This window comes from Sphingomonas sp. GlSt437 (assembly GCF_048015635.2).
Lineage (GTDB): Bacteria > Pseudomonadota > Alphaproteobacteria > Sphingomonadales > Sphingomonadaceae > Sphingomonas.
Window position 1 is genome coordinate 220,429 of sequence record NZ_JBPGYA010000003.1, and the last position, 111,565, is coordinate 331,993.

The following is a 111,565-nucleotide window of genomic DNA, read 5'->3' on the forward strand; positions in this document are numbered from 1 at the left end:
GACAGGCTAAGCTGGACTGGACGCAGGCGCGGCTCGCTGTTATGGGCCGCGCCTTCGCTTTCAGGCTGGTCGGAACCAGCCGCTGATGGAGCTTACCCAAGTGAAAAAAGATACCCACCCCGATTACCACATGATCAAGGTGCAGATGACCGACGGCACCACGTACGAGACGCGCTCGACATGGGGCAAGGAAGGCGATCTGATGACGCTTGAAATCGATCCGCTCGCCCACCCGGCCTGGACCGGCGGTCGCGGCACGCTGCTCGATGCTGGCGGCCAGGTGGCGCGCTTCAACAAGCGTTTCGGCGGGCTATCGCTCACCAAGAAGTAATCGCCAGGGGAGATTTCTGGCCGCGGCGCGTCGTTAACGCGCTGTTAGCCATGGACGGCCTAGGCTTGTCCCTGATCTTTTCAGGGAAAGCCGATGCTGTTCACCGCTGAATTCGAACCCGCGCAAATCGACACACGGCGCCGCAGCGTGCGCGCGCCGGTGTCGCTTGACGCGCGGATCGGCCGCGGTGGTTTTGATCGCGCGCTCTGCAAAGTCGTCAACGTCTCGCTCCACGGCGCCAAGCTGCAGACCTATTCGGAGCTCAAGGTTGATGCGACAATCTGGTTGACCCTGCCGCTCATCGGTCCGCGGGCAGCCAAGATCATCTGGGTCAATGATTTCGAGGCCGGTTGCCAGTTTCTCGAAGAGCTGAGCGAAGAGCAGCTCGAGCAACTCGTCGACGTCAGCCCCAAGGACGACGGCTGACCCAGCCCCCACGGCATTGCTGGCGGAGAGGGTGGGATTCGAACCCACGGTGAGCGTGAACCCACGGCGGTTTTCAAGACCGCTGCCTTAAACCACTCGGCCACCTCTCCGGATCGGCGCCGATTCGACAAGCGCGGCTGATGCACGCGACGGTATTTTTGCGCAAGGGGCTGCCTGCGGTGGGCTAGGGGGTTCATGTCGCGGCTTCGCTGTGGCACACCAGAGCCATGAGGCGTGTTTCGGCCGAGTGGCGACGACATTGGAGAGGGTTGAGCGGGGCGCTGGGCGTCGCCTTGGCGCTTGGCGTGACGACCGCAGGCAGCGCTCAGGTCGATGAGACCGGCTTTCAGGGGTTCCTTCAGCAACTGCGTGCCCGCGCCATCGCTCAGGGCGTTACGGCGGCGACACTCGACGCGGTGCTGCCGAGCCTCACCTTCAACCCGCGCGTGATCGAGCTTGACCGCGCGCAGCCGGGTGCTGACCCCAACAAGCCGCCGCCGATGTTCCAGCCCTATCGCGCCGCCCATGTCGACGCGGCGCGGATCAATCGCGGCCGTCAGGTCTATCAGGAGCAGCGCGCGCATCTGCTGCAGATTGAGCGCGAAACCGGCGTGCCTGAGGCGATCATGGTGTCGATCTGGGGGAACGAGACCGCTTACGGCTCGGTGACCGGCGGGTTCGACTTGCCGCGCTCGCTGGCCTCGCTGGCTTATGAAGGGCGCCGGCGCGATCTGTTTTCGGACGAATTCATCGCCGCGATGCGGATGATCGATCGCGGCGTGCCGCGCGAGCGGCTGGTCGGCAGTTGGGCGGGCGCGACGGGCAATCCGCAATTCCTGCCCTCCATCTATCTCCGCCTCGCGCGCGACGGCGACGGTGATGGCAAGATCGATATCTGGAACAGCCCGGCCGATACGCTCGCCTCGATCGCCAGCTATTTCGCCAATGCCGGTTGGCGGCGTGGCGAGCCTTGGGGCTTTGCGGTGTCGGTGCCCGCGACGCTCGACCGCACCGCGATCGGCGGTCGCACCACCGCGCCGCGCTGTTCGCGCGTATTCGACCGGCACAGCGGCTGGAAATCGATGGCGGAATGGCGCGCGCTGGGCCTGGCGCCGATCAGCCGCGGCTGGCCCGACGATCACATCATGGCGACCTTGATCGAGCCCGATGGGCCGGGCAAGGCGGGCTACCTCGCCACCTCCAATTACCGGGTGATCCTCGATTATAATTGCTCGAACTTCTACGCGCTCTCGGTGGGACTGCTGGCCGATGCCGTTGCGCAATAATGTGGGGCGCCTTGGGCTAGCCTTGGGCGTCGCACTGCTGCTGCAAGCGCAGACATTGCCGCCGCCGCCCGATGATCTGCCGCAGGGCACCGGGCCGCGCGGGACATCGCAAGTCGTGCCGGGACAGGAGCGCTACGACGCGGTCGGCTATGCGATGGTCGAGCCGGCAGGCGGCGACAGCGGCCAGATCGGCGTCACCAGCCGCAAGGCCGGCGCCGGCAGCTTCGTCGAAATAACCTCGCTCGATACCGGCAAGACAATCGCCGCGATGGTGACGGGGCAGGGGCCGAGCTTGCCCGATCGCGAGGTTGGGCTGTCGCCGGCGGCAGCGGCCGCGCTCGGGATTAGCGCGTCGGTGACCGCGCCCGTCCGCATTCGGGTGATCGAGCCGAGCCAGCCCGACCAGGTCGCGCTGCGGGCTGGCCATGCCGGCGGCGATCGGCTCGACACGCCCAAGGTATTGCTGACCGCACTGCGCAAGCGATTGCCACCGCCGCCATCGGCTGTGGCGCCACCGGTAACCCCACCACGCCGCGCCACACGCCGACCGCAATATACGCCGGCGCCGGCTGCGCCGCCCGAGGCGGCACCGGTGCCAGCGTCGACCGCAGGCGCTAGCTATGCAGCACCAGCCACGGACGACGGTATTCCAGCAGAGCCACAACCCGTTCGCCCGGTGCGTCGGGCCGCGCAAGCTCCAGCCGTGCAACGTCCAACTGCGCAACCCGCGCCATCGCCTGCATCGACCGCGCCCGTTCCCGGTGGCCTCTACGTTCAGATCGCTGCCCTATCCGACCCCTCCCGCGCCAGCGCGCTCGCCGGCACTGTCGGCGGCTCGGTGGTAACCGGCGGCGGACTTTATCGCGTCCGCCTCGGTCCCTATCGCGACCAACGCACCGCCGAATCGGCGCGTGACGCCATGGTCCGCCAGGGCTATGGCGACGCGCATATCGTCACCAATCATTAGCTCCATCTATCGGGAAGCCTGCCCAGTAATGAAGACCCTTGCTCTGTTGCCCGCTTTCACTTTCCTCGCCACCAGTGCCGCGACCGCCGCGCCGCCGCCGTTCGATACGCCCGCGCCGGTTGCGTTCATGGAAGACGTAACGTCGGGTGCAGTGCTCTACGCCAAGGATGCCGACCGGCGGATGCCGCCGGCTTCGATGGCCAAGATGATGACCGTCTATGTCGTGTTCGACATGATCGCGCATGGTGACGTGAAGCTCGACCAGATGATCACCGTCCAGCCCGAGACCTGGCGCAAATGGAATAACCAGGGCTCGACGATGTTCCTCAAGGTTAACGAGCGGGTTAGCGTTGCGAACCTGCTCTACGGCATCATCACTTTGTCGGGGAACGATGCCTGCGTCGTGCTCGCAGAAGGCGTGTCGGGCACCGAGCCGGCTTTCGTTCAGCGGATGAACGAGGCGGCGCGCAAGCTCGGCCTCAACAACAGCCATTTCGGCACGTCGAACGGTTGGCCCGATGGTGGCGCGACATACGTCACCGCGCGCGACCTCGCCAAGCTCGCCGAAGCGACGATCCAGAATCATTACCAGCTCTACAAGCAATTCTATTCGCGCCCGAATTTCACCTGGGGGACGCAGCTGGGCAATGGTGGCGCGATCAAGCAGGACAATCGCGATCCGCTGCTCGGCCGCGTTGCCGGCGCCGATGGCCTGAAAACCGGCCATACCGAGGAAGCCGGCTATGGCTTCACCGGCTCGGCCGAGCAGGGCGGGCGCCGCTTGGTGATGGTGCTCGCCGGCCTGCACAGCTTCAACGAACGCATCGACGAATCGGTCAAGTTCATGAACTGGGGGTTCCGCGCGTGGCAGCCGCGCCCGATCGCACCCAAGGGCAAGAAGGTCGGCACGGCGGACGTGCAGCTTGGCACCGCCAACCATGTCGGGCTGGTCGCGCCGCGCGATTTGTCCGTGGTCGTGCCATCGGGCACCAGCCCGGAAATGCAAGTGAAGGTCGCCTATGACGGGCCGGTCAAGGCGCCGATCAAGGCGGGCGATCACATCGCCGATCTCGTCGTGCAGACGCCCGATATGCCGGCGCAGCGTCTGCCGCTGGTCGCGGACAGCGACGTGCCGCAAGCGGGCTTTTTCGGGCGCATCTGGGCGAATTTCCTCGCGCTGTTCGGGATGTGAGCGGCAGGGGTGAGCGGGCGCTTCATTTCGCTTGAGGGCGGGGAGGGCGCCGGCAAATCGACGCAAGCGCGTGCGCTGGCAGCGGCGATCGAGGCACGTGGGCTCGACGTGGTGGCGACGCGTGAGCCAGGCGGTAGTCCGGGCGCCGAGGCGATTCGCGGCTTATTGATGCAGGGCAGTGTCGACCGCTGGCAGCCGCGCGCGGAGATGCTGCTATTCGCCGCCGCGCGCGCCGATCTGGTCGAGCGGACGATCCGACCCGCGCTGGCGCGCGGCGCCTGGGTGATCTGCGATCGCTATATCGACTCGACTCGCGCGTATCAGGGCGCGGCCGGGGGACTGAGCGATGAGGAGATCATGGCGGTGCACCGCGTCGGCAGCGGCGGGTTGCTGCCGGATCGGACGATCCTGCTCGACATGCCGATCGATACCGGCCGCGACCGTGCCGCAGCGCGCGATGGCGCCGCGGCGGATCGCTTCGCGGCGCGGGGAGAGGCATTTCATAACGCAGTCGCTGCCGGTTTCCGGCGCTTCGCCGAGGCTGAGCCAGCGCGGTTCCGCGTGATCGATGCGAACGGATCGCCGCAGGTCGTGGGTGAGGCGGTGCTTGCCGCCGTCGCCGATCTGCTGCCATGACGTCACTTCTGGGCAATGATGCTGCCCACGCCGCCTTTGCCGCCGCGATGGCGAGCGGGCACATGCACCATGCCTGGCTGTTCACCGGGCCCGAGGGCATCGGCAAGGCGAGCTTTGCCCGCATCGCCGCGCGGCGCTTGCTGGCCGAGGCCGCCGATCCCGACGGCCTGGCGCCGGGCTTCGATGTGCCGGTGGGCAATCGCACGCGCACGCTGATCGAGGCGGGCTCGCACCCCGATTATCGCGAGCTCACCCGGCTCCCCAAGGATGCCGACAAGCCCGATGGTGAGCTCGCCCGCAGCATCACGATTGCGCAAGTGCGCGCGTTGTTGCCGATGTTCGCGACCAAACCGAGCCTGTCGCCGCGCCGCGTGATCCTGATCGACGCAGTCGATGATCTCGAGCGGCCCGGCGCTTCCAACGCCTTGCTCAAAAGCCTCGAGGAGCCCCCGGCCGGCACGCTCTTCCTCCTGATCAGCCATGCGCCGGGGCGCCTGTTGCCAACGATCCGCTCGCGCTGCCGGCGGCTGAGGTTCGATCCGCTCGACGACGCGGCGATGCGCGACGTGCTGCGCGAGCATCTGCCTCAGGTGAGCGATGCCGAGATTGCGGCACTGATCGCAGCCGGTGGCGGCTCGCCGGGTCGAGCGCTGGGCTATGCGGGCTTACGGCTGGATGCGCTCGATGACGCCATGACGGCGCTCGCCGCCAAGGGTGATGCGACCAACAAGCTGCGCATTACGCTGGCCAAGGAACTGGGCAGCAAGGCGGCGCAGGCGCGTTACGAGGCGTTTCTCGACGCCGCGCCGAGCTTCATCGCCAACGCCGCGCGCACCCGGCAGGGGTCGGCGCTTCGTTCGGCCATCGCCGCGCATGAGGCCGCGCGTGCGCTCGCCGCCAGCGCCCGCGCGCTGTCGCTCGATCAACAGGCAACCGTCTATGAAATGGCCGGCATCGTTGCGCGGCTCGGCCCGAGCGGCTGACGGTCTTTCGCCCGCGCGCGCGATGCTTTAGGGCGTGGCGCCATGGCCGACCCGTTCTACATCACGACCGCAATCAGCTACCCCAATGGCCGCCCGCATATCGGCCACGCTTATGAAGCGATCGCCGCCGACGCGATTGCGCGCTTCCAGCGGATGATGGGCCGCGACGTCCGCTTCCAGACCGGCACGGACGAGCATGGCCTGAAAATGGTGCAGGAAGCGCGCAAGCGCGATGTGCCGGTTGGCGCGCTCGCCAAGGAAATGAGCAATCATTTCCAGTCGATGGACGATCTTCTTGATATCTCTTATGATCGCTTCATCCGCACGACTGACGCCGACCATTATCGCGCCAGCGAGGCGATCTGGCGAGCGATGGCCGATGCCGGCGACTTGTATCTCGATCGCTATGAGGGCTGGTATTCGGTCCGCGACGAAGCCTTTTACGACGAAAGCGAGCTGATCGACGGGGAAGGGGGCGAGCGCCTCTCGCCGCAAGGCACGCCGGTGGAGTGGACTGCCGAGGAAACCTGGTTCTTTCGCTTGTCAAAATACCAGCGGCCACTGCTCGATCTCTACACGTCGCAGCCCGACTTCATCCGCCCGGAAAGCCGCCGCAACGAAATCATGCGCTTCGTCGAGGGCGGGCTGAGTGATCTCTCGGTCTCGCGCACGAGCTTCGATTGGGGCGTGCCGGTGCCGGGCAGCCCCGGGCATGTGATGTATGTGTGGGTCGATGCGCTGACCAATTATCTGACCGGCGCCGGCTATCCCGATGATCCGGCCGCGCTGGCCAAATGGTGGCCGGCCGATCTCCACATCATCGGCAAGGATATCGTGCGTTTTCATGCGGTTTACTGGCCAGCCTTCCTGATGAGCGCCAAGCTGCCGCTGCCGCGCCAGGTGTTCGGCCATGGCTTTCTGCTCAACCGCGGCGAGAAAATGTCGAAATCGCTCGGCAACGTGACCGATCCCGTCGAGCTGGTCGAGCGGTTCGGGGTCGATCCGCTGCGCTATTTCCTGCTGCGCGAAGTGAGCTTCGGCCAGGACGGCAGCTACTCCGAAGAGGCGATCGTCACCCGCGCCAATGCCGATCTCGCCAACAGCTTCGGCAATCTTGCGCAGCGGACGTTGACCCAGATCTTCAAGAATTGCGATGGCGCGCTGCCTGCCATCACCGGCCACACCCCAGCGGACGATGCCTTGTTCGCCCTGATCGACATGACCGTGCGCGAGGCGATGCCGCGCGCCTATGCTGATCTTGCCTTGTCGCAGGCGACTGAGCTTTGGACGCAGGCGGTCTATGCCTGCAACGCCTATATCGACGAGCAGGCGCCCTGGGCGCTGCGCAAGACCGACCCGGACCGGATGCGCACCGTGCTGGCGACGCTCTACATTGCGATTGCCCAGCTCGCCGTCGCAATTCTGCCGGTGATCCCGCGCAGCGCCGGGGTGCTCCTCGACCGGATGGGCGTCGCGCCCGAGCTGCGCACGTTCGAGGCGATCGGCAGCCACTGGTATTCGCCGCTCGCCGAAAGCGGTTTCCGGCTGGAGCAACCGGCGCCGCTTTTCCCCCGGCTCGAACTCGCGGAGGCCGCTGCGTGAAGCTCGCCGACAGCCATTGCCATCTGAACTACAAGGGCCTCGTCGAGGAGCAGCAGGCCGTGCTCGACCGGGCACGCGGCGCTGGCGTGGTCGCCATGCTCAACATCTCGACGCGCGAGCGTGAATGGGATGATGTCGTCGCCGTCGCCGAGCGCGAGGATGACGTGTGGGCGACGATTGGCATCCACCCGCACGAGGCCGACGCGCATCCTGATATCGACACCGCCAAGCTCGTGGCGCGCGCCGCGCATCCCCGCGTCGTCGGCATCGGCGAGACGGGCCTCGATTATTATTATGACCATAGCGACCGCGCGCGCCAGCAGGCGAGCTTTCGCAGCCACATCGCCGCCAGCCGCGCGACCGGCCTGCCGATCGTTATCCACACGCGCGATGCCGAGGACGACACCGCCGCCATCTTGCGCGAGGAAATGGGGAAGGGGACGTTCTCCGGCGTGATCCATTGCTTCACTGCCAGCGACGCTTTTGCCGATATCGCGCTGGAATTGGGGATGTTCATCTCGATTTCGGGAATCGTGACCTTCAAGAACGCCACGGCACTGCAGGCGACGGCGCAGCGGCTGCCGATCGATCGGCTCCTAGTCGAAACCGACGCGCCGTTCCTGGCGCCGGTGCCGCATCGCGGCAAGACGGGGGAGCCCGCGTACGTGGCCGATACCGCGCGCTTCCTCGCCGATCTGCGCGGTGAGTCGATTGACGAGCTGGCCGAGGCCACGCGCGCGAATTTCCACCGATTGTTCGCCAAGACGCGAGCCGCGGCGTGAAAGTCAGGCTGCTCGGTTCGGGCACGTCATCGGGGGTGCCGCGCATCGGCAATGATTGGGGCGCCTGCGACCCCGCCGAGCCGCGCAACCGGCGGACGCGCGCATCGCTGCTCGTCACAACCGCAACGACGACGATCCTGGTCGACACCAGCCCCGACATGCGCGAGCAGTTGCTGGCGGCGGAAGTCGGCGCGGTCGATGCGGTGCTGTGGACGCACGATCACGCCGATCATTGCCACGGGATCGACGATCTGCGGCAGTTATTCCACGCGCGCCGCGCTCCGGTGCGCGCGTTGGCGCGGCCTTGGGTACTGGCATCGCTCGGCGCGCGTTTCGCTTATGCGTTCGAGGGGCATGGCGGCTATCCGCCGACCGTCGCCGCCGAGCCGCTGCCCGATCGGCTGACGATCGGCGATATCGATGTCGCCGTGGTCGATCAGCCACATGGCGCGATAACCTCCGCGGGATTCATGTTCCAATCGAAGAGTGCGCGCGCCACATATTCTACCGATTTCAATGCGATGACACCTGAAATGGCGACGTTGTTTCAAGATGTCGACCTCTGGGTGGCCGACGCGCTGCGCCGCGCGCCACACCCGACGCACCCGACGCTCGACCAGACGATCGGCTGGGCACAGCAGATCGGCGCGCGCAAAACGGTGCTGATGCACATGGACCAATCGATGGATTATCGCACGCTCCGCGCCGAGCTGCCGCCGGGCATCGAGCCGGGCTATGATGGCTGGGAGATGACGTTGTGAGCGGCAACGAGCAAGGCAATGCCATCTGGTATCTGCTGGTGCCGATCCTGCCGCTATCGGCGCTCGTTGCCCGGCGGCTGCCGCTTGGCCAGGTTGCGAAGATGGCATTGGCCTGGGTGGGCATTTTCGCCGCAATGCTGATCGTGGTGACACTGGCGACGCGCGGCGGCTTGACGCCGGGCAGCATCGCTGACGCGCTGGGTCTCAGTGGCGAGACGGTCCGCGGCGGCACGGTGGTTATCAACAAAAGCGCCGACGGCCATTTCTGGACCACCGCGCGCATCGGATCGGTCGAGCGGCGCATGCTGATCGACAGCGGCGCAACGATTACGTCGATCTCTGAAACGACGGCCAAGGCCGCCGGCATCGACCCGACAGTGGATAAATATGGCGCCATCATCGACACGGCGAACGGGCCGGCGATCGTCCGCCGCGCAACCGCGCCGGAGCTGCGCGTCGGTGGTATCGAAGCGCGCAGGCTCGAGATTCAAGTCGGGCGGAATTTCGACGACAGCGAGGTGATCGGGATGAATTTCCTGTCGCGGCTCAAAAGCTGGCGAGTCGAAGGGGACCGGATAATCCTGGAAGCGCGGCAATGAGTATGATTTACATAATGTATATTATCGGATCGATGAATTGCGCGATGTTGTCAGGCGCTATCGGGGGCCCCCGCCGATGACCGAGCGGCTGTTGGCGATCATGGCGCGCTTGCGCGATACTGAGCGCGGCTGCGACTGGGATCTCGCGCAGAACTTCGCGACGATCGCGCCGTATACGATCGAGGAAGCCTATGAAGTCGCTGACGCGATCGCGCGTAACGATATGGCGGACCTTAAGGACGAGCTTGGCGACCTGCTCCTCCAGGTCGTCTTTCACGCCCGCATAGCCGAAGAAGCCGGCGCGTTCGCTTATGCCGATGTCGTCGATGCGATCAGCGACAAGATGGAGCGCCGCCACCCGCATATCTTTGGTACCGCTGAGACCAAGGCATCCGACCATTGGGAAGCGCTCAAGGCGGCCGAGCGTAGCGCCAAGGGCGCGACGAGCGCGCTGGACGGCGTCGCGTTGGGCCTGCCGGCGCTGCAACGCGCCGAGAAGCTCCAAAAGCGCGCGGCGCGCACTGGCTTTGACTGGCCTGATCCGAGCGGCCCTCGTGCGAAGATCGATGAGGAACTGCTTGAAATCGAACAGGCTGATGCTCACCATCGGGCCGAAGAGATCGGCGACTTGCTATTCGCGGTGGTCAATTGGGCACGCCATCTCGGCGTCGATGCCGAAGCCGCGCTCCGGGCCGCCAACGCCAAGTTCGAGCGCCGCTTTCGCGCGATAGAAACTGAAGCCGGCGACGGCTTTGCCGCGCTATCGCTTGACGAGAAGGAAGCGCTTTGGGGCAAAGCCAAGCTGGAGGAGCGGCTTTAGTCCCCTCGCCCTTTAGCTCAAGGAACAAAACAGGTCCGGGGCACGCAAGCTATCTCGGTCGCTGCATAAACCGTTGATAATCCGCTTCGGCCAGTCGCACATCGGCATGCGTGGTCAGCTCGTCGGTCCAGCTGTCGACCACCTCACCATGCTGATGCAGCCACGCCATTGCCGCGCCATCGGCGGCATCGAGCGTCAAGCGGTAGCGGCGATGACCCTCGGTCAGCCGGGCGGCTACGCTGGTCTGCAGCGCCACGACCCCTTCCCCGCTCAGCGCTGAGACGCACACGACATTGCCGCGTCGCTCTGCCTCGGCCTGCAGCGCCTCGCGCTCGGCTTCCGGCAGCAAGTCGAGCTTGTTCCACGCCTCGAAGCGCGGCGTCGCTTTGGTCACGCCCAGTTCGCCAAGGACAGCCTCGACATCGGCGCGCTGCGCCTCGGTATCCGGGTGGGCGATGTCGCGGACATGGATCAGCAAGTCGGCCGAAGCGACTTCCTCCAGCGTCGCCTTGAACGCCGCGACGAGCTGCGTCGGCAGATCGGACACGAACCCGACCGTGTCGGACAGGATCGCCTTGTCGATACCGGGCAGCGAAATCTGCCTGAGCGTCGGGTCGAGGGTCGCGAACAGCAGGTCCGCTGCCATGACGTCAGCCCCGGTCAAACGGTTGAATAACGTCGACTTTCCGGCGTTGGTATAGCCGACCAGCGCAATAACGGGCCACGGTGCGCGCTGCCGGCGATCGCGATGCAGGCCGCGCGTGCGGCTCACCTGCGCAAGCTCGCGCCGCAACCGCGCCATGCGATCGCGGATCAAGCGGCGGTCAGCCTCGATCTGCGTTTCACCAGGGCCGCCGAGGAAGCCGAAGCCGCCGCGCTGGCGCTCAAGGTGCGTCCAGCTACGCACCAGCCGGCCTGCCTGATAGCCGAGATGCGCAAGTTCGACCTGCAGCCGCCCCTCGGCAGTGGCGGCGCGCTCGCCGAAAATCTCGAGGATCAACCCGGTGCGATCGATCACCTTGGCGCCGAGCGCGGTTTCCAGGTTGCGCTGCTGAATGGGGGTTAGCGCGGCATCGAACACCACCAACCCGGCCTCGCTCATCGCGACATTGGCGGCGAGCGCTTCAACCTGTCCGCTGCCGATCAGCGTGCCGGCGCGCGCCGCACGGACGCGATAGGCAATGCGATCGACGACATCGAGCCCGATCGCGGCGGCCAAGCCGGCGGTCTCATCGAGGCGTGCCTCGACCGATCGCGCCGCGCCGCCTTGATCGGGCAGCACGACGATCGTCCTTGCGCCGCGCGCGAATTCGCCGCGGTCGCGGTCAAAACCGCTCGTGGCGTTGCCGCTCAATCCGCGTCCGATCCGCCGGCTTCCTCGGCCAGATTGAGCGGATGGGCCGGCTGGATGGTCGAGACCGCGTGCTTATAGACAAGCTGTGCCATACCGTCGCGCGTCAGCAACATGCAGAACAAGTCGAACGCCGCGATATTTCCCTGTAACATCACACCGTTGACGAGGAACATTGTCACCGGATCTTCGGATTTGCGCACCGCGCTCAGGAACACTTCCTGGAGCAGCGGAGACTTTTTCTGGCCCTCGCTCATGGCGTCGGTAATCGCGCTGATGTCGAGTGGCCCTGCCGGCATGATCGTCGAGATGGCGTGCTTGTAGATCAGCTGCGACTGGCCATCGCGCCGCAGCAGCACGGAGAAATTATCGAACCACGTCACAATGCCCTGCAGCTTGACGCCCTTGACGAGGAACATCGTGACCGGCGTTTTCGACCGGCGCAGCGCGTTGAGGAAAAGGTCCTGGAGCGAGGCTTGCTTGTCAGCCATGGTTTATCCCGTTGTTCTTGGCGGGTAGTTGCCCGCGATGTGCCGGTTCCCGGCATCGGATTGGCGCGCCATCACGGCTCGTTAGGCACTAATTAGGGATTGAGCCGGCGCGCGTCCATATCGAACGCGAGAGCACGTCTATTCTTCGCCGCGCGTTTCGGTAATGCCGAGCAGCTTGAGCTTACGGTGCAGCGCCGAGCGTTCCATGCCGATAAACGTCGCGGTGCGCGAGATATTGCCCGAAAAACGCCGGATCTGGACGCGGAGATATTCGCGCTCGAATGCTTCGCGCGCTTCGCGCAAGGGCGTCGCCATGATCGTGCCGACCGTGGTGCCCACGCCGAAATCGCCTTGATTGTTGAGCACTTCGCTCGGCAGCAGGTCAAGGTCGATGCGGCCGATCCGCTCGCCGGGCGCGAGGATGACGGTGCGCTCGACGACGTTGCGCAGCTGGCGGACATTGCCCGGCCATTCATAGGATTGCAGGGCGACGAGCGCGTCGGGCGCGATTTCGGGCGTCGGCACGCGGCGCTCGCGGGCATAATGCGCGACGAAATGCTCGACCAGCGCAGGAATGTCCTCGCGCCGCTCGGACAGGCCGGGAATGCGGACCGGAACCACGTTCAGGCGGTAATACAGGTCTTCGCGGAACCGCCCCTCGATAATCTCGCGGCCCAGATCGCGCGCGGTCGCCGAGACGACTCGAACATCGACGCGCACCACCCGCGTGCCACCGACGCGGGAGAAGCTTTGCTCGGTCAGCACGCGCAAGATCTTGCCCTGAGTCGCGATCGGCATGTCGGCGATTTCGTCGAGGAACAGCGTGCCGCCATGTGCTTGTTCGAGCAGACCGTGGCGGATGACATCGCCGCCTTCCTCGACGCCGAACAGCTCTTCCTCCATCCGCTCGGGTTCCATCCGCGCCGCGCTGACGACGACGAAGGGCCCGCTTGCCCGCTGGCTCCAGCCGTGAAGCAACCGCGCGGCGACTTCCTTGCCGACGCCGGCTGATCCGGTAATCATCACCCGGCTGCCGGTGGGGGCGACGCGCTTCAGCGTCGCGCGGACCGCGTTGATCGAGGGCGAATTGCCGGTCAAATCCTGGTCGCGCCCCGCCGAAGCGCGGAGCGAGGCAATTTCCTGGCGCAGCCGCTCGGTCTCGGTCGCGCGCTCGATCAGCAGCAGCAGCCGCTCGGCCTCGAAGGGCTTTTCGATGAAGTCGACCGCGCCGCGCCGGATCGCGGCGACCGCCGTCTCCAGGCTGCCATGGCCTGAGATTACCAGCACGGGGATGGTCGGATCGCGGCGCTTCAGCTCGTCGAGCAAATCGAGCCCGTCGAGCCGCGAACCCTGCAGCCACACATCGAGCAGGACCAGCGAGGGCCGCCGTTGCGCAAAGGCCTCGAGTGCGGCGTCGCTGTCGGCAGCAACGCGCGTCTCATAGCCCTCGTCTTCGAGTACCCCCGACACCAGCTCGCGGATATCGCGCTCGTCATCGACTACCAGAACATCAAGCGCCATTATGTCAGCCGTTTCGTTGGGGGGTAAGCGCCGCCAGCCGGTCGGCGGCGGGGTCGATTTCTTCAGGTGCCGAGCGATCGAGCGCGGCAAGCGTATTGCCGTCGAAACTCAGCGTGACGACCGTTCCCCCTCCCGGCCGGTCGGCAAAGTTGATCGTGCCGAAATGCTCCTCGACGATCTTGGTGACGATCGCGAGGCCCAGGCCCGTGCCGCGGCTGCGCGTCGTCATATAGGGCTCGACGATCCGGTCGCGCTCCAACGGCAAGCCAACACCGTTGTCCGAGACCGTGATCGTGCGCGTCCCGGCTTCGGCATCCTCGTGAATGGCCATCTCGATCTTGCCGCGCTCGCCCTCCCCGCGCGCCTCGATCGCTTCGACCGCGTTCTTGACAATGTTGGTCAGCGCCTGGCCGATCTGGCGGCGATCGCAGACGAGATGCGGGGCCGGATCGTCACTGACCAGGCTGAAATCGATATCGCTATGCGCGACTTCGTGCAGGAACAGTGCCTGGCGCGCGACATCGACCAGCGATTCCTCGCGGAACATCGGCTTGGGCATCCGCGCGAAGGAGGAGAATTCATCGACGATCCGGCGCAGATCGGTCACCTGGCGGACAATCGTGTCGGTGAGCCGGGCGAACGTGCCGTCATCATTCTCAATCTGCTTGGCGTAGCGGCGGCGGAGCCGTTCGGCAGCGAGCTGAATCGGGGTCAGCGGGTTCTTGATCTCGTGCGCGATCCGGCGCGCCACGTCCGACCAGGCAGCGCGGCGCTGGTCGAGCAGCTGCTGGGTGATGTCGTCAAAGGTCAGGATCGGGCCCGCATCGGCGCGCGCGATCTTGACCGCCAATGTGCGCGCTTCACTGCAAACGGCGATCTGGACGATCGCCTCGCGATTGCCGCCGCCGAGCAGTGCGGCGAGCTCGGGTGCGGTCTCGGCGAGTGGTTTGCCGATGGCCCGATTGTCGGTTGCCAGCATCTGCGCGGCGGAATCGTTGATCAGCCGCACCGCGCCGGCATCGTCGACCAGGATCACGCCGGCGGTAACGCCCGACATCACCGCCTCGATCAGCGCGCGGCGGCTGTCGAGCTGGTTGTTGGCGCGCACCAGGGCGCCGGTCTGCTCCTGCAGGCGCACCGTCATCGCGTTGAATGCGGTGGCAAGCGTGCCGACCTCGTCATCGGCAACCGGCGCCGCCACGCGGGCGGACAAATCGCCATCGGCCACCCGGCGCGCGGCGGCGACGAGATCGTTGACCGGGCGCACCAGTCGATCGGCCACCTGCAGCGCGATCCACACCGCAAGCCCGACGATCAGCAGCGAAATGCCGAGGAGTGCAGCGTTGAAGCGCAATTGCAGCGAGCGCGAGCGGCTGACCAGCGCTTGATAATCGGCGACGATGCCCTTGCCGCGCTCAAGCAATGCCATCCGATGACGATCGAAGACATGCCGAACGAACAGGTAATTGTGCTCACCATAAGGCAGCTTGGTCAGGGCGCCGGGCGCTTGCGGGTCGTCGACGAGCACCGTTTCGGCGCCAGCATCCAGCTTGTCGATCAGCTTGGGGGTGACGACCTTGTCGAGATCATATTCATAGGGATTGAGAAGCACGATCGAGTTGATCTGCCGGTCGGGCGTCTCATGAATTATGAAAGCTTCAGATAGTTCGCGCCTGACTGTCTGAAACGCGAGCGCTTGTTTGAAGATCTGGCTATCGATTGGCATCGTCTTCAAATAGAAGGCGATATCCTGGCTCATTGCGGTTGCTTCCAGCCCAACGCGGCCGATTTCCTGCCGGTAATTCTCGCGCGCGATATACGACGCATTATCGACCATGCCGCGCGCCCGATCCGAGAACCAGAATTCGACGCCATACTGGAACAGCACCGATGCGAAGATGACGACGAGTAGCGTCGGTACCGCCGCGACGAACGAAAACAGCGCGACCAGCCGGACGTGCAGCCGCGCCTTGCCGCCGATTGGCGATGCCGCCGCGCGGCGCTGCGCGATACGGCGGCCGATCAGCATTTCCAGGCCGATAATCGGCAGCAGATTGGCGACCAGCAAAGATGCCGCCAGCAGCGGCGTCAGCGTCTGGCGCGGGGCCTGACCGGCGGTGATGATGAAATAGCTGCCGACCGCGATCGAGATCGAGGCACAGAGTACCGCGATTTCGACGATCCGCATCCAGCCCTCGCCATCAAGGCGGGGCGGCGAAGCGCGGCCGGTCGTAACACTCGTCATCGTTGCTCGATTACAACAGAAGCGTTGCTTGGAAAACACAGAGTTTGCGTTCGCCAGCGCCAAATGACCCGATCTAGCGCACGTTGCGTCGGATCAGGCGCCGTCAAGGTCGTCCAGATCGATGCCGAGTTGGGTCAGCCGCTTGCGCAAGGTGTTGCGGTTGATGCCGAGCGCGCGGGCAGCGCGCAGCTGGTTATGGCCATGTCGGGCCAGCATTGCCTCGATCAGCGGCCGCTCGACTTCGCCGATGATGCGATCGTAGAGCGTGCCGTCATCCAGTGCCTGGGGCCATTCGCGCGCGATCTGGTCGAGCCGCGCGCGGATTGCGGCGTCCAATCCGCCCCCACCGCCCAGCGCTTCCGGGCCCGGCGGCATCGACGCCGCCAATCCCAGCGCCGCAGCGACTTCAGCCGCGTCAATCACATCGTCCCGACCCAGCACAACGATGCGGCGGATGATATTCTCCAACTCGCGGACATTGCCCGGCCAGTCATGCGCTTCGAGCGCTTGCAGCGCGGCGTCGCTGATCGTTCGGCGCGGCAAGCCATCGGCAGCGGCACGCTCGACAAAGTGGCGGGCGAGCAGCGCGATATCCTGCCGACGTTCGCGGAGCGGCGGCAACGCGATCGGCACGACGTTGAGGCGGTAGAACAGGTCTTCGCGGAACTGGCCACTTGCCACGAGCGCCGTCAGGTCGCGATTGGTTGCCGCGACGATGCGCACATCCGCGCGGATCGCGCGCGCGCCGCCGACGGTGGTGAATTCCCCCGATTGCAGCACGCGGAGCAGCCGTGTCTGCGCGTCCATCGGCATGTCGCCGATCTCGTCGAGAAACAGCGTCCCGCCCGCTGCCTGCTCAAACCGGCCGGCAACGCGGGCCTGCGCGCCCGTAAACGCACCACGCTCATGCCCGAACAGCTCGGCCTCGATCAACTCGCGCGGGATCGCCGCCATATTGATCGGCACGAAAGGCCGCGTTCGGCGCGGGCCGAGATCGTGGATCGCCTGCGCGACCAGTTCCTTGCCCGTGCCGCTCTCGCCGGAAATCAGCACCGTCAAATCGTTGGCGACCACCCGCGCGATGACGCGATAGACATCCTGCATCGCCATCGATCGACCGATCAGGGGGAGCGCTGCATCTGCCTCGTCGAGCGTGGCATCAGGCTGCCCCTGCCCGCGCGCCAGCGCCGAAGTAACCGCCCGCGCCAGCGCATCAAGATCGAATGGCTTGGGCAGATAATCATAAGCGCCGACTTCGGTCGCGCGCACCGCCGTCGTCAGCGTGTTCTGGGCCGACAGGATGATGACGGGCAGCGCTGGCCGGCTCGCGAGAATATCCGCCACGGCATCCAGGCCATTGCCGTCGGGCAGCACCACGTCGGAGATCAGCAGTTCGGGTGCGTCCGCTGCGATTGCCGCGCGCGCCTCGGCGAGCGTGCCCACGCATCGCACCAAATGCCCGGCGCGCCGCAGGGCCTGGCCCACCACGGTGCGGATTGCGGCATCGTCATCAACGACGAGAATGCTGCCCATCCGCCTCAACTCCGCCCGCGCGGCAAGCGCAGCCGCAGGATCGTGAGCCCCCGCCCCGCATCGCGCTCATATTGGATCAGCCCGCCCATATCGCGCACCAGCTTGTCGGCAAGCGCGAGGCCCAGCCCCTGCCCCTCGGGCTTGGTCGTCACGAACGGGTCGAACAAGTGATCGACCAGCTCAGGCGGTGCACCGGGGCCATTGTCGACAATGCAGATTTCAATGGGCAGCGGGCGCTTGGGCCGATCCGGTCCTGCATCGATCGACATGCCATGGCGATAAGCGGTCGACAGGGTGATGCAGGGATCAGCCATGTTCTGAACAGCTTCCGCCGCATTCTTGATCAGGTTCAGCAATACCTGAAGCATCGCGTCGCCATCGACGAGTACCGCGGGCAAAGACGGATCAAACTCGTCGGTGATCGCGATTGCGCGCGCAAAGCCGGCGCGAGCGACCCGCACCGCATGATCGAGCAAAGGATAGATGTTCTGCGCGGTCGGTTTCAGTGGCCGCGTGTCGGTAAAGTCCTGCATGCGATCGATGAGCGCGGCGATGCGGTCGACTTCGCTGGTGATCAATGAGGTGAGATCGCGCTGCTCGGGCACCCCGTCGCCGATCAGCTGTGCGGCCCCGCGAATACCCGACAGCGGATTTTTGATCTCATGCGCTAGCATCTGCGCCGCGCCGACGGCCGCGCGTGCGCTGGCGCGCTCGCCGCGAGCGGCTGCGCGGCGCGAGGCGCCGGCGCCATTCAGCGTCACTGTCCGCCAGCCGGGATGATCGCGCATCACCGCTTCGGCATAATCGACGCGAACGCTGCCGCCGCGTATCAGGCGGACCACGGCATCGAACGCCGCCACATCACGCCCCTCGCCATCGGCCGCGCGCTCCACCGGCGGCACCAGCACTGACGCCAACGGCTGGCCAAGCATCGCGCGCTCGGAGAGGTTGATCAGTTCCTCAGCGGCAGCGTTGGCATAAGCAATGCGCCCCTGCGCGTCGATCACGAGCACCGCCACCGGCAGCGTGGCGAGCACATCGGCAAATCGGGGCGCCGGCGGGTGACCGAGCGGGGACTCAAGCAGCGGCGCGGACACGCCAGGGCGCATAGAATTCGGCAAGCATGCCCAGCACAACCTTGGGATCGGCTTCCTGGTTCACCCGGTTACGGAACTCGGCCGAGCCGTGCAGCCCGCGCGTGTACCAGCCGATATGCTTACGCGCGAGATTGACCCCGGTCTGGACGCCATAGAGCGACAGCATGGCGTCATAGTGCTCGACGATCAGGTGATATTGCTCGTCAAGGCTGGGGTCGGCGAGGCGACGGCCGCTCGCGAACCACTCCATCACCTGGCCGAGCAGCCACGGCTTGCCATAAGCGCCGCGCCCGATCATCACCCCGTCGGCACCCGATTGCTCCAGCGCGCTTTCGGCCTCTTCGATCGAGCAGATATCGCCGTTGACGATCACGGGCAGCGAAACCGCGTCCTTCACCCGGCGGACGAATGCCCAGTCGGCAGAACCCTTGTACATCTGGCAGCGGGTGCGGCCGTGGACGGTGATCATCTTGACGTCCAGATCCTCGGCGATGCGGGCAAGTTCGGGCGCGTTGAGGCTCGAATGATCCCAGCCCATCCGCATCTTGAGCGTGACCGGCACTTGAACCGCCTTCACCGTCGCTTCGATCAGCCGCGCGGCGAGCGGCAAGTCGCGCATCAGCGCCGAGCCGGCATCGCCATTGACCACTTTCTTGACCGGGCAGCCCATGTTGATGTCGATGATCGCGGCGCCGCGATCCTGGTTGAGCTTAGCGGCCTCGCCCATGTCGCGCGGGTTGCAGCCGGCGAGCTGCATCGAGATCGGCTCTTCGACCGGGTCCCAGGTCGCTTTCTGGATCGACTGGCGCGTTTCGCGGATCATAGCCTGGCTGGCGATCATCTCGCTGACGTTGAGGCCCGATCCATAGCGCCGCACCAGCCGCCGGAACGGCATGTCCGTCACGCCGGTCATCGGCGCGAGCAGCACCGGGCTCTCGATCCGCACCGGGCCGATCTGAATGGGATTAAGCTTGCTCATCTTGATGCCTAAAAAGTGGGCAGCACATAGGCGAGTGGTGGGGTGCTGGCAAGACTGGCGGCTTGCGACCGCTTGGGCTATGCGCCGCCCCGCATGACCGCCACCACCAAGACCATTGCGCTGATCGTTGCCGCCGGCGGCGGCACGCGCGCGGGTACCGAGACGCCCAAGCAATATGTCGGGCTCGCCGGCAAGCCGATGATCGCGCACAGTCATGCCGCGTTCAGCGCGCATCCGGCAATCGATGTGGCGATGGTGGTGATTGGCGAGGGTCAACAGGCAATGCTCGCGGAAGCGCTGGGCAACGTGCCTTATGTGATCGGTGGGGCATCGCGGCGGGAGTCGGTGAAAAACGGGCTCGAAGCGATCGCGGCCGCGGGCGGTGCGCAGCGCGTGCTGATCCATGATGCGGCGCGGCCGTTTCTGAGCGCGGCGGTGATTGATCGGTTGCTTGCGGCGCTAGATGCCGCGCCTGGCGCGATCCCGGCGCTTCCCGTGGCGGATACGCTAGCGCGCGGTGACGGGGCGCTAGGCGATATCGTGCCGCGCGATGGCATGGTGCGGGTGCAGACGCCGCAGGCCTTCCGGTTCGCGGACATCCTTGCTGCGCATCAGGACTGGCCGGCCGGCGAGGAAGCGACCGATGACGCGCAGATGCTCCGGCGAGCTGGACTGGAAGTAGCGTTGGTGGAGGGCGATGTAATGCTCGAAAAAGTAACCTACCCGGCCGATTTCGCGGCGGCCGAAGCGCGCCATGCCGCGCAGATGGTGAGCCGATCGGCGAGCGGCTATGATGTCCATCGGCTGGCCGAGGGCGAGGAATTGTGGCTCGGCGGCTTGCTCATCCCGCACGACAAGGGCCTGGCCGGCCATAGCGATGCCGATGTCGCGCTTCACGCGGTCACCGACGCGGTGCTCGGCACAATCGGCGCCGGCGATATCGGCCAGCATTTCCCGCCGAGTGATCCGCAATGGCGCGGCGCCCGATCGGACCAATTCCTCGCGCATGCGGCGTCGTTGGTCGCGGCCGAAGGCGGGGTGATCGATTTCGTCGACCTCACCATCATCTGCGAGGCGCCCAAGATCGGCCCGCATCGCGAGGCGATCAAGGCGCGGATCGCTGAAATCCTGGCGCTGACGCCGCGCCAGGTCAGCGTGAAGGCGACGACGACCGAGAAGCTGGGCTTTACCGGGCGCGGCGAAGGCATTGCCGCGCAGGCCATCGCGACCGTGCGGGTGCCGGCATGAGCCGCCTCGCCTCCCTCGCCAGCGTGGCGATGCTCCTCGCCGTTTCGTCGGCCAGCGCCCAGCAAGTGACGCTCGCGATCGACTTGCCCTGCGTCAGCCAGGGCGATGCCGAGGCGATCGTGACCGCGGTGCTGCCCGACGTGATCGAGAATGTCGGCCATCTCTGCGCGCCGGCGCTCCCGCCGGGCGCCTTGCTCCGCCAGACCGACGGCCGCTTCATCACCAAATACCGCGCCAAGGCCGAGCTTGCCTGGCCGCACGCACAAACGGTGCTCAAGCGCGCGCTGGGCGATAACGCGGGCGCGGGCATGATCTTCGGTTCGGCCTTCGGGCGGCCGCTGGTCGGCACGGTGCTGGCGCCGGTGCTGACGCGCAACCTCAACGCGAGCGATTGCCCGCGCATCGAGCGCATTGCCGAGCTGATCGAGCCGCTGCCCGCCGCCAATGCCGCGCCGCTGTTTGTCGAGGTGCTGCAATTCGCCGATGCCGTCCGAAAGGATCGCTCGTCCAAGCCGGCCCTTCCCATCTGCCCGACAGGAACGCGATGAGCATTGACAGCATCCTGCCCGCGGAACTGGTGACGCTGGCGCGGCGCGTGGTCGAGGAAAACCGCGCGATCGGCCGCCGGGTGGCGCTTGCCGAAAGCTGCACCGGCGGGCTGGTCGCTGCCGCGATCACGGAGATTCCGGGGTCTTCGGAAGTACTCGATGCGAGCTTCGTTACGTATTCGAACGAGGCCAAGGAAGCGCTGATCAACGTCAGCCGCGATCTGATCGAGACGTTCGGCGCGGTGTCGGTCGCGGTTGCCTGGGCAATGGCGCAGGGCGCGCTGGCGGCGACGGGCGCCGATGTGGCGGTCGCGATCACCGGCATCGCCGGGCCGGGCGGCGGGTCGGAAAAGAAGCCGGTCGGCACCGTCGTGTTCGCGCGCGCCGAAAAGGGCAAGGATGCCGCCGATGTGATCGCCGACAAGCGCGAATTCGGCGATTTGGGGCGCGGCGGCGTGCGCCTTCAGGCAGCGCTGTGCGCGCTCGAGCTGCTGTTACCCGAAGCAGCCGACGCATAGAGCGCGGCAGCGCGAGCTTCGAACGCATCGGTCATCTTGCGGAGCGCGCGGTCAAACACTTGGCCGGCGAGCGCCTCGAACACCCGGTTCTTGAACGCGAAATCGACCGAGAAATCGACGAGGCAGCCGCCTTTGCCATCTGGCCGGAAGCCCCATTCATTGCGCAGATATTTGAGCGGCCCGTCGAGATAGTCGACATGGATGTGGCCGGGGCGCGCTTTCTTGACTTGCGACGTGAACGTCTCGCGTAGCCCCTTGAAGCCGACGATCAGGTCCGCAACCATGTCGCTGGCGCTGTTCGAGCGAATGCGCACGCCGACCACCCAGGGCAGAAATTCGCCATAGCGCGCCACGTCCGCGACCAGGTCGAACATCTGCTCGGGCGAATAAGGTAATGTGCGGGTCTCGGTGTGGCGGGGCATGCTAAATGCCGATCCTGCCGACCGAGATGACTGCCCAGCCTGCCATATTTTGCGTCATGCCAGCGGAAGCTGGCATCGCTTAGCGGCCTACGACCCCAGCTTGCGCTGGCGTGACGTTTTTGTTGAGGGCTGCGGTGTTGAGTTGCGCCTCCCGCGCGGCACGCAGTTTCGCGAAATCATCGCCGGCATGGTAGCTGGAGCGTGTCAGCGGCGAGGCGGCGACGAGCAGGAAGCCCTTGGCGCGCGCGATCGCGGCATAAGCGTTGAACGCTTGCGGCGTTACGAACTCGGCGACCTTGGCATGGCGCGGTGTCGGCTGGAGGTATTGCCCCATCGTCAGGAAGTCTATGTCGGCGCTGCGCATGTCGTCCATCACCTGATGGACCTCCAGCCGCTCCTCACCCAGCCCGAGCATGATGCCCGATTTGGTGAAGATCGACGGATCGTGCCGCTTCACGCTCTCCAGCAGGCGCAGCGAGGCATAGTAACGCGCGCCAGGGCGGATCGTCGGGTAGAGCCGCGGCACGGTTTCGAGGTTATGATTATAAACGTCGGGTCGCGCCGCCACGATCGCTTCCACGGCGCGCTCATGCTTGTTGCGAAAATCGGGGGTCAGGATTTCGATCGTCGTCGCGGGCGTCGTGCGGCGCAGCGCCTCGATCACCTTGACGAACTGGCTCGCGCCGCCATCCGGCAAGTCATCGCGGTCGACCGAGGTGATGACGATATGCTCCAGCCCGAGCTCGGCCGCAGCATCGGCGACATGCTGCGGCTCGCTCGCGTCGACCGCGCGCGGCATGCCGGTCTTGACGTTGCAGAACGCACAGGCGCGCGTGCAGGTATCGCCCAGGATCATCACCGTGGCGTGCTTTTTGGTCCAGCACTCGCCGATATTGGGGCAGGCCGCTTCCTCGCACACCGTCGCCAGGTTGAGCCGGCGCATCAGCGCTTTGGTCTCGGCAAAGCCGGTGCTGGTCGGCGCCTTGACCCTGATCCAATCGGGCTTGCGCGGGCGCGGCGCGGCGATGGACGTCACCTCGTTCATTCGGCGCAGATAGCGATTAATCCGCCCTCTTGCCAGTCCTGCCGCCCGATGCGAAAGGCGGCAGCATGGCAGACTTTGATGCACTGATCGGCGGCTATCGTCGCTTCCGTTCCGAAGACTGGGCGCGCCAGCGCGAGCGTTGGGCGCAATTGAGCCAGGGCCAGAGCCCGCGCGTGATGGTGATCGCCTGTTCGGACAGCCGCGTCGACCCCGCGCAGATTTTCGATACCTCGCCGGGCGAGATTTTCGTCGTGCGCAACGTTGCCAATCTGGTGCCTCCTTATGAGCAGGGCGGCGGCCGCCATGGCGTGTCCGCCGCGCTGGAATTCGCGGTGACGCAGCTCGAGGTCGACGAAGTGGTGGTGATGGGGCACGGCGCGTGCGGCGGCGCCAATGCCGCGCTCACCCATGCGTTCGAGGGCAAGGACCCCGGCGCGGGCGGCTTCATCGCCCACTGGGTCGACATGCTCGACGAAGCGCGCGAGCGGGTGATCGCGGCGCACGGCACCGGCCCCGAGGCGGTTCGCGCGATGGAGCTTGAGACGGTGCGGACCAGCATCCGCAACCTGCGCGGCTTTCCCTTTGTTGCCGAGCGCGAAGAAGCGGGAACGCTCAAGCTGCGCGGCGCCTATTTTGCGATTGCCGACGGGGTGCTCCATCTGATGGACGACGCCGGCGAGTTCAAACCCGCCTGACTGCCACCCAAAATCTGGAGCCCCCCGATGAAAGCCTCGACGTTGCGCAGCCTGCGCAAGCTCCATTTCTATCTCGGCCTGTTCTTCGCGCCGATGTTGCTGCTGTTCGCGGTCAGCGGCGCGCTCCAGGTCTATCGACTGAACGACGCCAAGAACGGCAACGTGCCCCCGGCCTGGATCAGCTGGATCGCCTCGATCCACAAGAACCAGGCGCCGCCGCGCGACAAGCCCGCCAAGCCTTCTGAAGCCGATCATGCCAAGGCAGACCACGAGGCGACGGCGGAGGCCGGGGAGCACAAGGGCAACAAGCCCGCCGCACCGGCCGAGCAGCAAGAATCAGCCAAGGTGCCGCAGCCTTCGATGGGCGTTGCCGGGCTCAAGATATTCGCCGTGCTGCTCGCTATTGCGCTCGCGGTATCGACGCTGCTCGGCATCGTTATTGCGCTACAGACTCCGTCGATGCGGCGGACGGGCGTGATCCTGCTGGTGATCGGCACGGTGCTGCCGATCGTGTTGCTAAAGCTATAGTCGTCGGACGCATAAAACAGGCGGTCTGCTACCGCCCCATTCTCCGCCATTCAGAACTCGATCGTCGCCCTCCGAAAGCCGGCGTGAGTAGCGCTTAGCCTGACCAGCGCACGCGCGGCTCCTTCAACGCGAGCGCAATGGTGTTCGCGTCCCGCTCCTCGATGTTGATGACGTGCTTGGCGGAAAACGGAACCTCGCTGCCAAGCCAGAAGTCGTCGTTCTCGGCGATCGCGTCGGGTTCGTTATCGAGGACGCCAAGATACCCGTCCGCGGTGCGCTCCCGGACAAGGACCCACATGCGCTCGATAGCGACATTCTGGTCGTCGTTATCAACGCTGATTCGGAAGATCAGCTTGACAAGATCACCCGTTTGAAGGCTATCGCGCCTATGGCGCTCAGGTATCCAGAAGGTATCGGGTGCCTCGGCGTGGTAAGCCTCGCCATCCTCGAGGCACCAGCCCTCAATCTCCAAGTCTGGCTCGCGCATTGAATGAGTGTTAGCCCGATGGTGCTGCTCCGCAATGTACTATCTGTGGCCCAAAGCGGCTAGTCCGCTCCCCAGCCAAACTCGGACATTTACCTTCGCGCCGGTATGCCGTGCCCTAGCTGCTAACCAATCTTGCCCAGCGCCTTGCGCGCGACGCTCTCAAGCTCCGGGTCGAGCGGCGGCGGGTCCCTGGGCACATGCGCTTCGAGCCGATCGGCGATCGCGGTCAGCGCGGCGATGCGCGCGGCCTGCTTGTCGTTGCCGTCGATCACGATCCAAGGTCCCCAGCGCGTATCGGTGCGGCGGAACATCTCGACCATTGCTTCCAGATAATCCGCGCGGCGTGCGCGGTTGCGGAAATCCTCAAGCCCGATCTTCCAGCGCTTCCACGGATGTTCGATGCGCTCCTTCAGCCGTACGTCCTGCGTCGCCTGCGTTACATGGACGAACAGCTTGACGATCGCGGTGCCCGAATCGGCCTGTTGCGCCTCGAATTCGTTGATCTCGTCATAGCCGCGCCGCCATTCCTCCTCGGTCGCAAAACCCTCGACGCGCTCGACGAGCACGCGGCCATACCAGCTGCGATCGAACACGCCGATGTCGCCGTCCATCGGCAGCTTCTGCCAGAAGCGCCAGAGGAAGTGCCGCGCTTTCTCTTCCGGCGTGGGGGCACCGATCGGCCAGACTTCGAAATAGCGCGGGTCCCATTTGCCGGTCAGCCGCTGGATGATGCCGCCCTTCCCCGCAGCGTCCCACCCCTCCAGCATCACGATGGATCGCTTGCTGTGGCAGATATGCGCCGCCTGGATGTGCGCGAGGCGCTTTTGCAGAGCGGCAAGGTCGGCCTCGTAATCGCCGGCATAAGGCGTGCCGGCTTCGAACTTGCTGAGATCGATCATGGCGCGATGGCGCGGACGGCAGGCTCGTCATCGGGCATGTGCGCGCTCCAATTGCCGCGCCGGTGCAACACGAGCGCGTAATAACCAGCGGACAGGATGATCTGCGCCGCCGTGGCGATCAAGCCGGGCCTTCCTTCGTCGACGTCAAGCCAGCTCGTCCAGCAGACGTAGCCGAGCGCGATCAGCGTGACGATCGGCGCGAGCGGATAAAGCGGCATCCGGTAGGGCGCATGCGCGGTCAGCCGGCGCGCGCGGCCGGCGATCGTGGCAGCGGCGATGCCTGCATAGATGGCGACAAGCCCGGTGCCGCTCAGCACCAGCAGGAACTGGAGCGGGACGAGGCAGCACAAGGTGCCGATGCCGCCCGCGAACAGCGTCGCCGCCCAGGGCGAATTGAGCCGCGGATGGATGAGAACGAACCAGCGGTCGATCGGCCGGCCCCAGCATTGGTCGCGGCCCGTCGCGTAGAAGAAGCGCGCGCAGGCGAGCACGCAGGCGATGATCGCGTTGACGATCGCGATGACGACCGCCACCGCGACAAGATCGCCGGCTCGGTCACCAGCGGTCGCGCGGACGAGCGCGCCGAACGGATCGTCGCCCGCCAAGACCTGCGCAAGATCGGGTGCTGCCACGAGGACCGCGACGAGCGGCGCGATTTCCAGCGCGAGCGTTAACAGCAAAGCGAGCAGAATGGCGCGCGCGATGCGGCGCGGCGCCTCGTGCATTTCCTCGCCGAAATAGACCGCCGCGCCATAGCCATTGAGCGCGAAGATGGCGATCGTCGCTGCGACGCCAATACCGCCGGCGCTCGCTGGGATCAGGCCTGCCCCCGTTGCCATGACCGGACGGACGAGCAAGTCGAACGCCGGGCGGACCGCCGCACCCGCGCCAAGCCACACCACGCCGATCAACGCCGCAACCTCGACCAGCAGAAACGCGCCGGTGATCCAGGCATTGGTGCGGATGCGCAGCAGCGCGACCAACGTTGCCCCAGCGACAACCGCCATAGCCGTCGGGATCGGCGCCAGACCGGGGACGAGGTCGCTCAGCAACGCGCTGATCCCCAGGGCGATTGCGGGTGGAAACAGCAGGTTGTTGAAAACATTGATGCCCAGCATCACGAAACCCGCCAGCGGCCCCAGCGTGCGCGCAACCGCGACATATTCGCCGCCCGCCACCGGCCACGCGGACGACAGCTCGGCATAGATGAAGCCGGTCGCCACGCACACCAACGCCGCGATCAGCATTGCCCAGACCGCGCCCGTGCCCGCTGCATGGAGCATGCCGGGCACGATGACGAACACCGATGACGCGGGCGACGTAACCGACAGCGTCAGGAACAACACCCCTGCCACCCCCAGGCTGCGCGTCAGTCGTGCGGGCGCTTGGGGCTGGAGCTGGTGGTCGAGCATCGTGCGGATATGTCTAGCGGCAATTGGTTGAGAAGGAGGAAAGCATGGCTCCGCCCTTCCCCACCGCCGCTAACCCTTGCCGCCGGGCTGATCGACCAGCCTGATGTGCAGCTCCTTCAGCTGCTTCGGCGTCGCGTAGTTGGGCGCGCCCATCATCAGGTCTTCGGCCTTCTGCGTCATCGGGAAGGTGATGACTTCGCGGATATTGGGTTCGTCTGCCAGCAGCATCACGATGCGGTCGACGCCCGGTGCCGATCCCCCGTGCGGCGGCGCGCCGAACTTGAACGCATTGATCATGCCGGCGAAATTGGTGTCGACCTGTTCCTGCGTGTAGCCGGCAATCTCGAATGCCTTATACATGATCTCGGGCCGATGGTTACGGATCGCGCCCGACGACAGCTCCACGCCGTTGCAGACGATGTCATATTGATAGGCCAGGATATCGAGCGGGTCCTTGGTCTCCAGCGCTTCCAGCTCGCCCTGCGGCATGCTGAACGGGTTGTGGCTGAAGTCGATCTTCTTCGCGTCCTCGTCATATTCGAACATCGGGAAATCGACGATCCAGCAGAATTCGAAGCGGCTGTGGTCGATCAGCTCTAGCTGCTGCGCGATGCGCGTGCGGCCGAGGCCCGCGAGCTTGGCCGCCTGCGCTTCTTTGCCGGCAGCGAAGAACAGGCCATCATCAGGGCCAAGGCCGAGGCTGTCGTACAGCGCAGCCATCTTGTCCTCGCCATGGTTCTTGGCAATCGGGCCGCCGAACTCGCCGCCCTTGCGAGTAACATAGCCGAGGCCGGCAAAGCCTTCGCTCCGCGCCCATTCATTCATATCGTCGAAGAATTTGCGGCTTTTGTCGGCAGTGCCCGGCGCCGGGATCGCGCGGACGACATCGCCGCCCGAGACGATGCGGTCGAACAAGCCGAAGCCTGATCCCTTGAACGCTTCCGACACATCGGTGATCAGCAGCGGATTGCGTAAATCAGGCTTGTCGCTGCCATATTTCAGCAGCGATTCCTTGTACGGAATGCGCTTGAACGGCAGCGGGCTGACGGTGCGGCCCTTGCCCTGCCAGTCGGCGAATTCCTCGAACACGCCATGCAGCACCGGTTCGATCGCGGCGAAGACGTCGTCCTGCGTCACGAAGCTCATCTCGAAATCGAGCTGGTAGAATTCGCCGGGCGAGCGATCAGCGCGCGCATCCTCGTCGCGGAAGCAAGGCGCGATCTGGAAATAGCGATCGAACCCCGCGACCATCAGCAGCTGCTTGAACATCTGCGGCGCCTGGGGGAGCGCGTAGAATTTGCCGGGGTGGACGCGGCTCGGCACGAGATAATCGCGCGCGCCCTCGGGGCTCGACGCGGTCAGGATTGGCGTCTGGAATTCGGTGAAGCCCTGGTCGATCATCCGACGGCGCAGGCTCGCGATTACCTGGCTGCGCAGCAGGATATTGGCGTGGAGCTTCTCGCGGCGCAGATCGAGGAAGCGGTAGCGCAGGCGGATGTCCTCAGGGTAATCGGCCTCGCCCGCCACCGGCATCGGCAGCTCCTGCGCGGCGGACTGCACCACCGCCTCGGTCGCGCGCACTTCGATCGCGCCGGTCGGCAGATTGGGGTTCACCGCCTCGCTCGCGCGGGCGACGACTTTGCCCGTCACCGTCACCACGCTCTCGGCGCGCAGACTCTCGATTACCTTGAAGGCCGGACCATCGACTTCGCTCACGATCTGGGTGATGCCATAATGATCGCGCAGATCGACGAAGACGAGATCGCCATGGTCGCGCTTCTTGTGCACCCAGCCGGACAGGCGAACGGTCTCGCTGACATGGTCGCGGCGCAGCTCGGCGCAGTTATGGGTACGGTAGGCGTGCATTACGTGGGCGTCTCTTTGTCTTGGCGTCACCCTGGCGAGAGCCAGGGTCTCAGGCGATGGCGCGAACCGGCATGAGATGCCAGCCTGCGCTGGCATGACGGTAATGTGATGGCGCAGCGCTTCTCCGCGCCACGCAACTTTTGTCAAGCACGCACGGCCTCGCTATGGCGGCGTGATGCACGTTCACGACCTTATCACTGACAGCGCAACGCTCGCCAATCTCTGCCACCGCCTCGCCAAGGCCGACTTTGTCTGCGTCGATACCGAATTCATGCGCGAGAACAGCTATTATCCCGAGCTGTGCCTGATCCAGATCGCCGACAAGGACGAGGCCGCCGCGATCGACCCGATGGCGCCGGGCATCGATCTGGCGCCGCTGATCAGCCTGCTGGTCGACAATGAAGACGTGCTCAAGGTCTTTCACGCCGGTGGGCAGGATATCGAGATCGTCTATAATCTGAGCGGCAAGACGCCGCATCCGCTGTTCGACACCCAGATCGCCGCGATGGCGCTGGGGCTGGGCGAGCAGGTCGGCTATTCAAGCCTGGTGGAGAGCTATCTCGGCATTTCGGTCGACAAGGGTGCGCGCTTCACCGATTGGAGCCGGCGCCCGCTCGATGCGCGGCAAATCGATTACGCGATCGGCGATGTCACGCATCTGGCGCGCATTTTCCCCAAGATGCTCGATAAATTGCGCAAAACCGGGCGCGGCGCGTGGCTCGATCAGGAAATGGAGCGCCTCGCCGACCCCGCCAACTACGCCAACGACCCCGACAAGGCGTGGCAGCGTGTCCGCGTACCGAGCCGCAAGCCCGATGTGCTCGGCCGGCTCAAGGCGCTGGCGCGGTGGCGCGAAATCGAGGCGCAAGGCAAGGATTTGCCGCGCGGACGCATCGTTAAGGACGAGACGCTCGCCGATCTCGCTGGGCACCCGCCGCGTAAGCAGGCCGATCTGGCGAAGGTGCGCGGGCTATCGGCGGCTTGGGCATCGAACGATATCGGCGGCCGGCTGATGGCGGCGCTGGAAGACGCGCAGCCGCTGAGCGCTGCCGAAATGCCGCCGCGTGACGATCGCAAGCCGGGGCTGGGCAAGGAAGGCGCGCTGGTCGCTGACCTGTTGAAACTGCTGCTCAAGATCCGCGCGCGCGAGATTGATGTTGCGCCCAAATTGCTCGCGCGCAGCGATGAGCTTGAGTTGCTTGCCGCCGGCCAACGCACCGGGCTGGCAATGCTGGAGGGCTGGCGGTTTGAACAATTCGGCCGTGATGCCCTCGATCTGGTCGAGGGGCGCCTGGGCTTCGCGGTGCTGAACGGCAAGCTCAAGATGACGCGGACGGAGGCGTGATGCTGGGCAGAATGATCATTGGCGGTGCGTTGACGATGGCACTCGCCGCTTGCGCGAGTGACGGTACGCCGCCGCCGGCATCACCCCCTGCCCTTGCCATGACTTGCAAGGCCGATCGCGTGCAGGGGCTGGTCGGCACCGTCATCACCGACGAGATTGCTCAGCGCGCCAAGCGCCGCGCCCATGCCACGCTGCTGCGCGTGTTGCCGATGGGCGCGATGATGACGATGGATTACCGGACCGATCGGCTCAACATCATCCTCCGTCCCGGCAGGAAAGCCATGCGGGTGACCTGCGGCTGAGCCGAGCCGCGCCTGCTATTTCAGGTTGATGCCCATCACCGCGCTGCGATCGAACGCGGCGGCCAGCGCCTTGTGGCGGCGCTCGACCGTCTCGCCGTAAAGCGGCAGGTCGCTTTGCTCGAGAAACAGCGACACCTGCTCGGCATTCGCTTCCAGCCGTGATCGTTGCAACGGCGCGGCGACGCCGCCGGAGAGCCGCTGCCCCAGCCGCATCGCCAGCCCCCATTGCCGCGCGCGCGCCAGATCATCTGCATCCGCCAGCAATTCGAGCGGCGCCGGCGTTCCGGTGCCGCCGCCAAGCCCGGTGAACAGCGCCTGCGCCATAATCGCGCGACCCGCCGCGTCGATCGCGACCCAATTGCCGTGCAACGCGATCTCGACGCCCCGTTCGGCCCGGAATTCGGGATTGGCGTGCCAGCCGACATCGGCGAGCAGGCAGGCAGCGTGGCGCAGCCGGGCCAGCGCTGGCGGCTCATCGCCGAACAGCGGCGCGATCCAGCCATCGAGCAGATCGCCATGCTCGGCAAAGCGCCCAAGCCGGCGCCCCTCGTCGCGGGCGGCGACGATCAGCGGGTCTTGCGCGCGCTCCTCGGCGGACAAAGCGCTGTAGAGCAGCCCTTCGCGCAAGCCGAAGGAGGAAACGATCGTCGTCGACGACCAGAGATGCTTGACCAGCACGCCCAGGATCGCGGCGGCATCGCCCAGCATCGGCACGCGACCCGCCGAAATATTCGGAATCGCGCGCAGCTTGCCCTTGCCGATATGCGCCAGCGTGCGGGTCAGCCGTGTGATCGCCTCGGCCGACATTTCATATTGGTGGATGATCGGCAGCGGATAGGCATGCAGCGCCATGTCGAGCCGCGCCAGCGCGCGCCACGAACCGCCGACGAGATAGAGGGGCAAACCGGCGCCGCGCCCGGTCCACCCAGCCTCCTCGATCAATTGGCCGACATGGTTGCGGAAACTGCGCGCGCCCTTCTCGCGCAACGCGGCGACGCGGAGCACCCCGAGCGGGAAGGATACGCGGTCCTGCACCGCGCCGCTTTTCACGCGGACGAGCTCAAGGCTGCCGCCGCCGAGATCGCCGACCACGCCATCGGCATCGGGGATTGCGGAGATGACGCCCTCCCCCGCTGCCACGGCCTCCTGATCGCCCGACAGCATCTGAACCGGCAGGCCGATCGCGCGCACGCGATCGAGCAGCTCCGGGCCATTCTCCGCATCGCGCACGGCGGCGGTGGCGACGACGCTCAGCCGGGCGACGTCCATCTCGCGCGCCAGGGCAGCAAAGCGGGTGAGCGCGGCGATCGCCGCGTCAATTGCCTTGTCTTCGATGCGGCCATTGGCGTTGATCCCCCGCCCGAGGCCGGCGAGCACTTTCTCGTTGAACAAAATGGCCGGGAGGCGCGCCGGCCCCTGATAAACGACGAGGCGAATCGAGTTCGAGCCGATATCGATGATCGCGGTGCGCGCATCGCCCACGGCTTCCGCGCGGGTCTTGCGGAACAACAGGGTCGCCATGGGCGCGCCCTGCCCTAGCGTCGCCGGCGCAGCGACAAGGTCGGCACCGCATCGCTCGACAGTGCCGCGCCGCGTCCGGACAGCGACGGGTTGGTCATGAAATAGCGGTGCAGGTTGAACGGCCGCGAACCGGGCTCGACGCGGACATAGCTGCCATCCGACTGCAATTCCCAGCTCTGCTCATTGTCGATCAGATTGGCGACCATCACCTGATCGAGCACCTGATCGTGGACGGTCTTGTTGGTGATCGGCAGCATATATTCGACGCGACGATCAAAATTGCGCGGCATCCAGTCGGCCGAGGAGATGAACAATTTCGCGCCGTCATTGGGCAGCGCCTTGCCGTTGCCGAATGCCCAGATGCGGCTGTGCTCAAGGAACCGCCCGACAACCGATTTCACCCGGATATGCTCGGACATGCCGGGCACGCCGGGCTTCAGGCAACAGATGCCACGGATGATGAGGTCGATCTCGACCCCGGCATTGCTAGCTTCATAAAGCTTCTCGATCACGGCGGGATCGACCACCGAATTCATCTTCGCCCAGATCGCGGCGGGCTTGCCGGAACGGGCGAAAGCGATTTCGCCATCGATGAGATCGACGAGCCGTTGGCGCAGGTCGCGTGGGGAAATGCCGATCAGCTCGAGCGCGGTCGGCTCGACATAGCCGGTCACATAATTGAACAGCTGCGCCGCGTCGCGACCGACGCGCGGATCGGCGGTGAAGAAGCTGAGATCGGTATAGATGCGCGCGGTGATCGGGTGGTAATTGCCCGTGCCGAAATGGCAGTAGGTGCGATAGACGCCGCCCTCGCGCCGCACCACCATCGACACCTTGGCGTGGGTCTTCCAGTCGATGAAGCCGTAGACGACCTGCACGCCGGCGCGTTCCAGCGCGGAGGCCCAGAGCAGATTCTGCTCCTCATCGAAGCGTGCCTTGAGCTCGACGACGGCGGTGACCGACTTGCCCGACTCGGCCGCCGCGATCAGCGCGTTGATGACGGCAGGCTGCTTGCCGGCGCGGTAAAGCGTTTGCTTGATCGCGACGACATCGGGGTCGGCCGCAGCTTGCTTCAGAAAGGCGAGGACGACGTCGAACGTCTCATATGGGTGATGGACGATGATGTCCTTGGCGCGGATCGCCGCGAAGCAATCGCCGCCATATTCGCGAATACGCTCGGGGAAGCGCGGGGTATAGGGCGGGAATTTCAGGTCGGGCCGATCCTCGTCGACGATGTCCGACAAATCACCGACGCCGAGGAACGCGCCGCCCTCGGTCACGAATGCGTCGCTGCCGCCAAGCTCGCCGCGTAGCACGTCGGAGAGGCTATCGGGCATGCCGGACTCGAGTTCGAGCCGGATCACTCGGCCGCGCCGCCGCCGCTTGATCGCGTTGGCGAAATAGCGAACGAGATCCTCCGCTTCTTCTTCGATCTCGATATCGCTGTCGCGCAGGACGCGGAATTCGGCGGCGCCAAGCACCCGATAGCCGGGAAAGACCAGCGCGGAGAAGCGCTTGACGAGCGATTCGGTCGCGACATAGCGCGCCTGCTCGCCCGGCAGGCGCACGAAGCGCGGCAAGGCGGCGGGCAGCATTACCAGCTCGCGCACCGGCGTCTCGTCCGACACGCGGACCAGGTCGAACATCACCGCCAGGCCCTTATTGGGCATGAACGGGAACGGGTGCGCGGGGTCGAGCGCCTGCGGCGTCAGGATCGGGAAAATCTGTTCGCGAAAATGCGTTTCGAGCCAGGCGATTTCGTCGGCTGACAGGGTTTCGTCGAGCGTCCGCGAGCCGAGCACGGCGATGCCGATGTCCGCCAACTGCCCGCGCAAGGTGCGCCACACGACGCGCTGGCTCTCGACGAGCCGATCCGCCTCCGCCACGATCGCCGCAAGCTGCTGCCCCGCCGTCAGGCCGTCGGGCGACATCTGCTCGACATCCTGAAGCTGCTGGCCCTTCAGCCCGGCGACACGGACCATGAAGAATTCGTCGAGATTGGAGCCCGAAATCGCCAGGAAGCGGAGCCGTTCGAGTAGCGGGTGCGCCGGGTTGCATGCCTCATCGAGCACCCGGCGATTGAACGCCAGCCAGGAAAGTTCGCGATTGAAGTAGCGATCGCCGTTGGTCAGCGCGAAGGCGTCATCGTCATCGTCGCGGATCGTCATCGGCGCGGGGCGGGTCATGGCCAGGGTCTGTACTCACATGCAACAGGGTCGAGACGGAGCGGATTTTGGTGCTGGGCGAGGAGCGAGAAGGGAGCGATGCCAAAGCATCGTGACCGACGAATGACGACGCAAGGCGCCAAAAGATGCCCGCCGCCTTTGGCGGTTGCCCGTGGAAGACCGCCGAGCTTCGTCGCTTGCTTGCGCGTAGCTATGGCTACGCGTCTGCGCTGCGCTCCTCGTCGGCGGTCTTCCACGGGCAATCTCGATCCCTGTTGCATGTGAGTACAGACCCTAAGGCGACTCGGCGTTGGAGGAGCGATCGGGCAACAGCTCGGCTGCCGCCAATGTGGCGCGCGCGAACGGGATGGACAAGCGTTTCCGCTGTTCGAACGCGGCTTGCTCCAGCGCATCGACCGCGCGGATGATCGCGAGATGGCTGCGATCGACGCGTGCGAGCAGCCAGAGGATGAGTTCGGGGCGCGCATCGATGCCGCGGCGGAGGAACAGCCGCTCGAACAAGGCCTGGCGCAGGAAATCATCGGGCGGCTCGATGGCGAGGTGCGGCGTCGCATTGAGGCGCGAGCGCAGATCGGGCAATCGCACAGCCCAAGCCGGCGGTGGCTCATCGGCAATGATCAGCAGCGGCCGGCGGCTTGTCTGCGCGGCGTTCCAGGCGTGAAACAGCTCGGCTTCGAGCTGGCGCTCGGCATCGTCGATCACGCGGCCGTGGCTTTGTTCGACGAACAGCCGGCCAAGCAGGCTGCGCCCCGATTTGCGCGGGCCGGTCAATAACGCTGCCATCACCGGCCATGTCGCCCAGCGGCGCAATTGCTGGACGGCATGTTCGTTCGAGCTGCTCATGATGAATTCACCGTCTGCCCGCGCGTCGGGCAAGACCAACGGTAACGCGAATTGCTTCATCCCTCGGTCTTGGTGCCGGTCTTTGCGTCGGGCAACGGTGTCGGTGGGCCGCTCGGGCGCTCGATACGGATCACGCCGTTGCCGCGCTGAACCCGCCAGCCGCGCGCCTCAAGCGCTGCTGCCAAAGAGCTAGCGTCGCCCTGATAGGTGACCTTCATCACCGAAATCGCGCCGAGCGCCAGGCTGGAGGTGACGACCTGGCTCGCCCCCGGCACGTCGCGGATCGATGCTTCCGCCGTCGTCACGGCCCCCGCGTTCGGCGTATCGACCTGCACGGTGATCGTGTTGGCGCCGGCAACCTCGGTGGTGTCGTCGACGATCAGCGAATTATCGCCAACATCTTCGGCAACCGCCGCAGCAGGCGGGCGATAGGCCAGGCCGGGATCGGGCTGGAACAGATCGGCGGCGAGCGCGCGCTGATACATCGCGTCGATCCGCTGCACGCCGGCATCGAGCAGCGCCGGCAACGCGTCGGCATTGGCGACGCGGATGGCGAACTTGCCGAGCAGCAGGTTGTCGGGGCCGTAGCGTGCCTGGAACGTCGCAACGATCGGACCGCCCGGCCATTGCCGGTACAGATGCACGATCGGGATCAGCACGTTGGCCGCGCCATATTGCGTCAGGATCGCGCGCCACCAGCCCCGCCCCGGGCGCAGTACCTGGCCGGTGTTCATCAGCAGCGCGTCGGGGCCGGTGCCGGCGGGGCGGACATAGTCGATCGTGCTGTTGCCGGCGCGGAAGCGTGACCAGGCCTCGAGCCACGGGGTTTTCGTTTCGAACGCGCGGCCAACGCCGCCCGACCAGATGATCGGGATCACCAGCATCGGCGTCGAGCGCGCCTGGCCGATCGAAATGCCAAGCAAATCGCCCGCGCGCGCGCGATTGAACTCGACGCCCAGCCGCGCAATGTAGCGATTGCCGCCGATCTGCTCATTCTCGACGACGATCGCCGACACGACCGAATCGAGCGTGCCGTCCGACAGCGAGCCACCCCGGCCATAGCGCCGCGCCAGCATCTCCCACCCCTTGCGCTGCGCGATCCGCCAACCGGCGAGCCGCGCGGCGCTGGAGGTTTTGCCGACGACGTCGACGTCGATGCCCCCAATCTCAAGACTGCTGCCATCGTCATAATTGGCGGCGCGCGGGGCGCGGACTGGCGCTTCGCTATCCTGCGCCAGCACGGCCGTGCCCAACCCGGCAAGCACGAGCAGCGGGATAAGCGTGGCGGTCGGCGGCAGGCGGTGGCAGATCATCGGCCGCCCTTTTGGCGAAGCAGGCGTGGAAATCCAAGCGCGATGTGGCTAGGGCGCGAGTGATGGACGACACAAAAGGCGACAGCGCCGGTTACACCTATGCTCAGGCAGGCGTTTCGATCGCGGCGGGCAATGCGCTTGTCCGTGCGATTGCGCCGCTCGCGCGCGCGACACGGCGGCCGGGTGCGGATGCCGATCTTGGCGGATTTGGTGGCTTTTTCGATCTGCGCGCCGCCGGGTTCGTCGATCCGCTGCTGGTCGCGGCGAATGATGGCGTCGGCACCAAGCTCAAGCTCGCGATCGATTGGGACCGGCATGACGGCGTCGGCATCGACCTCGTCGCGATGTGCGCCAACGACTTGATCGTGCAAGGCGCCGAGCCGCTGTTCTTTCTCGATTATTACGCGACCGGCAAGCTCGACCCCGCCATCGCCGAGAAGGTCGTCGCCAGCATCGCGGAAGGGTGCCGCGTCGCCGGCTGCGCGCTGATCGGCGGTGAGACGGCGGAAATGCCGGGGATGTATGCGGCCGGCGATTATGATCTTGCCGGTTTCTGCGTTGGCGCGGTCGAGCGCGACCGGGTGCTGACCGGCGCGACCATCGCGCCCGGCGATGTCGTGCTTGGGCTGGCGTCGTCGGGGGTGCATTCCAATGGCTTTTCGCTCGTCCGCCGGCTCGCGGCCGACAAAGGCTGGCGGCTCGACCGCCCCGCCCTGTTCGATCTCGACACGCTGCTGATCGATGCGCTGATGGCGCCGACGCGAATCTATGTGAAGAGCCTGTTGCCGCTCGTCCGTGAGCGCCGGATCAAGGGGTTAGCGCACATTACGGGCGGTGGGCTGCTCGAAAATATCCCGCGCGTGCTGCCCGAGGGGTGCCATGCGATGATTGAGGCGGATCGCTGGGAGCAGCCTCGGCTGATGGCCTTCCTCCAAGCCCAAGGAGCGATCGAGCCGGGCGAAATGGCGCGGACGTTCAATTGCGGCATCGGCATAGCGGTAATCGTCGACGAAGCGCAGGCACAAGCCGTTGCCGCTGCGCTCGGCGAAGCTGGCGAAACAGTCCACACCATCGGCCATATCGCCGCCGGCGAGCGCGGCTGCACGGTCAGCGGCTCGCCGGAAGCCTGGAGTGCTCGCGCTCCTTGGTCGGCCACGCACCATGGCTGAAGATCGCGTCCTGCCCAAGGCAAGGGTAGCGGTGCTGCTCTCCGGGCGGGGCAGCAATTTCGCCGCTTTGCTGTTCGCGTCGCGCGATCCGGATTGCCCCTATGAGATCGTGATGGCGATCAGCGACATCGCCGATGCCGGCGGGCTGCACGTTGCGCGGGCAGAGGATGTGCCCGTCTTCACGCCCACGTCGACCGACAAGGTGGCTTTCGAGGTCGAAACGAACCGCCTGCTTGTTCATGCAAAGATCGATGTCGTCGTGCTCGCCGGCTTCATGCGCATTCTCAGCGCCAAATTCGTCGAGCAATGGGAAGGCCGCATCCTCAACATCCACCCGTCGCTGCTGCCTAAATATAAGGGGCTGCGCACCCATGCGCGCGCAATGATCGATGGCGAAAGCCACACCGGCTGCTCGGTTCATCTTGTGACGGCCAAGCTCGATGATGGACCGGTGCTTGGCCAGACGCCGGTCGCGATCATGCCCGGCGAGGATGTCGAGACATTGGCCAACCGGGTGCTGATTGCCGAGCACGAACTCTATCCGCGCGTGCTCCGCGCCTTTTGCCGGCGATGACCCCTGAGGCGCTCGCCGCGCTCGATCGCGTCCGGGCAATTGCTCTGGCGCTGCCCCGCGCCGATGAGCGGCTGTCGCATGGATCGCCGGGGTTTTTCATCACGAAAGGCAAGTTCTTCGCCTATTTCTGGCATAACCATCATGGCGACGGCATGACCTGCGTGCATGTGAAGACGAGCGGGCGCGAAGAGCAGGCGATGCTCGTCGAGATGGACCCTGATTTCTATTTCATTCCGCCCTATCTTGGGTCGAGCGGCTGGATCGGGCTGCGGCTGGATCAGCCTGACACCGATTGGGCCGACACCGATTGGGATCGCGTCGCCGATCGGGTGCGGATGAGCTGGGAAATGGTCGCGCCGCGCGGTTTGTTGGAGCAAGTCGATGAACGATGATGCCGCCGAAGCCGCAGCGATCCGCCGGCGCTGGATTACGCTCGGCGAAGGGGTTGCGGTCGCGGGGTTGATCGTCTCGGCGCTGGCGCTGTGGAACAGCTATGCCGATCGCCGCACCGATGAGGCGCAGAAGGCCGCCGAAACGCGCGCGCATAGCGCTGTTTTCCTCACCGCAACGCCACGCCATGGTGGCGAAGTGCTGGCGCTGAGCGATGCCCAACACCCGACGCAATCGCTCAGCATCGCCTTTCCGCCGTCGCTCGGGGTCGCGCCGCACACCGTCAGCGGTACGCTGGAACTCCGCGCGGACTGGATTGCCGATGCCGTGCTCGCCGCCGCCGACAAGAGCGGCGCGCGCCAAGGCCGCCTGCCCGTTGTCATCACCGCGCATTACTGGGATGGTGACAACGACGTCAGCGACGCGGCGATTTATGACGTGATGTGGCGATCGGAAGCGCGGCTACTGCGTGGCCACGCCCTCCGGCTGACCGGCATGGTGCTCCGCCAGCGCAAGGATGCTACCCCGGCGCGGGCGGATGTTTTGTGGAAGTCTGCAGTGGCGGGCTCACGCTGAGCCCGCCCTCCGATCAGCCGACGATTTCTTCCGGCTTGAAGAAATAGGCGATCTCGATCGCGGCATTCTCGTCCGAATCCGAGCCATGCACCGAATTGGCTTCGATCGACTCGGCCAGCTCCTTGCGGATCGTGCCGGGCTCGGCATTGGCCGGGTTGGTCGCGCCCATGATGTCGCGGTTGCGCTGCACGGCGTTCTCGCCTTCCAGCACCTGAACGACGACCGGGCCCGAGACCATGAAGGCTACGAGATCGTTGAAGAACGGCCGCTCGCGGTGGACGGCGTAAAAGCCCTCGGCCTGCTCGCGCGTCATCTGGATGCGCTTGGACGCGACGACGCGCAGGCCGGCTTCCTCCAGCATCTTGGTGACCGCGCCGGTCAGGTTGCGGCGAGTGGCATCGGGCTTGATGATCGAGAAAGTGCGCGTCGCGGCCATGGCTGGTGCGGGTCCTGTGTTTAGGAGAGGAAAGGGATCGGGTCGGCGCGCCTTTAGCCGCGCGACGGAGCGCCGGCAAGTGCGGGGTGTCAGGTGCGGTGGCGCGGATTGTGATCGCACGATATTGACCTTCCCCGGCGAACGCCGGGGCCCAGTCGTACTCGCTGTGAAACTGGGCCCCGGCCTTCGCCGGGGAAGTCGAAAAGGTTAGGCCGCCTGCTCCCAGCCGCTTGCCGTCTGCTTCCAGTATCGCCGGGCGACATCGGGCTTGTCGGCCAGGCTGCGCCACGCGGCCCGCGCCTCGGCAATGCGGTCATCGTCGAAGAAGTGGAAGGCGCGGCCAAAGGCGAGCGCTTCATCGCGCCAGATGCCGTCCGCCAGTGCGATCGCTTGCGCGCTATTCACGGCGCCCGTGTCACCTGCGATCAGCACCGGCTGACGCGCGTCATCCCCTGCTCCGGCCTGAGCGTGCGGCAGGAAACTGTCGGGCGTGTACGTCCACAGGGCCTTGTCGAGCGCCTCTCGCTGCGCCGCTTCGGCCGACACGACAAGCAAGCGCTCCCCGCTCGCTAAAACGCGCTCGGCGATACGCGGCAGCACGCGGTCGAGCGGGCGGACGGCCAGGTGGTAGAAATCGACCTGCACGTTTTTCTCCGCTCGTCACCCCAGCGCAAGCTGGGGTCTCAAGCCGCCTGCGGCCCCAGCTTGCGCTGGGGCGACGACTGAAAAGCTAACCCTCGAAATTATCCGCGACGAACCGGTCAAGCAGCCGCACGCCGAAGCCGGTCGCGCCCTTGTCCCAGGTCGCGCCGGGCTTGTCGGCCCAGACCATGCCTGCGATGTCGAGATGCGCCCAGCGCACGCCCTTGTCGATGAAGCGCTGCAGGAATTGCGCGGCGGTGATTGAGCCGGCACCGCGTGGCCCGACATTCTTCATGTCGGCAATCGGGCTGTCGATCAGCTTGTTGTACGCATCCGCCAGCGGGAAGCGCCACAGCAAGTCACCCGTCGCCTTGCCGGCGGAAAGCAGCTGATCGGCCAGGCTGTCATCATTGGCGAACAGCCCGCCATGCTCGTTGCCCAGGCTGATGATCATCGCGCCGGTGAGTGTCGCCAGATCGACGATCGTCTTGGGCTGATAATTTTTTTGCACCCAGGTCAGCGCGTCGCACAGCACCAGCCGCCCTTCGGCATCGGTGTTGAGGATTTCGATCGTCTGGCCCGACATCGAGGTGACGATGTCGCCGGGGCGTTGGGCGTTGCCATCAGGCATGTTCTCGACGAGGCCGCAAATGCCGACGACGTTCGCCTTGGCCTTGCGTAGCGCCAGCGCTTTCATCGCGCCGGCGACGGCGCCCGCGCCGCCCATGTCCCACTTCATGTCTTCCATGCCGGGCCCGGGCTTCAGCGAGATGCCGCCGGTGTCGAAGGTCACGCCCTTGCCGACCAGCGCCAGCTCGGTGTCGCCATTGCCGCGACCGCGCCAGTTGAGCACCAGCAATTGGCCTTCGCGGACCGAGCCTTGCGACACACCGAGCAGCGCCCCCATGCCGAGCGCACGCATCTCGTCCTCGCCGAGCACGGTGATGTCGATGCCGAGCCCGGCCAGGTCCTCACGGACGCGCTCGACGAAGCTCACCGGGTAAATGATGTTCGGCGGCTCGGAGACCAAGGTGCGCGTCAACGCAAGACCGTCCGACACCGCTGATTGCGCGGCCCAAGCGGCGGGCGTGCCCTCGGGCGCGGCGACCAAAGTCAGCGTTGTCAGGCTCGGCTTCTGCTTGGCGGTCAGCTTGGTGCGATAGGTGTCGATGCGCCAGCCGCGCTGGACCGCACCAGCGGCGAGACGCGCTGCCGCCTTGGCCGTCGGCGCCCCAGGCAGCGCGCCGAAGTCCACCGCGACCGATGTACGGCCCGACGTCAGGAATCGCGCTGCAAGCGCTCCGCCTGCCCGCTCATAATCGGCCTCGCTGCCAGCACCCACGCCGACCAGTACAACTTGGACCACGGCGCTGCCCAACTTGACGAAAGCCTCCGCCATGCTGCCCACTTCGCCTTCGAACCGATGCGCAGCGGCTGCGTTGAGCACGAGATCGCGCGCGCCATCGTCAAACCCGCCCAAGGTCAGCCGGTCGAGCCCGTCCTTTTCCACCGGCAGCGCGAGAACCGCGACATCTGCGGGGCGAGCGGCGGCAAATTGTATGTCCATGAAAACTCCGATACGCACACGATTGTGGTGATATGCTGTCCCCTTAGGCCAGCTTGGCGGCGCTGGCAAAATGTCCGGATTTCCGCGCCGTCGCGCCCGCTGCCCGGCAAAGGATTGCGCGCACGGGCCCCAATGCGATAGGGCCAGCCGATCGCACAGCGCGACGCGTACAAGGGGACGGTTGGGTAAAGTGACGCGGCATCGGCTTTTACTCTCGGCCGCGTTCCCCGCGCTTCTCGCCGCCGCTGCGCCAGCATTCGCGCAGGATAGCGCCGCGACCGCGCCGCTCCCGGCGCCTGCCCCCACCCCTGCCGGATCGCCCGCTCCGGATGCGAACAGTGATGACGAGCAATCGCGCGAGGTGACGTTCAGCGCCGATTCGCTCGATTATGACAGCAAGACCGATATCGTTACCGCAACCGGCGACGTTCGCATGCGACGCGACGGCGAACGACTGCGTGCCGATACCGTCACCTGGAACCGCAAGACCGGCCAAGTGGTGGCGAACGGCGATGTCGTCGTCACCAATCCCGGTGGTGACGCGGCTTATGGCTCGGCAGTCGAGCTGACCGACACGCTGAAGGACGGCGTTGTCGACAACATCCTGGTCGTGCTCGACAAAGGTGGCAGGCTCGCGGCGAACAAGGGCACACGCGAGAATGGCATCATCACGCTCGACGAGGCTGCCTATACGCCGTGCAGCGTGCTCGATTCGAGCAATTGCGCCAAGCAGCCAAGCTGGCACATCACCGCGTTGCGCGTCGTCTATAATCCCGACCGCCACCGAATCTATTACAAGGGTGGGCGATTCTACCTGTTCGGTCTGCCGACGATCCCGCTCCCGGCTTTTTCCAATCCTGTCGGCCTGGGTGCGCAGACGGGTCTGCTGACTCCCAATGCGCAGTATAGCCGCGTCAACGGCTTCGAACTTGCGCTGCCCTATTATTTCCACATCGCGCCCAATCGCGGGCTGACGGTTACGCCGCGTTTCTATTCGAACGCGCTGCCCTTGCTGGGCATCGACTATCAGGCGCTGACCGAGCTCGGCGCTTATCGTATCCAGGTGCTTGGCACGTCGAGCCGCCGCACCGATTCGACCGGCGCGCTCAGCACGACCGGCGGCAATGTGTTCCGCGGTTATTTGGATGTCGCGGGGCGCTTTCAATTGAGCCCGGAGTGGAGCGTATCAACGTCGCTGCGGCTCACTACCGACCGCACTTTCCTTCGCCGCTACGACATTTCGCGCGACGACATCCTGCGCGATACGGTCAATGTCGAGCGGATCGGCGCGAACAGCTATTTCTCGATCGCGGGCTGGGCGGTGCAGACGCTCCGGGTCGGCGACCGCCAGGGCTTGCAGCCGTTCGCGCTGCCCGAAATCGATTATCGGCGGCGCTTCGGCGGCGGGCTTTCGGGCGCGGTGCTGACGCTCCAGCTGAATACGCTCGCGATCGATCGCTCCGCCGGGCAAGACACGCAGCGCGCTTTTGTGAGCGCGGAATGGGTGCTGCGCCGCATTACCGCCTGGGGCCAGGAAGTCTCGCTGACGGCTTATGGTCGCGGCGATCTCTATCATGCCGGCGACACGGCGGCGACAAGCGTGATCGATTATCGCGGCAAGGATGGCGTGCAGGGTCGGTTCATCGGCGCGCTCGCCTTTGACGTGAAGTGGCCGTTCGTCGGCGCGTTGTTCGGCGGCACCCAACGGCTGACACCGCGCATTCAGTTCGTCGCCGCTCCCCGCCTCGCCAATCTCTCGGTGCCGAATGAAGACGCGCGCGCTGTCGATCTCGAAGATTCGAACCTGTTCGCGCTCAATCGCTTCCCGGGATATGATCGGTTCGAGGACAGCTCGCGCGTTACTTACGGGCTTGAATGGGCATTGAATGTCCCCGACCTCTCGATCGACGCGACGGTCGGGCAAAGCGTGCGCCTGAGCAGCCAATCGACTATCGTGCCGGTCGGTACGGGCTTTTCGGGCCGGGTATCTGACATCGTCGGCCGCACCGAGGTGCGTTACAAGGATTTCCTCTCTGTCGTTCATCGCTACCGGATCGACCGAACCAACTTCGTGATCCGGCGCAACGAAATCGACGCGACGGTGGGCTCGCGTGATACCTATTTGTTGCTGGGGTATCTTCGCCTCAACCGCAATATTACGACCTCGCTCGAAGATCTTCGCGACCGTGAGGAAGCGCGGGTTGGCGGCCGCATCGCCTTTACCCGCTTCTGGTCGGTTTTCGGCTCGGCGGTCGTCGATCTCACCGGCAAGAATGAAGACCCGCTGACGACGTCCAACGGGTTCACGCCGATCCGCCATCGCATCGGCTTTGCTTATGAAGATGATTGCCTGCGGCTCGGCGTGACGTGGAAGCGCGATTATCAGGACACTGGCGACGCGCGGCGCGGCAACAGCTTCCTGTTGACGCTGGCGTTCAAGAATCTTGGCCGCTAAGCTTTCGTTCAGACCGGCGCTGCCATCAAGCCGCCACCATTTTAAGGAAGTCTTCCCAACGTGACGATGATTTCGATGCTGACGGGCCGTATCGGCCGCGTGCTGGCGCTGCTGGGCAGCACCGCCATTGCCGGCGCGGCGCTCGCGCAAGCCGTGCCGGACAACAGCGTGCCCGATACCGGCCTCAACATTCCGGCCAATTTGCAGCTGTTCGGCAAGGTCGACCCCAATGTCCGCAAGCCGACTGCGATCGTCAACGACTCCGTCATCACCGGAACCGACATCGACCAGCGACTGGCGCTTGCGCTGAATGCGAATAACGTGAAGCCAAGTGCGGAAGAGCTGCAACAGCTTCGCCTGCGCGTTCTTTCAGTGCTGATCGATGAGACGCTGCAGGTGCAGGAAGCCAAAGCGCACGAGATCAAAGTCGAGGGCGCCGAAGTCGATCAGGCAATCGCCAAGATTTCGCGCAACTTCCAGAAAACGCCGCAGGAACTTCGCGGTTATCTTCGCGAGATCGGCTCGTCGGAAAAATCGCTGCGCCGCCAGGTCGAGGCCGAGCTGTACTGGAACCGCTACCTTCACAAGCGCATCGATCCGTTCGTCAACGTCAGCGACGACGAGGTGAAGGCGATCCTCGCTCGCCTGGAAGCGGCGAAAGGATCGACCGAGTTCCACGTCAAGGAAATCTATCTGCAATCGACGCCGGCCAATACTCAGCAGGTGTTCGCCGAAGCGCGCGCGCTGATGGAGCAGATTCAACAAGGCAAGCGCCAGTTTGAGGAAGTCGCAGCAACCCGGTCCGACGCATCGACCAAGTCGGTCGGTGGCGATCTTGGTTGGGTGAAGCCGTCGGCACTGCCTGAAGCGCTGTCGCAGGCCGCGGCATCGATGGATATCAACCAGATTGCCGGGCCGATCGAATCGCCCGGCGGTTTTTCGATCCTGTTCCTCGCGGACAAGCGCAAAGTGCTGACCGCCGATCCGCGCGATGCGGTCCTCAGCCTGCGCCAGGTGTCGCTGCCGTTCCCGACCGGGATCACCCAGGCCCAGGCTACCGCCAAGGTCGCCGATTTTGCCAAGGCGCTGCAAGGCATTCACGGCTGTGGCGATGTTACCAAGGTCGCGTCCTCGATCGGGGCGGAAGTCGTCGACAATGACGCGGTCAAGGTTCGCGATCTGCCGGCGCCGCTGCAGGATATGATGACCAAGCTGCAGGTCGGTGAGAGCTCGCCGCCATTCGGTTCGCCTTCCGATGGCGTGCGCAGCCTCGTGCTGTGCGGTCGCACGGACCCGCAGGACGGTCAGTTGCCCGGCATGGAGCAGGTGCGCAATCAGATGGAGCAGCAGGCGCTCAACCTGCGTGCCGAGCACAAGCTGCGCGATTTGCGGCGCGACGCGATTATCGAATATCGCTGATCTCCCGCGCATTCGCTCGAGGAGCGCCGATCATGGCCATGCCTGAGCTGCCCATCGTCATTGCCATGGGCGATCCGGCGGGGATCGGTCCTGAGATCATCGCCAAGGCGTGGGAGGCGCGCGACGCAGCGCAACTCGCTCCGTTTTTCGTGATTGGCGATCCCGGCGCGATCGAGCGCGTCTGGGCAGGTCCGGTGGCTCTGGTGACCGATCCAGGCCAAGCCAAGAGTATTTTCGGCAACGCGTTGCCGGTCCTCGCGGTCGAGCATCCCGGCGACATAACGCCTGGCAACCCGACCGTGGATGGCGCGCGCATGGCGCTGCACGCGCTGGAAATGGCTTGTGGGTTGGCGCGGTCGGGCGCTGCCCTTGCGCTCGTCACGGGGCCGGTGTCGAAGGCCCAGCTCTACGCGATCGGGTTTGATTATCCCGGCCAGACCGAGTTCGTTGCCGAGCGGTGCGGCGTCGCGCGCGATAACGCCGTGATGATGCTTGCCGGTCCCGATCTGCGCGTCGTGCCGATGACGGTGCACGTCCCGCTCGCCGAGGTTTCGGCGCTGCTGACGGTCGATCTGGTGCTCGCCAAGGCGCGCGCCGCAGCCCGCGGATTGAGCCGCACCTTCGGCATCGAGCAACCACGCCTGGCCTTTGCGGGCTTCAATCCCCATGCCGGCGAGCGCGGCGCACTGGGCGGCGAGGAGGAAAAGGTGCTGGCGCCCGCCATCGCCCTTCTGCGCGACGAAGGCATCGACGCGACTGGCCCCTTTCCCGCCGACACGATGTTCCACACCGAAGCCCGCGCGCGTTATGACGTGGCGATGTGCTGCTATCACGATCAGGCGCTGGTGCCGCTCAAGACGCTGTATTTTGACGAGGGGGTGAACATCACCCTGGGACTCCCCATCGTCCGCACCTCGCCCGATCATGGCACGGCGTTCGATATTGCCGGGCGCGGTGTCGCGAGCGCCAAGGCGACGATCGCCGCGATCCGCATGGCGAGCGAAGCGGCTCGCTATCGCGCCGAGACCGCCGCCAGCGGCTCGTGACCGATCTGCCGCCGCTGCGCGAGGTCATCGCGCGCCATGGGCTCAGCGCGAGCAAGGCGCTTGGGCAGAATTTCCTGCTCGACGGCCAATTGCTGGCGCGCATCGCGGCCGTGCCGGGCGATCTGACCGATGTTGAAGTGTTCGAAGTCGGGCCAGGACCGGGCGGCTTGACGCGGGCGCTGCTGCTTGCCGGTGCGCGTGTGACAGCGGTCGAGCGCGACCGGCGCTGCCTGCCGGCGCTTGCCGAATTGAGCGAGGCTTTCCCTAGACAGCTAACCATCATCGAAGGCGACGCGCTCGGAATCAACCTGCGCGACCATTTCGATCGGCCGCCCCACATCGTTTCGAATCTGCCCTATAATGTCGGCACCGCATTGCTCGTTCGCTGGCTGTCGGGCGATTGGCCGCCCTTCTGGCAAAGCCTGACGCTGATGTTCCAGCGCGAAGTCGCCGATCGTATCGTCGCGAAGACCGGCGAGGACGCTTATGGCCGGCTCGCCGTGCTCGCGCAATGGCGGTCGACCGCGCGGATCGCGATGACGGTGCATCGCTCCGCCTTCACTCCACCGCCCAAGGTGATGTCGGCCGTCGTCCATCTTATGCCTGCTGCTCAGCCGGCGGGGGTCGACTTCACCATCCTTGAGCGCCTTACCGCGGCTGCCTTTGGCCAGCGCCGCAAGATGCTGCGCCAAAGCCTGAAGAGCGTTCCGGGCGCCATCGCTGCGATCGAGCAGATTGGCATCGACGCGACCCGGCGCGCGGAGACGATCAGCGTCGACGAATTCGTCGCGCTGGCGCGGGTGCTCAGTCCTTCGGAGTGACCGTCGGCGTTGCCATCGCAGCTTGTGGGGCAGCGTGGGCAATGGCGTTGGCGAGCTGCGTCGCTTCCGGGCAGGCAGTGTTGCGGCACACTTTGCGAATCTTGGCGAGATTATCGCGCGCCTTGATCAGCGCGCCCTTGGCAACGAGCGCCTCACCCTGGCCGCGCAACGCCGCCAAGTCATTGGGATCAAGCTCAAGCGCATCGCGATAATGGCGATAGGCAAGCCCCGGCAGGCCCCGCGCCCTGGCGACATCACCCAGAGCGACATAAGCGCCGCGATTGCGCGGATCGGCGACCAGCGCGGTTTCGAGCGTATCGGTCGCTGCTTCGAGCTGCCCGGCGGCCAGCTGCGCTTTCCCTTCCTGCAGCAGCGCGACCGATTTGGCGTTGATCTGATCGTCGGGGCGCTGTGCCTCGATCGCGGTCGCAACGGTAGCGAGCGCGGCGGCGCCGGCAAGAGCAAAGGGCAGGAAACGCATGAACTGCTCCAAACTAAAGGCCTTGGGTGCTACCATGGTGCACCAAGTGTTGCGACAAAAAACCCGTCTGTCGACTCCTGCTTCGGGGTCAGGCGGAGCCCGGGGCCGCGCGCTTGTCCAAGCGGCAGGTCGATCGGGCGGCTTTGCCAGCCGGGATGGCGCTGCAGAAAGCCTGCCACACGCTCGGGTCCCTCTTCGTCGAGCAGCGAGCAGACGACATAGGCCAGCGTGCCGCCGGGCCGCACCAATGCCGCCGCGATGTCGAGCAGCCGGGCCTGCGCCGTGGCCAACCGGCCAAGCTCGGCGGGCGTGATCCGCCAGCGCGCCTCAGGGTTGCGCCGCCAGGTGCCGGTGCCCGAACAAGGCGCGTCGACCAGCACGAGATCAGCGCGCGCCTGCCAATCGACGAGCATCGACGCTTCCTGGCCTGGGTTGAGCAGCCGGACTTCGGCGATCGTCACGCCGGCGCGTTCCGCGCGGGGGGCGAGGCGCGACAAGCGGTCGCGATTGGTATCGGTCGCCAGGATGTGCCCGCGATTTTCCATCATCGCCGCGAGCGCCAGCGTCTTGCCGCCGCCGCCGGCGCATAGATCGATGATCGCCATGCCCGGCTCGGCGCCGGTGGCGAGCGTGACGAACTGGCTGCCGGCGTCCTGGACCTCGGCCAGGCCCGCCAATGCGGCGACGTCGGTGCCGCCGGGCAAGCGCAGCGCGTCGGGCAGGCCAGGCACCGTCTCGGTCTTGATATCCCGGAGCTTGGCGAGCACTTGATCGACGGTCGTTTTCAACCGGTTGACGCGAATGTCGAGCGGCGCGCGATCGGCGGCCATTGCGGCGAGGTCATCAAGGGTGAGCTCGGAAGCGAGCAGCCGATCGGTCAGCCAGCGCGGCGCGACGCCGAGATCGGCAATCGGCTCATCGGGATCGAACGGCGCGGGCGCGTGCCCTTCGCCCGTGAACAACGCCGCCCGCTCCGCCGGATCGAGCGTCGCGAGCAGCGCCGCGCGCCCGCTGGCCGGCAGGTCGCCAAGCGTTCGGATTGCGCGATAGACGAGGTCACGCACCGCGCGGCGGTCCTTCGATCCCGCATAACGTCGCGTGGCGAAATAGCGGGTGATCAGCGTGTCGGCCGCGGCACCGCCATCGCGTGCCGCCGCGATGATCGCATCGAGCAAGTCGATCGCTGCCTGGGCGCGGGCGCCGGGAGTCATCCTCGCGCCTTATCGTGTCGGATAATTGGGCGCCTCGCGGGTGATCGTCACGTCGTGGACATGGCTTTCTTTCAGCCCCGCACCGGTGATCTGGACGAACTTGGCGCGCCGCTGGAGCGCTTCGATCGTCGCGGCACCCGTATAGCCCATCGCTGCGCGCACGCCGCCAGTGAGCTGATGGATCACGTCCTTGGCTGGGCCCTTGAACGGCACTTGGCCCTCGATTCCTTCAGGCACCAGCTTGAGCTGATCCTTGATGTCCTGCTGGAAATAGCGGTCTGCCGAGCCGCGCGCCATTGCGCCGACCGAGCCCATGCCGCGATAGGATTTGTAAGCGCGACCCTGGTAGAGGAATGTCTCGCCCGGCGCTTCCTCGGTGCCCGCGAGCAGCGAGCCGACCATCACGCTCGATGCGCCCGCCGCGAGCGCCTTGGCGACGTCGCCCGAGGTGCGGATGCCGCCATCGGCGATCACCGGCACGCCGGCGCGCTGCCCTTCCTCGGCGCAATCGATGATCGCCGTAAGCTGGGGCACGCCGACGCCGGCCACCACGCGTGTGGTGCAGATCGAGCCTGGGCCGATGCCGACCTTCACCGCGTCCGCGCCCGCGTCGATCAACGCCTTGGTGGCTTCAGCGGTGGCGACATTGCCGGCGACAACCTGCACCGCGTTGCTCAGCTTCTTCACTCGCTCGACCGCGCGCGCAACGTCGCGGTTGTGCCCGTGCGCCGTGTCGATAACAATGCAATCGACCTCGGCATCGACCAAAGCCTCGGTGCGGTGAAAGCCCTTGTCGCCCACCGTCGTTGCTGCCGCAACGCGCAGCCGGCCGGCGCCATCCTTGGTCGCGTCGGGGTAGGTGACGGCCTTCTCGATGTCCTTGACGGTGATGAGACCGATGCAGCGATAGGCATCATCGACCACGAGCAGCTTTTCGATCCGGCGTTGGTGGAGCAGGCGCCGCGCTTCCTCATGGCTCGCTCCGGCGCTGACCGTCGCGAGATTGTCGTGAGTCATCAGTTCCGACACCGGCTGATCGGGCTTGTCGGCAAAGCGCACGTCGCGATTGGTGAGGATGCCGACCAGGCGCCCGTCGGCCTCGGTCACCGGAATGCCGCTGATCCGGTGCCGCTCCATCAACGCGCGGGCATCGGCCAATGTCGCATCAGGCGCGATGGTGATCGGGTTGACGACCATGCCCGATTCGAAACGCTTGACCTGGCGCACCGCCGCGACCTGCTCGTCGATGTCCAGATTGCGGTGGAGCACGCCGATCCCGCCCATCTGCGCCATCACGATCGCCATGTCGGCTTCGGTGACCGTGTCCATCGCGGCGGACAGGAACGGAATGTTGAGGCCGATGCTGCGCGTCAGTCGGGTGCGCGTGTCCGCCATGCTGGGCAGCAGGTCCGATTCGGCAGGCAGCAGCAGGACATCGTCAAAGGTAAGGCCAAGCCGGATGTCCATGAGTGCCACTGTCCTTGCGCGGGGGTCGAATGTGGCGGCCCATGTAACCAACCCCTGTGGCGCGCGCTAGGGGGCAAGGCGAGGATTTGCCGTGCGCCGGGCTGTGCAGCGCCCTCACCCGTGCTAAACCGATGTTATCAGGCGATTGGTGTGATCGCGGGCGGAGGGATGCATGGACATCTTTATCGGGTTTCTGGCGGCGCTGCTGATCGTGGCGCTGTTCTACGCGATCAGCAGTATCAAGGTGGTCCGCCAGGGCTATCAATATACGATCGAGCATTTCGGCCGGTTTACCGCCGTCGCTCGCCCGGGTCTGAATTTCTATCCCGCTTTCTTTTATTCGGTCGGCCGCAAGATCAACATGATGGAGCAAGTGCTCGATATCCCGAGCCAGGAAATCATCACCAAGGATAACGCCATGGTCGGCGTTGACGGGGTGGTGTTCTTCCAAGTGCTCGACGCGGCCAAGGCGGCGTACGAAGTGTCCGACCTGTTCGTCGCGATCATGCAGCTGGCGACGACCAATCTGCGCACCGTGATGGGGTCGATGGACCTCGACGAGCTGCTGTCGAAGCGCGACGACATCAACGCGCGGCTGCTCAACGTCGTCGATCACGCGACCAATCCATGGGGTGTGAAGATCACCCGCGTCGAGGTGAAGGACATTCGCCCGCCGGTCGACATCGTCAACGCCATGGCGCGGCAGATGAAGGCCGAGCGAGAGAAGCGCGCCAACATCCTGGAGGCAGAGGGTACGCGCGCCTCGGAAATCCTGCGCGCCGAGGGGCAGAAGCAGGCGCGTATCCTGGAGGCCGAGGGTCGCAAGGAATCGGCCTTCCGCGACTCCGAAGCGCGCGAGCGCGCAGCTGAAGCCGAAGCCAAGGCGACTCGGCTTGTATCCGAAGCGATCGAGCAAGGATCGGCGCAAGCGATCAACTATTTCATCGCGCAAAAATATGTCGAGGCAGTCGGCAAATTCGCGACGTCGACCAACGCCAAGACGATCCTCTTCCCGGTCGAGGCGACGCAGTTGATCGGCACGCTGGGCGGTATTGGCGAGATTGCCAAGGAAGCGCTTGGCTCGGGTAGCGGACCGGCATCGGCCCCGACCGCCCCGCGCGCCTCTACCTCGACGCGCGCGACCCGCTTGCAGCCAGGATCGAGCGACGCGTCCTAGCGGCGAGCGCAATCGCCATGCACCTCTCGCTTGCGATCATCTGGCTGGCGCTGGCGCTGGTCCTTGGCGTGGCGGAGCTCGCCGCGCCGGGGGTGTTCCTGATCTTCGTCGCGATCGCTGCGGCGATGACTGGTTTGCTCGCGTTTGCGCTGCCCGACCTGCCGCTCGTCGTTCAGTTTCTATCGGTGGCAGCGTGGAGCCTGGTGACGATCGTAATCGGGCGGCGCTGGTATCGCGATTACCCGGTCGCCACCGCCGATCGGCTGCTCAATGACCGCGCCGCCCGCCTGGTCGGCGAAACGGTGACGATCACCGAGCCGATCCGCGGCGGCAAGGGTCGCGCGCGCCTCGGCGATGGCGAGTGGATCGCGACTGGGCCGGACATGCCGAGCGGCGCGCACGCTCGCGTCGTCCGCGCGACGGGGGCAACGATCGCGGTCGAGCCGGTCGCGCTGCCCGCGCCGGATGCCTAGCTCTTCTGGCCGAAAAGCCCGCTCACTGCCCCGAACGCGCCCGCGGCATCGCCTGCCTGACCCTTGAGCAGATCGGCAAAGCGGCCAAGCGCACCTTCGCCGCCGATATGGCCGACGATTTCCTGCAGCGTGTCGGTGGACAGCCCGGTATTCTCGGCGGCCGTTTCAACGGTATCGCCGGGCGCGTGATGCGCCGCGCCGAGCGCCTGAACGGCTGCCTCCGCCTGATCGGGCGAGATGCCGACCTTGGCCGCCAGATTGGCGACATCGACATTGCTGGAAACCTGGGCGAGCAGACCGTCGAGCATTCCCATCGGCAATTCCTTCGCTGGAGAGGCGTCGAACCTATCACATGCCAAGCTGCATCGCGAGCGCGATATCCCCTCCGCCGTTAAGCGAGCTGGCCGACTTTCGGCGCCGATTGCCGCACGCCTTCGTCGACATGTTCGGCAAATTGTGCGAAATTCTCGTTGAACAAGTCGACCAGACGCGCGGCGGTCGCGTCATACTCGGCCTTGTTCGCCCAGGCTTCGCGCGGATCGAGGATCGACGGGTCGACCCCCGGCACACTCACCGGCACTTTGAAGCCGAAATTGGGGTCTGTGCGGAACTCTGCATCGTTCAGGCTGCCGTCGAGCGCGGCGTTGAGCAGCGCGCGGGTCGCCTTGATCGGCATGCGCTTGATCCCCGGCATCGTCGCCTTGCCGCCCGACCAGCCGGTGTTGACCAGCCAGCAATCGACGCTGCCCTTGGCAATCCGCTCCTTCAAGAGATTGCCATAGACCGACGGGTGGCGCGGCATGAACGGCGCGCCGAAGCAGGTCGAGAAGGTCGCTTCCGGCTCGGTCACGCCGATTTCGGTGCCGGCGACGCGCGCGGTATAGCCCGACAGGAAGTGATACATCGCCTGCTCGGGCGTCAGCTTGGCGATCGGCGGCAGCACGCCATAGGCATCCGCGGTCAGCATGATGACGTTGCGCGGCACCGGGCCCATATTGTCGGCCGACGCATTCGGAATGAAGTCGATCGGGTACGAGCCGCGGCTGTTTTCGGCGAGGCTCGCGTCGTCGAGGTCGAGCTGGCGCGTGATGGGGTCCATGACGACATTTTCGAGCACCGTGCCGAAGCGCTTGGTCGTCGCGTAGATTTCGGGCTCGGCCTCGGCCGACAAGCGGATCATCTTGGCGTAGCAGCCACCTTCGAAATTGAAGACGGCGGTGTCCGACCAGCCATGCTCGTCGTCACCGATCAGCGTGCGGCTCGCGTCGGCGCTGAGCGTTGTCTTGCCGGTGCCCGACAAGCCGAAGAACACCGCCGTGTCGCCATCGGCGCCGATATTCGCCGAGCAATGCATCGGCATGATGCCTTGTGTCGGCAGCAGATAATTGAGCAGGCCGAACACCGACTTCTTCATCTCGCCGGCATAAGCCGTGCCGCCGATCAGAATCAGCTTTTCGGTAAAGTTGACCGCGATCACCGTTTCGCTGCGGCTGCCATGGCGCGCGGGATCAGCGCGGAAGCTCGGCAAGTCGATGATCGTATATTCCGGGGTAAAGCCCGCCAGTTCGTCGGCACCCGGGCGCACCAGCAGCGTGCGGATGAACAGGCTGTGCCACGCGAGCTCGTTGATCACGCGGACGCGGACGCGATGCTCGGGCTGCGAGCCGCCATACAGGTCCTGGACGAACAGCGTGTCCTTCTCGCCCAGTGCCGCGAGGAAATCCGCCTTGAGCGCGGCAAAATGCTCGGGCGTCATGCCCTTGTTGGTCTTGCCCCACCAGATGGTGCTCTCGGTCTCGGCATCGCGGACGATGAACTTGTCCTGCGCCGAGCGGCCGGTGTGCTTGCCGGTCGCGACAACCAAGGGACCGTCTGCCGCGAGCCGCCCCTCGCCGCGCGCAACGGCTGCTTCGACGAGCGGCGCGGTCAGCAGATTCCAGTGCAGCGCCGCCTTGGTCGAAATGCCTTGCGCTTCGAGACCGAAACGGGGGGTGCGCTCACTCACGTCATCTTCTCCTGTTGCGATGCGCCGGAGCTTTCCGCCCGGCCGCGCCCTGCGTCATCCATGGCGACGCATACGTATGCCAAGCCGCATATCCTTGCGCCGGGGATCGGTCAAATCCCCTGGTCCAGCGGCAGCGGCGGTTGAGCATTGGCGCGCTTTCGCCTAGGCCGGTCAAGTGACGATGATGGAAAACAGTCGATGACGGCGTCGATCGCGCTGGTCGATGACGACCGCAACATCCTGACATCGGTGTCAATCGCGCTTCAGGCCGAGGGTTTCCTGACGCGCGTCTATTCGGATGGCGAAACGGCGCTGAAGGCGCTGGTCGACAATCCCCCCGACCTCGCGATTTTCGACATCAAGATGCCGCGCATGGACGGCCTCGAACTGCTCCGCCGGATGCGCGAAAAAAATTCGGTGCCGGTGATTTTCCTCACCTCCAAGGATGACGAGCTCGACGAAGCGCTTGGTCTGGCGATGGGGGCGGACGATTATATCTCCAAGCCGTTCTCGCAGCGCCTGCTGATCGCGCGGATCCGGGCGATCCTGCGCCGCGCCGAACTGTCCCAGCCCACGCCGGAAGGCTCGGAAGCCGCGGGCGCCATCCCCGAAGTGCTCGATCGCGGCGCGCTGACGATGGACCCGGCGCGCCACCGCGTCTCCTGGAAAGGCGAGCCGGTGACGCTGACCGTGACCGAATTCCTGATCCTCGAAACGCTCGCCCAGCGCCCCGGCATCGTCAAGACGCGCAACCAGCTGATGGATGCCGCGTATCAGGACGATATCTATGTCGATGATCGCACCATCGACAGCCACATCAAGCGCGTCCGCCGCAAGTTCCGCGAGGTCGACCCGCAATTTGACGCGATCGAGACGCTTTATGGCGCAGGCTATCGTTTCTCCGAGGAGTGAGCCGCCGCCTGAGCGCGAAGATGGCGATCTCTCGCTGCGCTGGTCGGGTCGCGTTTCGCTCACGCGGCGCATTCTGGCGGTGAACATCTTCGCGCTCGCCATGCTGGCGGGCGGGTTCTTCTACCTCGACTCCTATCGCAGTCGAATCCTGGATTACCGGCTGGAGCGCGCGCGCCGCGAGGTTCGGCTGATTGCCACCGCGGTCGGGACCGTCGCGCCCGCCGAGCGCCCCGCGCTCATCGCTCGCCTGGCGCACGATACGGGTGCGCGCATCCGGCTCTATGATTCCGCCGATCGCCCGATTGCCGACAGCCGGATGATGGGCGTGCAGAATTTCGTGCTGGTCGACCCGACCAAACAACCCTGGACGCAGCGGGTCGCGCGGTTTCTCGACGCGATGATCGACACCGTCGTCGGGGCGCAACGCGCGCCGCTTTATCGCGAACGCGCGCCGGGGCGGCCATGGCCCGATGTCGGCCTGGCGCGCGCCGATTCGGAAGGCGCGGCGAGCGCGTGGCGCGCACCCGATCGCACGCCGGTGATCACGGCGGCGGCGGTGGTTGGCCCTGATATGGTCGCGATGACGACCTCGACGGCGCGGGACATTACCACCACGGTGCGTGCCGAGCGTTTCCGGCTGTCGCTCGTGCTGGCGCTGGTGACGTTGCTGTCAGTGCTGCTGTCGCTCTTCCTGGCGCGGACCATCGTCCGACCGCTCCGGCGGCTGGCACGCGCGGCGGTGCGCGTGCGCCGAGGGCGAGCGCGCGATGTCGTGGTGCCGACCCTGCCGACGCGCGGCGATGAGATCGGCATGCTCGCCCGCGCAGTATCGGACATGACGCTGGCACTGCGCGCGCGGATCGACGCGACCGAAGCGTTTGCGGCGGATGTGACGCATGAGCTCAAAAATCCCCTCGCCTCGCTGCGATCGGCGGTCGAGGGCCTCGGCACCGTCAGGCAGAAGCCGCTGCGCGACAAGCTGACCGCGATCATCCGCGATGACGTCCACCGCCTCGACCGGCTGATCACCGATATCTCGGAGGCGTCGCGTCTCGATGCCCAGCTCAGCCGCGCGCGGTTCGATCCCGTCGATATTGCCGCGATGGTGACGGCGCTTCTCGCCACGCGTCGCGAGCGCGGCATCGAGCGCGGCATCGATATCCGCCTCGACAAGCAGATCGTGCGCCCGGCGATGGTGATGGGCGATGGCGGCCGGCTTGAGCGCGTGTTCGAGAATCTGATCGACAACGCCATTTCCTTTTCGCCCGACAACGGCCTGATCACGATCGCACTCGGCGCAGACCAGGGCCAGCTTGTCACTCGTATCGAAGACGAAGGCCCTGGCGTGCCCGAAGAAGCGCGCGACGCGATCTTCCGCCGTTTCCAGTCGATCCGGCCCGAAAGCGAGGAATTCGGTAAGCATTCGGGCCTAGGGCTTGCCATCGCGCGCACCATCGTGGAGGCGCACCAGGGAATGATCGCGGTCGAATCGCGCGAGGATCGGCTGAGCGGTGCCCGCTTCGTGGTCCGCTTGCCGCTCGCCGGTGACCGCCAGGCGCGAGAAGGCTGATGGCGACACCCTTGTCTTCGGAAACGCTGCACGCGACGACCGTTGCGATCGAGGGCCGCGCGGTGCTGATCGAAGGCGGATCGGGTGCCGGCAAGTCCGACCTTGCGCTCCGCCTGCTCGATCGGGGCGCGGCGCTGGTGAGCGATGACTATACGCTGCTCCATCGCCGGGGAAATGCGCTGCTGGCGACCGCGCCGGCGACGATTGCCGGCAAGCTCGAAGTGCGCGGGCTTGGCATCATCGACTGGCCGCATGTCGAGGATGTGCCGGTGGCGCTGGTCGTGATGCTGACCGATGATGTCGAGCGCCTGCCCGCCGATCCGCCCAGCCGCCGCATCGCCGGCGTTTCGGTGCCGGCGGCCGAAATCGATCCGCGTGCTGCCTCCGCCGCGATCAAGGTCGAGCTTGCCCTGCGCCGTGTAAAGGGACCCGCATGACTCGCGATCCCCAAGACATTTTGCTCGTCACCGGCATGGCGGGTGCGGGCAAGTCGACGACGCTGCGCACGCTCGAAGATATGGGCTGGGAGATTGTCGACAATCTGCCGCTGCCCTTGCTCGACCGGCTGCTCGCGGCGGCGCATCCGGCAGCGGTGGGCGATGCGCAGCGACCCTTGGCGGTCGGCATCGGCGCGCAGACGCGCGATTTCGATCCCGATGCTGTCGTCCGCCGCGTCCGCCGGATGCGCGACGAGCAGGGCGATAATATCGGGCTGTTGTTCCTCGATTGCGCCGGCACCGAGCTCGAACGGCGCTTCTCCGAGACGCGCCGCCGGCATCCGCTCGCGCTCGATCGCCCGGTGAGCGACGGCATCGCCAAGGAGCGCGAGCTGCTCGCGCCGCTCCGGCAATGGGCCAATCGGCTGATCGATACGACCGACCTTTCCGCCCATGATCTCGCTCAAGTGCTTCGCGCGACCTTCGCTCGCGAGGGGCTCGGCGAGCCAACGCTGGCGATCAAATCCTTCGGCTTTGCGCGCGGCGTGCCGCGCGATGCCGATATCGTCCTCGACATGCGCTTCCTGCGCAACCCGCATTGGGACGAAGTGCTGCGCCCGCATACCGGGCTCGATGCCGATGTCGGCGCCTATATCGCGCAGGACCCGGCGTACGAGACGGCGATGGCGCAGATCGAATCGCTGCTGCTCACCCTGCTTCCCCGCTATCGCGCCGAGGGCAAATCTTATGTGACGATCGCGTTCGGCTGTACCGGCGGGAGACACCGATCGGTCCATGTCGCCGAGCGGATGGCGGCGCATCTGCGCGCGCAGGGCCTGTCGCCCAGCGTTACCCACCGCGATCTGGGTGCCGCGCAGCAGGATTCGCTTGAGGGCGCGCCGGCAAGCGGGCAGATGGCGAAGCCATGACACATCTGCTACGGCGCACCGAACGCGCCTCTGGGTTGAACGGACACCGATGATCGGACTGGTTTTGGTGACGCATGGCAAGCTCGCCGAGGAATTCGTGCGCGCCATGGAGCATGTCGTCGGCGCGCAAGACGCGATCGCGGCGATCTGCATCGGTCCTGACGACGATATGGAAATGCGCCGGGGCGAAATCGCCGCCGCGATCGCACAGGTCGAGCGTGGCCGCGGCGTGATCGTGCTGACCGATCTGTTCGGCGGCACGCCCTCCAACCTCGCGATATCGTTGATGGAAGCGGGCCGCGTCGAGGTGATCGCGGGCATCAACCTGCCGATGCTGATCCGGCTCGACGGCGCGCGCAAGGTGATGAAAGTCGGCGAGGCGGTCGCCGCCGCGCGCGATGCCGGCCGCAAATATATCAGCGTCGCGTCCGAGGTGCTGGGGGCCGCCGCCGCGTGACGCGCCTCGCTCGGACCGTCACCATCACCAACCGCCGGGGGCTGCACGCGCGGGCGAGCGCCAAGTTCGTCACGCTCGCCTCCTCGCTGCCGGTCGATGTCGCGGTGGTGAAGGATGGCGCGCCGGTCAATGGCCGCTCGATCATGGGGCTGATGATGCTCGGCGCGGCGATGGGCGACTGCATCACGATTTCGGCCGAGGGCGACGGCGCCGAGCAGGCCGTGGCAGCGCTCGCCGAGCTGGTAGAGGCCAAGTTCGGCGAGGATTGAGCTTGCCACGCGCAATCACCGCTTTTTCCAACCCGCTCGTCAAGCAGGTCCGCGATCTGCGCGACAAGCGCCACCGCCGTGAGCAGGGCCGCTTCCTCGCCGAGGGTCTGCGCATCCTGACCGAAGCGCGCGAGGCGGGGAGATTGCCCGAGATCGTCTTCTTTGGCCGGGAAAGCGCCGGGCATCCATTGGCCGAGGCGCTGGTCGCCGAGGTCGAAGCCGCCGGCGGCGAGGCGATCGAAACGACGGCGGACATTCTCGCCAAGCTGTCGGGCAAGGATAATCCGCAGACCGTGCTCGGCGTGTTCGCCGAATTTCCGACGGCGCTTGAGGCGCTGGACCGGTCGCGCAGCCCGATCTGGCTGGTGGCGGAGCGGCTGCGCGATCCCGGCAATCTCGGCACGATCCTACGCACCGGCGATGCGGTCGGCGCGGGCGGGCTGATCCTGATCGACGAGTGCGTCGACCCCTTTTCGGTCGAAGCGGTGCGCGCGAGCATGGGGGCGCTGTTCACCGTGCCGGTGGCGCAAGCGCGCTGGGCAGAGTTTCTGCCGTGGCTGCGCGCCGGGCCGGGGCAATTGGTGGGGCTGAGTCTCGACACGGCAACCGATTACCGGAGCGCGCGCTACGAAGCCCCGACGTTCCTGCTCACCGGCAACGAAGCGCAGGGCCTGCCCGCCGATTACGCCGCTGAATGCGACCTCCGCGTCAAAATCCCGATGCTCGGCAAGGCGGACAGCCTGAATGCCGCGGTCGCGACGGCGGTGATGGCGTATGAGGTGCTGGCGCAGCGGCGCATCGCATAGTGATTATTTCGGGCGATGCTGCGCGATATAGTGCAACTCTCCGAGCGACTTCGGTTCGTTAGGGATGACCTTCAGGCATTGCCGATAAGCGCGCTCAGCCTCGTCCCAGCGGCCCAACTCAACCAGCACGTAACCCTGCCCGCGCAGGGCGATACAGGTTCGACCCGGCTTGTCCTGCGGTTCGGCCAGCGCTGCGCTTTCTGTCGCCTGCACGTACGCCTCCAGACCGGCATCCCAGTTTTTGTTAAGCCGGTAGGTATTGCCGAGTTCTGCCCAATATTGAGAATGCTGCGGCGCCAGCTGCACGAGACGCTTGAAAATCAGCTGTGCGTCGTCGATCCGATTTAAATCGACCAGGGCAAAAGCCTTTACAAACAGTGCTTCGCACGCCGCTTTTGCATAAGCGATCGCGCCCTGCTTCGCGTTCGCCGCTTGTACCAAGTAGAACAGGGTTTCTGCTGGGGACATGCCGCAATAGACATGGCGTTGTTCACTCGCGATCAGTTGGTCATTGCTTTTAATGATCGGCTCGACCAAGTCGATTGCCTTTTGCGGGTTACCGGTCTTGATTTCAACATAGGCCTTGTCGAGCGTTTCCGCTGTAGCGGCTCCGGTCGGATCCGATGTTTGAGCGGCATGAGCGGGCGGTGACATCACCGCCACCAACACGGCTCCCATCGACACCGATGGTTGAAATTTCATCATTATTCCTCCGAACCGCTTTCCGGAATGCTCATCAAAGCCCGATCCTCGCCGTACCGCGCCAGCACTTCGACCGGGGGCACATCATCCAATTCGCGTGCGCCCGGCTCGATGTTCAATTCCTTGAACTTGCGCCCGGTCACCATCAGGCGGCCATTAAATGAGTTGGCGAACGAATTGAAATTATTGACCGCGCTGTTGAGGCCGTTGCCGACCTTGCGCAAATCGTCGGCCACCTTGGCGAGGCGATCATGCATTTCCTTGCCCAGCTCGCCGATTTGCCGGGCCTGCTTGGCGAGTTTTTCCTGCCGCCAGACGGATGCAATTGTTTTCGCAATCGCAACCAGATTGGTCGGCGTCGCCAGCAGCACACGCTTGTCGAAGGCGTAGTTCCACAAATCATGGTCATGTTCGAGCGCGGCGGAAAGGAAATGTTCGCCGGGCACGAACATGATGACGTAATCTGGTGCATCGGCGAATTGCGTCCAATAGGCCTTGGCGCCAAGGGTGTTGACGTGCGCGCGCATCGCGGCGGCATGCGCGGCCAGGCCCCGCGCCCGCTCCCCTTCGTCGACCGCGCCAAACGCGTCCTGATAGGCATTGAGCGACACTTTGGCGTCGACCACCAGATTGCGCCCGCCGGGCACGCGGATCACCGCATCGGGGCGCAAGCGGCCGCCCTCTTCATCGCCGACGCTGACTTCGGTCTCGAAATCGATATGTTCTGACAAGCCACTGGATTCGAGGACATTTCGCAATTGCTGCTCGCCCCAGCGGCCGCGCGATTTGGGCGCGTTTCGCAGCGAATTGACCAGTTTGGCAGCCTCCTGGCTCACCCGCTCCTGCCCGATCCGCATCTGCTCGATCTGGCCCTTCAGCTCGCCGAACGCATCGCGCCGCTCGGCCTCGACCTTGGCGACGGCTTCCTCATACCGGGTCAGCCGCTCGTTGACCGGGCTGAGCAAGGCCTTGAGGTTCTGCCCCGCGCTTTCCTCGGACTGACGGAAGCGCTCCTCGGCGCGCTGGAGGAATTGCTGTTGCGCGGCGTTCAGCGCCTGGGCGGAAAGCTCGGCGAATTTCGCGCCGAACTCATCCTTGGCGGCTTGCAAGTCCTTGAGCCGCGCTTCGAAATTGGCTTCGTTGGCGCGCAGCGTGGCGAGCTCGATCTGCGCGGTGCCGAGCTCGGCAATGGCGCGCTTGAACTCCGCCTCGCGCGCCGCCGCATCGGAGCGTGCCTGCGCGACACCCCGGCTCCCCAGAAACCAGCCCGTTGCCACGCCCGCCAGCAGCGCCACCACGACCGCGATCACCAACTCCGCCATACTGCCTCTCGCCAGAACATTCGGGGAACTTCTATCGACTGGCATTGCGTTGTGCCAGTCCCCGGCTAGGAATTCATGCCATGTTGACTGACATCGAGATTTCGCGCGCCGCGCGCCTTCACCCCATCGCCGACATCGCCGCCAAGGCTGGCTTGCCCGAGGCGGCGATCGAGCCCTATGGCCGCTACAAGGCCAAGGTGGACGTGGGCGCGCTGCCGGTGCCGCCCCGGCTCGGCAAGCTGATTCTGGTGACGGCGATCAACCCGACACCGGCGGGTGAAGGCAAATCGACGACGTCGGTAGGTCTCGCCGACGCGCTCAACCGGATCGGCAAGCGCACGATGCTGTGCCTGCGCGAGCCGTCGCTCGGCCCCTGCTTCGGCACCAAGGGCGGCGCGACCGGCGGCGGCTATGCGCAAGTGGTGCCGATGGAGGACATCAACCTCCATTTCACTGGCGATTTCCACGCGATCACCTCCGCGCACAATCTGCTCGCGGCGATGATCGACAACCATATTCATTGGGGCAATGCGCTCGATATCGATGTGCGGCGCGTGGTGTGGCGGCGCGTGCTCGACATGAACGACCGGGCGCTGCGCGACATCGCGCAGTCGCTCGGCGGGCCGGCCAACGGGTTTCCGCGCGAATCGGGGTTCGACATCACGGTTGCCAGCGAAGTGATGGCGATCTTGTGCCTCGCCGATGATCTCCACGATCTGGAGCGGCGGCTGGGCGATATCGTCGTTGCCTATACCCGCGACCGGCGGCCGATCACCGCGCGCGACTTGAAGGCCGATGGCGCCATGGCGGTGCTGCTGGCGGAAGCGATCAAGCCCAATCTGGTGCAGACGCTGGAGGGCAACCCGGCGTTCATCCATGGTGGTCCGTTCGCCAATATCGCGCATGGCTGCAACTCGGTGATCGCGACGCGCACCGCGCTGGGGCTGGCCGATTATGTGGTGACCGAAGCCGGGTTCGGTGCGGATTTGGGCGCTGAAAAGTTTTTCGACATCAAGTGCCGCCAGGCAGGGCTGACGCCGGATGCGGCGGTGATCGTGGCGACGGTGCGCGCGCTCAAGATGAACGGGGGCGTCGCCAAGGCCGATCTCGGCACCCCCGATGTGGACGCGGTGCGGCGTGGCAGCATCAACCTCGCGCGCCATATCGAGAATGTCCGCCAGTTCGGCGTGCCGGTGGTGGTGGCGATCAACCGCTTCCACAGCGATACTGACGAGGAACTCGCAGTGGTGCGCGAGATTGCGGCGGCGCAAGGCGCTGAGGCGGTGATCTGCACGCATTGGGCGGAGGGTAGCGCCGGGGCAGTCGAGCTTGCTGAGAAAGTCGCCGCGCTCGCCGATCAAGGATCGAGCCAGTTCGCGCCGCTCTATGCCGACGATCTGCCGCTGTTCGACAAGATCAACACCATCGCCACCCGCCTCTACCGCGCCGAGGAAGCCGTTGCCGATGCGAGCGTTCATTCCCAGCTGAAGCGGTGGGAGGACGCAGGCTACGCCCACCTCCCGGTCTGCATGGCGAAGACGCAGTACAGCTTCTCGACCGACCCCGCCAAGCTCGGCGCGCCGACCGGGCATGTCGTCTCGGTGCGTGAAGTGCGGCTCTCGGCAGGCGCGGGCTTTGTGGTGGCGATCTGCGGGGAGATCATGACGATGCCGGGCTTGCCACGGGTGCCGGCGGCGGAAAGCATCCGCTTTGGGCCGGATGGGGAGATTGTGGGGTTGTTTTAAGAGCCGTCGCCCCAGCGAAAGCTGGGGCCGCTCACGATTAAGGCCGGCGATGGCGGCGCGCGATGCCAGCTTTCGCTGGCATGACGACCAGGCTCAAGCCGCTGCTTTCCGCGCTTTCGCCAGCTTTTTCAGGATCATTTCGCGCTTTAGCCGCGACAGATGGTCGATGAAGACGATGCCCTGCAAATGATCCATCTCATGCTGGATGCAGGTCGCGAGCAGGCCCTCGAAAACCTCGTCATGCGCGGCGCTATCAGCATCGAGCCATTTGACCCGGCAGCGCGCCGGGCGTTCGACATCGGCGTACTGATCGGGGACTGACAGGCAGCCCTCGGTATAGAGCGAGTGGTCGTCCGACGGATCGAAGATTTCCGGGTTGATGAAGACGCGCGGGGCCTTGATCGGCTTGCCCTCGGCATCCTCTTCTTCCTGCAAATCCATGACGATCAGGCGCTTGGGCACGCCGATCTGCACGGCGGCCAGGCCAATGCCGCGTGCCGCGTACATGCTGTCGAACATGTCGTCGATCAGCGCGCGCACGCTGTCATCCACCACCTCGACTGGGGTCGAGATGGCGCGCAGGCGGGGATCGGGAACCTCGATGATCGGAACGACAGCCATAGCGTGTCAGCTATGAAGCAATAATCGCTTCGTCAAGCCACCGGGCGGCGCGCGCGCAGCGCCTGGGCGAGCGTGCCGTCATCGAGATAATCGAGTTCGCCACCGACCGGCAGGCCATGGGCGAGCTGGGTCACGCGGATCGGGAAGCGCTCGATCCGCTCGGCGATGTAATGCGCGGTGGTCTGGCCTTCGAGCGTGGCGTTGGTGGCGAGCACGACTTCGTCGATGCCGCCGGCCTCGATCCGGCGGATGAGCTGATCGATCGTCAGGTCCTCGGGCCGCACGCCGTCCAATGCCGACAAGCGCCCGCCTAGGACATGGAAACGCCCCGCGAACAGCCGCGAGCGATCGAGCGCCCACAGGTCGGCGACGTCCTCCACGACGCACAGGCTCTTGGGGTCGCGGCGCGGATCGGCGCAGATGCCGCACGGATCGGTGGTGTCGACATTGCCGCAGATCGAGCACGTGGTGAGCCGTTCGGACACCGCCTCCAGCGCTGCGCGCAACGGTTCGAGCGCGGTCTGGCGGCGTTTCAACAGATGGAGCACCGCGCGCCGCGCCGATCGCGGCCCGAGACCGGGCAATTTGGCGAGCGCTTGCGTCAGCGTTTCGATTTCGGGTGAGGCCATGGCGGTAGATAGGGGGTTGCGTGGGCGCGGCACAAGCGGCCAAAGCGAAGGCCATGCGCATCGTCTTCATGGGAACGCCCGATTTCGCGGTGCCGGTGCTGGAGGCGCTGGTGGCGGCGGGGCACGAGGTGGTGGCGGTGTATTGCCAGCCGGCGCGGCCGGCGGGGCGCGGCAAGGTGCTGCAGCCCTCCCCCGTGCAGCGCGCGGCGGAGGCGCTTGGGATCGAGGTGCGGACGCCGGTTTCGTTCCGTAAGGACGCGGCTGCGGTCGATGCCTTTGCCGCGCTCAAGCCCGATGTTGCCGTGGTGGCGGCCTACGGCCTCATCCTGCCGCAGGCGATCCTGGATATCCCGACGCATGGCTGCCTCAATGTCCACGCCTCGCTGCTGCCGCGCTGGCGCGGTGCCGCGCCAATCCAGCGCGCGATATTGGCGGGGGATGCAGAAACGGGCGTCTGCATCATGCAGATGGAGGCGGGGCTGGATACGGGGCCGGTGCGGCTGGCCGGCAAGCTCATGATCGATGGCAAGACAGCGGGGCAACTAACGCAGGAATTGAGCGATCTTGGCGCGCGACTGATGGTGGAGGTGCTCGGCGATATCGACGCTTACCCCGCTATTGCCCAGCCCGAGGACGGCATCACCTACGCAAGCAAGATCGACAAGGCGGAAAGCCGGATTGACTGGTCGACCGACGCCATGGCGATTGAGCGTCAGGTTCGCGCGTTCAACCCCGCCCCCGGCGCCTGGTTTGACGTTAATGACGAGCGGGTGAAGATATTGGCCGCCGAGGTTGTGACAGACAAAGCCCTCTCCCCTCTGGGGAGAGGGTTGGGTGAGGGGGCGATCGAGGTGGCAACGCTGGTGGCCTCCCTTCTCCCAAACCCTCTCCCCGAGGGCGAGAGGGCTTATGGCTTGGTGCTCGACGATGACCTCACCATCGCCTGCGGATCGGGCGCCCTCCGCCCAACCCTCCTCCAACGCGCCGGCCGTGGCGGCATGACAGCCGCCGAGCTGCTGCGCGGCTTCCCCATTCCGGCGGGCACGCGGCTTTCGTGACCCGTTTCGCGCTGACGATCGACTATGACGGCCGCCCGTTCATGGGTTGGCAACGCCAGGCGCATGGGCCGAGCGTGCAGCAGGCGATCGAGGAAGCGCTGGCGCGGATCGTTCATGAGGACACGCAAGTCTATGCCGCCGGGCGCACCGATGCCGGCGTGCATGCCACCGGCATGCGCGCGCATGTCGATATCGCGCGCGCCATCACGCCGTTTCGGCTGATGGAGGCGCTCAATGCGCTGCTCCGCCCTGCCCCTGTGGCGATCCTCGATTGCATGGTGGTGCCCGACGATTGGCACGCGCGCTTTTCGTGCCTGGCGCGGCATTACGAGTATCGCATCGTCAATCGCCGCGCGCCGCTGACCACCGAGCTTGGCCTGGCCTGGCGCGTGCCGACGCCGCTCGATCATGACGCCATGGCCGCCGGCGCCGAGCGTCTGCTGGGCCGGCATGACTTCACCACCTTCCGCTCGGCGCATTGCCAGGCGGACAGCCCGGTGCGGACGCTCGACCGACTGGAGGTGATGCGCGAGGGCGAGCGGATCAGTGTGTTTGCCTCGGCGCGGTCGTTTCTCCACCATCAAGTGCGATCGATGGTGGGGTGCCTGATGCTGATCGGTCAGGGCAAATGGTCGGCGGATGACGTCACGACGGCACTCGAAGCGCGCGACCGGGCGGCGCTGGGGCTCAACGCGCCACCCGACGGCCTCCATTTTCGCCGCGCCGATTATCCCTGAGTTGGGCGCGAGAGCCGCGCGGCAAGCTCGACATGCGTCGACCAGCGGAATTGGCCGACCGGCTGAATCCAGTCAATTGCGTAACTTTGCTCGCACATGATCTTCACATCGCGCGCGAAGCTGCTGGGATTGCACGAGACATATGCGATGGTCGCTACGTTACTGGCGGCTAGCTCGATCGCCTGCTCGCGCGCACCGGCGCGGGGTGGATCGAGCACGATCGCGTCGAACCGGTTGAGCTCGGCGCGCGACAGCGGTCGGCGATAGAGGTCGCGGTGATCGACGAAAACGTTGCGCGCGGCGCCGGCGAGTTTTGACGCCAATGCGGCATCGCGCGCTGCTTCCGCCGCATAAATCTTACGGCCCGGCTTCGCGAGCGCCAGCGCGAAGGTGCCGAGCCCGCTGAACAAGTCGGCAACCGTGGCGGCATCGCCGATTGTTTCGCTAACGGCAGCCGCTAGCGCGGCCTCTCCCGCCTCGGTGGGCTGGAGGAAGCTGCCATGGGGAAAGCCGACCGGCACGCCACCGAGCGTGATTGTTGCCGCCATGGGCTCCCAGCGCGTCTCGGGCCCCAGGCCGGTATCGATCGCGAGCCGTGCCAGGCGATGCTCCGCGGCGTATGCGGCGAGAGCCTCGGCGGCGGTCAGGCCATCGGCGGTCACACCGATCAGCAGCACATCGACGCCTTGATCGACCAACGTCAGCCGCACTTCCACGCGCCCACGCGGCGGCATGACGTCACGCAGCAGCGCGCGGAGCGGTGCGACAAGCGCCATCAGCGCGGGGTGTAGGATCGCGCAGTCGCGGATATCGACCAGCGCGTGGCTACCTGCCTCGCTGAAGCCGAGGATGATCTTGGCGCCCTTGCGCTCGGCATGGAGCGAAGCGCGGCGGCGGCTGCGCGGGGGCGAGAGCAGCGGCGGGCGAATGTCGGCGGTGAGGCCCTGCGCATCGAGCGCGCCGGCGATGCGGTCGCGCACGAAATCGGCATAGGCGGTATCGTCGAGATGCTGGAGCTGGCAACCGCCGCAGCGCGGGAAATGCGGGCATTGCGGGGCTTGGCGGTGCGGGCCGGGGTGGACGATACCGGCATCGTCGACGACGTCCCCCGGCGCGGCCAACGCAATATGGCGGCCGCTTGCCGTCACGCCGTCACCGCGTGCGGCGACTCGGATGATCGTCTCGCTCACAAGCTTGCGCGGGCTGCTGACAGGGCGATCGCGAGGTCGTCGGCCAGATAGGGCCCGGTGAGCCGCCGCGCCGCTGCCCCGTGCAGCCACACCCCCGCCGCTGCCGGCTCGGCGATGCGCGCGGCAAGCATCGCGCCGATCGCGCCGGCAAGCACGTCGCCGGTGCCCGCCGCTGAGAGCCACGGGTCGCCGGCCAGCGCAAGGCGCGCGGTGCCATCGGGCGCGGCGATAACGGTATCGGCGCCTTTGAACACGACGGTAGCGCCCGCGCGGCGCGCGGCGGCGCGCGTTACCTCTAGCTTGCTGCCCTCCCAGGCGCCGAACAGCGCGCTGAACTCGCCGGCGTGGGGCGTCAGGATGACGGGTGCCAATCGGCGTGAGAACGCCTCAAAATGCCAGTCAGTGAGCAAATGGAGCGCGTCGCCATCGATCACGAGGGGCGCCGTTGAGGCGATGGCGATCTTCAGCTGCCGTACCGCTTCGGCATCGCGGCCCAGTCCCGGGCCGATAACGAGCGCGCTGGTTGGCCGGTCGCCGATAAGGGCGGCGAGATCATCGCTCCACGGCTTGCGGACGATAGCGTGGGGCAATGGGGCGCTTCCCTCGCCGATCAGGAGAGCATAGCCGGCGCCGGTATGGAGAGCGGCGGTGATCGCCAGCGCCGCCGCGCCGGGCATCGCGCCTTCGACCACCGCGACCAGCCCGCGCGTGTATTTGTGATCGGCGGGTCCGGGGTGGGGCAAGATCGGGCGGGCGATGACGCGATCGGCGGCATCCGTCACCGCCTCGCCCAGCCCGATATCGATAACGCGCACTGCGCCGCATCGATCGGCGCCCGGTTGGAGGAGATGCACAGGTTTCAGCGCGCCGAGCGCCAGCGTGATGTCGAAAGGCGGGGTCGCGCCGCCGGGATCGGCGCCGTCGTCGGTCCCCAGGCCGCTGGGCAGATCGACCGCGATCGACAGCCAGGCGCTCTCGACAAGCGTCTTCAGGCGGGTCGCCAATTCGGGCGACAGCGCGCGCGACAGGCCTGTGCCGAACAGCGCATCGACGATTACGGGCGCGGGGGCTGCCGCCATGACGTCATCCACGGCGCCTCCCCAGCCATCCCGGGCGCGGCTTGCGGCGTCAGTCGCGGGCGGGGCGCTAGCGGCGACGCGCACAAGATGCCCAGCGGCGCGCAGTCGGGTCGCCGTGACATAGCCGTCGCCGCCATTATTGCCGGGGCCGCACAGGATCAGCACTTCGCGGCTGCCGGCCAGCCGCGCCACCCATTCGGCGACACCCGCGCCGGCGCGCGCCATCAATTCGTCGACGCTGGTGTCGCGAGCGATCGCCCGATCCTCCGCCGCGCGCATTGCCGCGGCCGAGAGCACCGGCAGGCCATCGAGCGCTGTCATCGCGCGCCGCTGGCCCCGCCCACCGTCGCCGGCAAGCGATAGCGATCGCCGCCGATCGCGACTTCGATCTCGTGCGCGCCGGTTACCGTGACCTTGGCCGGTTGCGCGCCGTCCGCCGCGATCACGCCGCGCCCATCGCGCGCGATCTTCAGGCGCCGAAACCCGCCATCGGGGTGGTGGATCGTCAGGATGACGCCATCCTGTGTGGGGGTGCGGTCGATCGTGCAATCGGGCGCCAGCGCGCCCTCGCCCCGCGCGCAGGGGATTCCGCCGCTTTCGGGCGCGCGAGCGTGAGTGATCTTCGCCCCGGATTGTTGCTCACCGGCGCGATCGCCCTGCCCGCAGCTCGCCAGCGCCAGGCCCAGCCCGAACAACCCGGCGCTAGATATCCGCGTAGACATGCGTTTCGGTGGCCGCCCCCGGATGCGTCACCGCGCCTTTATAAGCGGGGCCGACAGTGCGCGCATAGCGCCACAGCGCGCCCGACTGGTAATCGTTGGTGCGCGGCTGCCAGCGAGCGCGGCGCTCGGCGAGCACGGCATCGGGCACGTCGAGGTCGATCGTGCCCGCTTCGGCATCGATGCGGATGATGTCGCCATCCTCGACCAGCGCGATCGGGCCGCCGTCTGCCGCTTCCGGCCCCACATGGCCGATGCAGAAGCCGCGCGTCGCGCCGGAGAAGCGGCCATCAGTGATCAGCGCGACCTTCTCGCCCATGCCGAGGCCATAAAGCGCTGCCGTGGTCGACAGCATCTCGCGCATGCCGGGGCCGCCCTTGGGCCCTTCATAGCGGGTGATGATGACGCACCCTTCGGCAATGTCGCGGCTTTCAACCGCGGCGAAGGCGTCTTCCTCGCAATCGAACACGCGCGCCGGGCCTTCGAACTGGAGGCGATGCATGCCGGCGACTTTGACGATCGCGCCTTCGGGAGCCAGCGACCCCTTCAGCCCGACGACGCCGCCGGTCGGGCTGATCGGTGCCTTGACGTCGTAAATGACTTTCTGATCGGGGTTCCAGGTGACCTGATCGATATTCTCACCGAGCGTTTTCCCCGTGACGGTCAGGCAATTGCCGTCGAGGAAGCCGCCCGCCAGCATCGTCTTCATCAGCATGTAGACGCCGCCGGCCTCGTACATATCCTTGGCGACGTACTTCCCACCGGGTTTCAAGTCGGCGATGTAAGGCGTTGACTTGAAAGCTTCAGCAACGTCGAACAGGTCGAACTCGATCCCCGCCTCGCTTGCCATCGCCGGCAGATGCAGCGCGGCGTTGGTCGAGCCCCCCGTCGCCGCCACTACGCGCGCGGCATTGATGAACGCTTCGCGCGTGCAGATGTCGCGCGGGCGGATGCTCGCTTCGAGCAGCGCCATCACCTGCTCACCCGCCGCGACGGCGATCTGCTCGCGGCTCTGGTAAGGTGCTGGGACCATGTTGGAATTGGGCAGCGACAGGCCGATCGCCTCGCCCACGCACGCCATGGTGTTGGCGGTGAACTGGCCGCCGCACGCGCCATGGCCGGGGCATGCGACTTTCTCGAGTGCGATCAGCTCGTGGAGCGGGCAATTGCCCGCCGCATGCTGGCCGACCGCTTCGAACACGTCGACCACGGTCACGTCCTTGTCGTGGAAGCGGCCGGGCAGGATCGACCCGCCATAGACGAAGATGCTGGGGATATTGAGCCGCAGCATCGCCATCATCATGCCCGGCAACGACTTGTCGCAGCCGGCAAAGCCGACGAGCGCGTCATAGCAATGGCCGCGCACGCTGAGTTCAACCGAATCGGCGATCACTTCGCGGCTGACGAGTGAGGATTTCATCCCCTGATGGCCCATCGCGATGCCGTCGGTAACGGTGATGGTGTTGAACCGGCGCGGCATGCCGCCGCCTGTAATGACGCCTGCCCGCGCCGCATCCGCCTGCAGGTCGAGCGTGGTGTTGCACGGCGCCGAATCGTTCCCCGCGCTCGCCAGCGCGACGAACGGCTTGGCGATGTCGTCTTCGCCCAGCCCCATCGCATAATAATAGCTGCGGTGCGGAGCGCGTTCGGGGCCGACCGAGACGTGGCGGCTCGGCAGGCGCGATTTGTCGAAAGTGCGGGTCATGACGGCAAGCCTATGTCCCGAGAGCGGCGGATGGCGCAAGTCTATTGCGCAGATCGCGCAGGATCGGCGCCAATCGATCCGCCCAGCGCGCCGCGCCGCCATCGTCGCCGATCAGATCGTTGCGGATTTCGATTGCGAAACTCGGGATGCCGTTGGCCTCGCCATGGCGGTTGAGCGTGGTGTTGAGGTGGCGGCCCGAATAGGGCTCGTTGTCGCCGGTGATGATGCCGGCGGCTTCCAGAGCATCGATCGCCAGCCGCGCGGCGCGGGTGTCGCGATTGTAGAGGATGCCGATCTCCCAGGGTCGCGGCGCCGATCCGGTTTCGAGCGCGGGGGTGAAGCTGTGGATGGCGATGATCAGGCAAGGGCGCCGTGCTTTGATCCGGGCAGCGATGGCAGCGTGATAAGGGGCGTGGAAGCGGGCAATGCGATCGAGGCGGTCGGCTTTCTCGTTACCCGGAATCGCGTGGCCGTCGCTGGTCGGCGGGATCAGGCCGGGATGATCGGGCTCGCGGTGGAGGTCGATGACAAGGCGCGACACGGTTGCGAGGATCGCCGGCGCATCGAGCGCCTCCGCCAGCCGCCGTGTGACCGCTGCCGCGCCGATATCGATGGCGATGTGCTTGCCGAGCAGCGCCGGGTCGATCTGGAGGTCGATGCCGGGCGGCACGGCGGCGGACGCATGGTCGCAGAGCAGCAGGAGATCGCTATCGCCAGCGATGAGCTCGGGCTGGTGCGGCGCGACGGTCATCGCACGGCCGGGCGGTGGAGGGGAATAGCGGCTTCATGACCGCCATCCCCCTCGCCGGATGACGCCGGGCTGTGCCCGGGACCATCGGCGGACGCGCTGCGCCTGGCAACGGACCCGCTGCTGCCCTTATCGCGCCGAAGCCGTAACGAAAGCGTAAGCGCGTTCATCCGCCGAGCGTCGATTCGAGCTGCCACCAATCGGGATGGCGCGCGCGGAGATCGGCAGCGGCAGCGGCGCGGTCGGCCGCCGTTTCGTACAGGGCGAAGCACGTCGCGCCCGAGCCCGACATGCGCGCGAGCTTCACGCCCGGCCCGGCCGACAGCATCGCCACCACCTCGCCGATCACCGGTGCGATCGCACGCGCCGGCGGCTCCAGATCATTGCGGCCAGCAAGCGCGCGGGCCAGCAAGTCACCGGGCGGGATCGGGCCGCGGTCGACACCGTCCCACGCCTTGAACACCGCGCCGGTCGATACCGCGACGCCGGGATTGACGAGCAGCACCGGCACATCCTCGACCCCGGCGACGGGAGTCAGCGCTTCGCCCTTGCCGGTGCCGATCGCGCTGCGCCCGAGCAGGCAGGCGGGCACGTCGGCGCCCAGCCCCTCGGCAATCGCGAACAGCCGCGGCTCGTCAAGCGCGACGCCATGCAGCCGGGCGAGCGCCCGCAGCGTCGCCGCCGCATCGGCCGAGCCCCCGCCGATGCCGCTCGCGACCGGCAGCCGCTTGTCGAGCGTGATCGCGTGATGCGCTTCGATGGCGAATGCCGCGCGAAATGCCGCCGCCGCGCGGGTGACGAGATTGTCGCCCTCGCCCGCCAGCACTGCCGCGAACGGCCCGGTCAGCGCGAAACTCGGCGCGGGTGCAGGTTCGACATGGATCGTGTCGCCATCGCGGAGGAATGCGAACAGCGTCTCCAGCTCGTGATAGCCGTCGGGCCGGCGATGGCGGACATGGAGCGCCAGGTTGATCTTGGCGGGCGCGTGCTCGGTGATCGGGGTTGCCGTCATCGGGAAGATCGGCTCAGCGCGCGGCGGCGGCGCCAGGGCCAGCCTCGATCTTGGCGGCGAGGCGCGGCTGGTCCTCGCTGGGCGCGGTCACCATCGCGGCGCGCCAAGCATAGCGCGCTTCGTAATAGCGCCCCAGCGACCAATAAGCGTCGCCGAGATGCTCGTTGATCGTCGCATTCTCCGGCGCGCTGGCGGCGGCTTTCTCGAACAGCGGCAAGGCGCGCGCGGTATCGCCGCCACGGAAATAGGCCCAGGCGAGCGAATCGATGATCGACGGCTCGTTGGGCTGCAGCGCATTGGCTTGCTCGAGCAACTTGGCGGCCTGTGCAGGCGCGCCGCCATGCTCGAGCCGCGCATAGCCGAGATAATTGAGCGCCACCGCCGATTGGGGGGCAAGGCGAACGGCGGTTTCGAGCTCGCGCTCGCCTGCGCGCCATTGGCCCGCGCGTTCGAGCGCGCCGCCAAGCTGGAGATGCAGCGTCCAGTCGGCATCCTTGCCCGCGCGGGTGAGGGCTGTTTGATAGGCCTTGGCGGCTTCGTCATATCGGTCCGCCGCGACGAGCAGATCGCCATAAAGCTGCGCGTCGGGGCTGGTCGCGCCCGGCGCTTCGCTGATCGCGGCGGCGATGTGCAACGCATCGACATCGCGCTTGGCGGCCTGGAGCGCGGCGATGCGGATGTCGGCGGCTTCCGCGGCGGCGGGGCTGGTCGGCGCGATGTGATCGAGCACGGCCAGCGCCATTTGCGGCGCGCGGGTGTTGGTGAGCGCGCGGGCGAGCGCGAGCCGGGCGCGGTCATTGCCCGGATCGAGCTGTTCTGCGGCACGCGCGAGCACGATCGCGGCGGGCGCGACGCGGGCATCGGTCAGCGATTCGGCAAGCTGGATGTAAAGCCACGCCACGCCGAGGCGCGGCGACGGCGCGACGCCTGCCCCAAGGCCCGCGCGATACGGCGCCAGCGCATCATTATCTGCCGGTAGCAGCGCGAGCGCGGCATCGCGTTGCCCGGCGCCGGCAAGCAATTGCGCCGCCTCGATCCTGAGGCTGATCGCGCCGGGATCGGAGACGGTCATCAGCCGCGCGAGTACGTCCCCCTGCGCGACATGGCCGCCGGCGAGATCGATCAGCAGCCTGGTGTGATCGGCGAAGCGGCCGGCCAGCGCATTGCCCCGCGCGCGATCGAGCGCGGCCGTGGTCGCCGCCGCATCGCTGGACGGGGCGAGCCAGGCCCGGATCGAGGGGGAGAGAAAGTTGAAGCTGCTGTCATCGATCGCCTTGACGGCGGTGTCGATCTTGGCGGCGTCACCCGCGACGAGCGCATCGCTCAGCGCCAGCACCGGCGCGTCATTGGGCGCCACCCCGGCTGCTTCGAGCACGCCGCGCGCGCGGCGAACGAGCGCCATGTCGCCCGCGGCGAGGCCGGCGCGATAAGCGCGGATGGCGATTTCGGCATTGCCCGGGTCGGTGGCGAGCGCCGTCGCATAGCCGGCTGCCGCTGTTCGCTCGGCGCCTTCGGCATCGGCGGCGCGCGCGCGGAGATAGGCGGCGAGGTCGCTGTCGCCGGCATGCGCGATCCCCGGCGCGGCCAGCGCCAAGGCCGCGAGCAGCACGCCGCCCCAGGACTTACATGTTCGGGTAATTCGGCCCTCCCCCGCCTTCGGGCGTCACCCAGTTAATGTTTTGCGTCGGGTCCTTGATATCGCAGGTCTTGCAGTGGACGCAGTTCTGCGCGTTGATCACGAAGCGCGGCTCGCCAGTGTCCTGCCCGACAATCTCGTACACGCCCGCCGGGCAATAACGCTGCGCCGGCTCGTCATAGGTGGGCAGATCATAGGTCACCGGAACGTCCGGGTCCTTGAGCTGCAGGTGGATCGGCTGATCTTCCTCGTGATTGGTGTTGGACAGGAACACCGATGAGAGGCGGTCGAATGATATCACGCCGTCGGGCTTGGGGTAATCGATCTTGGGCGCCTGATCGGCGCGCAGCAGGCTTTCGTGATCGGGGTGGTGCTTCAGCGTGAACGGCATCTTGATGCCCCAGCTTTCCAGCCACATCGTCACATTGGCGAGGCCCGCGCCCCAGAAATCGCCGAAGCGCTTGACGAGCGGCACGACGTTGCGGACCACCGACAGCTCCTTGGCGACCCAGCTGCTGCGATAGGCGTCGGCATAAGCGCTCAGCTCGTCATGCTGGCGCTGGCTGACGATCGCCTCGACCGCGGCATTGGCAGCGAGCATCGCCGTCTTCATGGCGGTATGCGTACCCTTGATGCGCGGCACGTTGAGGAAGCCGGCCGAGCAGCCGATCAGCGCGCCGCCGGGGAAGACGAGCTTGGGCACCGACTGATAGCCGCCATCATTGATCGCTCGCGCGCCGTACGAGACGCGCTTGCCGCCTTCGAGAATGGCGCGGATCTCAGGATGCGTCTTCCAGCGCTGCATTTCGTTGAAGGGCGAGAGATGCGGGTTCTGGTAGCTCAGCCACGTCACGAAGCCGAGCGCGACCTGGCCGTTCGCCTGATGATAGAGGAAGCCGCCGCCATTCGAGCCCTTGGTCTCGTTGAGCGGCCAGCCCTGGGTGTGGATGACGCGGCCGGGCACATGCTTGTCGGGCGCGATGTCCCATAATTCCTTGATGCCGATGCCATAGACTTGCGGCTCGGCGTCCTTGCGCAGATCGAAGCGGTCGATGAGCTGCTTGGACAAGCTGCCGCGGGCGCCTTCGGCAAAGAAGGTGTATTTGGCGTGGAGTTCGAGGCCGGGCTGATAATCAGGCTTGTGGCTGCCATCGCGCGCGACGCCGAGGTCGCCCGTCGCGACACCCTTGACCGAGGCGTCCTCGTTAAACAGCACTTCCGCCGCCGCGAAGCCGGGGAAAATCTCGACCCCCAGCCCTTCCGCCTGTTCGGCGAGCCAGCGGCACAGATTGCCCAGGCTGCCCGTATAGGTGCCCTTGTTGTGCATGAAGTGCGGCACGATGAAATGGGGTACGTTGACCTTGCCGGTCTTGGACAGCAGCCAGTGCTGGTTGTCGGTCACCGGAACGTCTGCCAGTGGGCAGCCGCTCGTCTTCCAATCGGGCAGCAGCTCGTCGAGCGCCTTGGGGTCGATCACCGCGCCCGACAGGATATGCGCGCCGACTTCGGAGCCTTTTTCGAGCACGCAGACCGAAATCTCGGCGCTAGCCTTCGCCGCCTGCTGCTTCAGCCGGATCGCCGCCGAAAGGCCTGCTGGGCCCGCGCCGACGATGACGACGTCATAAGGCATCGATTCACGTTCACTCATGCGCAACTCCCAGCGCGGGCGCCCGATCGGTTACGTCGTCGTGCGCCGGCAACGTCTTGTCCTGTCCCCCGGTGCCCGCGAATTGACCTTCCCGTCAACTGGTGACTCTATATGGACATGGGGGCAGACCAGAATTTCCTGTTTGCAGCGGTGGCGGAAAGCGCGCTCGAGTGGTGGCGCGAGGCGGGTGTCGACACGATTGTCGACGAAGCGCCGCGCAATTGGCTGGTCAAGGCGGCATCGGTTGCCGCCGAAGCCGCTAAGCCGATCGAGCGGCCAACGGCTGATACCGCTCCGGCGCGAGCGGTGGCGCCGCTGGCCGATACGCTCGATGCTTTCCTCGCCTGGCGGATGAGCGAGGCCGCGCCCGATTTCGGGTGGAATGCCATTCGCATCGCGCCATCGGCAGCGCCGAGCGACTTGATGGTGCTGGTCGAAGCGCCCGAGCGCGACGACGAAGCCGCCGGGCAATTGCTGTCGGGGCCGGCCGGCGTGCTGTTCGACCGGATGCTTGCGGCGATCGGGCGGTCGCGCGAGACCATCCACCTCGCCTCGCTGGCGATTGCCCGGCCGCTCGCTGGCCGATTGCCCCACGATGCTTTTGACGATCTGGCCCGCATCGCGCGTCATCATGTCGGGCTCGTCGCGCCCAAAGCGGTACTCGTGATGGGCAATGCGCCGAGCCGTGCCTTTGCCGGGGCGGACGTAGCGTCGGCGCGCGGCACTTCGCACATCGTTAACCACGCTAATGGGACAAGTACGGCCATCGTTACCTTCCATCCCCGCTTCCTGCTCGAACGATCTGCGGCTAAGGGAGAGGCATGGCGCGACCTGCAATTGCTGATGGGGAGGCTGGACGCGTGAAGCGATCCATGACGGCGATCCTGGCGCTGGCCCTAGCGATCGAACTTGGCGGGCTGAGCGCGCCGGCGCTGGCGAATGATTTGCCCACCCCGCCTGCCGCCGCCCCGGTGACGGCGGGCGTTCCCGCGCAGCTCGACCCCGATCAGCGCGCGCAATATCGCGCGGTGTTCGACAGCATCCGTGCCGGCAAATGGATCGACGCGCGGCTGCAGCTTGCCGCGATGAAGCCGGGGCCGCTCCACAATATCGCGCTCGCCGAGCTGTTCACCGCCAAGGGATCACCCAAGGCGACGCTCGATGACTTGACCCAAGTGCTAACCGCCGCGCCCGAATTGCCCGAAGCCGAGGCGCTTGCCCGCCTCGCCAAGACGCGCGGTGCCGAGGCGCTGCCCGAGCTTCCTTATACCCGCGCAATGAGCTGGGTCGGTGGCGCGCCGATCCGCCGCCGCGCGCGCAGCCTTGCCCAGAGCGACGCCGTCTCCGCCGATCTCGCGGTGCGGATGCAGCCGTTCATCAAGGGCGATGACGGCGTCGGCGCGCAGGCGCTGCTCGATACGGCGACCGGCCTCTCGCCCGAAGCGCTGACCGAATGGCAGCACAAGGTTGCGTGGATTTATTACCTGGCCGGCGACGATGCCAATGCCCGCGCCATGGCGACGCGCGCGGCGGCCGGCGCGGGTGAATGGGTGGTGCAGGCGCAATGGGTGGTCGGCCTCGCCGCGTGGCGCCAGCATGACTGCGCCGCCGCCGGGCGCGCGTTCGAGACCGTCGCCAGCCAGGCAAGCGATGTCGAATTCCGCGCCGCCGGGCTTTACTGGGCCTCGCGCGCCGACATTGCGTGCGAACGGCCCGATCGGGTCGAAGCGCATCTCACCGGTGCCGCGCAATATGACGAGACCTTTTACGGCCTGCTGGCGCGCGAGGCGCTCGGCATCAGGGCGAAGGTCGAGCGGCCCGTTACGGCGTCGATCGATCGTGACTGGGCAGCGATCGGCAACCGGCCCAATATCCGCGTTGCCGCCGCGCTGATCGAGATTGGCGAGAGCGACCTTGCCGATCAGGTGCTACGCCGCGAAGCGCGGATCGGCGATCCCGCGGGCTATCAGTCGCTGATCAAGCTGACTGCCTCATTGAGCTTGCCGGCAACGCAGATCTGGCTCGCGCACAACGCGCCGGAAGGGGCAAGCGGCGCTGTCCTGGCCGATGCCCGCTACCCCGCCCCTGCCTGGACGCCGCAGGGCGGCTGGCGCGTCGACAAGGCGCTGGTTTATGCCCATGCGCTCCAGGAATCGGCTTTTCGCGCCAATGCGATCAGCAGCGCCGGCGCTTATGGCCTGATGCAGATCCGCCCCGCCGCCGCGCAGGACATTGCCCGCCAGCATGGCATCCGCGCCGATCGCGCCGCGCTCACCGATCCGGTGTTCAATATCGAAGTCGGGCAGAGCTATCTCGAAACATTGCGCGATCAGCCGGCGACGGGCGGCCTGCTGCCCAAGGTGATCGCCGCCTATAATGCCGGGCCGCTGCCGGTCGCGCTGTGGAACGCGCAATCGCGCGATGGCGGCGATCCGCTGCTCTACATCGAATCGATCCCTTATTGGGAGACGCGCGGTTACGTGGTGACGGTGCTGCGCAATTACTGGATGTATGAGCGCTGCACCGGCCGCGCCGCCTCGCCGAGCCGGGCGGCCTTGGTCGAGGGGCTGTGGCCGCGCTTTCCGGGCTTGCCGGGGGCGGCCGGCGTCCGCGTGAAGACCGCGCTCGCCCCGCCGACCCCGAGCGCCACGGCGCTTGCCGCTGCCGCTGCGGCCGCCGCTGCTGCGCAGGCGCAACTCCAGCAGCAGCAAGCGCAACCGGCCTCAACACAGCCGCTCGGCGGCGTCATCGCTTCCAACCCCAGTGCCAATTGATCTCAGTGCGGCGTTTCTGCCGGTCCGTATCGCCGTCCTCACCGTGTCCGACACGCGGACGGCTGCCGATGACCGGTCAGGCGATACCCTGGTCGAGCGGCTAACCAGCGCCGGTCACATCCTCGCCGACCGCGCGATCATCCGCGACGATGCCGATCTGATCGTCGCCAAACTCGAAAGCTGGATCGCCGACCGCCAGATCGATTGCGTCATCACCACCGGCGGTACTGGCGTCACCGGGCGCGATGTGACCCCCGAAGCGATCGAGCGCGTTGCCGACAAGCTGATCCCCGGTTTTGGCGAGCTGTTCCGCTGGCTCAGCTTCCAGTCGATCGGCACCTCGACCGTGCAATCGCGCGCCTGCGCCTGCGTGACGCGCGGCACTTATATCTTCGCGCTGCCCGGCTCGACCGGCGCGGTGAAGGACGGGTGGGACGGCATCTTGAGAGACCAGCTCGACAGCCGCCACAAACCCTGCAATTTCGTCGAGCTGATGCCGCGCCTGATGGAGCGCTGACGGCGCTATTTTTTAGGTGTGTCGGGTTTCGCGGCCTCGCGCGCCTTATCGATGAACTTGGCAAGTTCGCCGTCCATAGTCTGATACCAGTCGACTGCATCGGCGAAATTCGCCTGCGTCAGTTTGCCGACGCCAGTTACGTCCATATATTCATGCAGTTCGCCCTTGTCGTTTACGGCGATCCTCAGGAAACGATTTGCGATATTCCACTTGTTTGCCAACGCCGGCGTCCACAGCGGATCGGGCTTATACCAGCTTTCGAACTGGAACGAGCTGCAGTGACCGTCCTTGCAGCCATAGAAATCGATGCTGAAAGTCTGCCCGTTCGTGGCGCTTTCGATATAAGGGTCGCCGTCGCTTTCCTTGAGCACTGCCTTGTAGCCCGCGGACATCAACGCGGCGGCTGTCGCCTTGGGATCGGTCGCGTCGAACAGCTTGTCCTGCTGCTGTGCCGTGGCCGGCACCGCGCCGAGCAACAGCGCCAGGAAAACAGCTTTGTGGATTACGGCCATGGTCTTTTCCCCCCGATAATCGGCCTATTCTAGCTAGGGCATGTTCGTGGTCAATCGGCTCGCTACACCAATTCGGAGTAAATGTTCTTCTTATGTTCCGGGGACTGTGCTAATCCGCGAGAGTGAATTCGAAACCCAGACCGACACGCGGCGCTACGCTCAATCACGTCAGCCGGCGCTTTGACATACCCGCAATGGAGGTAGATGGCGATTGGCTGGACGAGCGCGAGGCGATCGATGGCGCCCCGCTCCCGCCGCGCACCAGCGTGACGGTCGAGCATCCGCGCACCATCATCACTCGCAACCAGTCGCCCGACATTCCGTTTGACCGCTCGATCAATCCCTATCGCGGCTGCGAGCATGGCTGCATCTATTGCTTCGCCCGGCCGACGCATGCCTTTCATGATCTCTCACCCGGCCTGGATTTCGAGACGAAGCTGTTTGCCAAGCCCGATGCGCCGGCGCTGCTGCGCGCCGAGCTCTCCAAACCGGGCTATGCGCCGAGCCCGATCGCGTTCGGCACCAATACCGATCCCTATCAGCCGATCGAGCGACAATGGCGGATCACGCGCGGCTGCCTGGAAGTGCTGGCGGAGACCAACCATCCACTCACCATCACCACCAAGTCGGACCGGGTGGTGCGTGATCTCGATCTGCTCGCGCCGATGGCGGCAAAGGGACTGGTGAGCGTTGCAGTGTCGGTCACCTCGCTCGATCCGAAGATCGCCATGACGGTCGAGCCGCGCGCACCCGCGCCCAGGCGGCGGCTGGCGGCGGTAAAGGCGCTGTCGGACGCGGGGGTGCCGACTTATGTCTCGATCTCGCCGGTCATCCCCGCGATTACCGACCATGAGATGGAGCAGCTGCTCGAACAGGCGGCGCTTGCCGGGGCGAAATGGGCGTTCTTCCTGCCGGTGCGCTTGCCGCACGAAGTGGCGCCGCTGTTCCGCGCGTGGCTCGACGAACATTTCCCCGATCGGGCGGGCAAAGTGATGTCGATCATCCAGTCGATCCGTGGCGGGCGCGACAATGATCCCGACTTCTTCTCGCGGATGCGAGGGGAAGGCGCCTGGGCCGAGCTGCTGCGGACCCGCTTCCACATCGCGTGCAGCAAATATAGTCTGAACATCGAGCGCCAGGCGCTGCGCACCGACCTGTTCAAAGCGCCGGCTGGGCCGCAGGGAGAATTATTTGCGCGCTGATCCGGTGACCTGAGCGGCGCGTTGCGCTAGGCACTTAGGATATGAAGGGGGCTCTATTCTGCATCGGCCTGATGGTCGCGTCGCCAGCCTTGGACCAGGCACTGCCGCCAGTCCCGGAGGGCGTCCACCTCTCCGGCTCGGTGCGGCTGCGCTATGAGACGATCAGCGGTCAGGCGCGCGCCGGGGTGCCCGCCGATGAAGCATCGACGCAGCTGCGGACGATCCTGAAAGCGAGCTACCGATCCGGCCCCTTATCGATCGGCGGCGAGCTGTGGGACAGCCGCGCGCTCGATGCCGCCAACCCGACCGCGCTCAGCACCAACGAAGTCGACGCGTTCGAGCTGACCCATGCCTGGATCGCTTATGATCTGGGGACCGCCGGCAAGGGCTGGAACGGGCGGATCACCGCTGGCCGGATGAGCCTCGATCTCGGCTCGCGGCGGCTGATCGCGCGCGATGATTACCGCAATACCAACAATGCCTTTACCGGCGTGCGGGTGGATTGGGGCGCGCCGGGCAAGGTGGAAGGCACGCTGATCTATGTGCTGCCCGAGCAGCGCCTGCCCGAGAATATTACGGGCATCCGCCACAATCGCGTCGAGTTCGATCATGAGGGCTTCGATACGCGGCTCTGGGGCGGGCGAGCGTCAAAGGCGGGTATTCTCGGTCCGACGATCATCGATGGCGGCGTCTATCGCTTCGAGGAGCGCGACACGCCGACGCACGCCACGCGTGACCGGCATTTGACCGCAATCGACTTGCGCTGGTCCGCGCCGGTGCGCCCGGGCAAAGTCGATTTCGAGATTGAGGGCATTCGCCAGAGCGGCAGCATTTCCGCCTCGCTCGCCGCCAATGCCGCGCGGTTGCCGGTCGAAGCGTGGTTCGGCCATGCGCGGCTCGGCTATCAATGGCGCGGGCCGTGGCAGCCGCGCGTCGCCATCGAAGGCGATTATGCGAGCGGCGATCACCGCCACGGCACTTATGGCCGCTTCGACACGCTCTACGCGATGCGCCGCGCCGACTTCTCGCCGGCAGGGCTCTATAACGCGATTTCGCGGAGCAACCTGGTGTCGATCGGCCCGCGACTGGAAGTGACGCCCGACAAAAGGTGGGATGCGTTCGGCACAGTCAAGAAGCTTTGGCTCGCCTCGGCGGTCGATGGCTTCGCGACGACCGGCGTGGTCGATCCGACCGGGCGATCGGGCCATGACGGCGGCTGGCAGATCGACGCGCGGGTCCGCTATTGGGCGATCCCCAAGCGCTTGCAGCTGGAGATTGACGGCGACTGGCTCACCAAGGGTCGCTTCCTGCAGACCGCGCCGAACCGGGCGAGCGCGGCGGATACGAAATATCTGTCGCTCAACGCGCAGGTGTTCTTCTGAGCAACGCCGAGGCTTTACCTCAGGCGCCGGTTTGGCATGATCCGCATGAATTGACCCGGGGAGCGCCGCCATGTTCTCGACGCCAATGATCATTGCGCAACTGGGCTATGCCCTGCTGCTGGCGATTGCGGTCGGCCCGGGTGTCGGCCGGCGTGCGCGGCTGGCGCTGGCGGTGGCAACCGGTCTGCTTGCCGTGCACGCGGCGACGGAGCCGGGCGAGCTGGTGTCGCTCGCATGGCTGATGACGATCGGCGTTGGTGCGCTGCTGGCGACGCTTGCAGTTGCGCTTCGCGATGGCCGCGCGACATTTAATACCGAAGAGGATGCCCTTCGCAGATCGATTTTTGGCGCTCTGCCGCCGCGTGCGGCGCGGCATTTGATCGACCAGGGCTGGTGGTTGTCCGGGGACGCCGGTGACGAGCTCGCGCAGGAGGGCAAGCCGGTCGAGACCCTGACTTATCTCCATAATGGATCGGCGCGTGTGGTGGTGATGGGTCGCGATATCGGCGGCTGCGGTGCGGGCGACCTGATAGGCGAGGCGACGGCGCTGAGTGGCGAGCCTGCGACCGCCACGGTCGTGCTCGCCTCGCCCGCGCGCTTTTGGTGCGTCAATGCCGCCGCGCTACGCAGCTATGTCGCGGCGAATCCAGAGCTGCGCGGTCCAATCGAGCAGAGCTTCCGCCAGGCGCTGCGCGCCAAACTTGCCACGACCAACGCGGCAATGGCTGCGGCGCTTGGCCGTGGCAGTGCTGCCATCGCCTAAGCCGCCGACGCCAGTCGGTAATCGCGATACTGCTCGCGCAACGCCGTCTTGAGCAATTTGCCCGTCGCCGTGTGCGGCAGGCTGTCGACGAACAGGATTTCATCGGGCAGCCACCATTTGGCGACGTGATTGGCGAGGTGCGCGGTGATCTCGTCGCTCGTCACCCCACTGCCCTCCTTGCGCACCACCAATAGCAGCGGCCGCTCATCCCATTTCGGATGATAAACCCCGATCGCGCAAGCCTCCGCCACCCCGGCGCAGCCGACCGCCGCATTCTCAAGTTCGACCGAGCTGATCCACTCGCCGCCCGACTTGATCACGTCCTTGGCGCGATCGGTGATCTGCATCGTGCCGTCAGTGTGGATGACCGCGACATCGCCAGTGTCGAACCAGCCTTCCGCATCGATCGCATCGGCGTCGGCCTTGAAATAGCGCTTCACCACCCACGGCCCGCGTACCTGCAACCGGCCCGACGAGACGCCATCGCGCGGCTGCTCGACGCCCTCGTCATCGATCACGCGCAGCTCGATGCCGAAGGGGATTTGCCCCTGCTTGCACATCCGGTCGAGCTTCTCGTCGATCGTCATCGCCTCCCAATCGGGCGGCGGCGCGCCAGCGGTGCCGATCGGCGAGGTTTCGGTCATGCCCCACAAATGCTTGACCTCGATCCCCATGCCCATGATCCGCTCGATCATCGCGCGCGGCGCTGCCGATCCGCCGATCGTCACCTGCTTCAGATGTTCGGGCCGCTGCCCGGTCGCGTCGATATGCTGGAACATCGACAGCCACACCGTCGGCACGCCGGCGGAATGCGTGACTTTCTCCTGGTTCATCAGCCGGCACAGCACGGCGGCATCGTTGGTCTGGGCATAGACCATCTTGGTGCCCGACAGCGCGGCGGCAAAGGGCAGACCCCAGGAGGCAGCGTGGAACATCGGCACCACCGGCAGCGCGACTGCCGTGGCCGAGAGGTTGAACACCGCCGGCTGCACTTCGCACATCGCGTGAATCATCGTCGAGCGATGCTCGTACAGCACGCCCTTGGGATTGCCGGTGGTGCCGCTGGTGTAGCAGAGCATGCACGGCGCGCGTTCATCGCCCTCGACCCAGGCATAGTCGTCGTCGAAGGCGTTAATCCGCGCCTGGAACCCGTCAGGCCCCTCGTCATCGAAGGCGATATAATGTTCGATCGACGTCCACTGGCCGCGCAGGCGATCGATGATCGGCTGGAATTGCTTGTCGTAGAATAGCACGCGGTCTTCGGCGTGGTTGGCGATGTAGACGAGTTGCTCGTCGAACAGGCGCGGGTTGATGGTGTGGATCACCCCGCCCATGCCGATCGCGCCATACCAGGCGACGAGGTGGCGGCTGTGGTTCATCGCCAGCGTGGCGATGCGGTCGCCGGGCTGGCAGCCAAGAGTTTCGAGCAGTTGCGCCAGCTTCTTCGCGTCGCGCGCGATACCCGCCCAATCGGTGCGCGTTTCGCGGCCATCGGCCCAATAGCTGACAATCTCGCGGCGCCCATGCTCGCGCGCGGCATGATCGATCAGCCGCGGCACGCGCAGCGCATAATCCTGCATTCCGCCCAGCATTGCCTTCTCCCCTACCCCGCCAGCGCGAGCGGCCGTGGCTCGGCCGTCTTCAGCGTGACGTTCGCGACACCCTGCATCGCCTCGATCCGCTGGGCAAGCTCATGATCGAGGAGGAAGTCGCGACCAAGCAGGATTTGCGCGGTACCGCCGCCAGGGAGCGCGGCGCGGACGCTGACCTCTCCCCGCGCGCCACGCAGCTCGGCGAGCAGCCGGCACAGCGCCTGCATCGCTTCGGGCGTGTCGACCGCGATCTCCATCGCCATCCGTGCGCTGCTCGCCAGCGTCTCGAAGCCCTGCAGCTTCTTGACCGTAACGCGCGGCGTCTCCTCGCCGGGGCGCCGATCGAGCTCGACGGTCGCCAGGCCGCAGCCCCCGGCGCGCGCGGCATCCTCCAGCGCGGTCGAGACGCCATCGTCGAAACAGGTGGCGATGAATTGGCCCGACGGGTCGGACAGCGTCGCCATCAGATAGCGTCGCCCCTTGGCCGAGGTGCGCCAGCGCGCGTCCTCGACCAGCACCGCCATCGTCGCGCCGACGCGCGCGCCGCCTTCGGGGATGTCGATCTCGCCCAGCTCGACATAGGTGCGCGCGCCGTGCAGCCGGGCGAGATGCTTGAAGCGATCGACCGGGTGGGCGGAGAAATAAAAGCCGAACGCCTCGCGCTCCTGCTCCATCCGCTCGGCCATCGACCAGACCGCTGATTGCGGCAGCTTGATCGACGCGCCCGACGCGGGCTCGGCATCGCCGAATAAGCCGGCCTGGCCGCTGGTACGCTGGTCGTGAAGCCGGTTCGCCACCGCCAGCATCGTCTCGGCGCAAGCGAAGATGCCGGCGCGATTGGCATCGATGCCATCGAACGCGCCCGCCGCCGCCAGGGTTTCGAGCTGGCGCTTGTTGATCAGCCGCGGGTCGACGCGCGCGGCGAAATCATCGAGCGAAGTGAAATCGCCCTTCCCCTCACGCTCGGCCACCAGCCGCTCCATCGCGCCCTCGCCGACCGATTTGAGCGCGGCGAGGGCGTAGCGCACCGCCAGCCCCTCGCCCGACGCTTCCACCGTGAACTCGGCCGAGCTTGCATTGATGCACGGCGGCAGCACCGCGACACCCAGCCGGCGCATATCATCGACGAACACGCCGAGCTTGTCGGTCAGCGCCATGTCGAAGCACATCGAGGCAGCGAAGAATTCGTGCGGGTAATGCGCCTTCAGCCATGCGGTCTGATAAGCGAGCAGCGCGTAAGCTGCCGCGTGCGACTTGTTGAAGCCATAGCCCGCGAACTTGTCGATCAAGTCGAACAGCTCGTTGGCTTTGGCCTTGGTGATATTGTTGGCGCTGGCGCAGCCATCGACGAAGATCTGCCGCTGCGCGTCCATCTCGGCCTTGATCTTCTTGCCCATCGCGCGGCGCAGCAGGTCGGCGCCGCCGAGCGAATAGCCGGCCAGCACCTGCGCGGCCTGCATCACCTGTTCCTGATAGACGAAGATGCCGTAAGTCTCGGCCAGGATACCTTCGAGCAGCGGGTGCGGATAGTCGATCGGCTCTTGCCCGTTCTTGCGGCGCCCAAAGCTCGGGATATTGTCCATCGGTCCCGGGCGGTAGAGCGAGACGAGCGCGATGATGTCGCCGAAATTGGACGGGCGCACGGCCGACAGCGTGCGCCGCATCCCTTCCGATTCCAACTGGAACACGCCGACCGTATCGCCGCGCTGGAGCAGCGCATAGACATCGGGATCGTCCCAGGCGAGCGCGTCGAGATCGATGGCGATGCCGCGATCGGCGAGCATCTCGACCGCTTTCTTGAGCACCGACAGGGTCTTGAGGCCGAGAAAGTCGAACTTCACCAGCCCGGCGCCCTCAACATATTTCATGTCGAACTGGGTGACCGGCATGTCCGAGCGTGGGTCGCGATAGAGCGGCACCAATTCGGCAAGCGGGCGGTCGCCGATCACCACGCCGGCGGCATGGGTCGAGCTGTGGCGCGGCAGGCCTTCCAGTTTCATCGCCAGATCGAGCAGATGGCGGACCTGCTCGTCATTCTTGTACTCGGCCGCCAGCTCGCTGACGCCATTGAGCGCGCGATCGAGCGTCCAGGGATCGGTCGGGTGATTGGGGACGAGCTTGGCGAGCCGGTCGACCTGGCCATAGCTCATCTGCAGCACGCGACCGGTATCCTTCAGTACCGCGCGGGCCTTCAGCTTTCCGAAGGTGATGATCTGCGCGACCTGATCGCGGCCATATTTCTCCTGCACATAGCGGATCACTTCGCCGCGCCGGGTTTCGCAGAAATCGATGTCGAAGTCGGGCATCGAGACGCGTTCGGGGTTCAGGAAACGCTCGAACAGCAGGCCCAATTTGATCGGGTCGAGATCGGTGATCGTCAGCGCCCAGGCGACGACCGAGCCCGCGCCCGATCCGCGCCCCGGCCCGACCGGAATGTCATGCGCCTTCGCCCATTGGATGAAATCGGCGACGATCAGGAAATAGCCTGGAAAGCCCATTTGGATGATGACGTCGAGCTCGAACGCCAGGCGGTCGCGATAGGGTTCAGTCCAGTCATCGGCATCGGCACTGGGCGGCGGCAATTTGTCGAGCTCCGCAATCCGCACGAGCCGCTTCTCCAGCCCCTCGCTTGCCTGTGCGCGCAACAGCGCCGCTTCGCCATCGCGATCACCGGCGAGGCTGGGCAGGATCGGCTTGCGCTTGGGTGCAAGCACTGCACAGCGCTGCGCCACCACCAGCGTATTGGCGATCGCCTCGGGCAGGTCGTCGAACAGCGCGCGCATGTCCTTGGCGGGTTTCATCCACGCATCGGGCGAGGATTTGGGCCGGTCGTCGCTGGCGATATAGGTCGAATTGGCGATGCACAGCATCGCGTCATGCGCGGGCAGGAAATTCTGGTCGGCAAAGCAGCACGGGTTGGTCGCGACAATCGGAAGCCCACGATCATACGCCAGATCGAGCAGATGCGGCTCGGCAGCGCCCTCGACCGGATCGAGCCGCCGGGTCAGTTCGATGTACAGACGATCGCCAAACAGCGCTTGCAGGCGATCGGCATAGGCCAGCGCGGCATCGGGCTGGTCCTCGGCGAACAACCGCGCCAAAGCCCCTTCCCGCCCGGCGGTCAGCGCGATCAGGCCATCGGCATGGCGCTCCAGCGCAGCGAACTCGACATGCGGATCGCGCTCGATCGGCCGATCGAGATGCGCTTGCGAAACGAGGGCGCACAGGTTGCGATAGCCTGCCGCATCCTGCGCATAGAGCGCGAGCCAGTCGACCGGCGCGACCACGCCTTCCGGGATATCGGGCCGCAAGACGCCCAACATCGTGCCGATGACCGGCTGCACGCCGGTTGCCATCGCCGCGTCCGAAAACGCCATCGCTGCATAAAGCCCGTTGCGATCGGTCAGCGCGGCGGCGGGAAAGCCAAGCTCGGCGGCGCGCTTGGCAATCGCCTTGGGCTCGATCGCGCCGTCGAGCATGGTGTAGCTGGAAAAGATGCGCAGGGGCACAAAGCCGGAATGGGGCATCGCTACCTTATGGCGATGCGTGCGCCAGCCGGCAATTGATCAGGCCGGACTATCCACAGCTTTGCGCGACCAAAGCCGCGGCAATACCAGCCGGCGCAGCACGATCATCACGGCGGACGCGCTCAGCACGACGGGCAGCAGGTTGTTGAAGTCGCTGATGATCATGATGGCGAACAGCAACGGCATGAACAGGGTCGGTGTCGCGCGGCCCCAGCGCTCCATCGCGCTGATCCCCGCGCGCGCAACGCCCGGCCGCGCCGCCCAGTAGATCCAGGATGCCGAGTTGGCGATGCCGCACGCCATCATCACCCCGGCGTAAAAGCGGAACCCGACCTCAAGCCCACCCTTGATGTAAATGACGTGGACAGCAGCAGGCACGATCGCGATCAAGCACAGCGTCGCGAGCGTCAACGTCGTGAGAATTTTGTCGGTGCGGGCAACGCGCGCGTAGAGCTCGCGATTGTTGATCCAGAATACCGCAGTGAACAGGAAGCTGAGGACGTAGGCGATCAGGCTTTGCCGGCTTTCGTCGAGCAAGGCCGCCAGCGAGACCGCGTCGGTCGGCAAGTGAATTTCGAGCGCCGCTAGCGTCGTCACGATGGCGAAGATACCGTCGGACAACATGATGATCCGATCGGTGCGATGGCGCTGGAGATGCTGATCGAGCGGTTCTGCCCCGGCCAGCGATTCAATCTCCGACATCAGAGCAGTTCCTCGATGTCCTTCTCCAGGCTGGCCGGCGTCACATTGGGGGCATAGCGGCGGAGCACCTTGCCGCTACGATCGACCAGGAACTTGGTGAAATTCCACTTGATCGCTTGCGTGCCCATCAGCCCCGGCGCGGCTTTCTTGAGCGTGACGAACAGCGGGTCGGCATCGGGGCCGTTGACTTCCACCTTGGCGAAGACCGGGAAAGTGACATCGTAATTGACCGTGCAGAATTGCGCGATTTCCGCCGCATCCCCTGGCTCCTGCGCGCCGAACTGATTGCACGGGAAAGCCAGCACCTCGAAACCCCGGTCGGCATATTTGCGGTGCAGGGCCTCCAGCCCCGCATATTGCGGGGTGAAACCGCATTTGGACGCGGTGTTGACGATCAGCAGCACCTTGCCCGCATAATCGGCGAGCGATGCCGTCGCCCCGCCCGGCGCCTTCACCTCGAAATCGGTAATCGCGGTCATGCCCCATCCCCTTCATGCCGGCTGAGCAGATAATCGAGGTTGCGTTTCACCCCCGGCCATTCGCTCATGATGATCGAATAAACGACAAGATCGCGCACGCGTCCATCCATGATCTGGTGGTTGCGCAGCACGCCGTCGCGCTTGGCGCCGAGCCGCTCGATCGCGGCCTGGCTGCGGCGGTTGAACCAGTCGGTGCGGATCTGCACGACGTTGCAACCCAGCACGTCGAAGGCATGGGTGAGCAGCAGCTTCTTCGCTTCGGTATTGATGCCGGTGCGCTGGACCGAGCGCGCGTAGAAAGTGCCGCCGATTTCGAGCCGCTTGTGCGTCTCGCTCATCCGCATGTAGCGCGTGAGGCCGACGAGCTTTCCGTCCGGCAGGCAAACGGCGAAAGGCATCGCTCGGCCATAGTCACGTTCGCGCAGCGCCGTGGCCAGGAAGGCGTTGGGATCGTTGAGCCCGGACACGTTGGTGAAGAACAGCTCGGTGAGCGCGCCGTCAGTGGCAGCGGCGATCAGCGCCTCGCGGTCCTCCGCGACAAGCGGGCGCAGCGTGACATGCCGCCCGACCAGTATCGGCTGATCGCGCCAGGGGTTCACCCCAGCTTCCCCTCGTGGAGCCGCAGCACCCGGTCCATCTGCGCCGCGAGCCGTTCATTGTGCGTCGCGATCAGCGCTGCCGATCCTTCCTCGCGCACCAGCCGCAGAAACTCCTGCAGCACGACGTTTGCCGTGCCCTCATCGAGATTGCCGGTCGGCTCGTCGGCCAGCACCAGCGCCGGCTTGTTGGCGAGCGCGCGCGCGACGGCGACGCGCTGCTGCTCGCCGCCCGACAGCTGATTGGGCCGGTGCGTCAGCCGCGCGCCAAGGCCGAGCGAGGTCAGCAGCCGCTCCGCGCGCGCTTGCGCTTCCGCCGGCGGCCGATCGCGGATCAGTTGCGGCAGCACGACATTCTCGGTCGCGGAGAAATCGGGGAGCAGATGGTGGAATTGATAGACGAAGCCGAGCTTGTCGCGGCGCATCTCGGTGCGGCCCTGCTGGTCGAGCCCTGCCGCTTCGACGCCGCCGATACGGATCGACCCGCCAAAGCCGCCTTCGAGCAAGCCCACTGCCTGGAGCAGCGTCGACTTGCCCGAGCCCGACGGCCCGAGCAGCGCGACGATTTCGCCCGGCCCGACGCTGAGGTCGACGCCGCGCAACACCTCGATCGTGACGTCGCCCTGGGTGAAGCTGCGCGTCAGACCGCGAACGTCGAGGACGGGGGCGCCGGCATCACTCATATCTTAGCACCTGCACCGGATCAGTGTCCGCCGCCTTGAACGCCGGGTAGAGCGTCGCGAGGAAGCTGAAGACCAGCGCCATCGCCGCGATGATGACGATTTCGACCGGGTTGGGTTTGGACGGCAGCTCGGTCAGGAAGCGGATCGACGGGTCCCAGAGATTTTGCCCGGTCAGATACTGGATCGCATCGACGATCGGCTGACGGAAATAGAGGAAGGTGAAGCCGAGGATCAGCCCCGCGACCATCCCCAGCGCACCGATCGTGGTGCCGACGGTCATGAACACCCGCATCAGCGCCGCGCGCGTCGCGCCCATCGTGCGCAGGATGGCGATATCGCGCGTCTTGGCGCGGACCAGCATGATCAGCGACGACAGGATGTTGAACACCGCGACCAGGATGATGATCGACAGCACGGTGAACATCGCGACGCGTTCAACCTCCAGCGCCTGAAAGAGCTGCGCGTTCATCTGGCGCCAGTCGCTCAGCACCGCGCGATTGGCGACATGGCTTTTCAGCGCGGCCAGCGTCGTACCGACCGTATCGGCGTTGCTCGTCGTCAGTTCGACCATGCCGACGCTGTCGCCGGTCAGCAGCAATTGCTGCGCATCCTCGATCGGCATGACGACATAGGCCTTGTCATAATCATAGACGCCGATCTCGAAGATCGCGCCGACGGTGTAGCTCACGACGCGCGGCACGGTGCCGAACGGCGAGGTCTGGCCTTGCGGGCTGATCAGCTGGATCTGGTCGCCGACTTGCGCGCCGAGCTGCTCGGCGAGCTGGCTGCCGATCGCGATGCGGCCGCTGCCCGGGGTGACATTGGCAAGCGCGCCGGATTTGACATGGCCTGATATATCCTTGTTGCCGCGAATATCCTCCAGCCGCATGCCGCGCACCAGCACCGCCTCGACGCGGCCGTTGAAGCTCGACATCAGCGGCTGCTCGATCAGCGGGGTGGCGGAGACGACGCCCGGCGTCGCGCGCGCCTCGCGCACAATCTGACGCCAGTCGGGCAGCTCGCCGCCATAGCCCTGGATGACGGCATGGCCGTTCAGCCCGACGATCTTGTCGAACAATTCAGCGCGAAAGCCGTTCATCACGCTCATCACGATGACCAGCGCGGCCGTGCCGAGCATGACCGCGATAAGGCTGATGCTCGCGACCAGCACGATGAAGGATTCGCCGCGCCCGGGCAGCAGATAGCGCCGGGCGATCATTCGTTCGTAACGCGACAGCAGCATTCTTGTCCTTGTCCGCCCCCGCGATCAGGTTGTTGGCGGCAAAACCGCCTCGTTTCGCCTTAGGGGCGCGGATAGGCGCTGGCAACGATGGCGATCAGACGGCAGAACTGTGGCGATTCCGCCACAGGCCGCGCCAATTGTTGGACGCCAATGCTCCACAACGGTGACAAACCGTCCTGCTGCGCCTAACGCTCACGCCACTGAGACACAGGCAACGGCCGTGGTTCGGGGAGGCCTTGCGCGGCAGCTGCGACCAAGCAGCAGCGCGGCAACCAAGGCTCTCAAGGGGGCTGACGAGCAATCGTCACGCAGGCGCCCGGATCGGCAACGGTCCGGGCGTTTCGCTTTTCTGGCCTTGCACGATCCTACCCCTGGCGAGGGGCGCCGCAGGCGACGGAGGGGGTGCTCCATCGCCTGTTTGGCCTTATCCCCCTCCGTCACGCTCCGCGTGCCACCTCCCCCGATGGGGGAGGATTGAGGCTCAAAACGCCGTGCTGACCGTCACGCCAAATGTGCGCGGATCGCCCGGCTGGCCGACCACCAGCCCGGTATTGCCCGATTGCAGCGCCAGCACCTCGAAATAATTCTGGCTGAAGGCGTTGCGGACCCAGCCGAAGATGTTGAATCGCTCGCCCGTCTTCACCCCCAACCGGAAATTGCTGAGCGCATAGCCGTTGATATAGGTATAGGCCGACGGCGACGGGTTGGACGAGAAGCGCGAGCGATAGCTGCCGTCATAGCCCGCATAGACGCTCCCCTGCCGGCCGAACAATCGCACCGGCAGGTCATATTCGGCGCCGTAGGAAAACGCCCATTTGGAAACGCCGGGCAGGACCTGGCCCGAAATATCGCAGCTCGCCGGGCTCAGCGACCCCGGCACACCCGCTGGCCCCGGCGTCTGCCCGGCGGCGACCGTCGTGCCGCCTGACAATTCCGGCGGGCACGGCGCGTCGACGAACCGGACATATTTCGCGTCGGTATAGCTGCCATTGGCATAAAGATTGAGCCGCGAGGTCGGCTTGAACGCCGAATCGATCTCGATGCCGCGCGTCCGCACTTGCCCGGCATTGGCGAGATAGCCCCGCAACACGCCGAGCTGCCCGTTGTTCACCGTTGCCTGATAATCATAGATGTCGGTCCAGAACGCCGCGAAATTCACGGTGGCGCGGTGGCCCAGCAACTGCGTCTTCAGCCCGACCTCATAATGATTGACTTCCTCGGGCTTGACCGTCGCCGAGGCATAAATCGGCTGATTGGTCGCATCGAGCGGCAGGCCCGACAGGTTGACGCCCGCCGATTTGTAGCTGCGCGCATAGGTCGCATAGGCATGGAATTCCGGCGCAATCGCCCAGGCCAGGGTGACATCGCCCGAGACATTCCACTTGCTGAGATGCGCCGGGTAATTTTGCGGCGGCAGCGTCGAGCATTGGTCGCGCAGCACCGCATTGCTTGCCGGCGGTGCCGGGGTGCAGGTGATCACCGCCCCTGCCCCGGTCGTCACCACGGCGTTGTAAAGCGCGTTCTTCTCGTCATAATTGATGCGGATGCCGGGCTGGAACGACAGGCTGTCGGTGACATGCCAGGTCAGCTTGCCGAACAACGCCGCGCTGGTGTTGCCGAGGTGGCTGGTCAGCGTCGACGTGAGCCCGTTGAGCACGGCCGGGTTGTTGGCATCGGCCCCGGTCAGCAGATAGCGGCTCGCCGCTGATCCCTGCACCTGCAGCCCCTGCACATCGACCGCCTGGAAGAAGTAGAAAGCGCCCGCGACATAATCCAACCGCCGCGTGCCGTTGGACGCGATGCGCAACTCCTGGCTCAGCTGATATTGCTGCGAGCTGTTGGCTGACACGGTCGTGATCGGCAGGCCGGTGAAATCGCGGTCGCTGTTGGGCACCCAGTCCCAGAAGCGATACGCGCTGACCGAGGTGATCGTCGCGGGCCCCACATCCCAATTCGCGACCAGCGACGCGCCACCGATCGATTGCTTGGCGTGCGGCACTGCGTCCAGATCGGTCACCCGGTCGAACGGATTGGTCGACGGCACCGTGTACCCGAGCGCCGCCGCCAGCGCGGGATATTGCCGCGCCGCCGCGCGCTGCGTCGTCCCCACCCGCACATAATATTGCACGCAGCATTTGGGATCCTGGTGATTGAAATCACCGTAGAGCGTGATGTCGAGATTATCGGTCGGCTTCCACAGCAGCTGGCCGCGATAGCTCTGATTGTCCTGGCTGTTCTGATATTGGTTGAGCGCGCGGTTGTAGATGGTGCCGCGCCGCGTGGTGATCGAGGTCGACAGCCGAATCGCGAGCTTGTCGTCGATCAGCGGGCCGGAAACCGAGGCCTTGCCCTGGAAGAAATCATAATTGCCGCCGCTGAGCTCGACGCGCGCTTCGGGCGTGAAGCTGGGTTTGCGCGTCGTGATGTTGATCGCGCCAGCAGTGGTGTTCTTGCCATAGAGCGTGCCCTGCGGCCCGCGCAGGATTTCGATGCGGTCGGTATCGGTGAAGTCGAACGCGGCGGACGCGATGCGGCTGTAATAGACCTGGTCGACATAGATGCCGACGCCCTGCTCGATACCGACATTGGTAAGGCCGAACGGTGCGCCGAGCCCGCGGATATTGGCAGCCGAATTGCGTGGGTTGGTCGAGTAGAATTGCAGCGAGGGCACAAGCTGGGTCAGCCGGTTGACGTTGTACGCGCCCGTCTCCGCCACCGCTGTGCCGCCGATCACCGAAATCGCGATCGGCACATTCTGGATCGTCTCGTTGCGCCGCCGCGCCGTGACGACGATGTCGTTGCCGCCGCCTTGCTGTGCCTGGCCGAGATTGCCAGGATCTTTCGCTGACGGCGCGCTGGCGCTCTGCTGCGGCTCGGCGGCGGGATCGCTGGGCGCAGCCGCCGCATCGGGATTGGTCGCGGCAAGCAGCAGCGCGGCAGTGGTCAACAACATTAGACGAAGTCCCCCATGTAAGATCCAGGTCATAATCCCGACTGATGGGCTAGGATTTAAGCCACTTCGTTGTTTCGCGGCTTAAAGCTGGACTTTAGCCCCACGCATTTCTGCCATTTTCGCCCCTTGAAGCGGCGATAAAGCGTCCCAAATATGCGGCGTGCGGCGCCGAAACGGGCCGCGCAACTGGGGATGTCGCGCACTTTCGGGCATCCCGACGTTCATGTTGCTCAGATGAGGAGATGAAAATGCGTCAGATCGATTTGACTCCCTTCCGCCGCTCGACGATCGGTTTCGACCGGCTGTTCGACCTGCTGGAAGCCAGCGCTCGCCAGGCGGCGAGCGACAATTACCCGCCCTTCAATCTCGAGCGCGTGGCGGAAGACCGCTACCGCATCACGCTCGCCGTCGCCGGTTTCGGTCGCGACGAAATCGAGATCACCGCGCAGCAGAACCTGCTGCTGGTCAAGGGCAAGAAGGATAACGCCCAGGGCGACAACGCCGCTTTCCTTCACCTCGGCATCGCGACGCGCAGCTTTGAGCGCCGTTTCGAGCTCGCCGATTTCGTGCGGGTCGAGGACGCGCGGCTGAACGACGGCCTGCTGACCGTCGACCTCGTCCGCGAAGTGCCCGAGGCGATGAAGCCCAAGACCATCGCGATCAAGACCGGCGCGCCGCTGAAGGCGATCGAGTCGGGCAATGAGAGCGCGGCGGCTTAAAGCTGCTTCAAACTAGGTAAGAGTTGGGCGCCCGAGGCAACTGCTTCGGGCGCCCTTGTTGGAAGCGGCATCGGCCCAAATTGTGGCTGTTACGACGGCCAATCGGCTTGCCAGAAATTCACTGTTCGGACAGCATGTCTGGATGGGTAAATTGCAAAATTACAGAGCACTGGGGTGCTGCCTGCTTTTCACGGTCTCGGCATTGCATTTACCTGCCGAGACGCAGGCGGCGGGCCAAGCTCGGTTGGTTCTCTTCCCTGGCGTAATCCATTCGCTTTCGTCGCCGGACGGCTCCGGTGCCCGCATCTTCTACAGACCGCATATAGACCGGGATGGTAGTCAGGCGGCCTCCGTCTTTTACGAGGATAGCCGTGGTCATCATGTCCAAGTTGCAACTGTGAGTCGCAACTTGGGCGTCAGTTGGTCACCCGATGGACAGCGCGTGTTCTTGCAGAACAACTGGGGTAGTAACGGCGCCGATTGCTATGTTCTCACCCGCACCGCTACAGACGTCTCGGGGTTAGCCTGTTCAAGATTATTCAGAAATCACCAGGGAATCCGAAGGGAGCAGAAAAGCCATCAGCCGCTCACTATTATGTGCATTGTCGCAAATGGCGGTCGGCACATCAGGTCGAGGGCGTGGTAGATGGACACACTGACACAAGCCCAGGCCATGGTTTCGATCATCGGTTTACTTACGATGCCAAAATCAAGCGGATAACGTGGCGATCTTGAAATGAGCAGCAAGGCTGATCGGTCAACGATTTAAGCCGGTTTTTTCGACCCAAGCGTAACCAGTAATCGCCTAAACCAACCGGCTCTGCCGCACCGCCGCTTCGATGAAGCTCTTGAACAGCGGGTGCGGGTCGAACGGCTTCGACTTCAGCTCCGGGTGGAACTGGACGCCGACGAACCACGGATGGTCAGGCCGCTCGACGATTTCGGGGAGCGTGCCGTCGGGCGACATGCCGCTGAACACCAGCCCGCCCTTTTCGAGCAGGTCGCGATAGCCGGTGTTGACTTCATAGCGGTGGCGGTGGCGCTCGGAGATTTCGGTCGCGCCATAGATTGACGACACCACGCTGTTGCCGTCGAGCCGCGCTTCATAGGCGCCCAGCCGCATCGTGCCGCCCAGATCGCCGTTCGCCTCGCGCTTTTCGAGGCCTTCCTTGCCCATCCATTCGGTGATCAGGCCGACGACGGGCTCGGGCGTCGGGCCGAATTCGGTCGAGCTGGCTTCAGCGACGCCGCCCAAGTCACGCGCGCCTTCGATGCACGCCATCTGCATGCCGAAGCAGATGCCGAAATAGGGAATCTCCCGCTCGCGCGCGAAGCGGACGCTGGCGATCTTGCCTTCCGCCCCGCGCGAACCGAACGCGCCGGGCACGAGAATGGCGTGGAGCGGCTCCAGCCGGGCAGCGACGTCGCTGTCGGGCTGTTCGAACAGCTCGGCATCGATCCACTCGATATTGACCTTCACCCGATTGGCGATGCCGCCATGGACGAGCGCCTCGTTGAGCGACTTATAGGCATCCGGCAGGCCGACATATTTGCCGACCACGCCAACGGTCACTTCGCCTTCGGGGTTGGTCAGGCGATCGACGATATCGGTCCAGCGCGAGAGATCGGGCTCGCCATCGGGCGTGATGCCGAAGGCATTGAGCACGGCGTCGTCCAGCCCCTCGGCATGATATTGCGCCGGCACGGCGTAAATACTGCTCGCATCGAGCGCCGGGATCACTGCCGATTTGGGCACGTTGCAAAACAAGGCGATCTTGGCGCGCTCGCTCTCGGGCAATGGCCGCTCGCAGCGGCAGACGAGCACGTCGGGCTGCACGCCCAGCGCCGCCAGTTCGCGCACCGAATGCTGGGTCGGCTTGGTCTTGAGTTCGCCCGCCGCCGAGATGAACGGCACCAGCGTGACATGGATGCTGATCGAATTGCCACGCCCCAGATCGTTCCTCAGCTGGCGGATCGCCTCGATGAAGGGCAGCGATTCGATATCGCCGACCGTCCCGCCAATCTCGCAAAGCACGAAATCGAGGTCCTCGGTCTCGGCTTGGGCGAAGCGCTTGATCTCATCGGTCACGTGCGGGATGACCTGCACCGTCGCGCCGAGATAATCGCCGCGCCGCTCGCGCTCGATGATCGTCTTGTAGATGCGGCCCGACGTGATGTTGTCCGACTGGCGTGAAGCAACACCAGTGAAGCGCTCATAATGGCCAAGGTCGAGGTCGGTCTCCGCCCCGTCATCAGTCACATAGACTTCGCCATGCTGATACGGGCTCATCGTGCCCGGATCGACATTGAGATAGGGATCGAACTTCCGGATGCGGACGCGATAGCCGCGCGCCTGGAGGAGGGCCGCAAGACTTGCCGCCATCAGACCCTTGCCAAGCGAGGAAACCACGCCGCCGGTAATGAAAATGAACCGCGCCATGGGACCATCCGCCTAGCCGCGAAACGCCCGGCCCGACAAGCGCCCGAATCCGTTTTCAACCAAAAAAATTGTGGGGCTCGGCCGCCGGCCCGGCTAAGCCTTTGTTCCGAGGGGAATTGAGCTCAACGCTGCAGCGGCACCGCGCCGTTATCGGCCGGCGCGGGCGCAGGGGCAGCGCCGTTGGCGGCAAGCGCAGCAGCCGCGGCAGCCGATCCGCTTTGGCCCAGGCTTCCCGGCACCGGCGGCGCGGCGGCAGGCGCGACGGGCGCCGCCGGCGCGGTGCGCGCCGCCGAGGTGTCGATCGCGGTCGAATGGCGCATCGCTGCCAGCACCGCGAGGATGATCGACAGCGACACAAAGGCAGTCGCCAGCACGGCGGTCGTCCGCGTCAGGAAATCCGCCGCGCCGCGTGCCGACATCAGGCCCGAAGGGCTGCCGCCGGTGCCAAGGCCGCCACCTTCGGATTTCTGCATCAGGATGATACCGACCAGAGCGGCGGCAACGAGGGCCTGGACAACAAGGACAAATGTGAGCATCGGCGGCGCGATCGACTTTGCTTTATGGGAAATGAGCGCGCGACATAGGCGCGTCATTGCCCGGGATCAACACCGTGGCGAATTTGCGCTTGGGCAGTCGGCACGGCAATGCAACCAAATCCGCTGCCCATCGTTACGACTTGCGGTGTCGCCATAGGTGCGGCGATGTCGAGTAGCGTGGGAAACAGTCATGATCGAGCTTCAGTTCAACACCCGCAAGCCGTTGGCGGAATGGATGACGTCGTTGGTCGGCTATGTCCGGTCGGGCGAGCCTGATCTTACCAATCGCCAGATGGCGCTGCTGATGGTGGTCTACCTCGAAACCGGACCCCACACGGTGCGCGGCCTCGCCAAAGCGCTCAACGTCTCCAAGCCCGTGGTCACTCGCGCCTTGAACAGGCTTGGCGCCCTCGGCTATCTGCGCCGCGAACGTGACGATCGCGATCGGCGTAATATCTATGTTACGCGGACGACCGAGGGGGCGAAGTTTCTTGAAGAATTCGGGCATTTCATCGGCGAAGCCGAACCCTACGCACATCGGGTCGCCCCGTCCTAACCAGTTTGCGCTGCGCGGCCATTCGGTCGCGCTCGACCCCAAGCACAATGCAGTGCGGCCCGATCTCGCCGATATCCGCCTCGCCGAATACGTATTCGCGCCCCATTATGCCGCACCGCTGGTAATGACGGTAACGCGCGCGGCGCCTCTGTTGGCGGCGCCCGCCATGGAGGCCGAGACGCTGGGCACGCTGAATACGGGCGATATTTTCGAAGCGCTGGATATCGCCTCGGGGCGTGTGTGGGGCATTGCTCCCGGCTTGGGCCTGGTCGGCTATGTCGATCGCCACGCGGTGGAGATCGCCGGCCCGGCGGCATCCAACGAGCAATGACGCCGACGGTCTTCATTGACGGGGCCGCCGGCACGACCGGGCTGGAAATCCACCAGCGGCTCGCCGATCGCACCGACATCACGCTGGCGGTGCTCGACGATCAGCGCCGCAAGGATGAGCGCGCCCGCGCCGAGGCGCTGAATGACGCCGATTTCGTCATCCTCTGCTTGCCCGACGATGCAGCGCGTGACGCCGTCGCGATGATCAGGAATGATCGGACGCGGGTGATCGACGCGTCGACCGCGCATCGCGTCGCTGATGGCTGGACGTATGGCTTCCCGGAACTGTCGCCCGTGCAGTTGGCGCGGATTGCGGATGCCGCCCGTGTCAGCAATCCCGGCTGTTACCCGACCGGCTTCCTCGCGCTCATCGCGCCGCTGGTGCGGGCCGGATTGGTGCCCGCCGATTGGCCGCTCTCGGTCAACGCCGCGTCGGGCTATTCGGGTGGCGGCAAGGCGATGATCGCGGAGTTCGAGCCTGGTCCGCCGCCCACGGCCTATCGCGCCTATGCCCTTACCGCCGCGCACAAGCATGTGCCGGAGATGCAGGCGCATGCGAGCCTGTCGCGCCCGCCGATCTTCCTGCCCTCGGTCGCCAATAGGTATCGCGGCATGATCGTCGAAGTGCCGCTGGCGCTGGCGGCAATGCCCAAGCTGCCGCTCCATGGCGACCTGCTCGCGGCGCTCCACGCGGCTTATGCCGATAGCCCGCTGATCGAGGTGGTGCCGAACGATGCGGCGATGGTGATGATCGAGGAAAATGCCGGCACCGACCAGATGACCCTGCGCGTTGCCGGGACGGCGATCGACGGTCAGGCCCGGCTGATCGCGACGCTCGACAATCTCGGCAAGGGCGCGTCGGGCGCGGCGGTGCAGAATCTCAACATCATGGCCGGGCTCGACCCCCTGGCCGGTCTTTCGCTGCGGGGGAATTGATCGATGCGCGATGCCGTGGCGAAACTGCTCTTGTTCGGCGCGACTGGCGATCTGGCGCAGCGCATGCTGCTGCCGTCGCTTTACGGCCTGCACGCCGATGACTTGCTGCCCGAGGGGCTGACAATCACCGGCACGGCGCGCTCCGATCATGACGATGCGAGCTTCCGCGATTTTGCGGCGAAAGCGCTCGACACCTTCGTGCCGGCGGATCGCAAAAATGCCGAGGCGACGGCGAGCTTCCTCACGCGCCTGCATTACCAGCCGCTCGATGCGTCCAAGACCGACGGCTTTGCCGATCTCGCCGTCAAGCTTGGCGACATCTCGGGCGGCCTCGCGATTTTCCTGTCGACCGCGCCGTCGCTGTTCCGTCCGACGATCAAGGGGCTCGAAGCAGCCGGTCTCGCTGGCGACAAGGTGCGCATTGGCCTGGAGAAACCGCTCGGCCACGATCTCGCCTCGAGCCGTGAGATCAACGATGCCGTCGCCGAGGTTTTCCCCGAAAGCCGCACCTTCCGCATCGACCATTATCTCGGCAAGGAAACCGTCCAGAACATCCTGGCGCTGCGTTTCGGCAACATGCTGTTCGAGCCGATCTGGAACGCGGCGGGCATCGCCAACATCCAGATTACCGTCTCCGAAACCGTGGGGCTCGAAGGCCGCGCGGGCTATTATGACGGCTCGGGCGCGCTGCGCGACATGGTGCAGAACCACATGCTCCAGCTGCTCGCGCTGATCGCGATGGAGCCGCCGGCAAGCTTCGACGGCACCGCGATCCGCGACGAGAAGGTCAAGGTACTGCGCTCGCTGCGCCCGATTACCGAAGCCGAAGCGCCGCAGCTGACCGTCACCGGTCAATATGGCGCGGGTGCGGTGAATGGCGCGGCGGTGAAGGGCTATCTCGACGAACTCGGCCAACCCTCCGACACCGAGAGCTTCGTCGCGATCAAGGCGAATGTCGATAATTGGCGCTGGCAGGGCGTGCCATTTTACCTGCGCACCGGCAAGCGCATGCCGACGCGACAATCCGAGATCGTCGTGCAGTTCAAATGCGTGCCGCACTCGATTTTTGCGGAACGTGGCGGCCGGCTGAAGCCCAATGCGCTCGTCATCCGCTTGCAGCCGCAGGAATATGTCCGGCTGCTGGTGATGGCGAAGGAGCCGGGGCTCGATCGCGAAGGCATCCGCTTGCGCGAAGTGCCGCTCGACCTCAGCCTCGACGCCGAATTCGCCGGCACGCAACGACGCATCGCTTATGAACGGCTGCTGCTCGACCTGATCGAGGGCGACCCGACCTTGTTCGTCCGCCGCGACGAGGTGGAAGCGCAATGGACGTGGATCGACCGCATCCGCGCGGGCTGGACAGCGAACGCCATGCGGCCCAAGCCCTATACCGCCGGCAGCTGGGGCCCCTCCGCCGCGATCGCCTTGACCGAGCGCGATGGGGTCACCTGGCAGGATGAGTGACCTCGCGCCACCAACCCGTTGACCCTACACGACCCACCCTGGAGACCAAGTGATGACCGAAATTGAATGGTGGGACTATGAAGATGCCGACGAAATGGCCGACGCCGTTTCGGGCGATATCGGCTTCATCATCGACAGCGCGATCGATGCGCGCGGCGGCGCGGTCATCGCGCTCGCTGGCGGCAAGACGCCGCTGCCCATTTATGAACGCCTTGCCAAGGCCAAGATCGACTGGAAGCGCGTGACAATCGTGCCGACCGACGATCGGCTGGTGGCGATGGGCGATCCGCTGTCCAACGTCACCGCGATCGGCAAGATCTTCATCCCCAGGGGCGCGCGCGTCGTGCCGATCACCAGCGAAGCGGCGGCGGATTACAAGGCAGCGGGGCGCGCGGCGGATGCGCGGCTGCAGGACGTCCATTGGCCGCTCGACCTGTGCCTGCTCGGCGTCGGCGCCGATGGCCATACCGCCTCGATCTTCCCCGGTCCCGATTTCGACGAAGCGGTCAACGGCCCCAAGGATCGCCGCGCGACCGGCGTCATGCCCGATCCGCTGCCGCCCGAGGCGCCCGTCGCGCGCGTGACGCTGACTCGCGCCGCGATCGTCTCGGCGCGTGCGCTGATCATCGCGGCGAGCGGCGACGCCAAGAAGCAAGTGATCGAACGCGCGATCAAGGACGGGCCGATGTCGCCCTACCCCATTGGTCGCGTACTCGCCGATGTCGAGCTGCCGGTCGATATCCACTGGAGCGAGTAGCATGAGCCTCCACCCCGAGATCGCCGCCGTCACCGATCGCGTGATCGAGCGCTCGCGGCCGACGCGCGAGGCGTATCTCGCGCTGATCGAGCGCGAGCGGCGGGGTGGGGTCGATCGGCCGGTGCTCGGCTGCGCCAATCTCGCGCATGGCTTTGCCGGCACCGAGGAAGATCGCGAGACACTGAAAAGCGGCCGCGCGATGAACATCGGCATCGTCACCGCGTACAACGACATGCTATCGGCGCACGCGACTTATTATCGCTACCCCGAGCAGATGAAGGTGTGGGCGCGTGAGGTGGGCGCAACCGCGCAAGTCGCGGGCGGCGTGCCGGCGATGTGCGACGGCGTGACGCAAGGCTATCCGGGCATGGAGTTGTCGCTGTTCAGCCGCGACACGATTGCGCTCTCCACCGCAATTGCGCTCAGCCACGGCATGTTCGAGGGCGCGGCGTTGCTCGGCATCTGCGACAAGATCGTGCCGGGCCTGCTGATGGGCGCGCTGCGCTTCGGCCATTTGCCGATGATCCTGATCCCCGGCGGGCCGATGCCCTCGGGCCTCGCCAATAAGGAAAAGGCCAAAGTCCGCGAGCTTTACGCCGAGGGCAAGGCCAGCCGCGACGAACTGCTCGACAGCGAGATCGCCGCTTATCACTCCAAGGGCACCTGCACTTTTTACGGCACCGCTAATTCCAACCAGATGATGATGGAGATGATGGGGCTGCACATGCCCGGCGCCGCTTTCGTCAATCCCGGCACCAAGCTGCGCCAGGAATTGACCCGAGCGGCGGTGCATCAGCTGGCGAAGATCGGCTGGGAGGGCGATGATTACCGCCCGCTGGGCCATTGCGTCGACGAGAAAGCGATCGTCAACGCCGCGATCGGGCTGCTTGCAACGGGTGGATCGACCAATCACCTGATCCACTTGCCCGCGATCGCGCGCTGCGCCGGCATCGTCATCGATTGGGAGGATTTCGATCGACTGTCGCGCGTCGTGCCGCTGCTTGCGCGCGTTTATCCAAACGGCTCGGCCGACGTGAACGGGTTCGAGGCGGCGGGCGGCCTGCCGTTCGTGATCCGCGAGCTGATCGATGCGGGCCTGCTCCATCGCGATATCCTGACCGTCGCGGGCGACGATCTTGGCGACTATGGGCGCAAAGCGGGGATCGAGGGCGAGGCGTTGCTGTGGACCGACCCCGGCGAGACGCGCGACGACACCATCCTGCGCCCCGCTGCCAACCCCTTTTCGCCCGAGGGCGGCTTCCGCATCCTGGCGGGCAATCTCGGCCGCGCCTGCATCAAAGTCTCTGCCGTCGAGCGTGAACGCTGGACCATCGAGGCGCCGTGCCGGGTGTTCGAGGATCAGGCAGCGGTGCAGGCCGCGTTCAAGGCGGGCGAGCTCGATCGCGATGTCGTCGTCGTCGTCCGCTTTCAGGGGCCGCGCGCCAACGGGATGCCGGAACTGCACAAGCTGACGCCGCCGCTCGGCGTGCTGCAGAACCGGGGCTTCAAGGTCGCGCTGGTGACCGATGGGCGGATGTCGGGCGCATCGGGCAAAGTGCCGGCGGCGATCCATCTCTCGCCCGAAGCGCTGGGCGGCGGCCCGATCGCCAAGCTGCGCGATGGTGACGTGGTGCGCGTGTGCGCCGAGACCGGGCAGCTTGAGGCATTGGTCGACGGCATCGAGTGGGACAACCGCGCCCACGCCCAACCGCCCGCTGAGGCGAATGGCACAGGTCGCGAGCTGTTCGGGCTATTCCGCCACCATGCCAATGAAGCGGAGCTCGGCGGCAGCCCACTCCTCGCCGCGATGGAAGGCTAAGGCGTGGAGGTCGTCGCGGTCGATATCGGCGGCACCCATGCGCGCTTCGCGATTGCGGAGGTGGCCGGCGGCCGCGTCGTGTCGCTCGGCGACCCCGTAACCTACAAGACCGCCGAGCATGGTAGCCTGCAGCTCGCCTGGGAGCATTTCGAGCGCGATGCCGGCCGCGCCTTGCCCCGCGCCGCCGCGATTGCGGTTGCCTCGCCGGTCGGCGGTGAGGTGATCAAGCTCACCAACAATCCCTGGGTGATCCGCCCGGCGCTGATCAACGAGCGCCTCAACGTCGATCAATGGGTGTTGATCAACGATTTCGGCGCGATCGGCCATGCCGTCGCGCAGGTGCCGCAGGACCAGTTCCAGCATCTGAGCGGCCCGGACGTGGCGTTTCCGGAATTGGGCGTGCTGACCGTCTGCGGACCGGGGACGGGGCTCGGCGTCGCGCAGGTGTTGCGGACAAGCGCCGGCTATCATGTCCTCGAAACCGAAGGTGGCCATATGGATTTCGCGCCGCTCGACGCGCTCGAGGATGCGCTGCTCAAGCGACTGCGCAAGAGCTTCACGCGCGTCTCGGTCGAACGCATCGTCGCCGGGCCCGGCATTGTCGGCATTTACGAGACGCTTGCCGAGATCGAAGGGCGCGCGATCCGCCGGCTTGACGACAAGGCGATCTGGGCGGCCGCGCTCGATGGATCGGACAGCCTGGCGCTCGCCGCGCTCGATCGCTTCTGCCTCAGCCTTGGCGCCGTGGCGGGCGATCTGGCGCTGGCGCAGGGCGCCAAGGGCGTGGTGATCGCCGGCGGGCTTGGCTTGCGGCTCAAGGATCGCTTTGCGCAATCCGGCTTTGCCGAGCGGTTCGTCGCGAAAGGGCGATTCCAGTCGATGATGGCGTCGCTGCCGGTCAAGCTCATCACACATCCCCAGCCCGGCCTGTTCGGCGCAGCGGCGGCCTTTGCCCAGGAGCACAGCCGATGAACGGCATCGAAACGATCATGCGGACGAGCGCGGTCATCCCCGTGCTGGTGATCGACGACATCGACGCTGCCGTGCCGCTGGCGGAGGCTTTGGTGAGCGGTGGCCTGCGCGTGCTCGAAGTTACGCTGCGCACGCCCGTAGCGCTCGATGCGATCCGCGCGATGAAGCAAGTGCCGGGCGCGATCGTCGGCGCCGGCACGGTGGTCAATACCGAGCAATTCGATGCGGTGATGGCGGCCGGCGCCGAATTCATCGTGTCGCCGGGATTAACCGAGCGCCTCGCAACCCCGATCCTCGAAAGCGGCGTGCCCTATCTGCCGGGCATCGCCAATGCGGGTGACATTATGCGCGGGCTGGATTTGGGGTTGGAACATTTCAAATTCTTCCCCGCTGAAACCAGCGGTGGCCTGAAAGCGCTGAAAGCGCTCGCCGCGCCGTTCTTCCAATGCAAATTCTGCCCGACTGGCGGCATCAGCGCCGCGACGGCGCCCGACTGGCTCGCGTTCGATCCGGTGCTGTGCGTCGGCGGCAGCTGGGTGACGCCCAAGGGCGCGACGATGGCAGAGGTACGCGCGCTGGCCACAGCAGCGGCGGGGCTGCGCGCCTAGCAATGGTGTCGATCCCGGCGCCTGCCATTCGCGGTGATCTGCGCGCCGGCGATGGCAATTTCGACGCCGCGATCGGGCCAGACGGCATCATCGGCGTCACCATCCGTGATGTATGGACCAATGCGCAGGTCGATCGATTCTTCGATGCGACCGATCCGCTGCGTCGCGCGGTTCGTGCCGCCCATGGCCGCGTGCTGCAGCTGGTTGTGGTCGAAACGGTGCAGCCGCCGGCGGTTGCGCTCCATGTCCGCAATTGCACGGTGGCGGTGAAGCTGCCGGGCGATCGCAATGCCTTCGTGGTGGCCAGTCAGCTGTCCAAACTGCAGATCACGCGCCTGGCGACGACGCGCAATTTCGGGCTATTCACCGACCGACTGGTGGCGCGGCAATGGTTACTCGCGGAGCCACCGCCAGCCAGCTAAATCCCATGCGCGGCGCGATAGGCGCGCCACTTCGCGACATTAGCGTTGTGCTCGGCAAGCGTGTTGGCAAAGACATGGCCGCCGCTGCCATCCGCCACGAAATAAAGCGCCGGGCTGTCCGCCGGGTTGAGCACGGCATCGATGCTGGCACGACCGGGATTGCAGATCGGCCCGGCCGGCAGACCTGTCATCGCATAGGTGTTATAGTCGTTCTTCGCCTCGACTTCCGATTTCAGGATGCGCCGGCCGAGCGGCTTGCCCTTGGTGAGCGGGTAGATGATCGTCGGGTCGGCCTGCAGCATCATTCCCTGCTTGAGCCGATTGGAATAGACTGCCGCGACCATCGGCCGCTCCTCGGGCTTGCCGGTTTCCTTCTCGACGATCGAGGCGAGGATCAGCGCCTCGCGCGCCGTTTTCACCGCGATGTTCGGCTTGCGATTGTCCCAGGCGACCAGGAGATATTTCGCCATCGCGCGCTGCATCCGCGCCAGCACCTGCGCACGCGAATCGCCGCGCTGATAGGCATAGCTGTCTGGGAGTACTGTGCCCTCGACCGGGGTCTCGACATCGCCGGTCAGCTCGTCGGCGGCTATCAGCCGCTCCTTGACCAGGATCGACGGCAAGCCTTCCGGGATCGTCACGAATCGTTGCAGCGTCTTGCCGCCTTGCAGCAGCTTCAGGATATCGGCGGCGCTCAAATGCGCGGGGATGCGATATTCGCCCGACTTGATCGGGGCATTGGCGCCAAATATCTTGGCATAAAGCCGGAAACGCGCCGCCGAGCGGATCGCGCCTTTTTCCTCCAGCCGATCGGCGATGTTCGACAAGCTCGATCCGTCGGTCACGTCGAAGGTGATGTTGTGCGGCGCCGGCCCGCGCCCGCCCCAATCCTGCGCGACCGCGAACAGGAAAGCGAACGCACCCAGCACCAGCAGAAAGCCGAAACAGCCCAGTCTGCGGATCATCGCTGCTTCCCCTCCCGAACCCCGAAAACGCTTAAACCGCCTTCATCACCAGGCTGGCGTTGGTGCCGCCAAAGCCGAACGAGTTGTTGAGCACCGCCTTCACCGAACGCTGCTTGGCGACGTGCGGCACCAGATCGACGCCCGCGCAATTCTCGCTCGGATTGTCGAGGTTGAGCGTCGGCGGCACGATCTGGTCGCGCAGCGCCAGGATGCAGAAGATGCTCTCGACCGCGCCGGCGCCGCCGAGCAAATGGCCGATGGCCGATTTGGTCGAGCTCATCGACAGCGTACCGATCGCATTGCCGAACAGCCGGCGCACTGCGTTCAGTTCAAGCTCGTCACCCAGCGGGGTCGAAGTACCGTGCGCATTGATATAGTCGATATCGCCCAGCGACAGGCCCGACTTCTTCATCGCCATTTCCATCGAGCGATACGCGCCCGAGCCTTCGGGATGCGGCGCGGTGACGTGATAGGCATCACCCGACAGCCCGTAACCGATGACTTCGGCGTAGATTTTGGCACCGCGCTTCTTGGCGCGCTCATATTCTTCGAGCACGACGACACCGGCGCCCTCGCCCATCACGAAACCGTCGCGATCGCGGTCATAGGGGCGGCTGGCGCGCCATGGTTCGTCGCGAAATCCGGTCGACAGCGCGCGTGCCTGGCCGAAGCCGGCAATGCCGATCGGGCAGATCGCCCCTTCCGCGCCGCCGGCCAGCATCACATCGGCATCGTCCATCGCGATCATTCGCGCCGCGTCCCCGATCGAATGCGCGCCGGTCGAACACGCCGTCACGACCGCATGGTTCGGCCCCATCAAGCCATATTTGATCTGCACCTGGCCGGTGATGAGGTTGATCAGCCGGCCATGGACGAAATGCGGGCTGACCCGCTTCGGCCCCTTATGCTCGAGCACCAGCGACTCGCTTTCGATGCCCGGCAAGCCGCCAATCCCCGAGCCGATCGAGCAGCCGGCACGGAAGCGGTCCGCCTCGGGCATGTCAGTCAAGCCGGCGTCTTCCAGCGCCTGGCCTGCCGCATCGATGCCGTAGACGATGAACGGATCGACCTGGCGCTGCACCTTGTGATCGACGCGCTTGTTGGCATCGAAGCCATAGGCGTGATCGGCCGGCTTCACTTCGCAGGCGTAATTGCTATGGAATTCAGTCGCGTCGAAGCGCGTGATGGTGCCCGCGCCCGATTTGGCGGCGATCAGGTTCGCCCAGGCGGTTTCGACATCCGCCCCCAGCGGCGTGACAAGGCCGAGGCCGGTTACGACGACGCGACGCATCGCATTCTCCACAAAATCCGGTGCCCCAACGGCACTGAGGGTATCAGCACCGATCGCACCAATTGAAAAACGGCTCCCCGCCCCCTTCTAGTCCCGGGGCGGGAAGCCGCGCAATTCATGATGACGAGCCCGAACCGGCTCGACAAAGGCGAACCAGGGTTCAGCCCTTGTGCTCGTCGATATAATCGATCGCATCCTTGACGGTGCCGATCTTCTCGGCCGCGTCATCGGGGATCTCGACGCCGAATTCTTCCTCGAACGCCATGACCAGCTCGACAATGTCGAGGCTGTCAGCGCCCAGATCGTCGATGAAGCTTGCGTCTTCGGTCACCTTGTCGGCTTCAACGCCGAGGTGCTCGACGACGATCTTCTTCACGCGATCGGCGGTCTCGCTCATATGCACGTCCTTCTTCCGGTGTTGGTTTGCGTTATCGTTCCCGCCCTAGAACGCACATTCGGCGCTGACAAGGGGTGGAAGCCGACCATCAGATCATCGCCATGCCGCCATTCACATGCAGCGTCTGGCCGGTGACATAGGCGGCTTCGCGGCTGGCGAGATAGACGACCGCCGCGCCGATATCCGCGCCCTCGCCCATATGGCCGGCCGGAATGCGCGCGTTGAGCGCCTCCTTCTGCGCATCGGGCAGCGCGTCGGTCATCGCCGAGCGGATGAAGCCGGGTGCCACGCAATTGACGGTGATGCCCCGGCTCGCCAGCTCTTGCGCCAACGCTTTCGACATGCCGACAAGCCCGGCTTTGGACGCAGCATAATTTGCTTGGCCCGGATTGCCGGTGGCGCCCACGACTGACGTGATCGAGACGATCCGACCGAAACGCGCTTTCATCATCGGCCGCGCCGCGGCGCGCGCGAGGCGGAAAGCGGCTTCCAGATTGACGCGGATCACCTGATCCCATTCCTCGTCTTTCATCCGCATCACTAGATTGTCGCGGGTGACGCCGGCATTGTTGACCAGGATATCGAGCTTGCCGCCCAGCGCTTCCACTGCTGCCGGCACCAGCGCATCGACCGCCGCCGGATCGCCGAGATCGCACGGCAGCGCAACATGATCGCCACCAAGCGAGGCGCGGAACGCCTCCAATTTATCGACATTGGATCCCGAAACCGCCAGCCGCGCGCCTTGCCCGGCCAGCGCCGTCGCAATCGCCGAGCCGATCCCACCCGAAGCGCCGGTCACCAGCGCGGTCATGCCTGTCAGGTCGAACATCATCCCTCTCCCTTATTTTCGTTCACGCGGAGGCGCGGAGACGCGGAGGGTCGATAATCGTTGACGATGCGCCTAACCCCCTCCTTCAATGTGTCCCCGCCAAAATTAAGAAGCAGCCCAACGGGCTGCTTCATCAAACGCAGATAGGTGAGCAACTGCTTGCCATGCACGGCGCTCAATCGTTCAATCGACTTGATCTCAACCACCAAACGCTCATCGACTAGAAGGTCGACACGGAATGCCGCATCAAAGTTTATTCCTTCAAACTCGATCGACTCTGCGCGCTGCCGCTCAACGGCATAACCCATTGCGGCAAGTCGCCCAGCAAGAACGATTTCATAGACCGATTCAAGCAATCCCGGGCCCAAATCGCGGTGAATCCGCAACGCGACATCGAGCACATCACCCGAGATTTTGTCGATATCCCGCAGCATGTCCCCTCCGCGTCTCCGCGCCTCCGCGTGAAATCAAATCGCCTTTAACAGCGCCTCGATCTCGTCCATCGACACCACGGCGTGCGTGGCAACATCGTCCACCGTGCGCTTGACCATCGGGGTCAGCACCTTGGCGCCGAATTCCACAAAGTCGCTGACGCCGGCTGCCGCCATGTTGATCATCGTCTCGCGCCAGCGCACCACGCCGGTGACTTGGTCGATCAGTCGCGCGCGGATCTCGTCGGGCTCGGTGATCGGGCTGGCCAGCACATTGGCGTAAAGCGGCACGAGCGGCGCGTCGATACGGGTTGCCTTCAGGCGGTGCTCCATCTGGTCGGCGGCGGGCTGCATCAGCGGGCAATGGAACGGCGCCGAGACGCTCAGCATCATGCCGCGCTTCGCACCCATGTCCTTGGCGATCGCCACCGCGCGTTCGATCGCGCCGATATGGCCCGACAGCACGACTTGGCCGGCGGCATTGTCATTGGCGATCGTGCAGACCTCGCCTTCGGCCGCGGCATCGGCAATCGCTTGCGCCTGGTCGA

At 65.7% G+C, this 111,565-nt stretch carries 109 protein-coding genes and 1 tRNA gene (1 of these 110 cut by a window edge); 55 read left to right on the forward strand and 55 right to left on the reverse strand.

Going from position 1 to position 111,565, the window contains the following annotated elements; genetic code table 11:
* Nucleotides 1–100 precede the first annotated feature (100 nt).
* Nucleotides 101–331 (forward strand): 50S ribosomal protein L31, encoded by a 231-nt coding sequence (gene rpmE / locus ACLB0R_RS15060; RefSeq protein WP_416644166.1) that lies wholly within the window; start codon nucleotides 101–103, stop codon nucleotides 329–331.
* Between the two features lie 93 nt (nucleotides 332–424).
* Nucleotides 425–757, forward strand: a complete 333-nt coding sequence (locus tag ACLB0R_RS15065) for a PilZ domain-containing protein (protein ID WP_416644167.1) — start codon at nucleotides 425–427, stop codon at nucleotides 755–757.
* Between the two features lie 20 nt (nucleotides 758–777).
* Here the strand turns inward: ACLB0R_RS15065 and ACLB0R_RS15070 are convergent.
* Nucleotides 778–867 (reverse strand) — tRNA-Ser (locus ACLB0R_RS15070).
* Between the two features lie 117 nt (nucleotides 868–984).
* Between ACLB0R_RS15070 and ACLB0R_RS15075 the strand changes: the two genes are divergently transcribed.
* From ACLB0R_RS15075 to mazG, 10 genes are all read left to right on the forward strand, one after another.
* A complete protein-coding gene (locus ACLB0R_RS15075; RefSeq protein ID WP_416644168.1) occupies nucleotides 985–2,043 on the forward strand; it encodes a lytic murein transglycosylase in 1,059 nt (352 codons plus the stop codon).
* Entirely contained in the window at nucleotides 2,027–3,010 is a 984-nt protein-coding gene (locus ACLB0R_RS15080; protein ID WP_416644169.1) for an SPOR domain-containing protein, read from the forward strand. The genes ACLB0R_RS15075 and ACLB0R_RS15080 overlap by 17 nt, the downstream gene beginning before the upstream one ends.
* A 28-nt stretch (nucleotides 3,011–3,038) precedes the next feature.
* Nucleotides 3,039–4,202, forward strand: coding sequence for a D-alanyl-D-alanine carboxypeptidase family protein (locus ACLB0R_RS15085; RefSeq protein WP_416644170.1), 1,164 nt, complete (start codon nucleotides 3,039–3,041; stop codon nucleotides 4,200–4,202).
* A gap of 9 nt (nucleotides 4,203–4,211) precedes the next feature.
* On the forward strand, nucleotides 4,212–4,838 hold the full coding sequence (gene tmk, locus ACLB0R_RS15090) for a dTMP kinase (RefSeq protein WP_416644171.1): 627 nt from the start codon (nucleotides 4,212–4,214) through the stop codon (nucleotides 4,836–4,838).
* Complete coding sequence (locus ACLB0R_RS15095; RefSeq protein WP_416644172.1) at nucleotides 4,835–5,821, forward strand: DNA polymerase III subunit; 987 nt, start codon at nucleotides 4,835–4,837, stop codon at nucleotides 5,819–5,821. The genes tmk and ACLB0R_RS15095 overlap by 4 nt, the downstream gene beginning before the upstream one ends.
* Nucleotides 5,822–5,863: 42 nt before the next feature.
* Complete coding sequence (gene metG / locus ACLB0R_RS15100) at nucleotides 5,864–7,423, forward strand: methionine--tRNA ligase (protein ID WP_416644173.1); 1,560 nt, start codon at nucleotides 5,864–5,866, stop codon at nucleotides 7,421–7,423.
* Nucleotides 7,420–8,205, forward strand: coding sequence for a TatD family hydrolase (locus ACLB0R_RS15105; RefSeq protein ID WP_416644174.1), 786 nt, complete (start codon nucleotides 7,420–7,422; stop codon nucleotides 8,203–8,205). Before metG ends, ACLB0R_RS15105 begins: the two co-directional genes overlap by 4 nt.
* Nucleotides 8,202–8,966: an MBL fold metallo-hydrolase gene (locus tag ACLB0R_RS15110; RefSeq protein WP_416644175.1), complete on the forward strand. Its 765-nt coding sequence runs from the start codon at nucleotides 8,202–8,204 to the stop codon at nucleotides 8,964–8,966. The genes ACLB0R_RS15105 and ACLB0R_RS15110 overlap by 4 nt, the downstream gene beginning before the upstream one ends.
* The gene (locus ACLB0R_RS15115; protein WP_416644176.1) at nucleotides 8,963–9,565 is read left to right on the forward strand and encodes a retropepsin-like aspartic protease family protein; all 603 of its coding nucleotides are present in this window, start codon (nucleotides 8,963–8,965) and stop codon (nucleotides 9,563–9,565) included. The genes ACLB0R_RS15110 and ACLB0R_RS15115 overlap by 4 nt, the downstream gene beginning before the upstream one ends.
* 76 nt (nucleotides 9,566–9,641) lie before the next feature.
* Nucleotides 9,642–10,385, forward strand: a complete 744-nt coding sequence (gene mazG / locus ACLB0R_RS15120) for a nucleoside triphosphate pyrophosphohydrolase (RefSeq protein WP_416644177.1) — start codon at nucleotides 9,642–9,644, stop codon at nucleotides 10,383–10,385.
* Nucleotides 10,386–10,434: 49 nt separating this feature from the next.
* On the opposite strand, the gene hflX is transcribed toward mazG, so the two are convergent.
* From hflX to dusB, 7 genes are all read right to left on the reverse strand, one after another.
* Nucleotides 10,435–11,739 (reverse strand): GTPase HflX, encoded by a 1,305-nt coding sequence (gene hflX / locus ACLB0R_RS15125; RefSeq protein WP_416644178.1) that lies wholly within the window; start codon nucleotides 11,737–11,739, stop codon nucleotides 10,435–10,437.
* The gene (gene hfq, locus ACLB0R_RS15130) at nucleotides 11,736–12,227 is read right to left on the reverse strand and encodes an RNA chaperone Hfq (RefSeq protein ID WP_416644179.1); all 492 of its coding nucleotides are present in this window, start codon (nucleotides 12,225–12,227) and stop codon (nucleotides 11,736–11,738) included. Before hfq ends, hflX begins: the two co-directional genes overlap by 4 nt.
* 138 nt (nucleotides 12,228–12,365) lie before the next feature.
* Nucleotides 12,366–13,748, reverse strand: a complete 1,383-nt coding sequence (gene ntrX / locus ACLB0R_RS15135) for a nitrogen assimilation response regulator NtrX (RefSeq protein ID WP_416644180.1) — start codon at nucleotides 13,746–13,748, stop codon at nucleotides 12,366–12,368.
* 4 nt (nucleotides 13,749–13,752) lie between these two features.
* Complete coding sequence (locus ACLB0R_RS15140; protein ID WP_416644181.1) at nucleotides 13,753–15,993, reverse strand: sensor histidine kinase; 2,241 nt, start codon at nucleotides 15,991–15,993, stop codon at nucleotides 13,753–13,755.
* Nucleotides 15,994–16,086: 93 nt separating this feature from the next.
* Complete coding sequence (gene ntrC, locus ACLB0R_RS15145; protein ID WP_416644182.1) at nucleotides 16,087–17,526, reverse strand: nitrogen regulation protein NR(I); 1,440 nt, start codon at nucleotides 17,524–17,526, stop codon at nucleotides 16,087–16,089.
* 5 nt (nucleotides 17,527–17,531) lie between these two features.
* Nucleotides 17,532–18,623, reverse strand: coding sequence for a two-component system sensor histidine kinase NtrB (locus tag ACLB0R_RS15150; protein WP_416644183.1), 1,092 nt, complete (start codon nucleotides 18,621–18,623; stop codon nucleotides 17,532–17,534).
* Nucleotides 18,604–19,602: a tRNA dihydrouridine synthase DusB gene (gene dusB / locus ACLB0R_RS15155; protein WP_416644184.1), complete on the reverse strand. Its 999-nt coding sequence runs from the start codon at nucleotides 19,600–19,602 to the stop codon at nucleotides 18,604–18,606. Before dusB ends, ACLB0R_RS15150 begins: the two co-directional genes overlap by 20 nt.
* Nucleotides 19,603–19,695: 93 nt before the next feature.
* Here dusB and ACLB0R_RS15160 point away from each other — a divergent pair, with 93 nt between their 5' ends.
* From ACLB0R_RS15160 to ACLB0R_RS15170, 3 genes are read left to right on the forward strand one after another with little or no spacing between them, the layout of a single operon-like run.
* A complete protein-coding gene (locus ACLB0R_RS15160) occupies nucleotides 19,696–20,850 on the forward strand; it encodes a bifunctional 2-C-methyl-D-erythritol 4-phosphate cytidylyltransferase/2-C-methyl-D-erythritol 2,4-cyclodiphosphate synthase (protein WP_416644185.1) in 1,155 nt (384 codons plus the stop codon).
* A complete protein-coding gene (locus ACLB0R_RS15165; protein ID WP_416644186.1) occupies nucleotides 20,847–21,398 on the forward strand; it encodes a hypothetical protein in 552 nt (183 codons plus the stop codon). Before ACLB0R_RS15160 ends, ACLB0R_RS15165 begins: the two co-directional genes overlap by 4 nt.
* On the forward strand, nucleotides 21,395–21,916 hold the full coding sequence (locus ACLB0R_RS15170) for a CinA family protein (protein WP_416644187.1): 522 nt from the start codon (nucleotides 21,395–21,397) through the stop codon (nucleotides 21,914–21,916). Before ACLB0R_RS15165 ends, ACLB0R_RS15170 begins: the two co-directional genes overlap by 4 nt.
* Here ACLB0R_RS15170 and ACLB0R_RS15175 read toward each other — a convergent pair.
* Both ACLB0R_RS15175 and lipA read right to left on the reverse strand, forming a co-directional pair.
* Nucleotides 21,862–22,338, reverse strand: a complete 477-nt coding sequence (locus tag ACLB0R_RS15175) for a type II toxin-antitoxin system RatA family toxin (protein WP_416644188.1) — start codon at nucleotides 22,336–22,338, stop codon at nucleotides 21,862–21,864. The two genes, ACLB0R_RS15170 and ACLB0R_RS15175, sit on opposite strands and share 55 nt — an antisense overlap.
* 79 nt (nucleotides 22,339–22,417) lie before the next feature.
* Nucleotides 22,418–23,383 carry a lipoyl synthase gene (lipA, locus tag ACLB0R_RS15180; protein ID WP_416644189.1) on the reverse strand — a complete coding sequence of 322 codons (966 nt, stop codon included), beginning with the start codon at nucleotides 23,381–23,383 and terminating at the stop codon, nucleotides 22,418–22,420.
* A 65-nt stretch (nucleotides 23,384–23,448) separates the two neighbouring features.
* Between lipA and ACLB0R_RS15185 the strand changes: the two genes are divergently transcribed.
* Together ACLB0R_RS15185 and ACLB0R_RS15190 are read left to right on the forward strand one after the other, a co-directional pair.
* Nucleotides 23,449–24,078 carry a carbonic anhydrase gene (locus tag ACLB0R_RS15185; protein ID WP_416644190.1) on the forward strand — a complete coding sequence of 210 codons (630 nt, stop codon included), beginning with the start codon at nucleotides 23,449–23,451 and terminating at the stop codon, nucleotides 24,076–24,078.
* A 27-nt stretch (nucleotides 24,079–24,105) separates the two neighbouring features.
* Nucleotides 24,106–24,606, forward strand: coding sequence for a PepSY domain-containing protein (locus ACLB0R_RS15190; RefSeq protein ID WP_416644191.1), 501 nt, complete (start codon nucleotides 24,106–24,108; stop codon nucleotides 24,604–24,606).
* Between the two features lie 94 nt (nucleotides 24,607–24,700).
* On the opposite strand, the gene ACLB0R_RS15195 is transcribed toward ACLB0R_RS15190, so the two are convergent.
* The 4 genes from ACLB0R_RS15195 to aspS all read right to left on the reverse strand — a co-directional run bounded on the left by ACLB0R_RS15195 (nucleotide 24,701) and on the right by aspS (nucleotide 29,270).
* Complete coding sequence (locus ACLB0R_RS15195; RefSeq protein ID WP_416644192.1) at nucleotides 24,701–25,093, reverse strand: hypothetical protein; 393 nt, start codon at nucleotides 25,091–25,093, stop codon at nucleotides 24,701–24,703.
* Nucleotides 25,094–25,215: 122 nt separating this feature from the next.
* Nucleotides 25,216–25,992, reverse strand: coding sequence for a polyphosphate kinase 2 family protein (locus ACLB0R_RS15200; RefSeq protein ID WP_416644193.1), 777 nt, complete (start codon nucleotides 25,990–25,992; stop codon nucleotides 25,216–25,218).
* Nucleotides 25,989–27,404, reverse strand: coding sequence for an APC family permease (locus ACLB0R_RS15205; RefSeq protein WP_416644194.1), 1,416 nt, complete (start codon nucleotides 27,402–27,404; stop codon nucleotides 25,989–25,991). The genes ACLB0R_RS15200 and ACLB0R_RS15205 overlap by 4 nt, the downstream gene beginning before the upstream one ends.
* Before the next feature lie 69 nt (nucleotides 27,405–27,473).
* Nucleotides 27,474–29,270 (reverse strand): aspartate--tRNA ligase, encoded by a 1,797-nt coding sequence (gene aspS, locus ACLB0R_RS15210; protein WP_416644195.1) that lies wholly within the window; start codon nucleotides 29,268–29,270, stop codon nucleotides 27,474–27,476.
* Nucleotides 29,271–29,445: 175 nt separating this feature from the next.
* On the opposite strand from aspS, the gene rnd reads away from it, so the two are divergent.
* Complete coding sequence (gene rnd, locus ACLB0R_RS15215) at nucleotides 29,446–30,615, forward strand: ribonuclease D (protein WP_416644196.1); 1,170 nt, start codon at nucleotides 29,446–29,448, stop codon at nucleotides 30,613–30,615.
* Nucleotides 30,615–30,917, forward strand: coding sequence for an I78 family peptidase inhibitor (locus ACLB0R_RS15220; protein ID WP_416644197.1), 303 nt, complete (start codon nucleotides 30,615–30,617; stop codon nucleotides 30,915–30,917). The genes rnd and ACLB0R_RS15220 overlap by 1 nt, the downstream gene beginning before the upstream one ends.
* 15 nt (nucleotides 30,918–30,932) lie before the next feature.
* On the opposite strand, the gene ACLB0R_RS15225 is transcribed toward ACLB0R_RS15220, so the two are convergent.
* The 4 genes from ACLB0R_RS15225 to ACLB0R_RS15240 all read right to left on the reverse strand — a co-directional run bounded on the left by ACLB0R_RS15225 (nucleotide 30,933) and on the right by ACLB0R_RS15240 (nucleotide 36,780).
* Nucleotides 30,933–32,438: a Ppx/GppA phosphatase family protein gene (locus ACLB0R_RS15225; RefSeq protein WP_416644198.1), complete on the reverse strand. Its 1,506-nt coding sequence runs from the start codon at nucleotides 32,436–32,438 to the stop codon at nucleotides 30,933–30,935.
* Between the two features lie 14 nt (nucleotides 32,439–32,452).
* Complete coding sequence (locus ACLB0R_RS15230) at nucleotides 32,453–34,624, reverse strand: RNA degradosome polyphosphate kinase (RefSeq protein ID WP_416644199.1); 2,172 nt, start codon at nucleotides 34,622–34,624, stop codon at nucleotides 32,453–32,455.
* 273 nt (nucleotides 34,625–34,897) lie between these two features.
* Nucleotides 34,898–35,527 (reverse strand): HdaA/DnaA family protein, encoded by a 630-nt coding sequence (locus ACLB0R_RS15235; RefSeq protein ID WP_416644200.1) that lies wholly within the window; start codon nucleotides 35,525–35,527, stop codon nucleotides 34,898–34,900.
* Nucleotides 35,524–36,780, reverse strand: a complete 1,257-nt coding sequence (locus tag ACLB0R_RS15240) for a heavy-metal-associated domain-containing protein (RefSeq protein WP_416644201.1) — start codon at nucleotides 36,778–36,780, stop codon at nucleotides 35,524–35,526. The genes ACLB0R_RS15235 and ACLB0R_RS15240 overlap by 4 nt, the downstream gene beginning before the upstream one ends.
* Nucleotides 36,781–36,842: 62 nt before the next feature.
* Between ACLB0R_RS15240 and purM the strand changes: the two genes are divergently transcribed.
* Genes purM through ACLB0R_RS15260 form a run of 4 tightly spaced genes read left to right on the forward strand, consistent with a single transcriptional unit; the run spans nucleotide 36,843 to nucleotide 39,489 of the window.
* Nucleotides 36,843–37,949 carry a phosphoribosylformylglycinamidine cyclo-ligase gene (purM, locus tag ACLB0R_RS15245; RefSeq protein ID WP_416644202.1) on the forward strand — a complete coding sequence of 369 codons (1,107 nt, stop codon included), beginning with the start codon at nucleotides 36,843–36,845 and terminating at the stop codon, nucleotides 37,947–37,949.
* Nucleotides 37,942–38,523 (forward strand): phosphoribosylglycinamide formyltransferase, encoded by a 582-nt coding sequence (gene purN / locus ACLB0R_RS15250; RefSeq protein ID WP_416644203.1) that lies wholly within the window; start codon nucleotides 37,942–37,944, stop codon nucleotides 38,521–38,523. The genes purM and purN overlap by 8 nt, the downstream gene beginning before the upstream one ends.
* Complete coding sequence (locus ACLB0R_RS15255) at nucleotides 38,520–38,915, forward strand: MmcQ/YjbR family DNA-binding protein (protein WP_416644204.1); 396 nt, start codon at nucleotides 38,520–38,522, stop codon at nucleotides 38,913–38,915. Before purN ends, ACLB0R_RS15255 begins: the two co-directional genes overlap by 4 nt.
* Nucleotides 38,905–39,489, forward strand: coding sequence for a hypothetical protein (locus tag ACLB0R_RS15260; RefSeq protein WP_416644205.1), 585 nt, complete (start codon nucleotides 38,905–38,907; stop codon nucleotides 39,487–39,489). Before ACLB0R_RS15255 ends, ACLB0R_RS15260 begins: the two co-directional genes overlap by 11 nt.
* Nucleotides 39,490–39,502: 13 nt before the next feature.
* Here the strand turns inward: ACLB0R_RS15260 and ndk are convergent, their stop codons facing one another.
* From ndk to ACLB0R_RS15275, 3 genes are all read right to left on the reverse strand, one after another.
* Nucleotides 39,503–39,925, reverse strand: coding sequence for a nucleoside-diphosphate kinase (ndk, locus tag ACLB0R_RS15265; protein WP_416644206.1), 423 nt, complete (start codon nucleotides 39,923–39,925; stop codon nucleotides 39,503–39,505).
* Nucleotides 39,926–40,132: 207 nt separating this feature from the next.
* Nucleotides 40,133–40,570 carry a DNA polymerase III subunit chi gene (locus tag ACLB0R_RS15270; protein ID WP_416644207.1) on the reverse strand — a complete coding sequence of 146 codons (438 nt, stop codon included), beginning with the start codon at nucleotides 40,568–40,570 and terminating at the stop codon, nucleotides 40,133–40,135.
* Nucleotides 40,571–40,655: 85 nt separating this feature from the next.
* Nucleotides 40,656–42,134 carry a leucyl aminopeptidase gene (locus ACLB0R_RS15275; RefSeq protein ID WP_416644208.1) on the reverse strand — a complete coding sequence of 493 codons (1,479 nt, stop codon included), beginning with the start codon at nucleotides 42,132–42,134 and terminating at the stop codon, nucleotides 40,656–40,658.
* A 190-nt stretch (nucleotides 42,135–42,324) separates the two neighbouring features.
* Between ACLB0R_RS15275 and ACLB0R_RS15280 the strand changes: the two genes are divergently transcribed.
* From ACLB0R_RS15280 to rsmA, 4 genes are all read left to right on the forward strand, one after another.
* Nucleotides 42,325–44,589, forward strand: coding sequence for an LPS-assembly protein LptD (locus tag ACLB0R_RS15280; RefSeq protein ID WP_416644371.1), 2,265 nt, complete (start codon nucleotides 42,325–42,327; stop codon nucleotides 44,587–44,589).
* Nucleotides 44,590–44,655: 66 nt separating this feature from the next.
* Nucleotides 44,656–46,008, forward strand: a complete 1,353-nt coding sequence (locus ACLB0R_RS15285; protein WP_416644372.1) for a peptidylprolyl isomerase — start codon at nucleotides 44,656–44,658, stop codon at nucleotides 46,006–46,008.
* A gap of 38 nt (nucleotides 46,009–46,046) precedes the next feature.
* Nucleotides 46,047–47,054: a 4-hydroxythreonine-4-phosphate dehydrogenase PdxA gene (gene pdxA, locus ACLB0R_RS15290; RefSeq protein WP_416644373.1), complete on the forward strand. Its 1,008-nt coding sequence runs from the start codon at nucleotides 46,047–46,049 to the stop codon at nucleotides 47,052–47,054.
* Nucleotides 47,051–47,875, forward strand: coding sequence for a 16S rRNA (adenine(1518)-N(6)/adenine(1519)-N(6))-dimethyltransferase RsmA (gene rsmA, locus ACLB0R_RS15295; protein WP_416644209.1), 825 nt, complete (start codon nucleotides 47,051–47,053; stop codon nucleotides 47,873–47,875). Before pdxA ends, rsmA begins: the two co-directional genes overlap by 4 nt.
* On the opposite strand, the gene ACLB0R_RS15300 is transcribed toward rsmA, so the two are convergent.
* The 3 genes from ACLB0R_RS15300 to guaB are packed head-to-tail and all read right to left on the reverse strand — an operon-like array spanning nucleotide 47,859 to nucleotide 51,034.
* On the reverse strand, nucleotides 47,859–48,356 hold the full coding sequence (locus ACLB0R_RS15300; protein WP_416644210.1) for a hypothetical protein: 498 nt from the start codon (nucleotides 48,354–48,356) through the stop codon (nucleotides 47,859–47,861). The two genes, rsmA and ACLB0R_RS15300, sit on opposite strands and share 17 nt — an antisense overlap.
* A gap of 29 nt (nucleotides 48,357–48,385) precedes the next feature.
* A complete protein-coding gene (locus tag ACLB0R_RS15305) occupies nucleotides 48,386–49,567 on the reverse strand; it encodes an RsmB/NOP family class I SAM-dependent RNA methyltransferase (RefSeq protein ID WP_416644211.1) in 1,182 nt (393 codons plus the stop codon).
* 9 nt (nucleotides 49,568–49,576) lie between these two features.
* Complete coding sequence (gene guaB / locus ACLB0R_RS15310) at nucleotides 49,577–51,034, reverse strand: IMP dehydrogenase (RefSeq protein ID WP_416644212.1); 1,458 nt, start codon at nucleotides 51,032–51,034, stop codon at nucleotides 49,577–49,579.
* 172 nt (nucleotides 51,035–51,206) lie between these two features.
* Here guaB and ACLB0R_RS15315 point away from each other — a divergent pair, with 172 nt between their 5' ends.
* Entirely contained in the window at nucleotides 51,207–52,211 is a 1,005-nt protein-coding gene (locus ACLB0R_RS15315; protein WP_416644213.1) for an SPFH domain-containing protein, read from the forward strand.
* 17 nt (nucleotides 52,212–52,228) lie between these two features.
* Nucleotides 52,229–52,684, forward strand: a complete 456-nt coding sequence (locus ACLB0R_RS15320; protein WP_416644214.1) for an NfeD family protein — start codon at nucleotides 52,229–52,231, stop codon at nucleotides 52,682–52,684.
* Here the strand turns inward: ACLB0R_RS15320 and ACLB0R_RS15325 are convergent.
* Together ACLB0R_RS15325 and ACLB0R_RS15330 are read right to left on the reverse strand one after the other, a co-directional pair.
* The gene (locus ACLB0R_RS15325) at nucleotides 52,681–52,998 is read right to left on the reverse strand and encodes a hypothetical protein (protein WP_416644215.1); all 318 of its coding nucleotides are present in this window, start codon (nucleotides 52,996–52,998) and stop codon (nucleotides 52,681–52,683) included. The genes ACLB0R_RS15320 and ACLB0R_RS15325 overlap by 4 nt on opposite strands.
* 77 nt (nucleotides 52,999–53,075) lie before the next feature.
* Complete coding sequence (locus ACLB0R_RS15330; RefSeq protein ID WP_416644216.1) at nucleotides 53,076–54,689, reverse strand: phosphoenolpyruvate carboxykinase; 1,614 nt, start codon at nucleotides 54,687–54,689, stop codon at nucleotides 53,076–53,078.
* Between the two features lie 198 nt (nucleotides 54,690–54,887).
* Between ACLB0R_RS15330 and ACLB0R_RS15335 the strand changes: the two genes are divergently transcribed.
* From ACLB0R_RS15335 to ACLB0R_RS15365, 7 genes are read left to right on the forward strand one after another with little or no spacing between them, the layout of a single operon-like run.
* Nucleotides 54,888–55,601, forward strand: a complete 714-nt coding sequence (locus tag ACLB0R_RS15335) for a response regulator transcription factor (protein WP_416644217.1) — start codon at nucleotides 54,888–54,890, stop codon at nucleotides 55,599–55,601.
* A complete protein-coding gene (locus ACLB0R_RS15340) occupies nucleotides 55,570–57,171 on the forward strand; it encodes a sensor histidine kinase (protein ID WP_416644218.1) in 1,602 nt (533 codons plus the stop codon). The genes ACLB0R_RS15335 and ACLB0R_RS15340 overlap by 32 nt, the downstream gene beginning before the upstream one ends.
* Nucleotides 57,171–57,608: an HPr kinase/phosphorylase gene (locus tag ACLB0R_RS15345; protein ID WP_416644219.1), complete on the forward strand. Its 438-nt coding sequence runs from the start codon at nucleotides 57,171–57,173 to the stop codon at nucleotides 57,606–57,608. The genes ACLB0R_RS15340 and ACLB0R_RS15345 overlap by 1 nt, the downstream gene beginning before the upstream one ends.
* Nucleotides 57,605–58,537, forward strand: coding sequence for an RNase adapter RapZ (rapZ, locus tag ACLB0R_RS15350; RefSeq protein ID WP_416644220.1), 933 nt, complete (start codon nucleotides 57,605–57,607; stop codon nucleotides 58,535–58,537). The genes ACLB0R_RS15345 and rapZ overlap by 4 nt, the downstream gene beginning before the upstream one ends.
* 49 nt (nucleotides 58,538–58,586) lie before the next feature.
* Nucleotides 58,587–58,994: a PTS sugar transporter subunit IIA gene (locus ACLB0R_RS15355; protein WP_416644221.1), complete on the forward strand. Its 408-nt coding sequence runs from the start codon at nucleotides 58,587–58,589 to the stop codon at nucleotides 58,992–58,994.
* Nucleotides 58,991–59,263 carry an HPr family phosphocarrier protein gene (locus tag ACLB0R_RS15360; RefSeq protein WP_416644222.1) on the forward strand — a complete coding sequence of 91 codons (273 nt, stop codon included), beginning with the start codon at nucleotides 58,991–58,993 and terminating at the stop codon, nucleotides 59,261–59,263. The genes ACLB0R_RS15355 and ACLB0R_RS15360 overlap by 4 nt, the downstream gene beginning before the upstream one ends.
* Before the next feature lie 2 nt (nucleotides 59,264–59,265).
* A complete protein-coding gene (locus ACLB0R_RS15365; RefSeq protein ID WP_416644223.1) occupies nucleotides 59,266–60,069 on the forward strand; it encodes a TrmH family RNA methyltransferase in 804 nt (267 codons plus the stop codon).
* A 3-nt stretch (nucleotides 60,070–60,072) separates the two neighbouring features.
* Here the strand turns inward: ACLB0R_RS15365 and ACLB0R_RS15370 are convergent, their stop codons facing one another.
* Nucleotides 60,073–60,771: a tetratricopeptide repeat protein gene (locus ACLB0R_RS15370; RefSeq protein ID WP_416644224.1), complete on the reverse strand. Its 699-nt coding sequence runs from the start codon at nucleotides 60,769–60,771 to the stop codon at nucleotides 60,073–60,075.
* A 2-nt stretch (nucleotides 60,772–60,773) separates the two neighbouring features.
* Nucleotides 60,774–62,093 carry a DNA recombination protein RmuC gene (gene rmuC / locus ACLB0R_RS15375; RefSeq protein ID WP_416644225.1) on the reverse strand — a complete coding sequence of 440 codons (1,320 nt, stop codon included), beginning with the start codon at nucleotides 62,091–62,093 and terminating at the stop codon, nucleotides 60,774–60,776.
* An 80-nt stretch (nucleotides 62,094–62,173) separates the two neighbouring features.
* Between rmuC and ACLB0R_RS15380 the strand changes: the two genes are divergently transcribed.
* Entirely contained in the window at nucleotides 62,174–63,838 is a 1,665-nt protein-coding gene (locus ACLB0R_RS15380; protein WP_416644226.1) for a formate--tetrahydrofolate ligase, read from the forward strand.
* 93 nt (nucleotides 63,839–63,931) lie between these two features.
* Here ACLB0R_RS15380 and def read toward each other — a convergent pair whose 3' ends face one another.
* A complete protein-coding gene (def, locus tag ACLB0R_RS15385; RefSeq protein WP_416644227.1) occupies nucleotides 63,932–64,459 on the reverse strand; it encodes a peptide deformylase in 528 nt (175 codons plus the stop codon).
* Nucleotides 64,460–64,491: 32 nt separating this feature from the next.
* Nucleotides 64,492–65,088: a recombination mediator RecR gene (recR, locus tag ACLB0R_RS15390; protein ID WP_416644228.1), complete on the reverse strand. Its 597-nt coding sequence runs from the start codon at nucleotides 65,086–65,088 to the stop codon at nucleotides 64,492–64,494.
* 53 nt (nucleotides 65,089–65,141) lie between these two features.
* Between recR and fmt the strand changes: the two genes are divergently transcribed.
* Together fmt and truA are read left to right on the forward strand one after the other, a co-directional pair.
* The gene (gene fmt, locus ACLB0R_RS15395; protein WP_416644229.1) at nucleotides 65,142–66,146 is read left to right on the forward strand and encodes a methionyl-tRNA formyltransferase; all 1,005 of its coding nucleotides are present in this window, start codon (nucleotides 65,142–65,144) and stop codon (nucleotides 66,144–66,146) included.
* A complete protein-coding gene (truA, locus tag ACLB0R_RS15400) occupies nucleotides 66,143–66,883 on the forward strand; it encodes a tRNA pseudouridine(38-40) synthase TruA (RefSeq protein WP_416644230.1) in 741 nt (246 codons plus the stop codon). Before fmt ends, truA begins: the two co-directional genes overlap by 4 nt.
* On the opposite strand, the gene ACLB0R_RS15405 is transcribed toward truA, so the two are convergent.
* The 8 genes from ACLB0R_RS15405 to ACLB0R_RS15440 all read right to left on the reverse strand — a co-directional run bounded on the left by ACLB0R_RS15405 (nucleotide 66,874) and on the right by ACLB0R_RS15440 (nucleotide 76,620).
* Nucleotides 66,874–68,073, reverse strand: coding sequence for a class I SAM-dependent RNA methyltransferase (locus tag ACLB0R_RS15405; protein WP_416644231.1), 1,200 nt, complete (start codon nucleotides 68,071–68,073; stop codon nucleotides 66,874–66,876). The genes truA and ACLB0R_RS15405 overlap by 10 nt on opposite strands.
* Nucleotides 68,070–69,473, reverse strand: a complete 1,404-nt coding sequence (locus ACLB0R_RS15410) for an NAD(P)H-hydrate dehydratase (protein WP_416644232.1) — start codon at nucleotides 69,471–69,473, stop codon at nucleotides 68,070–68,072. Before ACLB0R_RS15410 ends, ACLB0R_RS15405 begins: the two co-directional genes overlap by 4 nt.
* Nucleotides 69,470–69,874: a hypothetical protein gene (locus tag ACLB0R_RS15415; RefSeq protein WP_416644233.1), complete on the reverse strand. Its 405-nt coding sequence runs from the start codon at nucleotides 69,872–69,874 to the stop codon at nucleotides 69,470–69,472. The genes ACLB0R_RS15410 and ACLB0R_RS15415 overlap by 4 nt, the downstream gene beginning before the upstream one ends.
* Nucleotides 69,855–71,576, reverse strand: a complete 1,722-nt coding sequence (ilvD, locus tag ACLB0R_RS15420; RefSeq protein WP_416644234.1) for a dihydroxy-acid dehydratase — start codon at nucleotides 71,574–71,576, stop codon at nucleotides 69,855–69,857. Before ilvD ends, ACLB0R_RS15415 begins: the two co-directional genes overlap by 20 nt.
* A gap of 10 nt (nucleotides 71,577–71,586) precedes the next feature.
* Nucleotides 71,587–72,327 (reverse strand): N-formylglutamate amidohydrolase, encoded by a 741-nt coding sequence (locus tag ACLB0R_RS15425; protein WP_416644235.1) that lies wholly within the window; start codon nucleotides 72,325–72,327, stop codon nucleotides 71,587–71,589.
* A gap of 163 nt (nucleotides 72,328–72,490) precedes the next feature.
* Nucleotides 72,491–73,336: a 4-(cytidine 5'-diphospho)-2-C-methyl-D-erythritol kinase gene (locus ACLB0R_RS15430; RefSeq protein ID WP_416644236.1), complete on the reverse strand. Its 846-nt coding sequence runs from the start codon at nucleotides 73,334–73,336 to the stop codon at nucleotides 72,491–72,493.
* A 13-nt stretch (nucleotides 73,337–73,349) separates the two neighbouring features.
* On the reverse strand, nucleotides 73,350–74,945 hold the full coding sequence (locus ACLB0R_RS15435; RefSeq protein WP_416644237.1) for a tetratricopeptide repeat protein: 1,596 nt from the start codon (nucleotides 74,943–74,945) through the stop codon (nucleotides 73,350–73,352).
* Nucleotides 74,946–74,958: 13 nt separating this feature from the next.
* On the reverse strand, nucleotides 74,959–76,620 hold the full coding sequence (locus ACLB0R_RS15440; RefSeq protein ID WP_416644238.1) for an electron transfer flavoprotein-ubiquinone oxidoreductase: 1,662 nt from the start codon (nucleotides 76,618–76,620) through the stop codon (nucleotides 74,959–74,961).
* A 111-nt stretch (nucleotides 76,621–76,731) separates the two neighbouring features.
* Here ACLB0R_RS15440 and ACLB0R_RS15445 point away from each other — a divergent pair, with 111 nt between their 5' ends.
* Genes ACLB0R_RS15445 through moaB form a run of 3 tightly spaced genes read left to right on the forward strand, consistent with a single transcriptional unit; the run spans nucleotide 76,732 to nucleotide 79,911 of the window.
* A complete protein-coding gene (locus tag ACLB0R_RS15445; RefSeq protein WP_416644239.1) occupies nucleotides 76,732–77,484 on the forward strand; it encodes a uracil-DNA glycosylase family protein in 753 nt (250 codons plus the stop codon).
* Nucleotides 77,485–77,492: 8 nt separating this feature from the next.
* The gene (locus tag ACLB0R_RS15450) at nucleotides 77,493–79,394 is read left to right on the forward strand and encodes a transglycosylase SLT domain-containing protein (RefSeq protein ID WP_416644240.1); all 1,902 of its coding nucleotides are present in this window, start codon (nucleotides 77,493–77,495) and stop codon (nucleotides 79,392–79,394) included.
* The gene (gene moaB / locus ACLB0R_RS15455) at nucleotides 79,384–79,911 is read left to right on the forward strand and encodes a molybdenum cofactor biosynthesis protein B (RefSeq protein WP_416644241.1); all 528 of its coding nucleotides are present in this window, start codon (nucleotides 79,384–79,386) and stop codon (nucleotides 79,909–79,911) included. Before ACLB0R_RS15450 ends, moaB begins: the two co-directional genes overlap by 11 nt.
* Before the next feature lie 5 nt (nucleotides 79,912–79,916).
* On the opposite strand, the gene ACLB0R_RS15460 is transcribed toward moaB, so the two are convergent.
* The gene (locus tag ACLB0R_RS15460) at nucleotides 79,917–80,387 is read right to left on the reverse strand and encodes a YbjN domain-containing protein (RefSeq protein WP_434953870.1); all 471 of its coding nucleotides are present in this window, start codon (nucleotides 80,385–80,387) and stop codon (nucleotides 79,917–79,919) included.
* A gap of 158 nt (nucleotides 80,388–80,545) precedes the next feature.
* Between ACLB0R_RS15460 and ACLB0R_RS15465 the strand changes: the two genes are divergently transcribed.
* The 3 genes from ACLB0R_RS15465 to ACLB0R_RS15475 all read left to right on the forward strand — a co-directional run bounded on the left by ACLB0R_RS15465 (nucleotide 80,546) and on the right by ACLB0R_RS15475 (nucleotide 83,770).
* Nucleotides 80,546–81,625: a PA0069 family radical SAM protein gene (locus ACLB0R_RS15465; protein WP_416644243.1), complete on the forward strand. Its 1,080-nt coding sequence runs from the start codon at nucleotides 80,546–80,548 to the stop codon at nucleotides 81,623–81,625.
* A 41-nt stretch (nucleotides 81,626–81,666) separates the two neighbouring features.
* Nucleotides 81,667–83,007, forward strand: a complete 1,341-nt coding sequence (locus ACLB0R_RS15470; RefSeq protein ID WP_416644244.1) for an alginate export family protein — start codon at nucleotides 81,667–81,669, stop codon at nucleotides 83,005–83,007.
* Between the two features lie 70 nt (nucleotides 83,008–83,077).
* Nucleotides 83,078–83,770: a Crp/Fnr family transcriptional regulator gene (locus ACLB0R_RS15475; RefSeq protein WP_416644245.1), complete on the forward strand. Its 693-nt coding sequence runs from the start codon at nucleotides 83,078–83,080 to the stop codon at nucleotides 83,768–83,770.
* Here ACLB0R_RS15475 and ACLB0R_RS15480 read toward each other — a convergent pair.
* The 8 genes from ACLB0R_RS15480 to ACLB0R_RS15515 form a co-directional block, all read right to left on the reverse strand.
* Entirely contained in the window at nucleotides 83,767–85,362 is a 1,596-nt protein-coding gene (locus tag ACLB0R_RS15480; RefSeq protein WP_416644246.1) for a long-chain fatty acid--CoA ligase, read from the reverse strand. The two genes, ACLB0R_RS15475 and ACLB0R_RS15480, sit on opposite strands and share 4 nt — an antisense overlap.
* 11 nt (nucleotides 85,363–85,373) lie before the next feature.
* On the reverse strand, nucleotides 85,374–88,889 hold the full coding sequence (dnaE, locus tag ACLB0R_RS15485) for a DNA polymerase III subunit alpha (protein ID WP_416644247.1): 3,516 nt from the start codon (nucleotides 88,887–88,889) through the stop codon (nucleotides 85,374–85,376).
* Between the two features lie 39 nt (nucleotides 88,890–88,928).
* A complete protein-coding gene (locus ACLB0R_RS15490) occupies nucleotides 88,929–89,591 on the reverse strand; it encodes a TMEM175 family protein (RefSeq protein ID WP_416644248.1) in 663 nt (220 codons plus the stop codon).
* Complete coding sequence (locus ACLB0R_RS15495; RefSeq protein WP_416644249.1) at nucleotides 89,591–90,070, reverse strand: glutathione peroxidase; 480 nt, start codon at nucleotides 90,068–90,070, stop codon at nucleotides 89,591–89,593. The genes ACLB0R_RS15490 and ACLB0R_RS15495 overlap by 1 nt, the downstream gene beginning before the upstream one ends.
* Nucleotides 90,067–90,669: a GNAT family N-acetyltransferase gene (locus ACLB0R_RS15500; RefSeq protein WP_416644250.1), complete on the reverse strand. Its 603-nt coding sequence runs from the start codon at nucleotides 90,667–90,669 to the stop codon at nucleotides 90,067–90,069. Before ACLB0R_RS15500 ends, ACLB0R_RS15495 begins: the two co-directional genes overlap by 4 nt.
* Nucleotides 90,666–91,349: an ABC transporter ATP-binding protein gene (locus ACLB0R_RS15505; protein ID WP_416644251.1), complete on the reverse strand. Its 684-nt coding sequence runs from the start codon at nucleotides 91,347–91,349 to the stop codon at nucleotides 90,666–90,668. Before ACLB0R_RS15505 ends, ACLB0R_RS15500 begins: the two co-directional genes overlap by 4 nt.
* Nucleotides 91,342–92,592 (reverse strand): lipoprotein-releasing ABC transporter permease subunit, encoded by a 1,251-nt coding sequence (locus tag ACLB0R_RS15510; protein WP_416644252.1) that lies wholly within the window; start codon nucleotides 92,590–92,592, stop codon nucleotides 91,342–91,344. The genes ACLB0R_RS15505 and ACLB0R_RS15510 overlap by 8 nt, the downstream gene beginning before the upstream one ends.
* A gap of 481 nt (nucleotides 92,593–93,073) precedes the next feature.
* Nucleotides 93,074–95,545 (reverse strand): TonB-dependent receptor, encoded by a 2,472-nt coding sequence (locus ACLB0R_RS15515; RefSeq protein ID WP_416644253.1) that lies wholly within the window; start codon nucleotides 95,543–95,545, stop codon nucleotides 93,074–93,076.
* Between the two features lie 248 nt (nucleotides 95,546–95,793).
* Between ACLB0R_RS15515 and ACLB0R_RS15520 the strand changes: the two genes are divergently transcribed.
* Nucleotides 95,794–96,264 carry an Hsp20 family protein gene (locus ACLB0R_RS15520; protein WP_416644254.1) on the forward strand — a complete coding sequence of 157 codons (471 nt, stop codon included), beginning with the start codon at nucleotides 95,794–95,796 and terminating at the stop codon, nucleotides 96,262–96,264.
* Between the two features lie 805 nt (nucleotides 96,265–97,069).
* Here ACLB0R_RS15520 and ACLB0R_RS15525 read toward each other — a convergent pair.
* Together ACLB0R_RS15525 and secG are read right to left on the reverse strand one after the other, a co-directional pair.
* Nucleotides 97,070–98,704 (reverse strand): CTP synthase, encoded by a 1,635-nt coding sequence (locus ACLB0R_RS15525; RefSeq protein WP_416644255.1) that lies wholly within the window; start codon nucleotides 98,702–98,704, stop codon nucleotides 97,070–97,072.
* Between the two features lie 122 nt (nucleotides 98,705–98,826).
* A complete protein-coding gene (secG, locus tag ACLB0R_RS15530) occupies nucleotides 98,827–99,240 on the reverse strand; it encodes a preprotein translocase subunit SecG (protein WP_416644256.1) in 414 nt (137 codons plus the stop codon).
* A 235-nt stretch (nucleotides 99,241–99,475) separates the two neighbouring features.
* Here secG and ACLB0R_RS15535 point away from each other — a divergent pair, with 235 nt between their 5' ends.
* Genes ACLB0R_RS15535 through ACLB0R_RS15575 form a run of 9 tightly spaced genes read left to right on the forward strand, consistent with a single transcriptional unit; the run spans nucleotide 99,476 to nucleotide 107,104 of the window.
* Complete coding sequence (locus tag ACLB0R_RS15535; RefSeq protein ID WP_416644374.1) at nucleotides 99,476–99,796, forward strand: MarR family transcriptional regulator; 321 nt, start codon at nucleotides 99,476–99,478, stop codon at nucleotides 99,794–99,796.
* Nucleotides 99,732–100,127, forward strand: coding sequence for a hypothetical protein (locus ACLB0R_RS15540; RefSeq protein ID WP_416644257.1), 396 nt, complete (start codon nucleotides 99,732–99,734; stop codon nucleotides 100,125–100,127). The genes ACLB0R_RS15535 and ACLB0R_RS15540 overlap by 65 nt, the downstream gene beginning before the upstream one ends.
* Complete coding sequence (gene argC, locus ACLB0R_RS15545; RefSeq protein WP_416644258.1) at nucleotides 100,124–101,062, forward strand: N-acetyl-gamma-glutamyl-phosphate reductase; 939 nt, start codon at nucleotides 100,124–100,126, stop codon at nucleotides 101,060–101,062. Before ACLB0R_RS15540 ends, argC begins: the two co-directional genes overlap by 4 nt.
* A gap of 3 nt (nucleotides 101,063–101,065) precedes the next feature.
* Entirely contained in the window at nucleotides 101,066–102,526 is a 1,461-nt protein-coding gene (gene zwf, locus ACLB0R_RS15550) for a glucose-6-phosphate dehydrogenase (RefSeq protein ID WP_416644259.1), read from the forward strand.
* A 52-nt stretch (nucleotides 102,527–102,578) separates the two neighbouring features.
* Nucleotides 102,579–103,283: a 6-phosphogluconolactonase gene (pgl, locus tag ACLB0R_RS15555; protein ID WP_416644260.1), complete on the forward strand. Its 705-nt coding sequence runs from the start codon at nucleotides 102,579–102,581 to the stop codon at nucleotides 103,281–103,283.
* A 1-nt stretch (nucleotide 103,284) separates the two neighbouring features.
* A complete protein-coding gene (gene edd / locus ACLB0R_RS15560) occupies nucleotides 103,285–105,102 on the forward strand; it encodes a phosphogluconate dehydratase (RefSeq protein WP_416644261.1) in 1,818 nt (605 codons plus the stop codon).
* Nucleotides 105,103–105,105: 3 nt separating this feature from the next.
* Nucleotides 105,106–106,074, forward strand: a complete 969-nt coding sequence (gene glk, locus ACLB0R_RS15565) for a glucokinase (RefSeq protein ID WP_416644262.1) — start codon at nucleotides 105,106–105,108, stop codon at nucleotides 106,072–106,074.
* Entirely contained in the window at nucleotides 106,071–106,682 is a 612-nt protein-coding gene (gene eda / locus ACLB0R_RS15570; RefSeq protein WP_416644263.1) for a bifunctional 4-hydroxy-2-oxoglutarate aldolase/2-dehydro-3-deoxy-phosphogluconate aldolase, read from the forward strand. Before glk ends, eda begins: the two co-directional genes overlap by 4 nt.
* 2 nt (nucleotides 106,683–106,684) lie before the next feature.
* A complete protein-coding gene (locus ACLB0R_RS15575; RefSeq protein ID WP_416644264.1) occupies nucleotides 106,685–107,104 on the forward strand; it encodes a hypothetical protein in 420 nt (139 codons plus the stop codon).
* Here ACLB0R_RS15575 and mltG read toward each other — a convergent pair.
* The 6 genes from mltG to fabD form a co-directional block, all read right to left on the reverse strand.
* A complete protein-coding gene (mltG, locus tag ACLB0R_RS15580; RefSeq protein WP_416644375.1) occupies nucleotides 107,101–108,066 on the reverse strand; it encodes an endolytic transglycosylase MltG in 966 nt (321 codons plus the stop codon). The genes ACLB0R_RS15575 and mltG overlap by 4 nt on opposite strands.
* Before the next feature lie 34 nt (nucleotides 108,067–108,100).
* On the reverse strand, nucleotides 108,101–109,360 hold the full coding sequence (gene fabF / locus ACLB0R_RS15585) for a beta-ketoacyl-ACP synthase II (protein ID WP_416644265.1): 1,260 nt from the start codon (nucleotides 109,358–109,360) through the stop codon (nucleotides 108,101–108,103).
* A gap of 160 nt (nucleotides 109,361–109,520) precedes the next feature.
* Nucleotides 109,521–109,757, reverse strand: a complete 237-nt coding sequence (locus ACLB0R_RS15590) for an acyl carrier protein (protein ID WP_416644266.1) — start codon at nucleotides 109,755–109,757, stop codon at nucleotides 109,521–109,523.
* Between the two features lie 88 nt (nucleotides 109,758–109,845).
* Nucleotides 109,846–110,586 (reverse strand): 3-oxoacyl-[acyl-carrier-protein] reductase, encoded by a 741-nt coding sequence (fabG, locus tag ACLB0R_RS15595; protein ID WP_416644267.1) that lies wholly within the window; start codon nucleotides 110,584–110,586, stop codon nucleotides 109,846–109,848.
* Nucleotides 110,586–111,017 (reverse strand): GxxExxY protein, encoded by a 432-nt coding sequence (locus tag ACLB0R_RS15600; RefSeq protein ID WP_416644376.1) that lies wholly within the window; start codon nucleotides 111,015–111,017, stop codon nucleotides 110,586–110,588. The genes fabG and ACLB0R_RS15600 overlap by 1 nt, the downstream gene beginning before the upstream one ends.
* Before the next feature lie 36 nt (nucleotides 111,018–111,053).
* A protein-coding gene (gene fabD, locus ACLB0R_RS15605) for an ACP S-malonyltransferase (RefSeq protein ID WP_416644268.1) crosses the window boundary here: on the reverse strand, nucleotides 111,054–111,565 show its 3' portion. The gene runs 424 nt beyond the window's last position; only the last 512 of its 936 coding nucleotides appear in the window; the start codon falls outside the window, past its right edge; its stop codon occupies nucleotides 111,054–111,056.

What these genes read in the sequence shown, in the direction of transcription:
- ACLB0R_RS15440 (WP_416644238.1), bottom strand. Translation starts at nt 76,620, where the DNA reads ATGAGTGAACGTGAATCGATGCCTTATGACGTCGTCATCGTCGGCGCG.
- aspS (WP_416644195.1), bottom strand. Translation starts at nt 29,270, where the DNA reads ATGCACGCCTACCGTACCCATAACTGCGCCGAGCTGCGCCGCGACCAT.
- ACLB0R_RS15260 (WP_416644205.1), top strand. Translation starts at nt 38,905, where the DNA reads ATGAACGATGATGCCGCCGAAGCCGCAGCGATCCGCCGGCGCTGGATT.
- ACLB0R_RS15410 (WP_416644232.1), bottom strand. Translation starts at nt 69,473, where the DNA reads ATGACAGCGCTCGATGGCCTGCCGGTGCTCTCGGCCGCGGCAATGCGC.
- ACLB0R_RS15510 (WP_416644252.1), bottom strand. Translation starts at nt 92,592, where the DNA reads ATGCTGCTGTCGCGTTACGAACGAATGATCGCCCGGCGCTATCTGCTG.
- ACLB0R_RS15285 (WP_416644372.1), top strand. Translation starts at nt 44,656, where the DNA reads ATGATTTCGATGCTGACGGGCCGTATCGGCCGCGTGCTGGCGCTGCTG.
- ACLB0R_RS15315 (WP_416644213.1), top strand. Translation starts at nt 51,207, where the DNA reads ATGGACATCTTTATCGGGTTTCTGGCGGCGCTGCTGATCGTGGCGCTG.
- purN (WP_416644203.1), top strand. Translation starts at nt 37,942, where the DNA reads ATGGCTGAAGATCGCGTCCTGCCCAAGGCAAGGGTAGCGGTGCTGCTC.
- guaB (WP_416644212.1), bottom strand. Translation starts at nt 51,034, where the DNA reads ATGGACATCCGGCTTGGCCTTACCTTTGACGATGTCCTGCTGCTGCCT.
- ACLB0R_RS15305 (WP_416644211.1), bottom strand. Translation starts at nt 49,567, where the DNA reads ATGACTCCCGGCGCCCGCGCCCAGGCAGCGATCGACTTGCTCGATGCG.
- ACLB0R_RS15085 (WP_416644170.1), top strand. Translation starts at nt 3,039, where the DNA reads ATGAAGACCCTTGCTCTGTTGCCCGCTTTCACTTTCCTCGCCACCAGT.
- ACLB0R_RS15200 (WP_416644193.1), bottom strand. Translation starts at nt 25,992, where the DNA reads ATGATCGATCTCAGCAAGTTCGAAGCCGGCACGCCTTATGCCGGCGAT.
- ACLB0R_RS15175 (WP_416644188.1), bottom strand. Translation starts at nt 22,338, where the DNA reads ATGCCCCGCCACACCGAGACCCGCACATTACCTTATTCGCCCGAGCAG.
- dnaE (WP_416644247.1), bottom strand. Translation starts at nt 88,889, where the DNA reads ATGCCCCATTCCGGCTTTGTGCCCCTGCGCATCTTTTCCAGCTACACC.
- mazG (WP_416644177.1), top strand. Translation starts at nt 9,642, where the DNA reads ATGACCGAGCGGCTGTTGGCGATCATGGCGCGCTTGCGCGATACTGAG.
- ACLB0R_RS15505 (WP_416644251.1), bottom strand. Translation starts at nt 91,349, where the DNA reads ATGAGTGATGCCGGCGCCCCCGTCCTCGACGTTCGCGGTCTGACGCGC.
- ACLB0R_RS15520 (WP_416644254.1), top strand. Translation starts at nt 95,794, where the DNA reads ATGCGTCAGATCGATTTGACTCCCTTCCGCCGCTCGACGATCGGTTTC.
- ACLB0R_RS15480 (WP_416644246.1), bottom strand. Translation starts at nt 85,362, where the DNA reads ATGCTGGGCGGAATGCAGGATTATGCGCTGCGCGTGCCGCGGCTGATC.
- def (WP_416644227.1), bottom strand. Translation starts at nt 64,459, where the DNA reads ATGGCTGTCGTTCCGATCATCGAGGTTCCCGATCCCCGCCTGCGCGCC.
- ACLB0R_RS15430 (WP_416644236.1), bottom strand. Translation starts at nt 73,336, where the DNA reads ATGACGGCAACCCCGATCACCGAGCACGCGCCCGCCAAGATCAACCTG.
- ACLB0R_RS15590 (WP_416644266.1), bottom strand. Translation starts at nt 109,757, where the DNA reads ATGAGCGAGACCGCCGATCGCGTGAAGAAGATCGTCGTCGAGCACCTC.
- ACLB0R_RS15325 (WP_416644215.1), bottom strand. Translation starts at nt 52,998, where the DNA reads ATGGGAATGCTCGACGGTCTGCTCGCCCAGGTTTCCAGCAATGTCGAT.
- dusB (WP_416644184.1), bottom strand. Translation starts at nt 19,602, where the DNA reads ATGAGCAAGCTTAATCCCATTCAGATCGGCCCGGTGCGGATCGAGAGC.
- rnd (WP_416644196.1), top strand. Translation starts at nt 29,446, where the DNA reads ATGCACGTTCACGACCTTATCACTGACAGCGCAACGCTCGCCAATCTC.
- ACLB0R_RS15380 (WP_416644226.1), top strand. Translation starts at nt 62,174, where the DNA reads ATGTTGACTGACATCGAGATTTCGCGCGCCGCGCGCCTTCACCCCATC.
- ndk (WP_416644206.1), bottom strand. Translation starts at nt 39,925, where the DNA reads ATGGCCGCGACGCGCACTTTCTCGATCATCAAGCCCGATGCCACTCGC.
- purM (WP_416644202.1), top strand. Translation starts at nt 36,843, where the DNA reads ATGGACGACACAAAAGGCGACAGCGCCGGTTACACCTATGCTCAGGCA.
- ACLB0R_RS15255 (WP_416644204.1), top strand. Translation starts at nt 38,520, where the DNA reads ATGACCCCTGAGGCGCTCGCCGCGCTCGATCGCGTCCGGGCAATTGCT.
- ACLB0R_RS15190 (WP_416644191.1), top strand. Translation starts at nt 24,106, where the DNA reads ATGAAAGCCTCGACGTTGCGCAGCCTGCGCAAGCTCCATTTCTATCTC.
- pgl (WP_416644260.1), top strand. Translation starts at nt 102,579, where the DNA reads ATGACCGAAATTGAATGGTGGGACTATGAAGATGCCGACGAAATGGCC.
- rmuC (WP_416644225.1), bottom strand. Translation starts at nt 62,093, where the DNA reads ATGGCGGAGTTGGTGATCGCGGTCGTGGTGGCGCTGCTGGCGGGCGTG.
- ACLB0R_RS15355 (WP_416644221.1), top strand. Translation starts at nt 58,587, where the DNA reads ATGATCGGACTGGTTTTGGTGACGCATGGCAAGCTCGCCGAGGAATTC.
- ACLB0R_RS15095 (WP_416644172.1), top strand. Translation starts at nt 4,835, where the DNA reads ATGACGTCACTTCTGGGCAATGATGCTGCCCACGCCGCCTTTGCCGCC.
- ntrC (WP_416644182.1), bottom strand. Translation starts at nt 17,526, where the DNA reads ATGGGCAGCATTCTCGTCGTTGATGACGATGCCGCAATCCGCACCGTG.
- secG (WP_416644256.1), bottom strand. Translation starts at nt 99,240, where the DNA reads ATGCTCACATTTGTCCTTGTTGTCCAGGCCCTCGTTGCCGCCGCTCTG.
- recR (WP_416644228.1), bottom strand. Translation starts at nt 65,088, where the DNA reads ATGGCCTCACCCGAAATCGAAACGCTGACGCAAGCGCTCGCCAAATTG.
- ACLB0R_RS15515 (WP_416644253.1), bottom strand. Translation starts at nt 95,545, where the DNA reads ATGTTGTTGACCACTGCCGCGCTGCTGCTTGCCGCGACCAATCCCGAT.
- ACLB0R_RS15490 (WP_416644248.1), bottom strand. Translation starts at nt 89,591, where the DNA reads ATGTCGGAGATTGAATCGCTGGCCGGGGCAGAACCGCTCGATCAGCAT.
- ACLB0R_RS15335 (WP_416644217.1), top strand. Translation starts at nt 54,888, where the DNA reads ATGACGGCGTCGATCGCGCTGGTCGATGACGACCGCAACATCCTGACA.
- ACLB0R_RS15415 (WP_416644233.1), bottom strand. Translation starts at nt 69,874, where the DNA reads ATGTCTACGCGGATATCTAGCGCCGGGTTGTTCGGGCTGGGCCTGGCG.
- ACLB0R_RS15275 (WP_416644208.1), bottom strand. Translation starts at nt 42,134, where the DNA reads ATGGACATACAATTTGCCGCCGCTCGCCCCGCAGATGTCGCGGTTCTC.
- ACLB0R_RS15195 (WP_416644192.1), bottom strand. Translation starts at nt 25,093, where the DNA reads ATGCGCGAGCCAGACTTGGAGATTGAGGGCTGGTGCCTCGAGGATGGC.
- ACLB0R_RS15160 (WP_416644185.1), top strand. Translation starts at nt 19,696, where the DNA reads ATGACCGCCACCACCAAGACCATTGCGCTGATCGTTGCCGCCGGCGGC.
- metG (WP_416644173.1), top strand. Translation starts at nt 5,864, where the DNA reads ATGGCCGACCCGTTCTACATCACGACCGCAATCAGCTACCCCAATGGC.
- ACLB0R_RS15080 (WP_416644169.1), top strand. Translation starts at nt 2,027, where the DNA reads ATGCCGTTGCGCAATAATGTGGGGCGCCTTGGGCTAGCCTTGGGCGTC.
- ACLB0R_RS15340 (WP_416644218.1), top strand. Translation starts at nt 55,570, where the DNA reads ATGGCGCAGGCTATCGTTTCTCCGAGGAGTGAGCCGCCGCCTGAGCGC.
- ntrX (WP_416644180.1), bottom strand. Translation starts at nt 13,748, where the DNA reads ATGGCGCTTGATGTTCTGGTAGTCGATGACGAGCGCGATATCCGCGAG.
- ACLB0R_RS15425 (WP_416644235.1), bottom strand. Translation starts at nt 72,327, where the DNA reads ATGACCGTCGCGCCGCACCAGCCCGAGCTCATCGCTGGCGATAGCGAT.
- ACLB0R_RS15240 (WP_416644201.1), bottom strand. Translation starts at nt 36,780, where the DNA reads ATGATCTGCCACCGCCTGCCGCCGACCGCCACGCTTATCCCGCTGCTC.
- hfq (WP_416644179.1), bottom strand. Translation starts at nt 12,227, where the DNA reads ATGGCTGACAAGCAAGCCTCGCTCCAGGACCTTTTCCTCAACGCGCTG.
- fabF (WP_416644265.1), bottom strand. Translation starts at nt 109,360, where the DNA reads ATGCGTCGCGTCGTCGTAACCGGCCTCGGCCTTGTCACGCCGCTGGGG.
- ACLB0R_RS15535 (WP_416644374.1), top strand. Translation starts at nt 99,476, where the DNA reads ATGACGTCGTTGGTCGGCTATGTCCGGTCGGGCGAGCCTGATCTTACC.
- pdxA (WP_416644373.1), top strand. Translation starts at nt 46,047, where the DNA reads ATGCCTGAGCTGCCCATCGTCATTGCCATGGGCGATCCGGCGGGGATC.
- ACLB0R_RS15170 (WP_416644187.1), top strand. Translation starts at nt 21,395, where the DNA reads ATGAGCATTGACAGCATCCTGCCCGCGGAACTGGTGACGCTGGCGCGG.
- ACLB0R_RS15525 (WP_416644255.1), bottom strand. Translation starts at nt 98,704, where the DNA reads ATGGCGCGGTTCATTTTCATTACCGGCGGCGTGGTTTCCTCGCTTGGC.
- fmt (WP_416644229.1), top strand. Translation starts at nt 65,142, where the DNA reads ATGCGCATCGTCTTCATGGGAACGCCCGATTTCGCGGTGCCGGTGCTG.
- ACLB0R_RS15225 (WP_416644198.1), bottom strand. Translation starts at nt 32,438, where the DNA reads ATGGCGACCCTGTTGTTCCGCAAGACCCGCGCGGAAGCCGTGGGCGAT.
- ACLB0R_RS15320 (WP_416644214.1), top strand. Translation starts at nt 52,229, where the DNA reads ATGCACCTCTCGCTTGCGATCATCTGGCTGGCGCTGGCGCTGGTCCTT.
- ACLB0R_RS15235 (WP_416644200.1), bottom strand. Translation starts at nt 35,527, where the DNA reads ATGAAGCAATTCGCGTTACCGTTGGTCTTGCCCGACGCGCGGGCAGAC.
- ACLB0R_RS15450 (WP_416644240.1), top strand. Translation starts at nt 77,493, where the DNA reads ATGACGGCGATCCTGGCGCTGGCCCTAGCGATCGAACTTGGCGGGCTG.
- ACLB0R_RS15575 (WP_416644264.1), top strand. Translation starts at nt 106,685, where the DNA reads ATGGTGTCGATCCCGGCGCCTGCCATTCGCGGTGATCTGCGCGCCGGC.
- ACLB0R_RS15445 (WP_416644239.1), top strand. Translation starts at nt 76,732, where the DNA reads ATGGACATGGGGGCAGACCAGAATTTCCTGTTTGCAGCGGTGGCGGAA.
- eda (WP_416644263.1), top strand. Translation starts at nt 106,071, where the DNA reads ATGAACGGCATCGAAACGATCATGCGGACGAGCGCGGTCATCCCCGTG.
- ACLB0R_RS15495 (WP_416644249.1), bottom strand. Translation starts at nt 90,070, where the DNA reads ATGACCGCGATTACCGATTTCGAGGTGAAGGCGCCGGGCGGGGCGACG.
- ACLB0R_RS15065 (WP_416644167.1), top strand. Translation starts at nt 425, where the DNA reads ATGCTGTTCACCGCTGAATTCGAACCCGCGCAAATCGACACACGGCGC.
- ACLB0R_RS15205 (WP_416644194.1), bottom strand. Translation starts at nt 27,404, where the DNA reads ATGCTCGACCACCAGCTCCAGCCCCAAGCGCCCGCACGACTGACGCGC.
- argC (WP_416644258.1), top strand. Translation starts at nt 100,124, where the DNA reads ATGACGCCGACGGTCTTCATTGACGGGGCCGCCGGCACGACCGGGCTG.
- ACLB0R_RS15470 (WP_416644244.1), top strand. Translation starts at nt 81,667, where the DNA reads ATGAAGGGGGCTCTATTCTGCATCGGCCTGATGGTCGCGTCGCCAGCC.
- zwf (WP_416644259.1), top strand. Translation starts at nt 101,066, where the DNA reads ATGCGCGATGCCGTGGCGAAACTGCTCTTGTTCGGCGCGACTGGCGAT.
- fabG (WP_416644267.1), bottom strand. Translation starts at nt 110,586, where the DNA reads ATGTTCGACCTGACAGGCATGACCGCGCTGGTGACCGGCGCTTCGGGT.
- ACLB0R_RS15475 (WP_416644245.1), top strand. Translation starts at nt 83,078, where the DNA reads ATGTTCTCGACGCCAATGATCATTGCGCAACTGGGCTATGCCCTGCTG.
- edd (WP_416644261.1), top strand. Translation starts at nt 103,285, where the DNA reads ATGAGCCTCCACCCCGAGATCGCCGCCGTCACCGATCGCGTGATCGAG.
- ACLB0R_RS15345 (WP_416644219.1), top strand. Translation starts at nt 57,171, where the DNA reads ATGGCGACACCCTTGTCTTCGGAAACGCTGCACGCGACGACCGTTGCG.
- ACLB0R_RS15140 (WP_416644181.1), bottom strand. Translation starts at nt 15,993, where the DNA reads ATGACGAGTGTTACGACCGGCCGCGCTTCGCCGCCCCGCCTTGATGGC.
- ACLB0R_RS15220 (WP_416644197.1), top strand. Translation starts at nt 30,615, where the DNA reads ATGCTGGGCAGAATGATCATTGGCGGTGCGTTGACGATGGCACTCGCC.
- ACLB0R_RS15300 (WP_416644210.1), bottom strand. Translation starts at nt 48,356, where the DNA reads ATGCGTTTCCTGCCCTTTGCTCTTGCCGGCGCCGCCGCGCTCGCTACC.
- ACLB0R_RS15230 (WP_416644199.1), bottom strand. Translation starts at nt 34,624, where the DNA reads ATGACCCGCCCCGCGCCGATGACGATCCGCGACGATGACGATGACGCC.
- lipA (WP_416644189.1), bottom strand. Translation starts at nt 23,383, where the DNA reads ATGAACGAGGTGACGTCCATCGCCGCGCCGCGCCCGCGCAAGCCCGAT.
- ACLB0R_RS15165 (WP_416644186.1), top strand. Translation starts at nt 20,847, where the DNA reads ATGAGCCGCCTCGCCTCCCTCGCCAGCGTGGCGATGCTCCTCGCCGTT.
- ACLB0R_RS15185 (WP_416644190.1), top strand. Translation starts at nt 23,449, where the DNA reads ATGGCAGACTTTGATGCACTGATCGGCGGCTATCGTCGCTTCCGTTCC.
- rapZ (WP_416644220.1), top strand. Translation starts at nt 57,605, where the DNA reads ATGACTCGCGATCCCCAAGACATTTTGCTCGTCACCGGCATGGCGGGT.
- ACLB0R_RS15075 (WP_416644168.1), top strand. Translation starts at nt 985, where the DNA reads ATGAGGCGTGTTTCGGCCGAGTGGCGACGACATTGGAGAGGGTTGAGC.
- ilvD (WP_416644234.1), bottom strand. Translation starts at nt 71,576, where the DNA reads ATGACCCGCACTTTCGACAAATCGCGCCTGCCGAGCCGCCACGTCTCG.
- ACLB0R_RS15370 (WP_416644224.1), bottom strand. Translation starts at nt 60,771, where the DNA reads ATGAAATTTCAACCATCGGTGTCGATGGGAGCCGTGTTGGTGGCGGTG.